Annotated in this window: 61 protein-coding genes, 4 tRNA genes, 1 other RNA gene and 2 pseudogenes; 47 read left to right on the plus strand and 21 right to left on the minus strand. The window is 60.6% G+C overall.

Annotated elements, in window-relative coordinates:
* Positions 1-54: 54 nt before the first annotated feature.
* Positions 55-1,239: an IS256 family transposase gene (locus ACEUKI_RS07730; protein WP_131218582.1), complete on the minus strand. Its 1,185-nt coding sequence runs from the start codon at positions 1,237-1,239 to the stop codon at positions 55-57.
* Positions 1,240-1,473: 234 nt separating this feature from the next.
* Between ACEUKI_RS07730 and ACEUKI_RS07735 the strand changes: the two genes are divergently transcribed.
* Positions 1,474-4,248, plus strand: a complete 2,775-nt coding sequence (locus ACEUKI_RS07735; protein WP_115769996.1) for a DNA polymerase III subunit gamma and tau — start codon at positions 1,474-1,476, stop codon at positions 4,246-4,248.
* A 25-nt stretch (positions 4,249-4,273) separates the two neighbouring features.
* Entirely contained in the window at positions 4,274-4,876 is a 603-nt protein-coding gene (gene recR, locus ACEUKI_RS07740; protein ID WP_007051621.1) for a recombination mediator RecR, read from the plus strand.
* Here recR and ACEUKI_RS07745 read toward each other — a convergent pair.
* A complete protein-coding gene (locus ACEUKI_RS07745; RefSeq protein ID WP_144169569.1) occupies positions 4,873-6,006 on the minus strand; it encodes a class C sortase in 1,134 nt (377 codons plus the stop codon). The genes recR and ACEUKI_RS07745 overlap by 4 nt on opposite strands.
* 715 nt (positions 6,007-6,721) lie before the next feature.
* On the opposite strand from ACEUKI_RS07745, the gene ACEUKI_RS07750 reads away from it, so the two are divergent.
* Together ACEUKI_RS07750 and ACEUKI_RS07755 are read left to right on the plus strand one after the other, a co-directional pair.
* Positions 6,722-7,486, plus strand: a complete 765-nt coding sequence (locus ACEUKI_RS07750) for an aspartate kinase (RefSeq protein ID WP_007051616.1) — start codon at positions 6,722-6,724, stop codon at positions 7,484-7,486.
* Positions 7,487-7,541: 55 nt separating this feature from the next.
* Positions 7,542-8,108: an ACT domain-containing protein gene (locus ACEUKI_RS07755; protein WP_007051615.1), complete on the plus strand. Its 567-nt coding sequence runs from the start codon at positions 7,542-7,544 to the stop codon at positions 8,106-8,108.
* Positions 8,109-8,188: 80 nt separating this feature from the next.
* On the opposite strand, the gene asd is transcribed toward ACEUKI_RS07755, so the two are convergent.
* Complete coding sequence (gene asd / locus ACEUKI_RS07760; RefSeq protein ID WP_251847689.1) at positions 8,189-9,283, minus strand: aspartate-semialdehyde dehydrogenase; 1,095 nt, start codon at positions 9,281-9,283, stop codon at positions 8,189-8,191.
* A gap of 167 nt (positions 9,284-9,450) precedes the next feature.
* Between asd and ACEUKI_RS07765 the strand changes: the two genes are divergently transcribed.
* The 3 genes from ACEUKI_RS07765 to ACEUKI_RS07775 all read left to right on the plus strand — a co-directional run bounded on the left by ACEUKI_RS07765 (position 9,451) and on the right by ACEUKI_RS07775 (position 14,285).
* Positions 9,451-10,071 carry a DUF5701 family protein gene (locus tag ACEUKI_RS07765; protein WP_374156676.1) on the plus strand — a complete coding sequence of 207 codons (621 nt, stop codon included), beginning with the start codon at positions 9,451-9,453 and terminating at the stop codon, positions 10,069-10,071.
* Positions 10,072-10,148: 77 nt separating this feature from the next.
* On the plus strand, positions 10,149-12,737 hold the full coding sequence (locus ACEUKI_RS07770; protein ID WP_236838316.1) for a PASTA domain-containing protein: 2,589 nt from the start codon (positions 10,149-10,151) through the stop codon (positions 12,735-12,737).
* 90 nt (positions 12,738-12,827) lie between these two features.
* Positions 12,828-14,285, plus strand: a complete 1,458-nt coding sequence (locus ACEUKI_RS07775) for a metallophosphoesterase family protein (RefSeq protein WP_181896148.1) — start codon at positions 12,828-12,830, stop codon at positions 14,283-14,285.
* A 120-nt stretch (positions 14,286-14,405) separates the two neighbouring features.
* Here the strand turns inward: ACEUKI_RS07775 and ACEUKI_RS07780 are convergent.
* Positions 14,406-14,592, minus strand: a pseudogene (locus ACEUKI_RS07780) (transposase); the annotation flags it as partial.
* A gap of 186 nt (positions 14,593-14,778) precedes the next feature.
* Between ACEUKI_RS07780 and leuA the strand changes: the two are divergent.
* On the plus strand, positions 14,779-16,695 hold the full coding sequence (gene leuA, locus ACEUKI_RS07785) for a 2-isopropylmalate synthase (RefSeq protein WP_374156677.1): 1,917 nt from the start codon (positions 14,779-14,781) through the stop codon (positions 16,693-16,695).
* Positions 16,696-16,762: 67 nt separating this feature from the next.
* Here leuA and ACEUKI_RS07790 read toward each other — a convergent pair whose 3' ends face one another.
* Positions 16,763-18,964, minus strand: a complete 2,202-nt coding sequence (locus ACEUKI_RS07790; RefSeq protein ID WP_374156691.1) for a transglycosylase domain-containing protein — start codon at positions 18,962-18,964, stop codon at positions 16,763-16,765.
* A 431-nt stretch (positions 18,965-19,395) separates the two neighbouring features.
* Between ACEUKI_RS07790 and ffs the strand changes: the two genes are divergently transcribed.
* The 8 genes from ffs to ACEUKI_RS07830 all read left to right on the plus strand — a co-directional run bounded on the left by ffs (position 19,396) and on the right by ACEUKI_RS07830 (position 30,178).
* Positions 19,396-19,492: signal recognition particle sRNA small type (gene ffs, locus ACEUKI_RS07795), an RNA gene on the plus strand.
* Positions 19,493-19,562: 70 nt separating this feature from the next.
* A complete protein-coding gene (locus ACEUKI_RS07800; RefSeq protein ID WP_251847686.1) occupies positions 19,563-20,714 on the plus strand; it encodes a phosphatase PAP2 family protein in 1,152 nt (383 codons plus the stop codon).
* Positions 20,715-20,837: 123 nt separating this feature from the next.
* On the plus strand, positions 20,838-23,924 hold the full coding sequence (gene topA / locus ACEUKI_RS07805) for a type I DNA topoisomerase (protein ID WP_374156678.1): 3,087 nt from the start codon (positions 20,838-20,840) through the stop codon (positions 23,922-23,924).
* Between the two features lie 235 nt (positions 23,925-24,159).
* Positions 24,160-24,861, plus strand: a complete 702-nt coding sequence (gene tmk / locus ACEUKI_RS07810; protein WP_374156679.1) for a dTMP kinase — start codon at positions 24,160-24,162, stop codon at positions 24,859-24,861.
* The gene (locus ACEUKI_RS07815; RefSeq protein ID WP_080785537.1) at positions 24,858-26,009 is read left to right on the plus strand and encodes a DNA polymerase III subunit delta'; all 1,152 of its coding nucleotides are present in this window, start codon (positions 24,858-24,860) and stop codon (positions 26,007-26,009) included. The genes tmk and ACEUKI_RS07815 overlap by 4 nt, the downstream gene beginning before the upstream one ends.
* Before the next feature lie 114 nt (positions 26,010-26,123).
* Positions 26,124-26,678 carry a YbhB/YbcL family Raf kinase inhibitor-like protein gene (locus ACEUKI_RS07820; protein ID WP_115769917.1) on the plus strand — a complete coding sequence of 185 codons (555 nt, stop codon included), beginning with the start codon at positions 26,124-26,126 and terminating at the stop codon, positions 26,676-26,678.
* Between the two features lie 262 nt (positions 26,679-26,940).
* Entirely contained in the window at positions 26,941-28,542 is a 1,602-nt protein-coding gene (locus ACEUKI_RS07825) for a C69 family dipeptidase (protein ID WP_144169571.1), read from the plus strand.
* Between the two features lie 118 nt (positions 28,543-28,660).
* A complete protein-coding gene (locus ACEUKI_RS07830) occupies positions 28,661-30,178 on the plus strand; it encodes a formate--tetrahydrofolate ligase (RefSeq protein ID WP_374156680.1) in 1,518 nt (505 codons plus the stop codon).
* Between the two features lie 396 nt (positions 30,179-30,574).
* Here ACEUKI_RS07830 and ACEUKI_RS07835 read toward each other — a convergent pair whose 3' ends face one another.
* The gene (locus tag ACEUKI_RS07835; RefSeq protein WP_080785534.1) at positions 30,575-30,922 is read right to left on the minus strand and encodes a phenylpyruvate tautomerase MIF-related protein; all 348 of its coding nucleotides are present in this window, start codon (positions 30,920-30,922) and stop codon (positions 30,575-30,577) included.
* A gap of 200 nt (positions 30,923-31,122) precedes the next feature.
* Here ACEUKI_RS07835 and ACEUKI_RS07840 point away from each other — a divergent pair, with 200 nt between their 5' ends.
* A complete protein-coding gene (locus ACEUKI_RS07840; RefSeq protein WP_007058580.1) occupies positions 31,123-31,659 on the plus strand; it encodes a GtrA family protein in 537 nt (178 codons plus the stop codon).
* A gap of 49 nt (positions 31,660-31,708) precedes the next feature.
* Here the strand turns inward: ACEUKI_RS07840 and ACEUKI_RS07845 are convergent, their stop codons facing one another.
* Positions 31,709-33,160, minus strand: coding sequence for an MFS transporter (locus ACEUKI_RS07845; RefSeq protein WP_374156681.1), 1,452 nt, complete (start codon positions 33,158-33,160; stop codon positions 31,709-31,711).
* A gap of 239 nt (positions 33,161-33,399) precedes the next feature.
* Here ACEUKI_RS07845 and ACEUKI_RS07850 point away from each other — a divergent pair, with 239 nt between their 5' ends.
* Complete coding sequence (locus ACEUKI_RS07850) at positions 33,400-34,059, plus strand: histidine phosphatase family protein (RefSeq protein ID WP_144169574.1); 660 nt, start codon at positions 33,400-33,402, stop codon at positions 34,057-34,059.
* Between the two features lie 130 nt (positions 34,060-34,189).
* Positions 34,190-35,104, plus strand: coding sequence for a hypothetical protein (locus tag ACEUKI_RS07855; protein WP_080785530.1), 915 nt, complete (start codon positions 34,190-34,192; stop codon positions 35,102-35,104).
* 276 nt (positions 35,105-35,380) lie between these two features.
* Here the strand turns inward: ACEUKI_RS07855 and ACEUKI_RS07860 are convergent, their stop codons facing one another.
* Complete coding sequence (locus ACEUKI_RS07860; protein ID WP_251847685.1) at positions 35,381-36,661, minus strand: DUF805 domain-containing protein; 1,281 nt, start codon at positions 36,659-36,661, stop codon at positions 35,381-35,383.
* 304 nt (positions 36,662-36,965) lie between these two features.
* Between ACEUKI_RS07860 and gltX the strand changes: the two genes are divergently transcribed.
* The 4 genes from gltX to ACEUKI_RS07880 all read left to right on the plus strand — a co-directional run bounded on the left by gltX (position 36,966) and on the right by ACEUKI_RS07880 (position 40,121).
* Entirely contained in the window at positions 36,966-38,486 is a 1,521-nt protein-coding gene (gltX, locus tag ACEUKI_RS07865; RefSeq protein ID WP_144169576.1) for a glutamate--tRNA ligase, read from the plus strand.
* 818 nt (positions 38,487-39,304) lie between these two features.
* Positions 39,305-39,377, plus strand: a tRNA-Glu gene (locus ACEUKI_RS07870).
* A gap of 39 nt (positions 39,378-39,416) precedes the next feature.
* A tRNA-Gln gene (locus tag ACEUKI_RS07875) sits at positions 39,417-39,491 on the plus strand.
* Positions 39,492-39,632: 141 nt separating this feature from the next.
* A complete protein-coding gene (locus ACEUKI_RS07880; protein ID WP_179133531.1) occupies positions 39,633-40,121 on the plus strand; it encodes a hypothetical protein in 489 nt (162 codons plus the stop codon).
* A 331-nt stretch (positions 40,122-40,452) separates the two neighbouring features.
* On the opposite strand, the gene ACEUKI_RS07885 is transcribed toward ACEUKI_RS07880, so the two are convergent.
* Entirely contained in the window at positions 40,453-40,812 is a 360-nt protein-coding gene (locus tag ACEUKI_RS07885) for a helix-turn-helix domain-containing protein (RefSeq protein WP_007056318.1), read from the minus strand.
* 167 nt (positions 40,813-40,979) lie between these two features.
* Between ACEUKI_RS07885 and ACEUKI_RS07890 the strand changes: the two genes are divergently transcribed.
* Positions 40,980-41,621: an SDR family oxidoreductase gene (locus ACEUKI_RS07890; protein ID WP_080785525.1), complete on the plus strand. Its 642-nt coding sequence runs from the start codon at positions 40,980-40,982 to the stop codon at positions 41,619-41,621.
* A gap of 374 nt (positions 41,622-41,995) precedes the next feature.
* The gene (locus ACEUKI_RS07895; RefSeq protein ID WP_080785524.1) at positions 41,996-43,663 is read left to right on the plus strand and encodes an RNA-binding domain-containing protein; all 1,668 of its coding nucleotides are present in this window, start codon (positions 41,996-41,998) and stop codon (positions 43,661-43,663) included.
* Positions 43,664-43,900: 237 nt separating this feature from the next.
* Here the strand turns inward: ACEUKI_RS07895 and ACEUKI_RS07900 are convergent, their stop codons facing one another.
* Together ACEUKI_RS07900 and ACEUKI_RS07905 are read right to left on the minus strand one after the other, a co-directional pair.
* Positions 43,901-44,203, minus strand: a complete 303-nt coding sequence (locus ACEUKI_RS07900; protein ID WP_374156682.1) for a winged helix-turn-helix transcriptional regulator — start codon at positions 44,201-44,203, stop codon at positions 43,901-43,903.
* A 103-nt stretch (positions 44,204-44,306) separates the two neighbouring features.
* Positions 44,307-44,391: transfer RNA gene (locus ACEUKI_RS07905), tRNA-Ser, on the minus strand.
* A 279-nt stretch (positions 44,392-44,670) separates the two neighbouring features.
* On the opposite strand from ACEUKI_RS07905, the gene ACEUKI_RS07910 reads away from it, so the two are divergent.
* The 8 genes from ACEUKI_RS07910 to ACEUKI_RS07945 all read left to right on the plus strand — a co-directional run bounded on the left by ACEUKI_RS07910 (position 44,671) and on the right by ACEUKI_RS07945 (position 53,448).
* The gene (locus tag ACEUKI_RS07910; protein ID WP_251847682.1) at positions 44,671-45,021 is read left to right on the plus strand and encodes a hypothetical protein; all 351 of its coding nucleotides are present in this window, start codon (positions 44,671-44,673) and stop codon (positions 45,019-45,021) included.
* Positions 45,022-45,192: 171 nt separating this feature from the next.
* Positions 45,193-47,121, plus strand: a complete 1,929-nt coding sequence (locus ACEUKI_RS07915; RefSeq protein WP_374156683.1) for an FTR1 family protein — start codon at positions 45,193-45,195, stop codon at positions 47,119-47,121.
* 138 nt (positions 47,122-47,259) lie between these two features.
* Positions 47,260-47,955, plus strand: coding sequence for an iron transporter (locus tag ACEUKI_RS07920; RefSeq protein WP_080785521.1), 696 nt, complete (start codon positions 47,260-47,262; stop codon positions 47,953-47,955).
* Between the two features lie 151 nt (positions 47,956-48,106).
* The gene (locus ACEUKI_RS07925) at positions 48,107-49,375 is read left to right on the plus strand and encodes a DUF2318 domain-containing protein (RefSeq protein WP_080785520.1); all 1,269 of its coding nucleotides are present in this window, start codon (positions 48,107-48,109) and stop codon (positions 49,373-49,375) included.
* Between the two features lie 21 nt (positions 49,376-49,396).
* Positions 49,397-50,701 carry an ABC transporter permease gene (locus tag ACEUKI_RS07930; protein WP_080785519.1) on the plus strand — a complete coding sequence of 435 codons (1,305 nt, stop codon included), beginning with the start codon at positions 49,397-49,399 and terminating at the stop codon, positions 50,699-50,701.
* A 33-nt stretch (positions 50,702-50,734) separates the two neighbouring features.
* On the plus strand, positions 50,735-51,958 hold the full coding sequence (locus ACEUKI_RS07935; protein ID WP_144169582.1) for an ABC transporter permease: 1,224 nt from the start codon (positions 50,735-50,737) through the stop codon (positions 51,956-51,958).
* Between the two features lie 15 nt (positions 51,959-51,973).
* A complete protein-coding gene (locus tag ACEUKI_RS07940; RefSeq protein ID WP_115769923.1) occupies positions 51,974-52,771 on the plus strand; it encodes an ABC transporter ATP-binding protein in 798 nt (265 codons plus the stop codon).
* A 113-nt stretch (positions 52,772-52,884) separates the two neighbouring features.
* The gene (locus ACEUKI_RS07945) at positions 52,885-53,448 is read left to right on the plus strand and encodes an FMN-binding protein (protein ID WP_080785516.1); all 564 of its coding nucleotides are present in this window, start codon (positions 52,885-52,887) and stop codon (positions 53,446-53,448) included.
* 5 nt (positions 53,449-53,453) lie between these two features.
* Here the strand turns inward: ACEUKI_RS07945 and ACEUKI_RS07950 are convergent, their stop codons facing one another.
* The 3 genes from ACEUKI_RS07950 to ACEUKI_RS07960 form a co-directional block, all read right to left on the minus strand.
* On the minus strand, positions 53,454-54,053 hold the full coding sequence (locus tag ACEUKI_RS07950; protein ID WP_080785515.1) for a TetR/AcrR family transcriptional regulator: 600 nt from the start codon (positions 54,051-54,053) through the stop codon (positions 53,454-53,456).
* Positions 54,054-54,167: 114 nt separating this feature from the next.
* A complete protein-coding gene (locus ACEUKI_RS07955) occupies positions 54,168-56,330 on the minus strand; it encodes a YhgE/Pip domain-containing protein (protein WP_080785514.1) in 2,163 nt (720 codons plus the stop codon).
* Entirely contained in the window at positions 56,327-58,957 is a 2,631-nt protein-coding gene (locus tag ACEUKI_RS07960) for a YhgE/Pip domain-containing protein (protein WP_080785513.1), read from the minus strand. The genes ACEUKI_RS07955 and ACEUKI_RS07960 overlap by 4 nt, the downstream gene beginning before the upstream one ends.
* A 354-nt stretch (positions 58,958-59,311) precedes the next feature.
* Between ACEUKI_RS07960 and ACEUKI_RS07965 the strand changes: the two genes are divergently transcribed.
* Together ACEUKI_RS07965 and gndA are read left to right on the plus strand one after the other, a co-directional pair.
* Positions 59,312-60,598 (plus strand): putative ABC transporter permease, encoded by a 1,287-nt coding sequence (locus ACEUKI_RS07965; protein ID WP_080785512.1) that lies wholly within the window; start codon positions 59,312-59,314, stop codon positions 60,596-60,598.
* 178 nt (positions 60,599-60,776) lie between these two features.
* Positions 60,777-62,231, plus strand: a complete 1,455-nt coding sequence (gene gndA / locus ACEUKI_RS07970; protein ID WP_374156684.1) for an NADP-dependent phosphogluconate dehydrogenase — start codon at positions 60,777-60,779, stop codon at positions 62,229-62,231.
* A gap of 129 nt (positions 62,232-62,360) precedes the next feature.
* On the opposite strand, the gene ACEUKI_RS07975 is transcribed toward gndA, so the two are convergent.
* The 3 genes from ACEUKI_RS07975 to zwf form a co-directional block, all read right to left on the minus strand.
* Positions 62,361-63,203 carry a 6-phosphogluconolactonase gene (locus ACEUKI_RS07975; RefSeq protein ID WP_181896134.1) on the minus strand — a complete coding sequence of 281 codons (843 nt, stop codon included), beginning with the start codon at positions 63,201-63,203 and terminating at the stop codon, positions 62,361-62,363.
* A 294-nt stretch (positions 63,204-63,497) separates the two neighbouring features.
* Entirely contained in the window at positions 63,498-64,523 is a 1,026-nt protein-coding gene (locus ACEUKI_RS07980; RefSeq protein WP_080785509.1) for a glucose-6-phosphate dehydrogenase assembly protein OpcA, read from the minus strand.
* Positions 64,520-66,058, minus strand: a complete 1,539-nt coding sequence (gene zwf / locus ACEUKI_RS07985; protein ID WP_374156685.1) for a glucose-6-phosphate dehydrogenase — start codon at positions 66,056-66,058, stop codon at positions 64,520-64,522. Before zwf ends, ACEUKI_RS07980 begins: the two co-directional genes overlap by 4 nt.
* A 175-nt stretch (positions 66,059-66,233) precedes the next feature.
* On the opposite strand from zwf, the gene ACEUKI_RS07990 reads away from it, so the two are divergent.
* Together ACEUKI_RS07990 and ACEUKI_RS07995 are read left to right on the plus strand one after the other, a co-directional pair.
* Positions 66,234-66,306: transfer RNA gene (locus ACEUKI_RS07990), tRNA-Lys, on the plus strand.
* A gap of 74 nt (positions 66,307-66,380) precedes the next feature.
* Entirely contained in the window at positions 66,381-68,015 is a 1,635-nt protein-coding gene (locus ACEUKI_RS07995; protein ID WP_080785507.1) for a C69 family dipeptidase, read from the plus strand.
* A gap of 73 nt (positions 68,016-68,088) precedes the next feature.
* Here ACEUKI_RS07995 and ACEUKI_RS08000 read toward each other — a convergent pair whose 3' ends face one another.
* Positions 68,089-69,123: a glycosyltransferase family 2 protein gene (locus ACEUKI_RS08000; protein ID WP_080785506.1), complete on the minus strand. Its 1,035-nt coding sequence runs from the start codon at positions 69,121-69,123 to the stop codon at positions 68,089-68,091.
* 23 nt (positions 69,124-69,146) lie between these two features.
* On the minus strand, positions 69,147-69,968 hold the full coding sequence (locus ACEUKI_RS08005; RefSeq protein ID WP_179133538.1) for a TetR/AcrR family transcriptional regulator: 822 nt from the start codon (positions 69,966-69,968) through the stop codon (positions 69,147-69,149).
* A gap of 107 nt (positions 69,969-70,075) precedes the next feature.
* Between ACEUKI_RS08005 and ftsY the strand changes: the two genes are divergently transcribed.
* From ftsY to ACEUKI_RS08025, 4 genes are all read left to right on the plus strand, one after another.
* On the plus strand, positions 70,076-71,362 hold the full coding sequence (gene ftsY / locus ACEUKI_RS08010; protein WP_374156686.1) for a signal recognition particle-docking protein FtsY: 1,287 nt from the start codon (positions 70,076-70,078) through the stop codon (positions 71,360-71,362).
* A gap of 306 nt (positions 71,363-71,668) precedes the next feature.
* Positions 71,669-72,964: an ammonium transporter gene (locus ACEUKI_RS08015; protein WP_374156687.1), complete on the plus strand. Its 1,296-nt coding sequence runs from the start codon at positions 71,669-71,671 to the stop codon at positions 72,962-72,964.
* A 1-nt stretch (position 72,965) separates the two neighbouring features.
* On the plus strand, positions 72,966-73,304 hold the full coding sequence (locus ACEUKI_RS08020; RefSeq protein ID WP_080785503.1) for a P-II family nitrogen regulator: 339 nt from the start codon (positions 72,966-72,968) through the stop codon (positions 73,302-73,304).
* A gap of 107 nt (positions 73,305-73,411) precedes the next feature.
* On the plus strand, positions 73,412-75,238 hold the full coding sequence (locus ACEUKI_RS08025) for a nucleotidyltransferase domain-containing protein (RefSeq protein ID WP_374156688.1): 1,827 nt from the start codon (positions 73,412-73,414) through the stop codon (positions 75,236-75,238).
* Between the two features lie 33 nt (positions 75,239-75,271).
* Here ACEUKI_RS08025 and ACEUKI_RS08030 read toward each other — a convergent pair whose 3' ends face one another.
* Positions 75,272-76,717, minus strand: a complete 1,446-nt coding sequence (locus ACEUKI_RS08030; protein WP_374156692.1) for an MATE family efflux transporter — start codon at positions 76,715-76,717, stop codon at positions 75,272-75,274.
* Positions 76,718-76,923: 206 nt separating this feature from the next.
* Between ACEUKI_RS08030 and dnaB the strand changes: the two genes are divergently transcribed.
* From dnaB to ACEUKI_RS08055, 5 genes are all read left to right on the plus strand, one after another.
* Entirely contained in the window at positions 76,924-78,453 is a 1,530-nt protein-coding gene (gene dnaB, locus ACEUKI_RS08035; protein WP_374156689.1) for a replicative DNA helicase, read from the plus strand.
* The gene (locus ACEUKI_RS08040) at positions 78,453-79,925 is read left to right on the plus strand and encodes a MurT ligase domain-containing protein (RefSeq protein WP_374156690.1); all 1,473 of its coding nucleotides are present in this window, start codon (positions 78,453-78,455) and stop codon (positions 79,923-79,925) included. Before dnaB ends, ACEUKI_RS08040 begins: the two co-directional genes overlap by 1 nt.
* A 100-nt stretch (positions 79,926-80,025) precedes the next feature.
* Positions 80,026-80,778: a type 1 glutamine amidotransferase gene (locus ACEUKI_RS08045; RefSeq protein WP_080785498.1), complete on the plus strand. Its 753-nt coding sequence runs from the start codon at positions 80,026-80,028 to the stop codon at positions 80,776-80,778.
* 148 nt (positions 80,779-80,926) lie between these two features.
* The gene (locus ACEUKI_RS08050) at positions 80,927-81,214 is read left to right on the plus strand and encodes a phasin family protein (protein ID WP_007054731.1); all 288 of its coding nucleotides are present in this window, start codon (positions 80,927-80,929) and stop codon (positions 81,212-81,214) included.
* Positions 81,211-83,031, plus strand: coding sequence for an AarF/ABC1/UbiB kinase family protein (locus ACEUKI_RS08055; RefSeq protein ID WP_021649340.1), 1,821 nt, complete (start codon positions 81,211-81,213; stop codon positions 83,029-83,031). Before ACEUKI_RS08050 ends, ACEUKI_RS08055 begins: the two co-directional genes overlap by 4 nt.
* A 14-nt stretch (positions 83,032-83,045) precedes the next feature.
* On the opposite strand, the gene ACEUKI_RS08060 is transcribed toward ACEUKI_RS08055, so the two are convergent.
* The gene (locus tag ACEUKI_RS08060) at positions 83,046-84,068 is read right to left on the minus strand and encodes a LacI family DNA-binding transcriptional regulator (protein ID WP_021649339.1); all 1,023 of its coding nucleotides are present in this window, start codon (positions 84,066-84,068) and stop codon (positions 83,046-83,048) included.
* A gap of 121 nt (positions 84,069-84,189) precedes the next feature.
* Between ACEUKI_RS08060 and ACEUKI_RS08065 the strand changes: the two are divergent.
* Positions 84,190-84,510 (plus strand): annotated as a pseudogene (locus ACEUKI_RS08065) (transposase family protein); the annotation flags it as partial.
* Positions 84,511-84,671: the final 161 nt, after the last annotated feature.

Consider the following 84,671-nt stretch of genomic DNA (forward strand, 5'->3'; position numbering starts at 1 on the left):
GGTAGTGCCCGAACTCTTGCGCACTTTGGTCTTCGCCCGTCCCTGTGGCGGTGATCAGTTCGCTGCTGGTACGGTCTCACCGAGCCTTGACATGTCGAGGTAGCGGCGCGTCGACCACTCGTCGGATGTCACGTAGCGGACCCTCGCGCAGACGAGCATCAACGCGCTGCGTCCGTCGGGGAACGAGCCGACCACGCGGGTCCTGCGCCTGATCTCGCGGTTGAGCCGTTCGATCATGTTGTTGGTGCGGATCCGACGCCTATGCTCGCGCGGGTAGTCGTCGAGCAGGTAGGTCGTGGTCTCGCCGATGCCCTCGCGCAGGCATTTGGCGGCCTCCTTGAGTTTCCTGGATTCCATGTCCCGGGCGACGGATTCGGCCTTCTCCAACGCCTTGTCGCGTGATTCCATGGAGAACACGGCCTTCAGTGCGTCGGCCGCCCAGTCGCGGTTCCCGGGGTTGACCCTGGCGAGTATGTTGCGCTCGAAATGCACCATGCACCGCTGGTAGCGGGCATCGGGCAGCAGCTCGCCCGCGGCGGCGACCAGCCCCGCGCACCGATCTCCCGTCACCAGTCTCACGCCCTTGAGGCCTCGTGCGAGCATGCCTTTGATGAATTCGCGCCAGCTTTCCGCGTCCTCCTTCATGCCCTCGGCCACCGAAAGCACCTCGCGCCGCCCGTCCATGCCGACGCCGATGGCCACCAGGATGCTCACGTTCTCCACGGACCCGCCCCAGCACCTTTTGTGCCACACGCCGTCCATGAACAGGTACGGGTAATCCTGTTCGAGGGGCCTGCCCCGCCATGCGTCGATATCCGCATAGACGCGCTTGAGCTTGTCGCTCAGGGTCTGCGAGGGCATGCGGTCGCCCCACAGGAGCCGGCTGACATCATCGACCTGGCGGGTGGAGACGCCGGCCAGGTACATGTCGATCAAGGCCTCCTCGACGCTCTCCTCACGCCGACGGTATCGTTCGATCACGGCCGACTCGAACACCGCGCCCTTGAGTTTCGGCACTTTCAGGCTCATTTTGCCGGCCTTGACGGTCAGGTCGCGCTCGTAGTGGCCGGCCCGGTACGCCTTGCGGTCCCCGCTGCGCTCGTAGCGCGCGGCGCCGGTGATCTCGTCGGCCTCGGCGTCGAGCATCGCGTTCAGGGTCTCCTCGACGCTTTTGCGGACCATCCGGTCCAGGGTGGTTTCCAACATGGCCTGGTCGACCTGTAGAATCTGCTGTGACATGGCTTCGTGCCCTCGTTTCCAATCGCGGTTTTCTAATGTCTGGCGACTGAAAATCGTACACAGGACACGGGCCATGCCCCTATCTCAAGCCCAAACCAAAGTGCGCAAAATCTCGGGCGTTATCCAGGTGAATGTCGTTGGAATATAAAGAGTTTTCACGATTCGGCAACTATGAGCCCGGTTTATCTTGACTTTTTATCGGTTAATTCTGAGGGCAAAGGTAGGTTAGTAGCTATGGCACTTGCACTGTATCGTCGCTATCGTCCGGACACCTTCGAAGGGGTCATCGGCCAGGACCAGGTCACGGTCCCGCTGATGCGCGCCTTGGATGAGGGCAAGCTCACACATGCCTATCTGTTCTCAGGGCCGCGAGGATGCGGCAAAACCAGCTCCGCGCGTATCCTGGCCCGTTGCGTCAACTGTGCCAAAGGGCCGACTTCCCACCCCTGCGGCGAATGCGAAAGCTGCAAGGACCTGGCCACCGGCGGTCCGGGTTCCATCGACGTGGTCGAAATCGATGCGGCCTCGCACAACGGTGTGGATGATGCTCGAGAATTGCGAGAACGCGCTGGTTTCGCCCCTGCGCGTGACCGCTATAAGATTTTCATTCTCGATGAGGCCCACATGGTCACGCAGCAGGGCTTCAATGCGCTGCTTAAAATCGTTGAAGAGCCGCCTGAACATGTGATGTTCATCTTCGCCACCACCGAACCAGACAAGGTGATCGGCACCATCCGTTCGCGCACCCACCACTATCCGTTCCGTCTGGTGCCGCAGGAAGTCATGGGTCCCTACCTGGAGACGATCTGCGACAAGGAAGGCATCAAGCCCGAGCCCGGTGTGCTGAAACTGGCGATGCGCGCCGGTGGCGGCTCCATGCGAGATACCCTGTCCGTGCTTGACCAGCTGATGGTTGGTTCGGTCGAAGGCGTTATCACCCATGATGCCGCTGTAGCCCTGCTCGGCTTCACGCCGGAGGCACTGATCGGCGAGGCCGTGGATGCGGTAATCGATCACAACGGCGAAGCCCTGTACGGCGTCATCCAGAAAGTCGTGGTCGGCGGATTCGATCCGAGACGATTCGTCGAAGATCTACTGGCTCGTGTGCGTGATCTGTTGGTGCTTACGTTGGCCGGGAACCGTGCGGAATCCGTGCTGTCCGACACGGCTGAGGCCGAGGATATGGACGATCTGCACCGCCAAGCCAAGGCGCTGGGACTGGGCGCACTGACCGCAATGGCAGACATCATCAACACTACGTTGGGTGCCATGACCGGAGCCATTTCTCCGCGTATGCGCTTGGAACTGCTGGCCGCGCGATTGTTGGCCGGCAGTGAATCAGGCTTTGCAACAGCCGCTCCCGCGCCAGCTTCTTCTGGTATGCCGCCTGCGGCTGCTTCTTCGACTTCGACTACGTCAGCCGCTTCCGGTACGGGTGCCAGTGGTTTTGCCGGCGCATCACGAGGCGGGTTTGCCGGAGCCTCACATGGCGGATTCTCCGGTGCTGCACGCAACCAGCAAGCAGCCGCGCCTCAGAGCACCGCTTCCCATGAATCTGTTGGAGACAATGGCCCTGTCAACGGCCCGGTCAGCGACCGACCCGCGGGCTCTCCGTCTGTGCAACCTGCTGTAGCAACTGCTGCTGCCGGTGCCGCTCCTGCCGCCGATGCCGGGTGGGGCGCTCCCGCCGCGTCGCCGGCCGTCCCGGCTCAACCGGTGACCTCGCTTGCGGCATCGGATAATCGGTCCATCGACGAGAAGTGGGATGCAGCCGTCGCCGCTTTGCCGGAAACCATTCGTGAATATGTGTCACGAGACAAGGTGCCGACCGTAAAATTCGGTCCCAACCGTAAGGGTCTGCCTTGCCTGTCGATGACGTTCGACAAGTCGCTGAGCCAGCACGCTTTCGCCTTGGCCGTGGATAACAGCGGTAAGAAGGCGGCGGCCGTGGTGATGGATGCCGTGCGCAACGAGTTCGGTGCCAATGCGGTTATTGCACCTTCTGCGGTCGCGGCGAATGGCGAGCGAGTCGAATCCGTCAAACGTATGAGCCCGGAGCAATTGGCCAAGGTCAAGCAGCAGATTGCCATGGCCAAGGCTGGATTGGCCGCGTCGAGTTTGGGCGCGGGCCTGGGCATTCATATGGGGAGCGAGCCGAAAGCTCCGAAGCCGACTGCAACAGGCCGAGCCGAGGATACGGATGACAGCCATCGAGCCGGCCAATCCAGTGCATCCACGGCGGCGAAGAACTGGAGTGACGATGACCCTTGGGCCAAGCCGGCCGTAAGCAACGCTTCGCCGCAATCTGCAGACGGGTTCGCACCTAACGAGCCCGCTGCTACGCCTGCGCCCGAAGAGCGTCACAAGAAGCATGTTGCGGTTCCGGACATCAGTGACGGTGTTGATCCGTGGGCCGCTCCGGCTGCTCCTGTTGCACCCACTGCGTCCGTTGCGTCCGCTGGACCCACTGGACAGTCCACTGGGCAGCCAGCCACCGCATCTTCCGTTACGGCAGTTGCCGGCGCGAGCGACGATCCATGGAATCAGACGCAGTCTCAGGCCGCGGTCTCACCGGCGTCGCAACCGGCCGAAGCCGACCCGTGGAACCAGCCATATCAGCAGTCTCCTCACGATGATCCGTGGAATCAGCCGCAGGGGGACCATGCTCAGGCGGCTCCGCAGCCAGGAGACGACCCGTGGAACCAGCCCCAATCGGTTCCGCAGGCCACCCCGCACGGTGATCCGTGGAATCAACCGCAACCCGCACAGCCGACCCCGAATGCCGACCCGTGGAATAGCCGGCCCCAGCCCCAGCCGAAACCACAACCGCAAGTCGCGGCCGAGGATGACGAATACTCGATGAGCGACCAGTCGCTCGGCGAGGCGACGGCCATGAATCTCGACGATCTGAAAAAGCTATTCGAGGTCAAAAAAGTCGAGCAATTCGCGGCAGATGATCCGAAGAACCCCAAGAACATCCAGCCTGCCAAGAAGCACTCGGATGAATAATGAGGACGAATAACGAGGAATACCCATGGCACTTGCTTATGACGGCGCAATACAGCGACTGATCGACGCTTTCGGGCGGCTGCCCGGCATCGGGCCGAAGGGCGCGCAGCGTATCGCCTTCTACATGCTGTCCGCGCCCGAAGATGAAGCGCGCGATTTGGCCGAGGCCATCGAAGAGGTCAAGGCCAAGATCCGCTTCTGTGATATTTGCGGCAACGTGTGCGAATCCAGCCCCTGCCCGGTATGCGCCGACCCGAGACGCGACCGTTCGGTGATCTGCGTGGTCGAAGAGCCCAAGGATGTGATGAGCATCGAGCGCACGCGCGAATACCACGGCCTATACCATGTGCTCGGCGGCGCAATCAACCCAATGGCCAACGTTGGCCCTGCCGACCTGCGTATTCCCGGTCTGCTCAAACGCTTAGAAGGCGATGAGGTCAAGGAAGTGATTATGGCGCTCGACCCGAATATTGAAGGCGAGGCCACCACCAGCTACTTGACCCAGCTATTGCGACCCGTAGGTGTCAAGGTCACCCGACTTGCCAGTGGTCTGCCGGTGGGCTCCGACTTGGAGTATGCCGACGAAATCACGCTGGGCAGGGCACTGGCCGGTCGGCGCGAGGCCTAGGCTAGCGTATCATTGGCGCTCTCGCCCTTGCGGCGCATCCACGGCCAGAATGCGCCGTGGCGGATGATGCGCGCGGCCTTGTGCCGTCGTGCCAACCAGATGATGAACAGTCCTGCCGCCAGTATGCCTAGACCAACACCAAGGGCGATATTGCGCGCGTCAAGCACGTCATTCGGCTCGGGGGCCGGCATTGGAATCGCCACGCGGTGCCCGGAGATAAGCAGTCGGTGCGTGTTCACGCCATATGGCGTACAGGTCATCAAGGTGGCACGGTCCTCACCCGGCACAATCTTGAGCTTCGACGTGTCATCCGGCAAAATCACCGAAGTGCGGTCCACTTTGTAGCCCAAAGTTTCGCCCATGACTTCGATGTAGAAGAAGTCGCCCTCTTTCACCTCGTCCAAACGGGTGAACATCAGCGCTTCAACCAACCCGCGGTGCCCGGTAATGACCGAATGGGTGGATTTACCTCCCACCGGCAGCGACGTGCCGTACAAGTGGCCGGCACCAGAAGCCAGTGCTTCCTCGGAAGTGCCGTGATAAATTGGCAGATTGATGGACTGCTTGGGCACCTTGATTGTGCCCATCACGCCGTTGCCGGTATTAAGCAGTGACTGGTATTCCTTGTCTTTCTTTGAGGCGGAATCCTCGCCGCTGGCTTGGGATCCTCCTTGGTCGGCGGAGAACGGATCGACGGCTTCACCCAAGATGGACTGGCCGGATTCAGCGAGCTTCTTGTTGTATGCGCGGGCCGCCGTGAGCTTGTCTTCCGCCTGCGGGTAAGGCCAGCCGGCTACTTCTTTGGCTGTGGTGGCGGTGGTGGCGGCCAAGTTGCGGCCGGACTCGAATTGCAACGCTAGCGGGAAGCAGGCCACGGCGATTGCGGCGATCAGCAACACAATGGTGATGATGCGCATCGCCCACAGATTGTGTTGCAGGCGTCGGCGCTCGGCCACGAGATCGCTGATATCGATGACTTCGTCAAATGGTGTTGGAACGAATGCTGAGGGCTCGGGACGCGCTGAGGAAACGTTGTCATTTGCAGATGCGTCATCCGGCATGGCCGCGTTGTTTTCCCACATTTTCTGTGAGGCACGCTTACTCGTCGAACGTCGATGCAGCAATGCCATAGTCGCCTGTTCCTCCGTTTGATCTGCTCATGATTTGCTTATACAAGACGGCCGGGTCTGTCTTAGTCGTGCATGGCATAGGTGCTGTCGCAAATGGCAACACCGCACGCGCCACACTGCGAAACGTTACTCCGCACCAAGCCTTTCATGCAACATGCCGACGGGGCTATATGGGGGCAATGTAGGGGGCATAAGAAGTCTGAAAAATGCGATACGAACAACGTTGCTACGGCTGTCAGTGATGTGGCTTACTTCGGACAAGCCGTTGAGATGCAAGGGGCTGCAAAGGATTGCAAAGTATGGCAACACGATAAGCCGCGGCGTCGGCAATATTTGGCAGAGCTTTCAAATAGGGGGTATGAATGCATAAAGAGGGAATATATTGCCCCGATAAAAAGAGGCGCTATTGCTGCGGGACCGGGCCTTGAAAAGGAGAGAGGAAGAAGAAGATATTCAGTTATGGGGTTCTGCGGAAACCTCGCCGGTTTGCTTTCGTTTGCCGGTAATTGATAGTTAACCGCTCGAATCTCAAAGGATGGATGCGGCTGCCTCAAAGAACCACCGGTGAAAACTTGAATATTTGCTGAACAACGCAGGCCATGCCCGCGTCCACATGTCGGCGCGGGGTCGCGGGGTGAACGCGGCAACCTCTATAATCGTTGCGTTTGCGTAGAATATCGAGCAAACTCCCCTAAGCGAAGAACAAAGGACAGCAGTGGCTCTCATCGTGCAGAAGTACGGCGGCTCGTCGGTCGCCGATACCGAATCGATCAAACGTGTGGCCAAGCGCGTTGTTGAGACGGAAAAGAAGGGTAACAAGGTGGCCGTGGTGGTCTCCGCCATGGGCGACACCACCGATGACCTTATCGATCAGGCGCTGAGCATCGACTCCAACCCGCCCGAGCGCGAGATGGACATGCTGATGACCGCAGGCGAGCGAATTTCCATGAGCCTGCTGGCCATGGCCATTCACGCCGAAGGCAGCCGCGCCCACTCCTTCACCGGTCAGCAGGCCGGCTTCTTCACCGACGCCCGTTACGGCGCGGCCCACATCAAGGCCGTGAGACCGGACCGCGTGAAGAACGCGCTCTCATTGGGAGACATCGCCATCGTTGCCGGCTTCCAGGGCATCAACGCCAAGGGTGACGCCACCACGCTCGGCCGCGGTGGTTCGGACACGTCCGCCGTGGCACTCGCTGTGGCCCTTGGTGCCGACATCTGCGAGATTTACACCGACGTGGACGGCATCTTTACCGCTGATCCGCGCATCGTGCCTTCTGCCCGCCGCATTCCGTCCATCGACTATGAGTCGATTCTGGAGATGGCCTCCTGCGGCTCCAAGGTGCTGGCACTGCGCTGCGTAGAGTACGCTCAGCGTTTCAACATGCCGTTGCACGTGCGCTCTTCGTTCTCCCGTCGCCCCGGCACGCTGGTTGTGCCTGACGGCATTGACCCGCGCACGCTGCCGAACCTCGACTGAGCGCGGCTACAGCGAACAATAATCGTAAGTAATTTCAAGCAAGACAAGGCAAGACATGACTGAAGAAGAAGCGAAATCCATGGGCGACCTGTTCCCTGACCTGGGCCCCGAGGCACCGGTGATTTCCGGCATTGCCCACGACCGTTCCGAGGCGCTGGCCACCGTGCGTGGCGTGCCGAACGAGCCGGGTATGGCCGCCAAGGTGTTCACCGAGCTGGCCACCGCCGGCGTGAACGTGGACATGATCGTGCAGGCCGGCGCATCCGTCGGCACTGCGGACATCTCCTTCACCGTGCCCGAATCGGCCGTCAAGCAGGTTCAGAACACACTGCTCGACAAGCAGGAAGTGCTGGGCTACCACTCCTTCGATGTGGACACCAACGTGGGCAAGGTGGCCGTGGTGGGCGTTGGCATGAAGACCCACGCCGGTCTGGCCGCCAAGTTCTTCCAGGCCCTGAGCGACGAGGGCATCAACGTGCTGATGATTTCTACCTCCGAGATTCGTATCGCCGCGCTCGTGCCGCTCGATCAGCTCAACGACGCCGTCAAGGCGCTGCACACCGCATACGGTCTCGATGCCGATCAAATCGAAGCCGTGGTGTACGGCGGTACTGGCCGCTGAGCCACTGAGCCGCGTTTTTTGCGGTATATACGACGAAAGCCCTCCTCACGGAGGGCTTTTGCGATTTTAACGAGATTCAACTACTTCTTAGTGATGTAGCCGAGAGCCTTGAGCATTTCGGCGCATTCAAGGGCACCGCCGGCTGCACCACGCAGGGTGTTGTGGGCCAGACCTACGAACTTCCAATCGAAGATGGAATCCTCACGCAGACGACCGATGGAAACGCCCATGCCACCCTCGTAGTCCACGTCGAGCTTGACCTGCGGGCGGTCATCCTCGGTGAGGTACTGGATGAAGTGCTTCGGCGCGTGCGGCAGCTCCAGTTCGGCAGCCTTGGACGTGTAGTTCACCAGACGGTCGATAAGCTCTTCCTTGGTGGCCTTCTTGCCAAAGTTCAGGAACACGGTGGCGGTGTGGCCGTTGAGCACGGGCACACGGATGCACTGCGAAGTGATCTTGAGGTCGCCGTCGAACGGCACGATTTCGCCCTTGTCAGCGTCCACATGGCCGAACACCTTGAGCGGTTCCTTCTCAGACTTTGCTTCCTCACCGGAGATGAACGGGATGATGTTGCCCACCATCTCGGGCCAGTCCTTGAAGGTCTTGCCCGCGCCGGAAATCGCCTGGTAGGTGCTCACAACCACCTCGCGCGGCTCGAATTCCTTCCACGCGGCCAGCGCCGGCGTGTAGGCCTGAATCGAGCAGTTCGGCTTGACGGCGATGAAACCACGAGTGGTGCCCAGGCGCTTGCGCTGGTGCTCGATCACCTCGAAGTGCTCCGGGTTGATCTCCGGCACCACCATCGGCACGTCCGGGGTCCAGCGGTGGGCGCTGTTGTTGGAGACCACCGGGGTCTCGGTCTTGGCATAACGCTCTTCAATGGCGCGAATCTGGTCCTTCGGCATGTTTACCGCAGAGAACATGAAATCAACGCCAGAGGCCACGGACTCGGCATCGTCGCCATCGACGACCACCATGTTCTTGACATATTCGGGCATCGGGGTTTCCATCTTCCAACGGTCGCCGACCGCCTCGGCATACGTCTTGCCGGCGCTGTGCGCGGAAGCGGCAAGCGTGACCACCTCGAACCACGGGTGATTCTCAAGCAGCGTGATAAAACGCTGACCGACCATACCGGTGGCACCAAGGATGCCGACCTTCAATTTTTCGGACATGATGACCTCTATGACCTCTGGGTTTCGATGGATTACTTACGTCGGACGGCCGTCATGTGGGTGGCCGTAAAACAATGCAATTGTACGAAACGCGCGGAACAACGGCAGTGGTCTTCCCAGATGGTGACTGCCCAATGAAGCGAAGGTGATGTTCTACACTGGTAGCCATGTCTATCGCATCAGTAGAGGCCCAAAAACAGCTCGACCGTATCGTGGCTCTCGGTTACCCGGATGTGGCGGATATTTCCGCCGCCGCATTCCGCTCGCTGGCCCGCCCCCTGATCGGGGCGCTCGAGCATTCCGATTTGGGATTGAACATCCTGCTGGTGCCCACGCGTGAACTGGTTTCGCCTGAGTCGCTGATCGCACGAACCTCCATCAACCGCATGGCCGGCTTCACCACCATGCCTCCGCGTGACATCGCCAGCTTCCTGCCTCAAGACGGCTTCATGCCGCCGGAAGGCCCGTTCTATCTGGCCGTCAATCCGCACACCGGCACGTGCTATATCAATCGCGAGCCGGATGTGGCCCGCAAGCTTATCGACTCCGATGAGCGCCTGCCGCTCACCCTCGAGGAAGGCTTGGCCATCGCCACCCAGCACCCGGAGTGGCTGCTGGAAAAGAACGGCTTCAATCTGCTCGGCTCACGCTCCGCAGACGGCCGCGTGCCGAGCATCTGGATGAGCCAGAACGCACCGCGACTGGGAGCCGTCTGGCCCAATTCCCGCCATACCTGGCTGGGCAACGCGTATTGCACGGCCCGTCGCGGGGTGAGTCTGTTCCGTTAAAGCGATTCTCTAGGCTGCCATTGCTTTTCCCAGTAGAATGAGGCTAGAGTGCGTCATTCGAAGAGAGAAGAGCGATGATGATCTGTAAGAATTGTGGTGCTGACAATGATGGGGGAAGCCGGTTCTGCGTGCACTGTGGCGCGCCGCTAACCGACGTGAGTGCTCCTGCTCCTCAGGCGGCGGCCGGCCCAATTCCAGTGCCGCTGCCGGACAATACCATGACGGTGCTTGATCACCCGCCGCTGCCCGGCTCAAACGATGGGAGCGCCTATAGGCAGCCCGGCGTTCCGGCATCGAGCGGTGTGGCAGGAGCACCGACCGCACCGGGGGCAAGTCAGACCGGGCCGACTGCGCCGGGAGCATTGCCGCAGGCCGTTCCGGGTGCGTCTGGTGTTCCTAGTGCTCCGGCTGCTCCTGTCGCTCCGGGCGCAGCCACGCCGCCGAGCGGCACAACGACCGCAACCGCCACATTGCCGAATCCTTCGGGCAAGCGTGGCCCGAATACGCTGATTATCGCGCTGGTGGCGGTGCTGCTGGCGTTGATCGTAGCCGGCGTGGCCACATTCCTGACGTATCGTGCCGAGGTATGGGGTGGTAAGTCGCTGCCTGATCCGGCGTCCATCGCCGCCAGCGTCACCGATAAAAACGCCAAGAAAGCATCGGTGATCAAGGCCAAGGATGTGACCGAGGCGTTGAAGGCCAAGGGCCTGAACGCGAAGACGGTTCCAGTGTTCTCCGGCGAGGATCGTGGCGTGTTCCTCGGTTACGAGGGCACGAATCCCGGCGCCCGCGTCAAGGCTGGCTCCACGGTCATAGTGCAGGAGTCGGCCGGCCCTGGTGTGCCGAAGGGCACGGTCGGCAAGGATGTGAACAAGGTGGTGAACACGTTCGCGGATATGGGCGTGCCAATCCACTACAAGAAAGTCGTCATCTCTTCAGACAGCAAGACTCCGGAAGGCCAAGTCAGCGTCACATACCCAGCTCCCGGTGTAGGGCTCACCGATGACGAGAAGGACAACGGCATTTACATCGGCGTGGCCTCCAAGGGCGATGGTATCCCGGTGGATATTCTTGGCTCGGATAAGAACAAGGCCGTCAGCGATCTGGAATCGCAGGGCTACAGTGTGGATTCGGAACCGCATTACTCGTCAGAGAAATACGTGGGCAAGATTTCCGGTTCGTACCCGGCTCCGGGTTCCACGTTGAGTTCCGGTCAGTCGGTGACCTTGTATTACGGCATCGACAAGTCCAGCAACATGGACGTGCTGAGCAAAACCAACTCGTATGACAATATCAAGATGGCCAGCATCCATGCGTCCGCAATGATCGGTATGTACTGCAAGAGCGAGGTGACGGATGCCGCCAAGGATTGCATCACATTGGAGCAATCCTCGATGAATCCCTTTGGCGCTACCTCACCCGAGGATTATCAGTACCTGCAAATCAAAGGCCATGAGCCTGAAGACAAGGCCGATGTGCTGGGCCTGACCAACTTCTCCCAGGATGTCAGCGGCGCGATGCTGGAATCGGATTCAGAACATGGCATGTCCGCGGACAAATTGCCGATGAAAAACCATCTGCTGTTGAAAGACTGGGGCATGTTCGAGCTCTACGCGGGTATGGATTTGCCGAACTGCGGCTCAAAGGTGATGTCCGCTTCGATAGGCGAGTACTGCGTGAACGGCAACTATGAACGGGCGTCGTTCGACGATGGCGAAATGACGCCACCGGCCGGTGCGGAGAACGGGTCGACCGGCATGACCTACGACATGAAGGACTTCCTGGTCTACTTCCCGGCGGGTTCCGATGCCGAGTCGCTGGATGATTCCGGATACTTCGACGCCGCCGAACTGGCGAAGGCCAAAAAGCAGAAGGCCGTGGATACCAGCCGCCCGTACATTCTGGTTCGCGACAAGAGCCTGTACAGCGAGACCAGCGTGAGCGTCAACTTGGGCAAGGACGTGGACCCGTTTGTGCCGACCAACCGCAGTATCAATAACTACCAGAACAAGATGGAGCCGATGAAGCCGGCTCCCAGCGATTCGACCGTCTACTATCTGGTGGAGCAGAACGGTGATCTCGACTGGGATTCTCTGCCGGATGCCGAAGTCAAGGGGACCGGTGACAAGTCCAAGGACAGCGGCAAACAAGACGCCACGTTCAAAGAGGCTATGAAACAGGCGGCAGGTAACTATAGTTTCGGTTCCGGTGTCGGCGCATGGGGAACCGTAATGAAAGTCAATAAGGATGGCACCTTCTCCGGCTCCTACCATGACTCGGATATGGGGGCCACGGGAGATGGTTACCCTTATGGTTCTCGTGCCGAATCGAACTTCACTGGCAAGTTCAAGTCGGCAAAAAAGAACAGTGACGGCACTTACACGCTGCAATGCGATGCCAGCGCCTTCAAAATCGATGGCACCGTCGGCGAATCCCATATCGAAGATCAGATAAAAGTCACCATATCGGAACCTTATGGCATGGAACCGTGTAACGAGTTCACGCTATACACCGATGGCACTGATCTATCGACGTTCAGCGATGCCATGAAGACGTGGAGCAACGGCTATCTCATAGGAAACGACGTCGATACGCTGAACGGCAAAGCATTGCTCAACGTGACGAGCGGAGCGGATAAGGGATACACGTTCTACGATTTCTCGTAGTGATTCAGCTGCCGTGCGGAGCGGCGGGAAACGTGAAGGACCGGCGCGTATGCTGTGCGAAACAGCATTACGTCCCTAGACTGGTGAGGCATGACGAACCTGCGATTCCGCGAAGACGGCAGCTTCCGCGTGCTGCAAATGGCCGACATCCAGGACGGCCCCAACGTGCTCCCCGATACCATCCGCCTTATCCGTGAGGCCATTCGCAAAGCCGACCCGGATCTGGTGGTGTTCACCGGCGACCAGATCCGCGGTTACGATCCTGCCTACATCGACACTTTCCTGCGCCGCCGTGGCGAGGAACCGGGCGCTCGCGTGCGTGCGGTCACCGAAGTCGAGGCCAAGCTGCGCGGAATCAAGCGGCGGGCCAGAGACCGCGTGAACAATCGTCTGCTGGCCATGAAGTCTGACGGCAGCAATCCCGACGCCCAACAAACCGCGTCCACCGCGTCCACGCTGGTCTACTCCACAACATCCGATCCACAGGATGTGCCGACGACTTTGGACGAGCTCATGGACGAGACCCGTGACAAAGTCCGCCGCACGTTTGCCGGCTTCCTTGGCCCGGTCATCGAAGCGGAAGTGCCGTTCGCCGCCACCTACGGCAATCACGATTTCCAGTGCGGCATCTTGGCCGACGAGCAGGACAGCATCTACCGCGAATTCCCCGGCTGCCTGAACCCGGTCGACAGCCCAGAGCCAGGCACTTTTGCCCTGCCCATTGAGGCTTCCGACGGATCCGGGCGCGTAGCTATGTCCGTCATGATGGTGAATTCCGGCGATTACGCCGGCAAGCCTGAAGAGAACGACGCCCAATACCCGGCCTATGTGGTCAATCCGCGCGGTCTTGATTTGGCTGATTCCGATGGGTATGGCACTCCAAGCCCCGAGGCGATCGATTGGCTGGGAGCCGTACAGTCCGAACTTGGCGAACGCAACGGCGACGGTAAGCCGGTGCCTGCCATCGCCTTCCAGCACATTCCGCCGCAGGAATTCTACGATTGCCTCAAAGAGGTTCCCGCATGGACGCCGAACGCGGTGGAAGGCGCACGCACCCACGCCGGCCATTGCTACGTGCTCAACCATGAGATTTGCCGGCCGGGATCGCGGCTGGGTGAGGCGATTGGCTGTGCGGACGAGAACGTCGGTGAAGTGGACGCCTTGCGTGAGGCAGGCGGCTACTTCGCGCTGTTCTGCGGTCACGATCACAAGAACGCCTTCGTGGGCCACGCGCATGGCATTGATTTGGGCTACGCGCCCACCTGCGGATTCGAATGCTATGGTCCCAAGTCGCGCTATCGCGGCATCCGCCTGTTCGAATTCCATGAAAGCAATCCGGCCGGCTACGTGACCCGCATGCTCACCTGGGGTGATCTGGTGGGCCGATACTCCAGCAACGAGGTGCGCGTCTGGTTCGAGGACCACTGCGTGACCGGTGCCATCAGCATGCGTAACGAATTGCGCCGCCCGCAGGTATTCGCAGTGCTGGCCGGTGCCATGAGCCTCGGTTTTATGGCCGTCATCCGCTCGTTGGTGAAGAAGCGGTGACGACCATAAAACCGGTTAATACATCAATTCTGCTGATACGGCCTGAATGCGGAATAGGCGGCATCCTCGTCGTATAGCAGGTTATCGGGCTCTTCCGGTTTTGGCGTGTAAGGGCATGTGTCAGAGGTGGGTTTGGATGGCGTGTCTGAAGCCGCCGGCGTGCAGCAGGCTTCTGGTGATGTAGTTGTCGAGGTTGCGGAATCCCAGGGGCTATGCCCCTGAGGGTCTCGAGCCTTCCGTTGATGGCCTCGGTGGGCCCGTTCGCGCTGTGCTCCCGGTCGAAGAACCCGAGGACGTCGCCCATGCGCCCCCCCACGCATAGCTGTAAGTAGTAGTGCTGCGTCGGAACGCTAAGTGTGCTGGCATATTGTGAGATGAACGGGGTGTTGGAATGGGCCGTCGCTAGGATAGAGGAAGTTACGCGTGTTACCAATGCGTAAACGAATATCCAATAAGCGATTGTATGAATGGTTCACACAGTAAAGGAGGAACAATGGGTCAGGATCAATCATCCGTTTTTGATCTCGCAGCGGTAGCCGCAGCGTCCAATGGGGGGAACAACGACCCGCTGCTGCCTCCGGCGCGATTCATCGGCGATTCGCAGAAGCCGAGTCGTATGCCGTACAACAAGTACGCCGCCTACGACAAGCAGATCCCGTTTGATTACCCGGAGCGTACGTGGCCGGGCAAGCGACTGCAGCGTGCGCCGCGCTGGTGCTCCGTCGATCTTCGCGACGGCAATCAGGCCCTCGTCAACCCGATGGATTCCGAGCGCAAGCTGCGTTTCTGGAATCTGCTCGTCTCCATGGGATTCAAGGAGATCGAGGTGGGCTTCCCGTCCGCTTCCGAAACCGATTTCGACTTCATCCGTATGCTCATCGAGCGTGAGCTGATTCCGGACGACGTGACCATCGTGGTGCTCACCCAGTGCCGCGAGCACCTCATCCGCCGCACTTACGAGGCGCTCAAGGGTGCCAAGCGCGCCATCGTGCACTTCTACAACTCCGTGTCTGTGCTGCAGCGCGAGGTCGTGTTCCGCAAGAACAAGGAAGAGATCAAGAAGCTCGCCACCGACGCCGCCGAACTGTGCAAGGACCTCGAGAACGAGGCCAAGGGCATCGACCTGTACTACGAGTACTCGCCGGAATCCTTCACCGGCACCGAGCCGGAGTACGCCGTCGAGGTGTGCAACGCCGTGATCGGTGTTATCAAGCCGACTCCCGAGCACCCGATGATCATCAACCTGCCCGCCACCGTGGAAATGACCACGCCGAACGTGTTCGCCGACGAAGTGGAGTACGTCTCCACCCACCTCGACGACCGTGACTCCGTGGTGCTCTCCCTCCACCCGCACAACGACGAAGGCATGGGCGTGGCCGCCACCGAGCTGGCCGTGCTGGCCGGCGCCGACCGTGTGGAAGGCTGCCTGCTGGGCAACGGCGAGCGTACCGGCAACGTCGACTTGGTCACGCTGGGCCTCAACTGGCTCACCCAAGGTATCGACCCGCAGCTTGACCTGTCCAACATGCCCGAGATTCGCAAGACGGTTGAATACTGCAACCAGATCAAGATTTCCGAGCGTCACCCGTATGCCGGCAACTTCGTGTTCACCGCGTTCTCCGGCTCGCATCAGGACGCCATCAAGAAGGGTCTCGAGGCTCGTCAGGTGGCCGCCGAGCGCGCTGGCGCCGATCTCGACAGCTTCGTGTGGCTTGTGCCGTACCTGCCGATCGACCCGAAGGACATCGGCCGCACGTACGAGGTCATCATTCGCGTCAACTCGCAGTCCGGCAAGGGCGGCATGGCCTACCTGCTCAAGACCAACCACAATCTTGACCTGCCCAAGCGTCTGCAGATCGAATTCGACAAGATCGTGCAGAACTACGCTGACACGACCAAGAAGGAAGTCAAGGACGAGGATATCTGGCGTCTGTTCAAGGACGAGTACCTGCCGGTCGAACAGTCCGGCATGACCGCCGCCGGTGTGGTTGTGGGCGATACTCATGACGCCTCGCTCGCGCCGTGGGGCCGCTTGAAGCTGCTCAAGGTGGCCGTCAGCTCCGGTGAGGATGGCTCCGACACCGTGCTCAAGGCTCGTCTGCTCGACCGCGGCGTGAGCGTCGGGGTCGATGCGCCCGTGGAGCGCGAGGTCTCCGGCATCGGCAACGGTCCGATCGCCGCTTTCCTCAACGCCATTTCCAACTTTGGCGTTGACGCCTCGATTATGGATTACGTGGAGCACACCATGTCCGTCGGCACCGACGCCATGGCCGCCTCGTACGTGGAATGCCAGGTCGGCGAGGCCGATGACGCGCAGATCGTATGGGGCGTCGGCATCGATTCGTCGATCACCACCAGCGCTCTGAAGTCGATTATCTCCGCCATCAACCGTTCCCAGCGCAAGCGCTGAGCGCTAACAACAAAACAAAGCTCCCTCTGATTGCATCAGAGGGAGCTTTGTTGTCTGTGCTTACTTACTACTGGGTGACGCCGTTGGTGCCGGTGTTCCCGCCGGTGCCTCCGGAATTACCATTATCGTTGCCGGTATTGTTCCCGTTGTTCCCGCCGGTATTGCCGGTATTGTTGCCATTGTTGCCATTGTTGCCATCTCCGCCGGTAGTGGTGCCGGGATAATTCGGACACTCGGTGGAATAGCTCGGATTGGCGAGGCACTGCTGGGCGAACTCCTGGGCCTGCTGTTGCTTCTTGGCTTCCTCTTCGGCCGCCTTCTGCTGTGCGTCCTGCTCAGCCTGCTTCTGCGCGTCTTCGGTGGACTGCTTGTTGGTGTTGTTGGACAGGCCGCTGCTCTGTCCCTTGCCCAAGCCCCAAGTGCCGTCGGATCCACCGATCTTGCCATTGTCTTTAGCGGTCGGGAACTGCTCCACCTCGGTGCCTTGCAAGGCCTGAGCCATGAACTCCTGGAACAGGTGGGCGGGGTATCCAGTGGAAGAGATGCCGTATCCGGAGAAGGCCGGCACCGCCTGCGGATTGCCCTTATCGTCCGGGTTCCAGATAGCCCACACATTCATCATGCTGGGGGTGTATCCCACGAACGACGAAGCCATTTCGTCGTTGGCGGTACCGGACTTGCCGGCGATGGGTCGGCCCAGCATGTTGGATGTGCCGGCCGCCGTACCGTACGTGGTGGTGCCCTGCATGGCCTTCTGCACCAAAGCGCAGTCGTTGGCATCGAACACCTTGGTGCCTTTGCTGGGCGCGTTGTATATGTCCTTATTGTTGGAATCAAGCACTTTGGACACCATGTGCAAGGTGCTCTTCACACCATTGTTGGCGATGGTCGAATGGCCTTGCGCCAAATCCCACACGGTCAGGGCGTTGATGCCCAGCACGTTGTACATGGAGTTTTCATCGATATCGCCCTGAATGCCCGCTTCATGGGCGATTGCGGCCGTGCGCTTCGGCGTCAGATGCTCATTGACGTTCATGAACACCGTGTTCACCGAGTTGGCGGTGGCCTGATACAGATTGATGTTGCCCCAGTTGTTCTCCAGAGCGTTATTCACCTCTTGATCCAAGCCGGTGAAGTGCTGGTGGGAATTGCCGTTGAACAACGTATCGAAGCTGACGCCGGATTGCGCGGCCCCCAGCAAAGCGAACGGCTTCATAGTCGAACCCGGTTCGAATACGGCCTGATCGGCATTGTTGAGCTGCTTGGACAGATAATCTGAACCGGCGTATACGGACAATACTTCACCGGTCTTCGGGTCCAGCGCTATGCCGCCGATTTGTAGGGATTCAGGCATGTCGTCCAGACGGGTGTCGCCGATGGACTGCATAAGGTCCTGCTTGCTCTTGTCGATGGTGGTGATGATCTTGTATCCGCCGGTATCCAAATCTTCTTTGGTAAAGGCCTTGGACTGCACCAGCTCGCGGCGCACCATATCCAGCAGATAACCGTTCGGCCCCGCGTATTCGTTCTGCTGCGCCACCGCGGCAGTCTGCGGGAACTTGGCATCAGTGTGCTGCTTGGCAGTGATGTAACCATCCTCCTGCATGATGTTCAGCACACGCTTGAAGCGCGATTTGGCCATATCGGCGTTATCGGCCGGATCCCACGTGGACGGTGACGGAATAATGCCGGCGATCATCGCCGCCTCAGACAGCGTCAGATCCTTGGCGTCCTTATTGAAGTATGCCTTGGCCGCTGCCTGGATACCGTAGGAGTTACGGCCCAGATAGATGGTGTTCATGTAATTGCACAGCACCTCGTCCTTGGACTCGGTCTGCGCGATTTTGATGGCCATGATGGCCTCGCGCGCCTTGCCCACATAGGATGTGGTTTCGCCCATGTAATACCGCTCGGCATACTGCTGGGTGATGGTGGAACCACCTTGGCGCGTGCCCTTGGTCACATTATTAATGAATGCGCGGGCGATGCCCTTCAGATCAAGACCTTTATCCGTGTAGAACGTACGGTTTTCGGACGCCACAATCGCGTTGCCGATGTAGTCCGGCAGCTCCTCGCAAGAGATGATTGAACGATTCTGTTCCGCGTAGGAGCCGATCGCGGTGGTGCCGTCCGCGTAATACACGGTGGTTTTCTCGGCCAACGCGAACTTTTCGGGTTGCGGGACCTCGGTGGTGGTGTACAGGTATGCGAATACTGCGATACCGGCCAGCAAGCCCAGTCCAATCAGGGAGAAGAAGACGCCCAGCACCCATTTCAGTACACGGTGCTTGCCTTTTCCTGTGTTCTTTTTCTTCCTGTTCGGGGCTCGACGGCTATTGGAAGCCTTGTGGCTTGCGTGGCGGGAACGGCTCTCCTGGGGCGTATAGGGGCCCTCCTGTGCGGAGTGGTCGGCTCTGCTTTGCGCGGTGCGCGGTTGCCTCAGAGCGGGGCCATTGCCTCCCGAATGTGCACGACGAGTATAAGAAGCCATGGTGTCCACCGTAACTGTTGGCCTTGAACAATCGTCTGACGTGAGCGTAACCACACGCATTTATGCCGGTATTTTTCCGGAATTCTTACAATTGGGCACGCTTCTTGATGCTGCATGAATATTGCCTGAATGCGCTGGTTGGCCTGCCGTGCGACCCGGCGCGCACGTTTCGTGTCGCTGCGCTGGTCCATACGTCTCCATAGACTTGTCCCCAGCCTCCACGCGGCGCTATGTCACCCAACTCCCCCAGGGCAGGAATGCAGCAAGGGTAAGTGGCCTCTGACGGGTGCGTGGAGGTTTTCCATTTGTGCGGATTTGGCCGTGAGCTGGCACGAGCACGGCTCCCTGTCCGGGGCGCGGCCGTACAGTCGAACGTATGAATGACGCACAGACCCCTAGAATTCGCGACCCGCATGCGGCGGTCAATCTGGTCGGCTCAGGCGCAGCGCAGCCTGACTCGTCGTCGAACGTTGTTGACCCATTGGCTGCGCTCGGCCCGGTCTCCGGTCTAGATGCATCGACATCCACATCAGGCTCCTTACGGGATTTCAGGCCGCTGGGCATGGACGATGCGGATGGGGCATCTGATATCGACCGTGGCTTGGCCCGGCTTGACCCGCTTACCGTGCGCCCGCGAATCTCCAGCCGCGTACTGTGCGTGGTATTCGGTCTGCTCCTGATCGCTGTCGGCTTCGGCGTGTGGTGGGGGTGCGTGTTTACCGAGAACGGACAATCGTACGACGAACTGGTCTGGAAAAACCTGCATAACGATGTACCGTCCTGGACCACCGGCGTGATGAACGCCGTCGCACAATCTTGGCTGGTTATCGCTGTCAGCTGCACAATTGCCGCAATCGGCATTATTACGGCGCTGATTCGACGCCGCTGGTGGTTGGCCGGGCAAATCGCCGTGTTCGCCGTGGTCTGCTTGGCCGTCACCCGTATCAAGGGTCTGTTGCCGCGTCCGTTCATCATCAACACTGAATCGCCTGCCGCTAATTCCGCGCCTTCCGGGCACACGATGCTGGCCGCAGCCTGTGCGGTGATTCTGCTGCTTACCGTGCCTCGTGCGGTTCGAGCTTTGGCGGGCGTCATCGGCATGGTTTGGGTGGTGACCGTCGGTGTCTCCGTGATATACGGACAATGGCATCGCCCTTCGGATGTGGCGATGTCCATCCTGCTGGTGGCGGGATTGGCCTTGCTCGCTCTGGCGGTTACACGCAAGTCCGGCATGGACGAGCCGGGCCACCGCGTCTCCTCAGTGAGCGTGCAAATCGTCGGCAGCGTGCTGATCACCGGGGGCCTGCTGTTGCTCGCCTACAGCGGTTATGTGATCTGGCAGGTGGTGCCGGGGCTCAATGTCAGCGCCAGCTGGGCGGTTCAGGGGGCGAATGTCAGCGCTGTTGTGGGCATTACGGGTGTGGCCATGCTCGCATTCGGACTGTTGCTGGCCCTGCGTCAGATCACTGCAGCGCCCTTAAGCCGGCTGGGTCTGATCGGCGCTCCGCCGGCACCGCCCAAACGGTAAAACATGGGGTGCGAACGGCCGAATTTGCCCGGCACAACGGCGGAATTTGGCAGTTGGATATGATTCATGAGTATTATGACGCCAGAAACGTCGTGTGTTTCGCGCAATACATAAGGAGTGGGTATGGCTACCAAACTGGTGATTGTGGAGTCTCCGACCAAGGCCCACAAGATCGGTGACTACCTGGGCAAGGGGTACACCGTCATGGCGTCGGTCGGTCATATCCGCGACCTCGCGCAGCCCAGCCAGGTGCCCGCGGCAGACAAGGCCAAGTTCGGCAAGTTCGGCGTGGACGTCAACGACGGGTTCAAGCCGTATTACATCGTCGACGGCGACAAGAAGCGTACGGTCAGCGAACTCAAATCGGCCCTGAAAAACGCCGACGAACTCTATCTGGCGACTGATGAGGATCGCGAGGGCGAGGCCATCGCGTGGCACTTGGTACAGACCCTGAAGCCCAAGGTTCCGGTCAAGCGCATGGTGTTCCACGAAATCACCAAAAACGCCATCAACGCCTCCCTGAACAACACGCGCGACGTGGACGGCAATATGGTCGACGCGCAGGAGACCCGCCGCATCCTCGACCGTCTGTACGGCTATGAGCTATCGCCGGTGCTGTGGCGCAAGGTGGGCCCGGGCCTGTCCGCCGGCCGCGTGCAGTCCGTGGCCACCCGCCTGATCGTGGAACGTGAACGCGAACGCATGGCATTCAAGCGTGCGCCGTACTGGGATATCGTCGCCATGTTGGCCGCGCCTGACGCGCTGGGGGAGCGTGCCGAATTCTCCGCCCGCATGATCGCGCTCGGCGGCAAGCGACTCGCCGGCTCCAAGGATTTCGGTGCCGACGGACAGCTGACCCCGGACGGGTTCGCGGCGAACGTTCGCCAGCTTGATGAGGCTGGTGCCACTGCCGTGGCTGAAGCGCTGAAGACCGCCGATTTCACTGTGATGTCGATGGAAACCAAGCCGTACCGCCGCCGCCCGCAGCCGCCGTTCACCACCTCGACCCTGCAGCAGACCGCCGGCAATCGCCTCGGCATGGGTGCTCGCGCCGTGATGCGCGCGGCCCAAAGCCTGTACGAGAACGGCTACATCACCTATATGCGAACCGATTCGGTGACGCTGTCGCAGGAGGCCATCACCGCCGCCCGCAACGCCGTCTCCTACCACTTCGGCGACAAGTTCCTCTCCGCCGAGCCCAAGCAGTACGCCACCAAAACCGCTGGCGCGCAGGAAGCGCACGAGTGTATTCGCCCGGCGGGCTCGCGCTTCCACGACCCGGATGAGCTGGCTTCCAAACTTCCCGGCGACCAGCTGCGCCTATACACGCTGATCTGGCAGCGCACGCTTGCCTGCCAGATGGCTGACGCCACCGGCTCCACCGCCACCGTGCGCCTGTCTGCGCCGGCCGGCCCCACCGAGGGCGAGGCCGCGTTCCAAGCGTCCGGCACCGTCATCGAATTCCCCGGCTTTATGAAGGCCACGGGGGAGGGGCGCAAGCCCAAGGCCGCCGCTCCCGGCGCTGGGGCTGGCTCGGACCAGGCTGCTGCCGCCGGCAAGACGGACGCCAAAGCCGTCAGGGGTGACGCCTCCGAATTCAACACCTCCCTGCCGCCGATGAGCGTCGGCCAGCAGGTCGAGGCAAGCGACATCGAACCGGACGGCCATGAAACCCAGCCGCCGGCCCGTTATACCGAGGCCACGCTGGTCAAGACGCTGGAAGCCAAGGAAATCGGTCGCCCGTCCACTTACGCGAGCATCATCTCCACAATCATGGATCGCGGTTACGTATACGAGCGTGGCCGTGCGCTGATCCCCAGCTGGCTCGTCTTCTCCGTGACCAAGTTGCTCGAGACGAACTTCCCCAAGCTGGTCGACTACCAGTTCACCGCCGAGATGGAAAACGGCCTTGACCGCATCGCCCACGGCGAGGAATCCGGCCGCGATTGGCTCACCCACTTCTACTTCGGTTCCGGCGAGGGCGCCGCCCGCAACGCCGACGAGGCGCACGAAGGCCTGCAACAGCAGGTTGCGCAGCTCGGCGAGATTGACGCGCGCGCCATCAACACCATCGACATCGGCGACGGCCTGCACGTGCGCGTCGGCCGTTACGGCCCGTATCTGGAAGACATGGAGCATCTGGACGCCGAAGGCAACCCGAAGCGCGCGTCTCTGCCGGACACCATCGCGCCGGATGAGCTGACGGTGGCCGTGGCCCGCGATTTGATCGACAACCACTCCGGTGGACCGCGCGAGCTGGGCGTTGACCCGGTATCCGGCGGTACCGTCGAGGTGCGTAATGGGCGTTTCGGCCCGTATGTGGCGTTGGTGCCGCCGGCTGAGGCTTCGGCTGGCGCTGCTGGCGATACTGCTGGTGCTTCTGCGGCCAAGAAGGGTTCGAAGAAGGCCGCGGTCGCCGCCGCGTCGCGCCCGAAGATGGCCTCGTTGTTCAAGACGATGAGCCCTGAATCGCTGTCGCTGGAAGACGCGCTAAAGCTGCTGAGCCTGCCGCGCGAAGTGGGCACATACGAGGAAACCAACGCCGAAACCGGCGAGGTATCCGAATGCACGGTGGCCGCCAACAACGGTCGCTACGGCCCCTACCTGACCAAGACGGGTGCCGACGGCAAGTCGGAGACCCGCTCGCTGTCCTCGGAAGACGAGATCTTCACGGTCGATATCGACAAGGCCAAAGAACTGTTCTCGCAGCCCAAGTACGGCCGCGGGCGTGGCCGTGGTGCCGCCAAGCCGCCGCTGCGTGATTTGGGCAAGGACCCGAACACCGGTAAGAATGTGACCATCAAGGACGGCCGTTTCGGCGCGTACATCACCGATGGCGAGACCAACCGCACGGTGCCGCGTCAGTACACGCCTGAGTCCATCACCCCTGATGACGCCTTCCGACTGCTCGCCGAAAAGCGTGCGGCTGGTCCCTCCATCCGTGGCCGTCGCGGCCGTGAGCGTGCCGGTGCCGCGAAGTTGGGAGCCAAGGGAGCCAAGAAGGGCGCTGCTTCGGCTGCGACCAATGCCGCCGAGGCCAAGCGCGCCGGACGCCGTGCCGAGGTGAAGAAGCTGGCAAACAAGGGCTGGTCCAACCAGCGCATCGCCGAAAAGCTCAGCTCCACCGCCGCCACCGTCAAGAAGGATGTCGACTGGCTGACCGCCAACGAGGGCTACGAGCGCCCCGCCGTAATTCCCAAGCGTGGCTGAGCGGAATTATTGCTCTACTTGCGTTTCAAGGGGCTGGTCATCTGCTGAACCACGAGTATGAACGGCTCCGCGCCAACGTCATTCCGCCGTTTTGGAACGTTGTCTACTTGGGCAACAGCCCCTCGAAACGGAAGTAGACCTTCAGAAAAGACCAAATCAGCCCTTTGAAACGGAGGTAGAGCTGGTTTAACTGCCTGTTGGACGCAACTCTGCGCCTAACGCTAAGGTCAATAGCATGAGCGGTCTGTTTGTTTCGTTTGAAGGTGTCGATGGCGTGGGCAAGACCACGCAAGTCGAGCGGCTGCGTGCGTATCTTGAGGCTCAGGGGCGTACCGTGGTCGTTACCCGTGAGCCGGGAGGCACTGCGCTAGGCAAGGCCATTCGCCAACTGCTGTTGCACGGTGTGGATGGGGGCGCCGCCGACATCGCACCGCGCGCCGAGGCGCTGCTATTCGCTGCAGACCGAGCCCAGCACGTTGCCGAAACCATCCGCCCGGCATTGGAGCGCGGTGAAGTGGTGATCACCGACCGCTATTTAGACTCTTCCTTGGCCTATCAGGCCGGTGGCCGCGAACTCACGCCAGAAGAGATTCGATCCTTAAGCATGTGGGCCACCAACAACCTGCTGCCCGACCGCACATATCTGCTGGACATGGATCCAGCGCTTTCCCACAATCGTCTTGAGCATGCCGAAGATCGCATGGAGTCGGCCGGCAGCGACTTCCAGTCCCGCACCCGTCAGGCGTTCCTCGACTTGGCCGCGGCCGAGCCGAATCGTTTCCACGTGATCGATGCCAGCCAGTCCATCGAACAGGTGTGGTCCGCCATCGAAGCGGACATTCAGACACTGCTGCGGGACAATGTTGCAGATGTGGATACGGTGATGGCGCGATCCGGGGCGTCTACAGGAGCTGTGACGATGGGCGGTGTCCGATGAACGTATGGGATTCGCTGGTCGGCCAAAAGCCGGTAATCGACATGCTGAGCCGTATCGCGCAGGGCGACCCGAGCCAGATCACCCAGTCGTGGCTGATCTGTGGACCTCCCGGATCGGGCCGTTCCAACATGGCTCGTGCGTTTGCGGCTGCGCTGGAAAGCCCGGATCACGGTACGAGCGCTGAACCCACGCGCGTCACCCAACAGGTGCTTGCCGGCACGCATCCGGATGTCACGGTGCTGACCACGAACAAAGTGACTATTGGTATCGATCAGGTGCGTGAGATCATCACTACCTCCGAGCAGATGCCCGCCACCGCACCGTGGCGCATCATCATCATCGAAGACGTGGATCGCATGCTTGAGCGCACCACCAACGTGCTCTTGAAAGAGATTGAGGAGCCGGCCGAGCATTGCATCTGGCTGCTGTGCGCGCCCAGCGCCCAGGACGTGCTGCCCACCATCCGCTCGCGCACACGCATCGTGAATCTCGCCGTGCCCTCCACCCAGACGGTGGCCGGATTCCTGACCTCCACTACCAATGTTGAGCCGAAAATCGCCCAGCGTGCGGCCCGACTCGCCGAAGGCCATATCGGCATCGCCAAGTTGTACGCCACCGACGAACGGGTCATGTCCGACCGCGATGAACTTGTGGTCGGTGTGCTGAATCTGGTCCGTGCCTCGGATGCAGTGTTGTTGGCCGGCAATCTTATCGACAATGCCAAGGCCCAGGCCGAGGCGGACGCGAACCGCATCACCGCCGGCCAGGAAGCGGAATTCCGCCGCATCAACGGACTGGCACCGAGCGACCGCATCCCGCCGAAACTGCGTGGCGCGTTCAACCAGATTGCCAAGAAAGACGATGTGAAGCGTTTGGTCACCCGCCGTACGCGCGACGTATTGGATCGTGCGCTGAACTCCATCGCTTCCATCTACCGAGATGTGGCGGTGCTGCAGAACAATGCGGAGGATTCGGTGGGCCTCATCAACCTGGAGAACCGCTCGTCGATCACCGAATTGTCGGTGCGGTTGAACCGGGCCGGTGCCGTGACCCGTCTGGACGAAGTGGCCCACGCCCGCAAGCGCCTAGCCGGCAACGGCAACCCGCTACTGGTATTCGAATCCCTCTTCTGCGCCCTAATCCCATAACCCGACGCAACCAGCCCCCTCTGACGAGGGGCTGTCGAGCGCGGCGAGACTGGGGAGAGACCCCGTAACGCACAGCCCCCCAGTACGTCACACATATGAGCGATACTGGGACGTATGAAGATTTCCGCCGATTTCACCGTCATTCCGGACGATTTCGCCAAGGCCGCGGCCCCTGAATATTTCAATGGTGGCGTGCCGGTCGTCTCCTTCCCGTTCTACATCGATGATGTGAACCCCGAGGCCCGTTACCTGCACTGGGAGTTCGTGGACCCGGATTCGATTCCGGTCTGCGGCTTCGAGTGGATTCACTGGTCCGTGGCCAATCTGCCGATTGATGCGCTGATGTACGACTTCAATGATTCGCATGCGTTGGCCATCCCGCCGGACTTCTCCCGTCAGCTGCCGGCCATGATTCCCGAGACCGTGCAAGGCCGCAATTCTTCGGCCTCCAAGTTCTTGGGCTGCAGCACTGACCCAGCGGTGATCATGCGGTACAACGGTCCGCAGCCGCCGGACAAGGACCACGAGTACCACCTGCAGGTGTGGGCCACCAAGAAGCCGTTGCCCGGCTTGAATCAGGGCTTCTGGCTCAACGAGCTGTTGCACGCGCTGCGCAACAGCGGCGAAGCGCCCGACACCGACGGCATCTTCCTGACCGGTAAGGCGTGATTTTTAGTTGGCGTATGTGAGCTCCCTCTGATGAGGGAGCTGGCCGCCGTAGGCGGACTGGGGGAGAGACAGTTAGAGTGACTACCCCTCAGTCTCGCTTTGCGAGACAGCTCGTCCTGCAATTATGGACGGGCTACCGCCCGCAACATTTGTGGTGGGACTTATCGTCCCACCCTCGCCTACAAACAGCCCACCGGGCTGTTTGCTGAACGGCTCAGCCTGACAAGGGGAGCTTGAATAAGAGAAAGGACACCATCACACTATGGCCTGCACCACGATTCTGGTAGGCAAAGACGCGAGCTATGACGGTTCGACCATCATCGCCCGCAACGAGGATTCCGCGAACGGCGAGTTCAACCCGAAGCGCTTCATCGTCGTGAAACCGGAGGAACAGCCGCGCGAATACAAATCAGTGATCTCCCACCTGACCATCACTCTGCCGGACGACCCGCTGCAGTACACCGCCGTGCCGAACGCGGACCTCAAGGAAGGCATCTGGGGCGAGGCCGGCGTCAACGAGGCGAACGTGGCGATGAGCGCCACCGAGACCCTGACCACCAACGAGCGCGTGCTCGGCGCCGACCCGTTCGTGGAATACACGCCGGCCAAGGGCGATGAACCCGAGGTTCCCGGCGGCATCGGCGAAGAGGACTTCCTGACCATCGTGCTGCCGTATGTCAAGACCGCACGCGAGGGCGTCCAGCGCCTCGGCGCGCTACTTGAGGAATTCGGCACCTACGAGATGAACGGCGTCGCCTTCTCCGACTCCAACGAAATCTGGTGGCTGGAAACTGTGGGCGGCCATCACTGGATTGCCAAGCGCGTGCCGGACGAGGCCTACGTGACCATGCCGAACCAGCTCGGTATCGACGAATTCGACCTTGAGGACGCTCTGGGCGACCAGGAAGCGCACATGTGCTCCGAAGATCTCGCCGAATTCATCGAAACCAACCACCTGGACCTCGCGGTGGAGAACACCACCCCATTCAACCCGCGCGACGCCTTCGGCTCCCACTCCGACTCCGACCACGTGTACAACACCCCGCGCGCCTGGTACATGCAGCGCTTCCTCAACCCGTACGACGAGGTGTGGGACGGCCCGGACGCCGACCACAAGCCCACCTCCGACGACATCCCGTGGGCCCGCCAGCCTGAGCGCAAGGTGACCATCGAGGACATCAAGTACGTGCTGAGCTCCCACTACCAGGGCACCCCGTTCGACCCGTACGGCCAGCTGGGCGATGAGCGCACCCGCCACATGTACCGTACGATTGGCATCAACCGCCAGAGCCAGCTCGCGGTGATGCAGATCCGCCCGTACCGTCCGCAAGCCTCCCGCGCCATCCAGTGGATGGCATACGGCTCCAACCCGTTCAACACGCTGGTGCCGTTCTTCCCGAACGTGGACACCACGCCCGCTTACCTTGAGGACACCGCCACCCGCGTGACGTCCGAGAACTTCTACTGGGCCAACCGCATCATCGCCGCCCTGTGCGATGGCGCCTTCCGCTCCACGTCCAACGCCGTCGAGCGCTACCAGGAGAAGACCGGCGCGATGGGCCACCGTTTGGTCGCCGCCACCGACGAGCAGATCGCCCGTCTGGGCTTGACGGCCGCCGAGGAAGCCGCGCAGTCCGCCGCTGAAGAGGAATTTGAGGCCGACAACGTGGATGGCGATGTGCAGCCGATGACCCCGGACGAGACCATCGCCGCGCTGCGTAACCCCGAGGTGCGCGAGATTCTCGCCGCCGCCAACCAGACCATGGCCGACCAGCTCAAGGAGGAAACCGAAAAGCTGCTTGACTCCGTGCTGTACACTCGCAGCATGGAAATGAAGAACGGCTTCCACATGTCCGACTTTTAGTCCGTATTGAGCTCCCCTCCTTGAGGGGCTAAGCCGTTAAGAAAACAGCCCAGTGGACTGTTTTTAGGCGAAGAGGCGGCGACTGCCGCCCCACCACACAAACACAGAAAGGCTTTATATGACCACCATCGAAGACTTCACCAGCCAGTACGGTCTGGTCCAGAAGATCGACGCATTCGGCTACATGAAGTACCTGGCCGAGAACCCTGACGCCCCGCGCAAGCACGGCAAGGTGGTGCTCGTCACCGCCGATACGCCGCTCAAGGCATCGCGCGGAGAAGGCAAGACCACCACGACCATCGCCCTGATCGACGCCCTGAACAAGCGCGGCATTGATGCGACCGCCGTGCTGCGTCAGCCGAGCATGGGCATCACCGCAGCCGGTTCCAAGGGCGGTGCCTCCGGCGGCGGCAAGGCTTCCCTGACCCACCCCGAGCTCATCGACTGGGGTCTGTGCGGCGAAATGGGCGCCATCGAGGCGGCCCAGAACCTGCTCGTCTCCTTCGCCGAGAAGGCCATCGATGACGGCAAGCTCGACACGATTCTCGTGCCGCGTGTCTCCGAGGTGCCGAGCCGCTCTCTGCGCTCCACCGCCGTGGACTACGGCAAGGGCAACGTGCCGGAGAAGGTCGTGCTCACGCCGACCTGCGAGCTCATGCAGATTGTGGTGCTCTCCCGCTCGATGGACGAGATTTCCGAGCGCGTGTCCAAGATGATCGCCGGCACCAAGGACGGCAAGGCCGTGACCTTCGGCGAATTCGTGGACCTGTGGCGTATCACTGGCATTCTGGCCGACGCGGTCAAGCCGGCCAAGACCGAAACCGTGAACGGATCCCCGGTCTACGTGCACGGTGGCCCGTTCGCCAACGTGTCCATCGGCATTCCGACGCTGGTCTCCGTGGAAATGGCCTGCGCCCTGCATGACGTGGTCATCGTCGAGGCCGGCTACGGCACCGACGCCGGCGCCCAGAAGTGGCTGGACATCGCCTGCCGCGAATACGGCGCGCAGTGGCCGTCCGCCGCCATCGTGGTGACCCGTGCCTCCACTTGGCGCGACGATCCCGAGCTGGCCTGGCGCTACCCGTTCCACGTGCAGCGCCTGGAGAACCTGGACATTCCGACCTTCCCGCTCATCAACCTGTGGGAAGGCGAGGACGATCAGGTTCCGTCCCTGAGGGCCACCGCCGACGAGCTGGGCTTCCGCACGCCGATCATCGGCAACCTGTTCCGCGACGGCGGCGAGGCGCTGGCCCCGCAGCTTGACGGTTTCGTCGACGCGTTGCAGAACGGCTCCATGCCGGCCGAACCGCACTCGCACAAGGGCATGGCCCTGACCGAGAACGCCAAGTGGGTGGCCGAAAACGCCTACGGCGTACCGGCCGAGCGCGTGATTTACAAGCCGGGCTTCACCGAGTCCGTGTCCGAGGCCGTGGAACTGTGCCAGAGCGCAGGCATCTCGCTGGACGATCTGGCGTTCGTGGCGGTCAAGTCCCCGGCGACCATGACCGACAACGACCGTGCCCCCGAAGAAGAGCGCACCGTGACCCTGAAGAAGGTCGAGGTGCATGCCGGTGCCGGTCTGGTCCACGTCAACCTGACCACCAGCCTCAACACCCCCATGCCCAAGATTGTGTGATGACAGGCATGAGGTGAGGTAACTCGCTTTCGAGGGGCGGATTTCCGGTTTTCCGGAGGTCTATCTGCGTTTCGAGGGGCTCTTCGATTGCGAAACCCGGAGTATGACCATTGAAATTGCAATGTTTATACTCCGGGTTTCTTGTTTTAAAAGCCCCTTGAAACGCTAGTAGAGCTTCTGAATGTTGGAAATCAGCCCCTTGAAACGTAGAAAGCCCGCCACCGGCGGGCTTTCTACATCTGAGCTTCCCTCTTTGAGGGGAGCTGTCAGCGAAGCTGACTGAGGGGAGCCAGAATACGCAAATTAGAAGTTGCTACCCTGAGTCGTTAAACGGAAAGCCCGGTGGACTTTCCGTAGGCGATGCGAACAGCTATGCTGCGAGGAGAATGGTGGCAACTAGAAGTTGCCGCCGTTCCAGCCCCAGTCGGTGGTGACGGTGTAACGGATGTAGGTGCGGTCCTCGGGAATGCCGAGCGTGGAGTTCAGCGCGGCCATAATGCTCTCGGTCAGCTTTTCCCAAGCAGAGCCCGGCACGGAGCGGCCGAACACGTTGACCTCCACATAGGCGGCGGGCTGGTCATCGCTACCACCGAAGTAAATCGGCATATTGTCCTCGAACGGGCACATTAGCCAGCCCTCGGACTTGCCCGGCACGGCGGTAATCGCCTTGCCATAGGCGGCCTTCAGTGCCTTGCGCTGCTCAGGGGTGGTGGACACGGACACATGAGTGTGAATAACGGGCATAATTCCTCCTTGATTCGGTTCGCTTCCAGTCTAGCCTCAGCGGCTGCTGTTGAACATGGCAAGCGGACGTAGGAAGCTGCTCGCAGAACGGACCGGGGCAAGGCCAATTGGGGAGATTATTGGCCTTTCCAGCCAATATATGTTCCGCAGTCAGCCCAATAGTGTTGAATACTCTTGTGAGAAAACTGATTGAACAACTGATGAAGTTCGGCATTGTGGGCGTCATCGCCTTTGTTATCGACTGGGGTATCCTCAACCTATTGGTTGGCATATTCCACATGCACAACGTGCTGGCTGCCACCATCTCTTTCATCATCTCGCTGATTTTCAACTATCTGGCGAGCATGAAATTCGTATTCAAGCATCGTGATGACATGGCGCGCTGGATGGAGATTCTTATCTTCGTGGCGGGCGCTGTAGTCGGTCTGTTCATGAATGACGCGATTATCTGGATTTCCACTTATGGCATGAACCATGATGCCTATGTATCGCAGCATGCCGAATATCTGTTGCGCACCAATATCGGCAAGTTGGTGGCCACTGCCGTGGTGATGATCTGGAACTTCTTGATTCGCAAGTGGCTGCTCGACGATACGCACACCAATGCGATGAACCGTCTGAAGTCCGCTGAAAATCGACTGAATGCCGAGGAGCTTGAAGCCAAGTGGCAGAACAGCTTCTCCCACAAGCTCGGCATCTGGTCCCTGGAACACACGCCCAAAGGCTGGCCGAAGTAGCGGTTTGACGTATTAAGCCCCCCTCGTCAGAGGGGGCTTAGTTTTTGTCTCACACACTCACTTCAGTCAAGGTCGGCTGCTCGGTGGAGCTCTTGATCTGCTTGAAACCAATCAGCGCAATCATCAGCGAGGTCAGTGCCAAGGTGGTCACCACCATGAAGCCTCCATGCGAGCCCATGCGGTCGATGAACTGGCCGGCAATCGCCGAACCGGCGGAGGAGCCGATAGAATTCATCGCCCCCATCCACGCCATGCCCTCGGTCAAGCGAGAGGGCGGCACCAGATGCAACATGAGCTGGTTGCCGTTGATCCACGTCGGGGCCTGGCATACGCCAATAATCAAGTAGATGATCATGATCACCCACAGATGCTTGGCAAACAGGAACGTACTGATGCCGATGTTCACCACGGCCAGGCAGAAGTAGAAGCGCTTCCACAGGGCAATCGACCAGTTCTTCGCGCCATACACCAATGCGCCCATCAGCGAGCTGAAGGAGAAGCAGGCAAACACAAAGCCCGTGTACTGCTTCATATTCGCTTCGGTGGCAAACGCAATAATCGAGATGCCCGTAGCCGACTGGAACGCGCCCAAACCGAACCAGGTGACGCACACCGCAATCAGACCCGGACCCCAAATGGACGCCTTCTTGCCCGAACACGCATCGGCGACCGCCTGCTTAATGGCTGCGTTAATCGTGGCCTCATCGGTCACGCCTTCACGCTCAAGACGGCGGAGGGTCTCCTCGGCGGCGGTTTCCACCTTCAGCGCCTCAGCCTTGGCGGCCTCGCGCTCACGGTATTCCTTGCGGGAGATGCCCTCGGCGCGCGCCAGCGCGGTCTGCGATGGCGGCTCAGTGGTCAGCTCGGTCAGGAACATCAGCGCACCGATTACCACGCACATGCCAGTGAACGAGAACGCCAGCAAACCGGAGATCACCGCCAGCGTGGAGGCCAATGGATTGCCGATTACCCACATGCATTCGTCGAGCACGCCGCACAGCGACAGCGCGCGGTTCGTGCGCTCCCGGTCACCCTTAAGAATCTTGGTCCAGCGCGCGCGGCTCATCGCGCCCCACGGCGGAATGGCGGCCAGGAACGGCGTCAGACAGTACAGCACCCATTCCGGCGCGCGGTTGGTAATCGCCGTCACCAGCGCGATGGCGGCCACAATCCAAACGATAATCGTCGGAATCGAGACCTGCCTCTGGCCGAACTTGTCGGTCAGCTTGCCTAGCAGCGGCGTGGTCACGGCCAGCGCAATCGCCTGAATGGCGGTGAGCATGCCGGCCAGCGAATAGTTGCCGTAATAATGCTGTACGGAAATGGTGATGGTCATGCCGACCATCGGGAATGGCATGCAGGCGATGACCGAGCCGATGGAATAACGGGCGGTATGCGGAATGCGCAGTAGTTCCGCATACCCACCAAAGACTTTGTGGCCTACTTCCTTGATGCCGGCCAGAATGGTGCCCGAGTCCGAGTTGGACGAGTTATTGGGCATAACAGCACTACGCTCCTTTCCGCTCCCGATTGGATGTCCCCCGCTGGCGTGGCGTTGCCGGCGAAGCCCTCATCGAATGATGTGTTGTCCATGGTCGCGCAAAGTTTGCGTCGGATTTTCCCATCCGCATATTTGCGTCACGGATACTCTACGGGTGTCCACTCCGCGACACGCGGTAGATTGGAGATATTAAGACAACGTTCTCATGCCCTTCAGGGCGGGAAGCAGAAAGGCGGCTCATGAGCGCTACTACCATCCATTTCGTCCGGCATGGCAAGGTATATAACCCCGACCATCTGCTCTATGAGCGGCTGCCCGACTTCCATCTTTCCGACCTTGGCCGTCGCATGGCTCAAGCCACCGCCACGTACTTGGCCAAGAATCCCCAAACCAATACGATTGCAGCCGTCTACTCCTCGCCGCTCGACCGTACGCGCGAGACCGCCGGCGCGATTCTCGATGCGCTGAACCCCGTGCGCGAGGCTCGTGGCGAGGCTCCGCTCACGCTCACCACTGATGAACGGGTGATTGAGGCCGGCAACGAGTTCCGTGGCAAGCGCATCGGCCATGGCGAGGGCGCGCTGTGGAAGAACGGCAACTGGAAGCTCGTCGCCAACCTGTACAAGCCGAGCTGGGGCGAGTCCTATCAGCACATCGCGGCGCGTATGGACGACTTCGCCCGCGAGAAGGTGGCCCAGCACCCCGGCGAGCAGATTGTGGTGGTCAGCCACGAATCGCCGATTTTCAGTTATCGCCATTATCTGGAGACCGGCCACCCCGAGCACTGGATGTTCCTGCGGCACACGGCGCTCGCCTCCGTGACCTCGGTGACGTACGACAACGAAGCCGGCCGTGTGATGTCAATCACGTATGTCGACCCAGCGGCCAACGTCAAGTAACGGCACACTGGTGAATAGTTGAGACATAATCTAGGCTCCCCTTGTCAGGGGAGCTGGCACCGTAAGGTGACTGAGGGGTAGTCCGAGAGATCTGGCACTACAATCGAGTGGCGGACGCAAAGGAGCATAGATGACCATTGAACTCAATCGTGAGGCAATCGCACAGGTCGCGGCATTGCCGGCGGTAACTGAGGCCGCCGAAGCCGGCTCGGCGCTGATCAGCCTGTGGCCGTTGACCGAAGCCATGCAGATGGACAATGACGCCAAGTACGCGGAGAATCTGCAGGTTCGCGTCACGCGCGCATTCGCCCGCGTGCTGACCGGTGAAGACGTCACGGTGCCCGATGCCGAATTCGTCTATGAAGGCGCCGATGAGATTCCCGGCCGCCCACAGAACATCGTCGATACGCTGCTGGCCGCCAACGATGCCTACGACACGATGGCCGACTACTCCGAATCCGGCGATGTACAGCTGATCTTTGACGCCGCCGAAGCGTTGGACGTTCGTTGGGACACCGATGTTGCGGCTCACGTCCGTGAGACGATTGCCGCCGTGGAAGCCCAGATTGAAGACGACGCCGCGCAGGGCCGTCTGTCTACGTCCAGCGAGCCCGCTGATGTGGCCACCCGTTTTGCCACCGCGCTCGCCGTGTGCGATGCGCTGCTGAGCGTGGTGACCGGTGACGGCGAACACGATGGCGACGCCGCAGCTCAGGCGGTCAAGGTGCTGCCGATTCTGCTGTACGTCAACGAGCTGCGCGAGCAGTGCTCGATTCCGCGCATATGCCTGACCGATCAGCAGATTCTTGAGCTGATTGATACGCGCGCTAAGGCCGCTGGCGCGGACACGCTGACCGCCACCGCCGAATACATCGCCCTGCTGGCCGGTGCCGAGTGGGGCAAGCATCGTGACGATGTGCTCTGGAACCCCGACGAGGCTAAGCGTCAGGCCAAGGAAGAAGACGAAGAGCGCAATAAGGAGGCTCTGGCCGCCAAGTTCGCGCATGTCAAGGATGATCCCGGCAAAGAGACCGTGGAGTTGTAAAGAGTAAGGGCGTTGCTCTGGCCGATGCTCCGCTCGTAACGGTTAGAGGCCTGGTGCCTCTCCCTCCGTCATCGCTTTGCGATGCCACCTCCCTCGTCAGAGGGAGGTGGGGTTACTGCTTATCGATTACTGAGCCGCGATCGATGAGCGTCGGGTCCACGTAGATGTGGCGGGTTGTAGAATCCGGGTTTTGGATGCGGTTCATTGAGTGGGGCCTCATTGTTGGGCTTCATGAGTGATGCGGCGAGCTTCTTGAACGAACCTCGCCGGCGTCAGTCACTGGCCTTGCCAGGGTTTCTGTGCGTTGTCGTCGGTGGGAGCCGTGTGCGGAGACAGCACGGTGGACCTATCATCAACGTTTTCGGGATTCGGCGGAACCTGGCCGTACTGTGGGGCCTGAGCGTCGGGCTGGCCGTACTGCGGAACCGGTACCTGACCGTAATCGGGCGTAGGCACAGCGGGCTGGCCGTAGTCAGGAGCTGGTGCGGTCGGCTGACCATAGGCCGGGGCTGGCTGGTTGAAGTCAGGAGCGGGTGCGCTCGGAGCGGTGCCCGGAGCGGCGAAGTTCGGAGCGGCCTGGTTGAAGTCCGGGGTTGCGGGAGCGCCGTACGGTGCGCCGTAAGCACCCTGAGGCATCGGGGCAGCTACTGCGTCATCGTCGAAACGTGCGCCTTCCGGCTTGCTGGGCATAGCCATGAACACGATGTAGACGATTGAACCAGCGAGCGTAATCAGTCCGCCAATGACCATGGCACCGAGGCCGCCGGTTGCCATGGCTCCATAGCTGGAGTCGCCAAGGCTGCCGAAGGCGCCATACAGTGCTGCGCCACCGCCGGCAACCATGATGATCATGCCGAGGGCCATCGCGCCATAGAAGATGGCGACCCACCAGCCGGGCTTGTCCGTGTCATGCAGACGGCGAACGGCGAGTGCCAGACCGGGAATCAGGATGGCCAGAGTCCAAATGCTGGAAAGGAACCCGAGCTTGCCGTCCGTGGCCTCGCTGAGGAGACTCAGCAGGACGCTGATGCCGACAGAGGCCAACGTCCACCACCAGAACTCGCTGCGGGAGGCACGTCCCTTGAAGGCCACATACTTCTTCCAGAAACGGAGGAATGCCTCAGGGAAGGGGCAGTCGTAATACGGCTTGTTCAGCGGCACGGCTGCTGTGGCAGTGGGAGCGGCATACTGGTTGTATGCGGGCGGCACCTGACCGTAAGCGTTGGCGTCCGGTCCGGGCTGGCCGTAGGTAGGAGCCGCGCCGGGAGCGGGGAACTGCGGAGCTGCATTCGCCGCGTACGGGTCGGCGGCAGGCTGGCCATAGGCGGGAGTTGCACCGGGCGCTGCGCCGGGTACGGAAGAATCGGGAGCGGGCTGCCCGTATGCGGGCTGGCCGTAGGCCGGCTGTGCGGGGGCCGGGGCATTGAATTGCCCATAATCTGGCTGTGAGGGGGCCGGAGCAGGTGCACCGTATTGTGGCGTGCTGGGATTCTGCTGGGCCGGGGTACCGTTGGGCGCAGGCATCTGCGGCAACGGCACGTTGTTGGGATCGGTCATTGATTCCCCTTTCATAAGACGATTGCGTCGACTCCTATTCTTCCATTGTTTGGGTAAAAAACTCAACAATTGCGCCAAATGGTGTCGAAGCCTTGCGTGCGGGCGTGTGGATGGCGCCAAAGTAGGTGTCAAAACAGGTGTGAAGACAGGCATCAAGATATCGGGCACTACCAAAGACAGGCAAAAGAGATTTCGTTGGAAAATGACCGTTTTGGGATGGTGTTGGCCCGAAACGTCAATAACGAAGCAAAAGAGCGAGGAGCACTGCTCTCCGCGTCCGGCGCGCGCGGCACAATAGGGGATTATGACTGATGCTGAAAACACCAAACCCGAACTGCCCAAGAACGTTCGTGTTCGCTTCTGCCCGTCGCCGACCGGAACCCCGCATGTCGGCATGATTCGTACCGCCCTGTTCAACTGGGCGGAAGCTCGCGCCACCGGCGGCACGCTGATCTTCCGTATCGAAGACACCGACGCCGTGCGCGACTCCGAAGAAAGCTACAACCAGATCCTCGAATCCCTGCGTTGGCTGGGTATCGACTGGGACGAGGGCATCGATGTGGGTGGCCCTCACGGCCCGTACCGCCAGTCCGAGCGTACCGCCATCTACAAGGATGTTGCCGCCAAGCTGCTCGAAGCCGGCTACGCCTACGAGTCCTTCTCCACTCCTGAGGAAATCAAGGGGCGCAACCTTGCCGCCGGCCGCCCGGCCGAGTTCGGCTACGATGGCTACGACCGCAACCTGACCGATGAACAGAAGGCCGCCTTCCGCGCCGAGGGCCGCAAGCCTGCGCTACGTATCAAGATGCCTGATGAAGACATCGCCTTTGACGATCTGATTCGCGGCACCATCGAGTTCAAGGCCGGCTCCGTGCCTGACTACGTGATCGTGCGCCCGAGCGGCGACCCACTGTACACGCTGACCAACCCGGTCGACGACGCGATGATGGAAGTCAACGTCGTGCTGCGCGGCGAGGACCTCCTGAGCTCCACCCCGCGCCAGATCGTGCTTTACCGTTACCTTATGGAACTCGGCATCGCCAAGGAGATGCCGCTGTTCGGCCACATGCCGTACGTGATGGGCCAGGGCAACAAGAAGCTCTCCAAGCGCGACCCGGAGTCCAACCTGTTCAACCACCGCGACAACGGCTTCATCCGCGAGGGCCTGCTCAACTACCTGGCTCTGCTCGGCTGGTCCATTGCGCCGGACCGCGACGTGTTCTCCATGGACGAGATGATCGAGAAGTTCGACGTGCGCGACGTCAAGGCCAACCCGGCCCGCTTCGACATCGACAAGGCCATCTCCATCAACGCCGAGCACATCCGTATGCTCGAGCCCGAGGACTTCCTGCGCCGCTCGGTGCCGTACCTGCACCGCGACGGTGTGGTGTCCGCCGACAACTGGGATGCCCTGACCGACCGTGAGCGTGAGGTACTGACCGCCGCCGCTCCGCTGGTTCAGCCGCGCGTGCGCCTGCTGGGCGAGGTCGCCGGCATGGTCGGCTCCCTGCTGTCCACCGAGGAGTATCTGGAGCCTGCGGACGACGCCAAGAAGCAGCTGAAGGATTCTGCCGGCGAGGTGCTGGACAAGGCCATCGCCGCACTTGAGGCTGTGGATGAGGCTGACTGGAAGACCGACAACCTGCATGAGACCCTGAACAAGGCTCTGGTTGAGGAGGGCGGCTACAAGCCGCGCCTCGCTTTCGGTCCGGTGCGTGTGGCCATGTCTGGCCGTCGCGTGAGCCCGCCGCTGTTCGAGTCCATGGAGATCGTCGGCAAGCCGGTTTCCCTCGCTCGCCTGAAGGGCCTGCGCGAGCACCTGTGAGCTAAGGTTCCTTCCGTGCTCGGCTGAGCTGTAAGGACACTCAAGGTGGGCGTCTGCATGTGCAGATACCCACCTTTTCTTGTATTCATTGATGAGCTGGAACAGCTGGAAAGTCTTACCGCTGCGCCGCATGCCAGTGAGAATATGTACGAGGTTGAACATGGCTGGTTTGTGCAGTGAGGTCACGAAACGTGCCTTGTAGGTGGTTTCGCCTTCATGCGTCCATGAAACGGTTGATAGGTAACCGGGCGGCGGTCTTTAACGTGACATTGCATTACAAGCATCGCGACGCGCTTGCTGTCGTAAGGGAACATAAGCGCCTCATTTGGTTCTTGAAGGCTGATTTGCCGGCTATGAATGTGCAAGGCAAAGATCATTGCCTCATCTGCAATTTCATCAGTGTATTAGATGGTAATTCATCAGTAGGGCTTATGATAATCCGCCAGTAGAGTTCATGCAAATTCATCAGTAGTGGTAGCGTAGCACTTGAAATCATAGGGCTTTGAACTATGCGCTGCATGGAATGTCATTTGATTCCGATGTTGGGTGGAATATGGATATGCCGTTTGTATTGATGTGGAACTGACGCTTGCGGTTTTTCCGGTTGCGCTGAATGCAGAAGTGGAGTCTACGGGGCGGGGTGAGTGGCTACTTCGCCGCGTAATCGGGGTATGGGCCATTTGGGTGCTGGCGAGAGCTATGGCGTGAAATCGTTGAAATTCCGCGCGACACGCCGTAAGTTGCGTAAGGGTGAATACTTGCGTATATTTATCACTCGTTGCGCAGTTCGCCTCGCAGCCGGTTGAAAAACTGAATATGCCCCCATCGTCTAGCGGTCTAGGACTACGCCCTCTCACGGCGCCAACACCGGTTCAAATCCGGTTGGGGGTACGACGAACAGCTCCTTGGAGTTGCTACGCCAAGCCAAATTGGGATGTGGTGTAATTGGCAACACAGCTGATTCTGGTTCAGCCATTCTTGGTTCGAGTCCAGGCATCCCAGCCAATGACCCTCGCGGAATGCGAGGGTTTTTTGTTTTCAGGGAAGTAGCCGCTTGAAAAGCGACTTCCCTGCACATGAGTGCACATAAGAGCGCTAAGAGCGCATACGTGTGTATGAAAGTACGAGAATGAAGGAGATTGAAGTATGTCCGCTGGGCAGCAGACTGTACCGGCAAACAACGCCAACAATGCAAGCAATGAAGGCGCTCGGAAGAAGCACATGTCTAAGGCGGCCGTCGCCATTATCGCCGTGGTGGTCGTGGCCATTATCGTCGTGGCCGGTGTGTTCGGCTTCCGCGCCTACTCCGATGCTCAGTACAACAATGCAGTCGCCGCCTGCGCCACCGCTTCCGAAAATGTGCGCAACGCCACCAACGACTACAACGGCTTGGTCAATGGCGATGCCGCTGATGCCGCCGCCCTTACCGAGAAAGATGTGAAGGATTCCTCCACCCTGGATGCCCTCAACAAGGAGCTGAGCGTGGAACTGCCGGTCTACGAAGGCTGCGTGGCCGATGATACCGCCGGCTTCAAGTCCGCCACCGATAAGCTCAACGAGCAGACCGACTGGTACAAGGCCCGCACCGCCTCTCTGAATAAGGCCGTGGATGCGGTGAACGCCTCCAAGAAGTGAGCTGCTGACACGGTAGCCGTGGAATGAGGCCTATGGAATAGGAAATAAGGCCTGCTGATTATTGAAGCGCTGTCTTGCGGAATCCGTAAGGCAGCGCTTTTCTTCTGTATTGCTGTATTGCTGTATTGCTGTATTGCTGCATGCGGCGCGTGATGCGCAGCGTCCAACATGCGCATAGTTTTTGGGTTGATTTTTGTTGTCAATCCGGTGACGCATTCAAGCGTCATTGCGGTCTCAGTAGTGGGACGCAACTGCAAATTGACCCATATTGCAGTTGCGTCCCACTCTTATGTGGGGTTCTCGATTGCATTTAACCGCATTGAGCGGCGTATCAAGCGGCGAGCTTGGCCTTGTAGTCTTCGCCCCAGTTCCATAGAGCGTCGATGACGGTTTTGAGGCTATGGCCAGTGTCGGTCAGAGAGTATTCGACGCGCGGCGGCACTTCGGGGTAAACCTCGCGATGCACAAGTCCGTCGGCTTCCATCTGTCGCAGGTTCGAGGTGAGCACCTTCTGCGAGATGTGCCCGATTGAGCGACGCAGTTCGCTGAAGCGCTTGGTACCGGTCAGCAGGTCGCGCACGATGAGAATCTTCCATTTGTCGGAAATCAGTGTGAGCGTCGTCTCCACGGGACACGCCGGGAGCGTGTTGACATCGATCATAGCATCACCTCGTGTAATCGTTGGAATCATGCAATAGTTCCTTTTAGGTGACTATAGCACTTTAAAGTACCTTCTTCCCAAAAAGTAAGTACTCCAATATTGTACTGTTTCAACGGCGGAAGCACCAGGTTCCGCCGTTGAAATCAATTAGGCACAGCGTGTAACAAGCGCAATGGATTACTACATAGGAGCCCATCATGACCCAGAACATCGCAGTTATCGCAGCCAACGGCAAGTCCGGCCAGCTCATTGTCAGGGAGGCCGTTGATCGCGGACTTGACGTGACCGCTGTTGTGCGAGGGGAGAACAAAACCGTCGCCCAGCACGCCATCATCAAGGATCTGTTCGACCTGACCGCAGCAGATCTCGCCGGATTCGATGTGGTCGTCGACGCATTCGGCGCATGGACGCCGGAAACCTTCCCGCAGCACTCCACGTCGTTGAAGCATCTCGCGGACGTCCTCTCCGGTGCTGACGCGCGACTGATCGTGGTTGGAGGTGCCGGTAGCCTGTACGTCAACCCGGAGCATACCGTGCAGCTGAGCCAAACCGATGGCTTCCCGGAGGCGTTCCTCCCGCTCGCCGCCGCGATGGGGGATTCTCTCGCCGAGCTGCGCGAACGTAGCGACGTGCGTTGGACCTATGTCTCTCCGGCCGCCGACTTCCAGGCCGACGGGCCGCGCACCGGCAAGTATGTGCTGGCCGGTGAGGAGTTCACCGCGAACGAGGCCGGTGAAAGCGCCATTAGCTACGCCGATTATGCGATTGCGATCGTGGACGAAGCGACGGCGGCACCGGAGAATGCGCACGTCAACGAGCGTATTTCCGTGCGTTGGTAAGCGCGTATATGCGGGAAAATATGTGGAAAGCGCTCGCCGAATAAGCAGCACCCCGAAATCAAAACGATTTCGGGGTGCTTGTGCGTGTGGGCAAGACCCCAACCTTCATGGCGACTCAGGCCTGCTGCCGCTTGGGTTTTCGGACTATCGCGCGCTCGCCGTGTCGTTTCGGTTGCCACGTCCGCGGCGTGTCGTGGTGGGGCTTCGCGTCATTGCCTGGGGCGGGACTGCGCTCAAGCCGTTTGCTTCGACGCTGTCGTCGTAGTGCGGCTTTCGCTGAATGTTTCACTGAATACACTGAATTCAGTTATTAAACACTGAATTCAGTGTAAAATTCAGTGTATCAAGAAGAATGCGTTGGATTGGATCCCTTTATGGCACATGAATATGGCAAGGAAACGTTGTCGCTCGAGTTCAAAAGCGATTTGAAGCGTCTGCCAGATGACGATCTACTTGATGCCGTCGTGGCGTTGGCGAACTCGGATGGCGGTACGGTGTATCTGGGCGTCGAGGATGACGGCACGCCGACCGGCATCGACAAAGTGCATCAGGATGCGGTCGGTTTGTCGGCGATGATTGCCAACCGTACGGTTCCTCCGGTTTCCGCTCGTGCGCAGATCGTCGGGACGGAGAAGACGCCGGTGATGCAGATCGACGTGCCGAAATCCCGCAGCGTGGTCTCGACCAAGTCGGGCAAGGTGTTGCGACGCCGTATGAAGGTGGATGGTACGCCGGAGAGCGTGCCGATGTACCCGTACGAGATCGCCACGCGCCTGTCCGATTTGGGGCGTTTGGACTTTTCCGCGCAGCCGGTGCCGGATGCGACCCGTGATGATTTCGATCCCCTTGAACGCGACCGTCTGCGCCGGATTATCGGCACCTACCAATCCAGTGACCGTAATTTGTTGGAACTGACCGATGAGGAGCTGGAGAAATCCCTGCAATTGACGGTGACCGTCGATGGCAAGACCATGCCGACGCTGACCGGTTTGCTGCTGCTGGGCAAGGGGGAGTCTCTGAAACGCTTCGTTCCGACTCATCGGGCGTCTTTCCAAGTCATGTCTGGTACGGATATCAAAGTCAGCCAAGACTATGCCGGACCGTTGCTGAAGACCATCGAGCAAATCAACGACATGTTCTCTCCTTGGAATCCAAGCGTCGAGCTATCCGTCGGTCTGTTCTCAATGATAGTGCCGGAATTCGACCATCGGGCGTTCCGAGAGGCGCTGGTGAACGCCTTCGGCCATCGTGACTACACCCTGCTGGGACGTGTGCGCGTGCAGTTGGATGATGCGGGGCTTACCATCGCCAATCCCGGCGGGTTCGTGGAGGGGATCAACATCCATAATCTGCTTACCGCCGAACCGCATGGTCGCAATCCCTGCCTGATGGATGCTCTGAAACGAACCGGATTGGCCGAGCGTACGGGACGCGGCATCGATCGCATCTGCGAAGGGTCGCTGCACTATGGACGTCCCCTGCCCGATTACACGGCGTCGAATGAGCGTAACGTGTCCGTGTACCTGCAGCGCAGCGCACCCGACGTCGAATTCGTGCGGATGCTTGCCGAGGAACAGGAGCGCACCGGTAAGACCATGCCGGTCAACGGTCTGCTGATTCTGAATATGCTCAGGAACGAACGGCGCTGTACGTTCGAGACCATGAACAAGAAACTCGATATGAGTGAGCAGCGTCTGCGCGCTATGCTGGGGCAGCTTACGGAATCCGGCATGATCGAAGGTTCTGGCAACGGTTCTCGGCGGACATACACTTTGGGGTCTACGGTCTACCGGCGCACCGGCAAGACCATCGAGTACGTACGTCAGACGGGCATCGACCGTGTGCGATGGCCAGAGCTCATTATGAAATTGGTTGCAGAGCAGAATGATGTCATGCGGGCGGATGTCATGGAACTGCTGCATGTCGATGCGAACCAGGCGTACTACCAGCTGTCCAAGCTCGTTAAGGGTGGAAAGCTGAGGGTCATTGGCCGTGGCAAGGGGGCGCGCTATACGATCGGTGGCTTTACCGGGCGAAAGTGATGTGCTGGCGGATGTGCCTGTGTGGGTGCTTTGTGCTGGGCATCGTCCGAACTTGGGAAGTCGTTTCGGTACTTAGGAAGGTACCTAGGAACCTGGGAAGTGGTGTGGGTAAGGTTCCTAGGTTCAGGTGCGGGTTAGTAGTGGTTCAGACTTGCCGTCGTTCGAACTTGTAGGCTAGTGCGCTCGCCGTGCCACCTCGGTTGCCACGTCCACGGCGTGTCGTGATGGGGCTTCGCGTCATTCATGGGATAGCTGCGGTGGGGTGAGGATTCGCCATGTGCCGCGCCGGTCCGAGCCGGTGCGTTCGATCAGTTTGGCTTCCTGCATCGCCCGGAACGTGCGCCATACGGTGGTGTAGGACACGTCCAGCGCGACCGCCGCCTGACGGTACGTGATCGCCGGATTCTCGCGAAGCAGTTCCAGAAGACGCCGCTCCCTCGGTGCGATGCCATTTACAGTTTCACTTACAGTTTCACTTGGGTCGAAAAGCCTTCTCCCGACTGGGAAACAGGGAGCCACGACACGCCCGACAATACCCACGGGGGCAAGACCCGAGAAACCGACAAAATAATAACAACAAACGAGAAATCGGGAGGAAAGAAAAAGGCCGGAAGCCCTAGAAAAATAAGGCTTCCGGCGAGGGCGGAGGATACGAGATTCGAACTCGTGAGGCTGTTACACCAACACGCTTTCCAAGCGTGCGCCATAGACCACTAGGCGAATCCTCCATGCTTTGCAGCGCGCAGTTGAACTGTGTTCCGCAGGCAACTCGAATAAGTTACCACAGGTTTCGGATAAGTGCACGCTTCGGCGTGGCGCGTGTCGCGACGCGGATGCGAAGAATGATTACTGCGGGTGAAAGACCCACTGGAAAGTTCCGCGCAACATCTGCACAAGGGCCGCATGCTTGTGCAGGGCCCACACACCCGCGCGCGCGATTCCTCCCTTACCTGCTCACGATCGCTATCGCCTGGCTGCCGTGGCTCATACTCACCTGGCCGGGCTCGATGCGCGACGATACGCTTGCCCAATATCTGCAATCGTCCGGTTTGCACCACTACTACACCCAGCATCCGCTGTTTGATACGCTCACGTTCGCCCTGTTCTGGCATATCGGCAGCGCACTCGGCTCTCCCCTGATCGGGCAGGCCCTATACGCCGTGACCCAAGCGGTTCTACTCGCCGCCGGCATCAACCCGCATCGCACCGATGAGACCTTCCGCACTCTGCGCGAGCACCCTAGACCAACCGCGGCGCAACGACTCGCGGCCCTGCGGATCTGGGTGCAGCGCGGCCTCGCGCATCCGGTTGAATATGTGGTGTTGCCGTTCACATTCCGGGAAAGCCATCCTCTCTGAGCATAGTTATCTCAGATAGTGAAATAATTACGGGGTTAAAAAGCACTAAAACGCCTCTTCTATTACCTCGCACCCGTCAGAAAATCAAGACTGTTGTTCAAGAATTTTTTTCTATAGAATTCATAGTTGTTTTTTGGACCATTCGAGTACTTGAAGTGAGAGGAATTCAGCATGGTTCGTCGCGCCTGCGCGCAGTCCGCTGAAATGAACACGATTCGGGAACGTGATACGCGCGTTGCCGTTTCTCGCGTGCGCGCGAAGTCGGGCAGCACCGGTCGTCTGCAGTCGGCCACGGTCTTGGCTCGTGCATTTGCGGCCATCGTTTTTCTGTTTGCGATGATCGCCGCGACCTTCCTCCCCTCCGCCATCATTCCGCAGTCCGCGTTCGCCGTGACGCCGGCAACCACTGCCACTGCTGCCACCGTCAAGAGCGACGATACCACCAGCGTCGATTACGCGACCTGGGCCGACGTTGCCAAGGCCGTCGAAGCGCAGTTGCAGGAAGGCCTTAAGGAATACAAGGACGGCAACCCAATGGGTGCCAAGTCCGATTTCGGGGCTGCATACACCACCGTCTACGTGACGTCCAACTTCAACAAAGTGGTGAGCGACACCATCGGCGCAGACAAGCAGACCGCGCAGCAGCAGGCCTTCCAGGACCTGCAAAGCCAGGTGTTCACGTCAGGCCAGGCCGATCAGCTCACCCAGAAGGTCAACGACCTGACCGCCGACCTCGACGCCACGGCCCAGCAGCTCGACGCCAACACCAACCTCGCCAACCCGAAGCAGTACTCCGAAGACCTCCAGAAGCAGATCGCCAAGGAACGCAAGGAGCTCGGCGCCAAGAAGAAGCGCACCAAGGAAACGGCCAAGACCTGGAAGGAAGTCGCGGACGCGATGCTTCCGATCTTGGACAACGCCTACAAGGCCTACGAGGGGGGCGACGCTGCCAAGGGTGCCACGCTCGTGAACGATGCCTACTACCAGCACTACGAGAAGCTCGGCTTCGAGAAGACCGTGCTGAGCGCCATCAGCGGCAACCGCGTCTCCCAGGTGGAATACCAGTTCAAGCTGTGCCGCTCCTCGATGAACATCGGCAAGCCTGCTTCCGAAGTCAAGAAGTACGTCGACGACCTGAAGAACATGCTGACCACCGACGCCGCCAAGCTCGACGGCGGTGCCGCCGATGAGGAGGGCGGCTTCCTCAAGTTCATCACCAGCTCGGTCGGCCAGGCGTTCCTGATTCTGATTCGCGAGGGTCTTGAGGCCCTGCTCGTGGTCGCCGCTGTGGTGGCCTACCTCGTCAAGTCCGGCAACAAGCGCTTCACCAAGTGGATCTACGTGGGCGTGCTCGCCGGTCTGGCCGGTGCCGGCATTGTGGCGGTCATCTTCATGCTCGCATTCGGCGGCTCCAGCCCGCTGCAGGAGATCATGGAAGGCATCTGCGCGCTCGTCGCCATGTGCATGCTGCTGTGGACCAGCAACTGGATGCTCAACAAGTCCTCGGTCGAGGCTTGGAACCGCTACATCAAGGAAAAGACCGAAGCCGCGGTGGCCTCCGTCTCCTCGCAGGTTGAATCCGGCGAGAAGGTGGCTTCCCGCACGGTGATTTCGCTTGCCATGCTGAGCTTCCTCGCCGTGTTCCGCGAGGGCGCTGAAACCGTGATCTTCTACCAGTCCATCTACACGATGAGCCAGGATACGCATGGCATGGTGGTCGGCGCGCTCGCCGCCGCCGTGGTGCTCGTGATTATCTTCTTGGTGATTCGCTTCACCTCCGTAAAGATTCCGATTGGCCCGTTCTTCCTGGTCACCTCGATCCTCATGTCCGTGCTGGTGGTTGTCTTCGCCGGCGGCGGCGTGCACGCGCTCATCGAGGGCGACCTGCTGCCCGCCAGCTACCTGCCGGGCGTTCCCACCAACGACTGGCTTGGATTCTACCCGTACGTCGAATGCATCATCGCCCAGGTACTGGCAGCCATCGCCGTCATCGCGCTGTTCGTGGTCGGCTTTGCCAAACAGCGTAAGGCCAAGGCCCAGCTTGCGGCCGGTGCGAGCAAGTCGGACGCGAAGGCTAACGAGGAGAGCGCGCAGGCGTAGCACAACGCCCGGTGCGACCATCTCGCGCAACACAACTTGCGACATGGCAACGGAAGCGATTCCAGCCCACGCCGCCACAACTAAAAAACAGATAAGTCGTGAATAATCCATTCACCACAACAAAAAGGAATAAAAGAAATGATGAAGAACAAGAAGCTTGCCGCTCTGCTCGGCATGCTGCTCGCCGGCTCCATGGCTGTTTCGATGGCTGCTTGCGGTTCCACCAACAACGCTTCCGATACCAAGTCCTCGACCAGCTCCTCCGACACCGCCACGAAGGACGACTCCAAGAAGGCCGACGCCCCGACTGAGACCTCCGGCTTCGAAGAGGTCCCGGTCGGCCCCTCCGGCACCGCCGAGGAGCAGGACAAGGCCGCTGGCCCGCTGACCGTGGGTGCCGTCTACTTCCAGCCCATCGACATGTACCCTGCTTCCATGGGTCTGAAGGCTGCTGACGCTTCCTTCCACCTGGAAGCCGACATCCACGCCTCTGAGGAAGGCACCGACTACGGCTACGGCAAGGGCGACTTCGTCCCTGACCTGACTGTGAACTACACCATCATCGACAAGTCCACCGGCAAGGAAGTCGAGGGCGGCACCGCCACCTCCGGTACCTTCATGCAGATGAACGCCTCCGACGGCCCGCACTACGGTGCCAACGTCAAGCTCGACAAGGCTGGCACCTACCAGCTCAAGCTCTCCATCGAGTCCCCTGAGAAGAACGGCTGGATGCTCCACGTTGACCCGGAGACCGGTGTCAAGAACCACAAGTTCTGGACCGAGCCCATCGAGGTCACCTTCGACAACTGGGACTACACCCCGCGTCAGTGGTGATTGACTAAGCGTAAAGCCCCCTCGTCAGAGGGGGCTTTACGCCGCTCTAGGGAGATAATTCTTAGGACGGTCTAAAAAACTCCCCTCAGTCCGCTTTGCGGACAGCTCCCCTCAGGGAGGGGAGCCTAAGGTGAACAGAGAAAGGACGCGAATGCTTGAACAATTCGTGGCAGTGATGCCGGGCACCTTGGCCCCCACATTGCTGGTGATGAGCCTGAGCGTGATGCTCACGGTCGGCGAGGGGCGAGATAAGCCGATAAGCTCGCATTGGCGTCTCATCGGCCTGACCGTTGGCCTGATCGCCGCTATCATATTCGCCGGTCTGCGTGCCTCGGCCGTGATCAACCAGCGCACGTTCGTCAACTATCCGGTGCTGTGGTGCGCGATCATTGCCGACATCCTCACCATCGTCGTGGTGGTGTTCGCACGCCGCATCACCACCAATTGGCAGCAGCACAAGGTGTTCATGCACATTGCGAACGCCGTCGCCGCCATCGGCATCGCGCTCACCCTGTTCTACGCGCTGCCGGACGTGATCCTGCAGCTGACCATCTGGGTGGAGCCCGGCGACCCGATCTTCACGTCCGCCATGCTGCTGCGCGCGCTCGGCTTCGCGCTGGGACTGGCCATGTCGATTATCGTGGCCGCGATCTTCCGCACGATGCGTTCGACCGCGGTGCGTGCCTCGTTCACCGCCGCCGTTCTCGTGGTGCTGGTGATTCTGTTCGTCCAGCACCTGACCGGTGTCATGCAGATCCTGCAGGCACGCGGTTTCCCAATGGGCCACACGGGATTCGTGGCCCTCGCCTGGTCGATCAACCACAACGACTGGATGATCATGGCCCAGGCGTTCGTGTTCCTGATTCCGGCCGTCGCCTCCGTGGTGGCCGGCTTCCGCATGCCGCTGACCGGCGCGAACGCAGCCATCGGCCGCAAGCACAAGGCGTTCCGCCGCCGCGCCGTGGCTTCCGCCGTCTGGAGCCTCGTGGCCATGATCGGCGTCACCGCAACCCTGACCGTGGGCGTCGCCGCGACCCATCAGACCATCACCCTTTCGCCGCCGGAAGCCTACTCGCTCAAGGACGGCGTGGCCACCATCCCCTTCAGCCAGGTCGAGGACGGCCACCTGCACCGCTTCGAATACAAGGCCAAGGACGGCACCGTCATGCGCTTCATCATCATCCGAAAGAACGGTGGCGCGTACGGCATCGGCCTGGACGCCTGCGAGAACTGCGGCGCCGCCGGCTACTACGAGAAGGACGGCAAGATCATCTGCAAGAAGTGCGAGGTGGCCATCAACCTGGCGACCATCGGCTTCAAGGGTGGCTGCAACCCGATACCATTCCCGTACAAGACCGGCCACGGCAAGATCACCATTCAAACTACGGATCTGGACGCGCTGAGCGCCCACTTCCAGTGAGTCAGGCAGGAGGCAAGAATCATGTTCTTTCTGCGTATGATTACTCGCTCGTTCACCCGACAGCTGCGCCGGCGCCTGCTTATCGCGCTGACCGTATGCCTGTCGGCGACCGTGTCCGTATCGATGCTGGGCGTCGTGTTCGACGTGGGCGACAAGCTCAACGCCGAGCTGTCCACCTACGGTTCGAACATCACCGTGCAGCCCAAGGCGGACGCGGTCGTTTCCGACCTGTACAACACCGAGTCGGGCGGCGCGGCGTCCACCAGCGACCCGACCGCTTTTCTGAAGGAGTCGGACGCGGCCAAGATCAAGACGATCTTCTGGTCGTTCAACATCACCAACTTCGCGCCGCAGCTCAACATCCATGCCACGGTGAACGGTACCAACGTGCCGGTCGTCGGCACGTGGTTCAACAAGAACCTCAAGATCTCCACCGGCGAGACCACCGTCGTGGGCGTGGAAGGCATGCGCTCGTGGTGGCAGCTGGACGGCAAGTGGCCCAAGGACGATTCCGACCAAGGCGTGATCGGCAAGACGCTGGCCTCCGAACTCGGCGTGATCACCGGCGACACCATCACCCTCAACAAAACCACCGCCTCGGGCAAGAAGAACGAGCAGAAAATCAAGCTCACCGGCGTCTACGATTCCGGCGACGAGGACAACGGCTCGCTCTACATCGTCTCCTCCACGGCCCAGGTGCTCGCCGACCTGCCCGATTCGGTCGACAAGATCGAGGTCAAGGCCCTGACCACGCCGGAGAACGACCTGGCCCGTAAGGCCGCCGCGAACCCGGCCGCGCTGAGCCAGGAGGAATGGGAGACCTGGTACTGCACCGCCTACCCGAGCTCGATCGCCTACCAGATCGAAGAGGTGATTCCGGGCGCGGTGGCCAAGCAGGTGCGTCAGGTCGCCGCGTTGCAGGGCAATGTGCTGCAGAAGACGCAGGCCGTGATGATTCTGATGACCGTGCTGAGCCTGATCGCCGCAGCCGTGGCCGTGGCCAACCTGATGGTCGCCTCGATCGGCGAACGGTCGGGCGAGCTGGCGTTGCTCAAGGCGCTCGGTGCCACCGATGCCGCGGTATCCCGCCTGATGCTGGCCGAAACGGCGGCAATCTCGCTGCTGGGCGCGATTGTAGGCGCGTTGCTCGGTTCCGGCGTGGCCCAGCTGATAGGCCGGGTGGTATTCGGTTCCGGCATCACGATGCGGCCGATGGTGTTCGTGCTGGTGTTCGTGCTGCTGGCTGTCACCGTGCTGCTGGCGTCCGCCTCCTCGATTCGTTCGATTCTGAATCTCAAGCCCGCGGAGGTGCTCCATGGTCGCTGAGTTTATCTACGTAGGTGTGGAAGGAGGAAGCCGATGACCAACACCGGTATGTTCTTCAGAATGCTGTTCAGCGCCGTGTTCCGCCGGCGTTCGCGCGCGGTGATGGCCGTGGTGGCGTCGCTGGTCGGCGCGGCCACACTGTTCTGCCTGGCGATGATCTGCCTCGCCGTGCCGCAGCAGATGAACGAGGAGATGCGTGCGTACGGCGCGAACCTGATTGTCACGCCCACCGAATCGACCAATGCTGACGGCAAGGCCGGCATCGACAAGGCGATGGTGCAGCACACCACTGAAATGGTCAAGGCCAAGGGTTCCGCGAAATACGCCACCTACCGCTACGAGAACGTGCGCGTCAACGCCTCGCCGTACGTGATGGCCGGCGTGAATGCGGCGCAGGTCAAGAACCTCAACCATCACTGGGTGGTCGACGGCTCGTGGCCGACCGACGGCAAGGTGCTGGTCGGACGCGACATCGCCGACGCCATCGGCCTGAGAATCGGCTCCGCCATCACCATCGGCTACCGTGCATCCGATAACGCCAGCACCAACGGCACTTCGTCGAACTCCTCGATCGACCAGCAAACCAAAGACGGCCGTGTCTCCAGTGACATCATGGACACCTCCGGTACCGAATTCCGCGTGGCCGGCATCGTGGACACCGGCGGCAGTGAGGACTCGATCATCTACGCCACCAACGCCGACGTCAACAAGCTCACCGGCATCACGCGCGGCGTGGACGTCATCGAGTATTCGGCCGGTGCCAGCGATCTCGCGGGCTTGGTGTCCAGTATCAACGACATGACCTCCATGCACGTTAAGGCACAGCAGGTCACCAAGATCACCGCCTCCGACACCCGCATCATCACCATGCTGCAGACGCTGTTCTGGATCGTCTCGCTGGTGGTGCTGGTGCTGACGCTCGTCGGCGTCGGCACCACAATCAGCTCGATCGTCTCGCAGCGACGCAACGAGATTGGCCTGCGCAAGGCCCTCGGTGCCAGCTCGCGTGCCATCGGCACCGAGTTCTACATCGAATCGTCGCTCTACGGCCTGATTGGCGGCCTCATCGGCACCACAATCGGCTACGGACTCGCCAGTTGGCTGTGCGTGGCGGTGTTCGAACGCTCCATCGTATTCAACTGGTGGCTGGCGCTGATTTCCGTGCTGTTCAGCGCGCTGGTCGCCATCGTCGCCTCCATCCCGCCCGTCCACCGCGCCACCCGCATCGACCCCGCCGTCGTGCTTCGCGAAGAATAAAGAAAGAGAAACGTCATGCTACTTGAACTCGACCACATCTCGAAGATCTACGGCGACCTGCATGCCGTGGACGACCTCAATCTGACCGTGCCGGAAGGCGAATGGCTCGCCATCGTCGGCTCCTCCGGCTCAGGCAAAACCACGCTGATGAACATGATTGGCTGCATGGACACGCCCTCCAAGGGCTCCGTGAAGCTGGAAGGCCGCAAGCTGGAGGACCTGAACGCCACGCAGCTGGCCGACGTGCGCAAGAACCTCATCGGACTGGTGTTCCAGAAGTTCTATCTGGTGCCGCACCTGACCGCCGTGGAAAACGTGATGGTGGCCCAGTACTACCATTCGGCGGTCGATGAGAAGCAGGCCATGGAGGCGCTGGAAAAGGTCGGCCTGAAGGACCGCGCCCACCACCTGCCCGGCCAGCTCTCCGGCGGCGAGCAGCAGCGCGTGTGCGTGGCCCGCGCGCTGATCAACGACCCGAAGCTGATTCTGGCTGATGAGCCCACCGGCAACCTCGACGAGAAAAACGAGAAAATCGTGCTCGACCTGTTCCGCAAGCTGCACGAGCAGGGCACCACGATTATCGTGGTCACCCACGATGCGCTGGTCGCCAGCTGCGCGCAGCGCGAGATCATGCTCAACCATGGCGTGCTCGTCGGTGAGAAGTGGAATGACGAGGATGCGCGCAAGGCCTATGAGGCGGCCGGTGGCAAGCCCGCCTCCACGGGCGCGCAGGTCGAGGGCGCGCAGAACGGCGAGACCGCCATTGGTTTCGCTGACCCCACCAAGGCCGCGAAAACCGGCGGCGAGGAGTAGGGCCGTCAGGGGTATCGAGCAGTATGTGAGGAATACATGGCAAGCTGATGGTCTCTCCCCCAGTCAGCTTCGCTGACAGCCCCCTCGTCAGAGGGGGCTTAAGGAGCGTGAATATGACCGAAAAGAATACGTTGAAGAAATCCGCGACATTGGCGGCGGCCGGACTGGTCGTGGCTGGCGCGCTGCTGGCCGGGTGCGGCGAATCCAAGGCCACGCCGATGGACGATGCGTACGCCGGCAACTCGGGCGAGACCGAGAAGTCGCAGGAAGAGCAGTCGCAATCCCAGTCGAACGGCTCCGATAGCTCCGACGGCTCCGATTCCGGTTCATCGCACAACGACCCGTCCACCACCACGTCCGACAAGAAGGACACCGGCAACTACAAGGACGGCAACTACTCGATCAACGGCCAGTACGGCCCGATAGGCGAGGATTCCATCGACGTCCATCTGACCATCAAGGACGGCAACGTCGAGACCGTCAAAATCATTGGGCACCCGTTCACCACGATTTCCAAGAACCATCAGGACGACTTCGCCAAAGCCATTAACGGCGTGGTGGACGGCAAACCTCTGAAGGGTCTCAAAGTGGACAAGGTCGCCGGCGCCAGCTGGACCTCCGACGCCTTCAACAAAGCCCTCGAAGTCGCCCGCCAGGAGGCTTCGATTCAGGAGTAAGACCGCTACTTCAGCAATGCTGGCCACAGCAGATCGGCCATGCGCGAGGCCCAGGCGGTGTCGTCGTCCATTGCTTTGCCCTCGATGGCCTCATACGCCACCAAAGATCCGATAATCGTGGACAACAGCAACTTCTCGTCAACGTCCTCGCGAAACACGCCCTGCGCGACTCCCTGCTTGAGGAACGCCCCCACACGCTCCAGCCACGGGGTCACCACCTGGTCGACGATGTGCTGGAAGAACTCGGCCTCGCTGGACAATACAATGCCCACGCGCTTGACGTCGATGTCGTTGTCGCGCACCCAATCGACCAATCGGTGCAAAAGTTGCGTGAAATGCTCACGCGTGGGGCTGGGCACTGGGTCGGAATCCGGGATGGCCAGATACATCGCGCTGATCTCGTGCAGCAGTTCGTCGGCATTATGATATCGGCGGTAAATCGTGGTTTTGGCCACACCGGAGCGACGGGCCACCTCCTCGATGGTCACGCCGCTGATGCCGCGGTCCACCGCAATCTGCAGCGTGGCTCGCATGAGCTTGCGATCCGTCGCCTCGCGCGTGCGCTCACCGCGCGGTGTCGCCGTCGTGTCTGTCATCTCCGCCATCTCTTCTCTTCGAAATATGCTCTCGTACGCTCCCGCCGGCGGGAGCTGGCTGGCAAAGCCAGACTGAGGGTGGTAAGTCCATGCCGTTTGTAGGCAACTCCCGGATAATACCTACTAGCTCAGCACTTTAGTGCTCTCGACTTTGGCTACATACCACTGGTTGAACCGCACCAGTGGCTTCCTGAGCAACAGCCCAAGCAACAGTAGCGGCGGCACGAATGCCAGCAGCATTCCGACGGCCCGCCAGTAATCCATGTCGTAGATGCCGGCGATGGCCGCACGCATCATCGTCACCGCATGGGTGAGCGGCAAGAACGGACTGACTTTGGCGATGAAGTCGGGCAACATCTGCACCGGGTAGGCAGCGTTCGCACCCGAAATCTGCACGATGAGCATAAGCACGCCGATTGCCTTACCCACATTGCCGAAACTCACCACCATCGTATAGGTGAAGAACGAGAACACCAGCGAGGCCAGCCATCCAGACAACATAAACAGCAGCGGATGCACGGCCTGCACGCGCAGGAACAGCAGATCGCCACCGAGCGACACCGTGGATTGCAGCAGCGCAATCAGCGCGAACACCCCGTAATGCCCAAGGAAGAGCCGATGCGGCCGCGGATCGCCCAATGCTTTGCGCGTCCGGCGAGACACGGTGGTTTTCAGCGTCACCACCATCAGCAGCGCGCCCACCCACAGCGGCAGCAGCGTGTAGAACGATGCCATCGACGAACCGAAATTCGCCACCGGGAATACGGCCTTGCGCCTGAGCTGCACCGGCGCGGCCAACGTACTGGCCAGCGTTTCGGGATCATTGCCCAGCACCTCTTTGACCATGCTCATATCGCCACTGTTTAGTGCGTCGCTCAGTGTGCTGTTGAACGAAGCCAGTTCGGCGCCGGCGGAACGCAGTTTGCCGGACACCTTGTCCAAGGTAGTGCGAGCGTCGCTGAGCATATCGCTGGCGTCGTCGGAAGTCCCCTTCAGGTCGCCGAGCGTGGAGTCCAACTGGGTGGCGCCGGAACTCAGTATGCCGGAGGCGCCAGCGACGGTGGACGACAGGGAGTCGATTTGCGGTTTCACCGTGGCCGAGAAATCTGACTTGATATTGGCAATACTGTTCTGCGCTTGATCAGCCAGATTCTTGACCTGCGCATGCTGATCCAGCGCGTCCTGATTGCCTTGGCGAATATCGGTCGCCGCCGTATTCAGCGCTTGCCGCAGCCTGTTTTGTCGTGCGATTGAACGGTCAATCGCCGTGATGATGGATGAGTCGTTGCCCAGTATGCCGGCCAACGTGTTGCGAATTCCAGTGTATTTCTCCGTCTGCTTGCCAATGGCCGTGGCTTGACGGTCCAATTCGTCGGCGGCCGTGGTGGCACCATCATCCGCGTCGGAATACAGCTTGTCTATGGAATCGGACACCGCGCCGAAACTGGAGGCGCTCGCGTCCAGTGCGCTGCTCATCGCGTCAGCGGTGGTGCCCAAGGCTCCGGCCACGCCGGTGACTTCCTGTTTGGCGCTGGCAAGATCCTTGCCGCCTTGTTTGGCGGCAGAGGAAACCTGAGTGATCAGTGAGTTCGAGGTGTCGAGCAAAGCGCCGGCCGTATCGGTCAATGCGCTGTATGTGCCAAGCAGATCCGCCGTATCGTCAAGCTGTGTGGCGAAATTGGCGATGTTGGCGTTGAAGGTATTCAGTTGCTCTTTGGCCTCGGGCTTGGACAGCTGATCGGCCAGCGAAGACGCGATTTCCAGCCCGGCCGAAGTGATGGTCTTAGCGAACGTGGTGTTGATTTCCGCCGCAACCTCATCCGTGCCCTCGTTGAGCAGATTCGGTGCCAGCGCGTTCTTCTTCTCGTTGCGGTAATAGGTCAGTTCGGCATGCTGCACGTCGTCGGAGAAGAAGGTCATCATGTCTTTGCTGAACGACTTCGGAATTACGATGGCCGCGTAGTATTTGCCGGATCGTGCGCCCTCGACGGCATCGGCTTTGGACGTGATCGTCCAATCGAGCTGACTGTTGGCGCGCAGCGCGTTCACCACCTGATCGCCGACCGTGACTTTCACCGGGATCAGGTCGGAACGATACCCCTCATCCACATTCGCCACCGCGAATTTCAGGTTCTTCATATTCGAGAACGGGTCCCAGCATGCGGCCACGTTGAACCAGGTGAACAGGCCAGGAATCATCACCAAGCCGATCACGATGATGATGGAGACCACGTTGCTGGTCAGGCGTTTGATGTCGCCGGTAAACAGTTTCCACATGGTGTTCATCGTGCGTGCCTGCCTTCCTTGGTCGGCGGAATAGTGGGGATGATTGCGGTAACGGCGGCGCTCGGGTCCGCTTCTTCGTGGCGTTCGGCGGAGGCGTCGCGACGCTTGGCATTATGCCCGTACAGCATGGCGCGGATCGACTCGTCGGAGAGGTTGCCGAGCTCGGTTTGGCGGCGGATGGAATCGCGCATGAATTCCACGACCATCAGGAAGCCCATGATGATGAGCACCCATGCCAGCCATGTGCCCATGACTACGATTTTCTCGCTGGTGGTCAGCGCAAACACGATAATGAGCGCGGCCGGCACCACGAATCCGGCGATAAGCGCACCCAGCAGCAGCCGGGGATACTGGTAGGCGAATTTGGCGGCCCGACGTTCGATGGCATGACGGTATTCGTCGCGGTCGGCCAGTGCTGCAATGGCCTGAGTGACACGGTATTCGCTGCCGGGCAGGTGCACCGGCTCGCCGATAATCATGTCGCTTTCCTTGATTTCCCGCACGAACAGGCGGTTGAGATTGGCCAGTTTCGGCCGGGCGCCGAGGCCAAGCGCAAAGGCCAGAACCGCGAAAACCAGCAATTTGCCGATATAGGCGAACCAGAGGCCGTCGTAGAAGCCGCCGATGGTTTCACGCATTGCGTCAATCGAATAGGTGAACGGCAGCAGCGGGTAGATGGCGCGGAAGAACGCGGGCATCATTTCAATCGGGTACAGGCCGGAGGCGCCCGGCACCTGCAGAATGACCAGCGCCACGCATACGCCTTTGCCCACGTGCATGAACATGGTGGAGAGGGCGAAAATCACCGACATATACACCAGTGAGGTGATGACGCAGGTGAGCAGAAACACTGGGGCGCTCGCGCATTGAATGCCGATGACAAGATCGCCGGTGGCCGTGACCAGGCCTTGGACGGCAGCCAGTGTGGCCAGCAACAGGAAACGACCGAGATAGCCTTGGGTTGGCGTGAGATCGTCGATGCCCTCGTCGTCGGTTTCGAGTTTGGGAATGACCACGAGCACGAACGCGCCCACCCACAAAGACAGGGTGGTGAACAGCGGTGCCATGCCGGAACCATAGGAGGCGACCGGGTAGACGGCCTGTTCGCTGATAACAGTGGGGGAGAGCATGAAGTCGGCGATTGTGGCGGCATCCAGCTTGCCGTCGGTGCCGATCAGGGAACTGAGTGAACTGGAGATGCTCAGGGCTTTGATGTCGGTGGCCAGCGTATCGAGTTTGGTTTGCACGCCGGCCAGCGCCTTATCGGTGTCGCGCAGCGCGGTCACCGTGGTGGAGGTTGCTTTGTCGAGTTGGTCGAGGGTGTGCTTCGACTGGTCGATGAGTGAGCCTTGCGACGTGATGCCGGTCGACAGAGTGCTGGCGGTCGATCTGAGGGCGTTGAGACCGGTGTTGAGCTGAGGAATGGCGCCGGAGGTGATGGTGCCGCGAGCGGTATTGGCCTCGCGCACCGTGGTTTGGGTGGCGGTATTGAGATGCTGCGCCAATCCGGCGGTGTCTGTGGAGGCGTTGCCGATAGTGGTGTTCAGGCTATCGAGGTTGCCCAGTGCGCCGGCAAGCTCGCTATTGCGGCTTTCCAGTGTGGCAATGGCGGATTGCAGCGGTTCTCGATTGGTGTTCGGCAGCCCTTTGAGCTGGTCGATGATGTCGGCGTTCGCTTGGTTGATGTCTTCCGCCGTATTGATCAGTCCGCCTACCTGCTGATTGGCGGCGCTGATGGTTCCGGTTACCGTGCCCACGCTTTGGTTGGCCTGCGCTGCGGCCTGGCTCAGCAGGCTTGAGCCTTGGTCAAGTGCTTCGGACGTGGAGGTGACGAAGCCGTTCAGACTGGTCTGGGTAGTGCCGATCAGGGTGGAGACGCCGGCCAGACCTTCTGCAGTGTCGATGCCAAGTGTGCGCGCGTCGTCCAGCGCCTGACGTGCGGTGCGTGTCTGCTCTGGGGTATCGGTGAGTTTGGTGGTGAGCTTGGCGATGGTGCTGCGTGTGTGCTGCACATCGCCGGAGGCCTCGGCAAGGGCCGTGAGGGCCTTGGCTTTGGTGGTGTCTTCGGTACTGATGGCTTTGCCGTCAACCGTATTGATGACTTCGGTAAGTACTTCGGATACGGTGGAGACGAATGTGGAATTGACCGTGCGGTCCACAGTGGACGCGCCGACGTCGGTGACTTTGGGGGCGATGGCGCTGGCTTTTTCGTTGACGTAATACTCCAGAGTGGGCCGACTCTTGCCGCCGGTCACCACGCCGGCGAGATCGTCGGAAAAGTCTTTGGGGATGATGATGGCTGCGTATGCCTTGCCGGATTCCACCTGGTCCATGGCCTCGGCTTCGGTGACGAAGGTCCAGCCGAGCTGATCGTTGCTTTTCATCTGCTTGACGATTTGATCGCCGAGGTTTTGCTTGCCGATGAGCGCGTTGTCGGTGCCGTCGTCATTGTTGGCGATGGCGACGGTGATGCCTTTGGTATTGCCGTACGGGTCCCAGAAGCCGACGATGTTGTACCACGAATACAGTGGCGGGATAAACACCATGCCGAACAGGATCACCCATGCGGCCGGCACCTTGAACAGGCGTAGGAAGTCGCGTTTGAGGACCTTGAAGATATTGCCCACTGATACCTCCGGAGCTTGGTGTTGCTTGGTTACTACGTTTTCCGTAGCGATACGTTAATCGTAGCGCTACGGTTGTAGTAGCGTAATACGGCTGCTGGAGATTAATGGGGTGATTGATGATGTTTTTGGCGGAATAACGCCGCTGCCCAGCGGCTTATCGTGCGTCGCTGGGCAGAGCGAAAGGCGTTCTGGAACTTATTGACAAGATTTCTGGATGGTTTTTGGACGTTTCCTGAACGCGATGGATAGGCTCAGTGCTCGGCAATGTAGACAGACATGTACCGACCGCCCATCAAGTTCGGCAAAACCGCAATCGGGTGATAGCGTGAGGGGACGCTATGTGAGGAGGAAACCATGGTTGAATTCAAGGACGATGGCACGGCCACTACCCCCGGCAAGCCGCGGGAGAACCGTGACGCCGAGGTTGCAGCCGTGACCGATCTGGTGGCCGCCGAACTGGACGACACCGGCTTGAACCTGAACGCCAAGCGATTACCGATTCTGGCGCGCATCTATGGCGCGGTCGTGCTGCTGGACGGACTCGCCACATTGCCGATTATGGTGATTTCCATCCTCTATACCGTGCGCGAGATTCTGGATGGTCATGTGCACGTCGATGTGATGAGCCTGACCTTCATCCTGTCCGCGATTCATGCGGTGGTGCTGGTAGTCAGTGCCGCATGCCTGATTGTGTTCGGCGTGATGCTGCTGCGCAATCATCGCCGGTATGCCGCGCGCTGGACCTACGTGCTGATGCCGTTGACGTTGGCCGACGGCATGCTGTCGCTGGCCCTGACCGGCCTTGGCTTCAACCTGCTGCTGCCGCTGATTCAGATGATTATTCTCGTCGTGATTTCGGTGACCGCCGATCCCTCCCTGAGCGGGGAACGCCGTCTGCAGCGCGCGCTCAGGCGTATGGACGATCGCGATGATTATGAATCGGCTGTGGCGGCCGGCATGCTAGGCCGCGACCAGTCCGGCAAGGGCTATATTGCGCTGGACTTCTTCAATATCTTCTGGCTGTTTACCATCGCTTCGGTGGGTGGCCTGATTGTGGAGACGATCTACCATATGGCGCTGTATAACGGTGAACTTCAGGACCGCGCGGGTTTGCTGTGGGGCCCGTTCTCGCCGATTTACGGCTGTGGTGCGGTATTGGTAACCGTGTGCCTGAATCGCCTGTGGAAGGCGAATCCGTTCTTGATTTTCTGCGCTTCGGCGGTGATCGGCGGCGCGTTCGAATATTGCACCAGCTGGTTCATGGAAGTGGCGTTTGGTATTACCGCGTGGGATTACACCGGCCGATGGCTCTCGATCGACGGGCGCACCTCCGGGCAATTCATGTTCTTCTGGGGACTGATTGGTGTGGTGTGGGTCAAGTGGCTGTTGCCGCGACTGCTGGCTTTGATTAATCGCATTCCATGGAAAGTGCGGTATTCGCTGACTGCGGTATGCACGGTGCTGATGGTGATCGACATTGCCTTCACGCTGATGGCCTTGGATTGCTGGTATGGGCGCATGGCCGGCCAGCCGCAGGATTCACCGGTCGCGATGTGGTTCAGCGAACGCTACGGCGACGCTTACATGGCCAATCGCTTCCAGACCATGCATATCGACCCTTCCAAGGCCGGGCGTATGTGAATGGCTGGCAAGTGATTACGCTTCGCGGGCAGAAGGTGCGTAGAACCTAAGACAGTCCTCGCGTGTGGGTGGTAAGCGGGATACACTTTCAAGCGTTGAAGGAATGATTCCCTCCGCTGATGCGCTGGTTTGTGACGCGCGTGATGACGATGGGACAATCAAACGAAAGGCAAGGCACATGGCCGAAGCTACAGCAAACATTGGTGTGATTGGACTGGCCGCAATGGGCTCCAATCTGGCGCGTAATCTGGCGCACCATGGCAACACGGTGGCGTTGTTCAACCGTCACTACTCGCGTACCGAGAAGCTCATGAACGAGCATGGCACCGGAGGCAACTTCGTGCCGGCCGAAACGCTCGAGGAATTCGCCGCGTCCCTGAAGCGTCCGCGTACCGCCATCATCATGGTCAAGGCCGGTGCTCCGACCGACGCGACCATCGCGCAGCTGGAAGAGGTGTTCGAACCGGGCGACATCATCGTCGACGGTGGCAACTCCTTCTTCAAGGACACCATCAAGCGTGAGAAGGAAGTACGTGCCAAGGGCTTCCACTTCGTGGGTTGCGGCGTGTCCGGTGGTGAGGAAGGCGCGCTCAACGGCCCGTCTCTGATGCCTGGTGGCACTGCGGAATCCTGGAAGACCTTGGGCCCGATTCTTCAGTCCATCGCCGCCAAGGTGAACGGCGAACCGTGCGTGACCCACATCGGCACCGATGGTGCCGGCCACTTTGTCAAGATGGTGCACAACGGCATCGAGTATGCCGATATGCAGGTGATTGGTGAGGCGTATGACATTCTGCGCCGTGGACTCGGCATGGATGCCGAGGAGATCGGCGACGTGTTCGCTGAATGGAACAAGGGCGATCTTGATTCCTACCTGATCGAGATCACCGCTGAGATTCTGCACCACAAGGATGCCGAGACCGGCAAGCCGTTCGTGGACGTGGTCGTGGATCACGCCGGCATGAAGGGTACTGGTACGTGGACCGTGCAGACCGGTCTGGAATTTGGTTCTCCTGTGGCTGCCATCGGTGAGGCAGTGTTCGCTCGCGCACTGTCTTCGCACGGTGAGCTGCGTGAAGACGCTCAGAAGGAAGGTCTGGCTGGGCCGAATAAGACCATCGATCTGGCCGGAGAGGACAAGGCCGCGTTCGTCGAGGACGTGCGCAAGGCTCTGTTTGCTTCCAAGGTCGTGGCCTATGCTCAGGGCCTGAACGAGATTCAGGACGGTGCCAAGGAATACGGCTGGGATATCAACCTGTCCGAAGTGGCCCGCATTTGGCGTGGCGGCTGCATTATTCGCGCCCAGTTCCTGCTCGACCGCATCACCGAGGCCTTCAGGGGCGATAACCCGCCGGCTTCCCTGCTGTTCGATCCGTACTTCGAGAAGATCATCGGCGAATCGCAGGACGCATGGCGTCGCGTGATCGTTCGCGCGGTGGAAGCCGGCATCCCGACCCCGGTGTTCTCCAGCTCCCTGGCTTACTACGATGGTCTGCGTTCCAAGCGCCTGCCCACCGCCCTGACCCAGTCCCAGCGTGACCTCTTCGGTGCCCACACCTACGGCCGCGTAGACAAGCCCGGCGTGTTCCACACGTTGTGGGCCGAAGAGTGCAAGCTCGAGATCGAGGCGTAGCCTCGCGATCTCGGGCTTAGGGGAGTCCGGTGGGCTCCCCGGCCCTCTTCGGAGCGAGGCGGATAAGCCTGAGATCGAGGCGCAGCCATAGACAAATTAAGCCCCCTCATCAGAGGGGGCTTAATTCACTCACAACTCGGTGACGGTTTCTTCGGTGGAGAACCAGGTGAACTCGTCCACTCCGTTGGCGTAGGAGGACGGGTAATCCGGGTTGTTGGGCTGCTCGAAGACATGGGCCAGCGATTCGGCTTTGCCGGCACCGGCGGCGAAGAACCACGTATGGCGTGAACGCGCGATGAGCGGCGCGGTCAATGAAACACGCAGCGGCGGCATCTTGGGGGAGTGGTTCACACCCATGGTGAGCCTATCGGTAACCTTGACCTCATCATGACCAGGGAACAGCGACGCATAGTGACCGTCCGGTCCCATGCCGAGAATCATCAGATCGATTACCGGTTCCGGCCCCAATTCATTCACCAACTCGCGCTCATAGTCGCTCGCGGCATCGTCCAGCAACGCATCATTCGCGGCATCGGCGGCGGCGCGAACGGAAGCATCATCGCTGTCGGCCTGATCCATCACATCGGCGATGTCATCGGCTGAACGGGTATCGGCCGCCATCTCATGAATATTCGATTCAGGCAGCTTGCCATCTGCCACCAGCTGGTCAAGCAGCAGGCGACGGGCCTCCAAAGCATTGCGATCGGTGTCGTAAGCCGGCACAAAACGTTCGTCGCTCCACCAGAAATGCACGCGCGACCAATCAATCGCATCAGCCAGCGGATCGCTCAGCACCAAGCCCAACGGCTGCGCGGCCGAACCGCCAGACAGCGCCACATCCACACGCGTGCGATGCGTGCCATCAGGCAATCGTTCGGCGAGCAAATCGAGTAGCGCCAAGACAAAACGTTGCGCGCCAGCCTGAATCATCAGATCTTTATTCGGATACACAATGAGTTTTCGAGTTGCCATGTATGGTCCTTGTATGGGGTATGTGTCGTACTTTGCAATGTGGATTGTGTTGTCAGTTGACAACGCATAATACGGGTGGCATGGCGGGAATCTAGCCATTTGCAGCAATGAAATGTGTTGTCAGTTGACAACACAATGCACATTGTGCGACATCGCATATGTCACTTTATTACTCCGCGGGCATGAGCTTCGGCATCGCATGAGGTAGGAAACGATGAGCAACGGCGTTAGCATGGCTCGGCCACAATTGCCGAACTCATGCCAACGCCGCTGTGGCAACGGGTTCTACCGACTTCAGTGACGAATCAGATCCCAGCCCTCGTTGATGACCTCGGCGTAGATCTCATCGGGGTCGATGCGACGCAGTTCCTCGGTCAGGCAGTCCTCGATGGTGCGCATCGGCACGGACACTTCCTGCGGAGTCTGGCCGGGCAGCAAGATCAGCGCTTGGTCCTCATACGGGCGTTCCAGCGAGATCACACCGTCCTCACAGGTCAGGTACACGCCGGTCACGGCCTGCGCGTCGGGCACGAACTCAGTTTCGACTGGTACGCCAAGTTTCAGACGCAGCCATGCGCACAGCATTTCCAGAGGCAGGAAGTCGGCCTTGCCGGTCACCTTCACGGCGGTGATGGGCAGGTGCGGCGGCTGATCGAGCATCGAGGCGAGCATTGCGCGCCAGACGGTCAGTCGTGTCCAGGACAAGTCGATATCTTCCGGTGTCCAATTGCGGCGCAAACGCTCAATCGTGGCCTCCGGATTATTGGAGTGCAACGCGTCGGTGATGCGACTGCGGGCCATCGCACCCATCAGATCCTTGGCCGGGTTCGACGGCGGTGTGGTCGGCCACCACGCCACTACAGGCGCATCCGGCACAAGCAGCGGGATAACCAGCGTATCCGGGTGGTTGATAAGGCCACCGCGCGGACGCAAGATGATGATCTCACCGGCACCGGCGTCCGCGCCGAATCGCACTTGGGCGTTCAGGTTGGAATCGTTCGGATCGTTCGGGCCGTCGGTCAAATCGACGGCCGGATTATCGCGATTCGCGCTCACCTCGGCGGCCACTTCGGCCGCGTTCGGTTCGCCTTCGCCGGACTGATCGGCAGGATTGGTATCCGGTACTACGGCAATCACGCGGCACGGGTGCTCACGGCTGGCCGAGTTCGCGATTTCCAGCGCATGCTCTAGGTCCGCGTCCTCGGTGGCGATGAGCAGCGTCAGCACGCGGCCGGTCGCCGATTCGCCGCGCTCCTCGTGCAGCTGTTCGATTTTGTGCGCAATCTCGCGGGTGCGGGTGTTCGGCATATCGATGATCATGGCATCCTCCAGTGGCGGCCGTCGCGCGCCAGCATTTCGTCGGCCTGTGCCGGACCCCACGTACCGGCGCGGTAGGCCTGCGGCTGGCCAAGCGTGGACCAGAATTGTTCAATCGGATCGAGGATCTCCCAGCTGAGGTTCACCTCTTCGGTGGTCGGGAACAACGGCGGATCACCGAGCAGCACGTCCAGAATCAGTCGCTCATAGGCTTCCGGCGAGTTCTCGGTGAAGGAGCGGCCGTAGCTGAAGTCCATGTTCACGTCACGGACCTCCATGGTGGAGTCGCCCGGCACCTTGGCTCCGAAGCGCATGGTGACGCCCTCGTCGGGCTGCACGCGAATCACGATGGCGTTCTTGCCGAGTTCGCGCACGGCGGTCTGCTCGAACGGCAGATGCGGGGCGCGCTTGAACACCACGGCGATTTCGGTTACACGCTTGCCGAGGCGCTTGCCGCAACGCAGGTAGAACGGCACGCCAGCCCAGCGGCGGGTGTCGATATCGAGGCGGATGGCGGCGTACGTTTCAGTGGTGCTCTTGGGGTCGATGCCTTTTTCTTCCAAGTAGCCGACCACTTCGTGCGAGCCCTGCCAGCCCTTGGCGTACTGGCCGCGCGCGGTGTTGGCAGCGAGGTCCTTGGGCAAGCGCACGGCGGAAAGCACCTTGGTCTTTTCGGCGGTCAGGTCCTTGGCGGTGAAGCTCACCGGCTCCTCCATGGCGGTCAGAGCCATGAGCTGAAGCAGGTGGTTCTGGATGACGTCGCGTGCGGCGCCGATGCCGTCGTAATAGCCGGCGCGGCCGCCGATGCCGATGTCCTCGGCCATCGTGATCTGCACGTGGTCCACATAGTTGGCGTTCCAGATCGGCTCGTACATGGCGTTGGCGAAACGCAGGGCCAGCAGGTTCTGCACGGTTTCCTTGCCGAGGTAGTGGTCGATGCGGAACACGGAGCTCGGGTCGAACACTTCGGATACCACGCTGTCGAGTTCCTTGGCGCTGGCCAGATCATGGCCGAACGGCTTCTCGATGATCACGCGGCGCCATGCGCCCTCGGACGAGCGCGACAGGCCGGAGGCGGCCAACTGCTTGGCAACCTGCGGGAAGGCGCGCGGCGGCACCGACATGTAGAAGGCATGGTTACCCTGCGTGCCGCGGTCGCGGTCAAGCTCCTGCACGGTGGCGCTCAGACGCTCGAAGGCCTCCGGGTCGTCGAACGTACCCTGCACGAAGCGGATGCCGGCGGCCAGATTGCGCCAAGTCGACTCCTTGAACGGCGTACGGCAATGCGCCTGGACGGCGGCCTTGACGAATTCGATGAACCGTTCCTGTGTCCAGTCGCGGCGGGCGAAGCCGGTCAGACCGAAGCTCGGCGGCAGTAGGCCACGGTTCGCCAGGTCGTAGACGGCCGGCAGTAGTTTCTTTTGTGCCAGATCGCCCGTGACACCGAAAATGACGAGGCTGCACGGGCCGGCGATACGGGGCAGTCTGAGGTCGCGCGAGTCGCGCAGGGGATTGCTCCAATTGGGGGATTCACTCATAATGTACAAGGGTAGTCGCCGGCGGCTATCTATCGCTAGAGGCGATATGCGATTTGGGCTGCGATTTGGACCACATTGCGTGTGCTGTGCCGTGCGTTGGGCCAATCGCGTACGCAAACGTGTACGCAACGCCGTAGTTGAAATATCCCAAAACGGTGTGTATTTTAGAAGAGTTGCCCCTTTAGCTCAACGGTTAGAGCAGCGTCCTTTTAAGTCGTGGGTTGTGGGTTCGAATCCCACAGGGGGCACAACAAATCCTTGGAATCGCAATGGTTCCAAGGATTTTTTGTTTCGACCAGCCTGGCTCCTAGAGTGGTGTCCCATGTCATGCACCACGATTCTTGTCGGCAAAAATGCCAGTTACGACGGTTCCACCATCATCGCCCGCGATGACGATTCGGGCTCGGGCCGTTACGATCCCAAGCGCTTCGTCGCCGTCGCCCCCGACGACCAGCCGCGCCACTACCGCAGCGTGCTGAGCCATGTCGAAATCGAACTACCGGACAATCCTTGCCGGTACACCATCGCACCGAACGTGCTGAATAATCGTGGCATTCTGGCCGAAGCCGGTGCCAACGAACACAACGTGGCGATGAGCGCCACCGAAACCATCGCTGTCAACGAGCGCGTGCTCGGTGCGGACCCGATGGTCGAGTTGCGGCCGGCTGTCGGCGAACCGGACAGCACCGATTATCAGGCCGAGCAGCCCGGCGGTATCGGTGAGGAAGACATCATCACCCTTGTGCTGCCGTACGTCACCACCGCGCGCGAGGGCGTCGCGCGGTTGGGCGAACTGCTCGAAACCTACGGCACCTACGAATCGAACGGTGTGATTATTTCGGATGTGGACGAGATCTGGTACGTCGAGACCATCGGCGGCCACCATTGGATCGCCCGCCGAGTGCCCGACGACTGCTATGCCACGATCCCCAACCAGCTCGGCATCGACGACTTCGACCTCGCCGATGCGTTCGGCGAGCAGCGCGAATACCTATGCAGCGCCGACCTGCGCGAGTTCATGGCCACGCATCACCTCGACCGCACAATGGGAACGCCGGTCTCTTCCAACGGCCGTCACGTGCATAGCGCCGGATTCGGAACAACCGTTGCCCTTCCCACCCGCTTCAACCCGCGCAAGGCCTTCGGCACCGCGACGCCGAAGGACCATATCTACAACACGCCGCGTGCCTGGTACATGCAACGCCGCCTCAACCCCAGCGAGGACTGGGATTCGCCGGCCGCCCGCTACACGCCCGAATCCGACGACATCCCGTGGTGCCGCGTGCCGGAAGACAAGGTGAGCCTCGAAGACGTTGATTTCCTGCTGTCCTCGCACTTCGAAGGCACGTCGTACGACCCGTACGGCACGACCGGCACGGCGGAATCGCGCCACCGTTACCGTCCGATCGGCGTGAACCGCACCGGCCATATGGTGGCGATTCAGGTCCGCCCGTATGTGCCGGCGGCCAATCGCGCGGTGATGTGGGTATCGTTCGGCTCCGGTCCGTTCACCGCCGCCGCGCCGTTCTACGCGAACGTCAACGACACGCCTGCCTACCTGCGCGACACCACGCCCGAAGTCTCCACCGGCAACCTGTATTGGACGAACCGCCTGATCGCCGTCGTGGCCGATGCGCATTGGTATGAGACGAACCGGTTCATCGAGGGCTATGCGGAAGGCATGCGCGCGTTCGGGCACCGGCTCATCGAGCGCACGGATGAGCGGTTGCTTGCTCGAAGCGATGCCGAATCGACGGATACGAATGCATGGCCGCTCGATGGCGGCCACGGCGATGAGAAGGATGTGCAGGGCGTGGCGGATGTGCTCGAAGCGGCCAACGACGAGATGGCCGACTACCTGCGCGAGCACACAACCAAGCTGTTGAACGACGTGCTATACACCTCCAGCAACCTGATGCACAACAGCTTCGCGATGTCCGACCGTTGGGCCGAGTAGAAAAACCTCGGCTGGGGAGGTAATAGGGATGCCCTGCTGATAACGCGCCAGCAGGGCAAAACCACAATCCGAATCAGTTAAAGCCGACGATGCGTTCGGCGATGAGATAGCCGTTGCGCACGATCCAGCGGCCGGTTTTACCGGGCAGATTGAGCGCGCGGGACATCAGCTGCGAGCGCACATCCTTGCCGATGGCCGGAGAATAGGCGTCAATCGCATCCCACAGCTCGGTTTTCTTAACGTAGTTGGCCGGGTTGCGCGAGAGAATCAGGAACACCGAGGTAACGCACGATTCGATCGCCAGGAAGTGAATCATGTACCGGTACAGCCCCTCCGGCACCGTACCGCGTTCGGGCGTGGCCTCGGTCATCAGCCGATTGACGAGCCGCAACTGGTCCACACGCTTAATCATCACGTCGGTCTGCACGCTCTGACCCTCGCGCCCGATGAAGTAGTGGTAGAACGGCACATCGAGGTACTGGATGCGCTTCACCCACGGGAACGGCTGGTACGAGTAATAGAAATCGACGTAGAACGTATGCTCCGGCAGCTTCAGCCCGGAATCGCGCACCACCTGCGTGCGGAAGGTGAGCGCATGCATGATGATGTACTGCGCCAGACCGAACTTGCCCAGGTCATCCCAGCCGAGCACGCGGCCGGCCTCCATCACACGGCGGAAGTTCACTACGGTCTTGTGCCGCTTAGCCACCTTGTCATACACGTAATTGGTCACCAGCATGTCAATCGGTTCGTCGGTGTCATGCTGTGCGCGCAACGTGGCCAGAACCGTGTCGATGGCCTGCGGATCGACCCAATCATCCGCATCCACCACTTTGATGTACATGCCGGTCGCCGCCGCGATACCGGTGTTCACCGCGCCGCCGTGGCCCTTGTTCTCCTGATGAATCGCGCGCACGACGCCCGGATTGGCTCGTTCCAGCTTGCGCGCGTACTCCAGCGTGCCGTCTTTCGAACCGTCGTCCACAATCAGCACCTCGAGGTCGCTGATGTCGCTTGCCGAAAGCAGCGAGTCCACGCAACGGTCGAGGTAGGACTCCATATTGTATGCGGGGATCACAAAGGTGAGCGTCTTTGCCGTGCTGGCCATGAAAGTCTTACGTCCTCACATATTTAGTCGTGATGTTCAGTTTCCTGTTCAAACCGTAGCACTTCGCCTCCCGACTCGGCAGAGTGTTGCGCAACCTGTGCCCCTGAACTCATGTTCTGCAACCCTGAATCTTCCCCGGTGGCGTGCTCGGGATCCGATTGGGTAGAACTTGTCTGGTCTGAATCCGGGCTGCCGGAATCGGATTCGCGCTTGGCTCGGCGCTCGGCCTCCTTCCGCGCCTTGGCGCCCTCAAAGAACAACTGGGGCTTGGAGTCAAGCCGGCTCAGGCCATGCCAGGCCAAATCCACAATGTATGCGGCCAGCTGCTCCTTGCTCACCTTTGGTCGGTCGGCCCAGTACTGCCCGGTGAATACGGTCATGCCCACCAGCATCTGCGCGTAGTACGGCACGCCCTTGGCAGACAGCTTCTGCCGTTTGAATGTTTCGGAAAGAATGTCTTCAACGCGTACGGCGATGTCTCCCATCAGCGAGCTGAATGAGCCGGACGGGTCGGTGCTCGGTGAGTCGCGTACCAGTACCTGGAACCCCTCGGCATTCTCTTCGATATAGGTGAGGAGCGCAAGCGCCGTGCGTTCCACAATCTGGCGCGGGTGCACGGTCGGATCGTCAAGCGCGGCGGTGAGCACACTGGTCAGCGCGCGCATTTCACGATCCACAATGACGGCGTACAGGCCCTCTTTGCCGCCGAAATGCTCATATACGATTGGCTTGGAGACTTTGGCGTGCGCGGCAATCTCCTCCACGCTTACCGCCTCGAAGCCTTTGGACGCAAACAGCGCGCGCCCGACCTCGATCAGCTGCTCGCGGCGTTGCAGCGATGTCATACGTGAAGAATGTGCCATGCGGTTCAGCTTAAGTCGCCGGGTGGAATTGTCGGCCTGAGACTGCCGAATTCGTATGGGATTCCATCTGCGGGCTAGACTTGACAGGTATGGATATGAATACTGTGCTCGCCGTTCTCGGCGTGATTGTGGCGGCGGTTATCGTAATCGCCCTGAGCATCTGGTGGGGCAAGTCCCGCAAGCGCGATTTGGATCGTGCAATGGGCAAAGCTGCCCCCGACAACAAGAAGATCCGCGATGCCAAGGCCGCCGCCGACGCTCGGCTGGCCGCCGAAGCCGAGGAAGCTAAGGCTGCGACTGCCGCGACTGCCGCCGAGCCGGTCAAGTCAGCCGAATCGGTCAAAGCCGAGTCCGCGTCAGCCGTGCAGGCCGAACCCGAACCGGCAGCTGCTCCCAAGCCCGAGCCCCAACCTGCCTCCAAGCCCACTCCCGCCAAACCTGAAACCCCCGAATCGGTCGGCTCTCGACTGACCCGACTCAAGGCAAAACTTGCCAAGTCCGGCAACCCGTTCGGCAAGGTCCTGTTCGACATCCTCGCCAAAGACAATCTCTCCGAGGCCGATTGGGAAGACGTCGAAGACACACTGCTGCTTGCCGACGTCGGTGCGGATGCTTCCGCCCAACTGGTCGATGACCTGAGAACCGACGCCCGCATCACTGGTAAAGCCGACCCAGCCGAAGTACGCGCCACGCTCAAGGAGAAGCTGCTCGATCTGGTCGGTCGAGATACGGACCGCCGCCTCGATGCCGAAAAGCCGGGTGCCGCCAAGCCCAGCGTCATCATCATGGTCGGCGTCAACGGCACCGGCAAGACCACCACGGCCGGCAAACTGGCTCGACTGTTCGTGGCCGAAAACAAGCAGGTCATGATGGGCGCGGCCGACACCTTCCGCGCGGCCGCCGCCGACCAGCTCGAAACCTGGGGCGCACGCGTCAATGTGCCCGTCGTCCGCTCCGACAAGGACGGTGCCGACCCGGCATCCGTCGCCTTTGAGGCATCCGCCAAGGCCAAGGAAGCGAACGCGGACGTGCTCATCATCGATACTGCCGGCCGACTGCAGAACAAGTCGAACCTGATGGACGAGCTCGGCAAGATTCGCCGTGTTACCGAAAAGAACCTGCCGGTGGATGAAGTGCTGCTCGTGCTCGACGCCACCACCGGCCAAAACGGCATGGCCCAGGCCAAGGTGTTCGCCGAAGCCATCGGCATTACCGGTGTGGTGCTCTCCAAGCTTGACGGTTCCGCCAAGGGCGGCATCGTGATCAGCGTGCAGAAGGAGCTCGGCGTGCCGGTCAAGCTCGTCGGTCTTGGTGAAGGTCCGGACGATTTGGCACCTTTCGATCCCGAAGGTTTCGTGGACGGCATTCTCGCGTAAGCCAACGTCCACGTTGTGGGCGCGGGAAACGCCCGCAACGCACCAAACCTAGTCCCGAATCATATTCGAAACATGATTCGGGGCTTTCCCATATCTGTTGGAATCATGCCGGAATCAGCCCACCCGACATCAACCTGACTGTCAGGTGCGCTTAACAATCGCGTAACTTGCCGTAACGAAACCAAAACGAGACCGGCTTTTACTGACGAACTGTTAGCCCCCACAAGGGGGACGGCATTGTAGAGACAAAGTCGACGCCGGCCGCGCAAAGCCCCGGTGCCCTGAATGAAAGAGAGGGAGGTAGACATGGGAGCGATTGATTCCGGTAACACCGCATGGATCCTGACATCCGCGTCCTTGGTTTTCCTCATGACGCCTGGTGTGGCGTTCTTCTACGGCGGTATGGTTCGTGCCAAGGCCGTCCTGAACATGCTGATGCTTGAGGCGGCCGCGCTGTCGGTCACCATGATTATCTGGACCCTGTGGGGTTGGTCGATTGCTTACGCCGGTTCCGACATCGGCGGCATCTTCGGCGATCCGGCCAGCGGCTTCCTGCTGAAGGACTCCATGGTCGCCCAGGACGGCGTGTTCACCGCCACCGGTCTGAACGGCAACAACTACCCGGTTTCCGTGGACGTCGCCTTCCAGGTCGCTTTCGCGATGATTACCGTAGGCCTGATCTGCGGCGCCATCGCCGAGCGTGTGAAGTACAGCACCTGGATGATCTTCGTGGCGCTGTGGGTCACCTTCGACTACGCTCCTATGGCCCACATGGTCTGGAACGGTGGTCTGCTGTCTGCTGGCGGCGCCATCTCCAAGGCCATCGGCGCGGCCGCCCACGATTTCGCAGGTGGTACCGTGGTGCACATCAACGCCGCAGTCGCCGCCTTGATTATCGTGCTCATCATCGGCAAGCGTAAGGGCTTCGGCACGCAGCCGTTCCGCCCGCACAACGTGCCGTTCGTGATGCTCGGCGCCTTCCTACTGTGGTTCGGCTGGTTCGGCTTCAACGCTGGTTCCGCCTTCGCCGCCAACGGTACCGCTGGCTACGCTTGGGTTTCCACCTCCGCCGCCGCCGCAGCCGCAATGCTCTCTTGGGGCTTCACCGAGAAGATTCGCTCCGGTCACTACACCGCCATGGGTGCCGCCTCGGGTATGGTCGCCGGCCTGGTTGCCATCACCCCGGCCGCCGATGTGGTCTCCCCGCTGTGGGCCATCGTGATGGGCGCCATCGCTGGTGTCCTGACCTGCCTGGCCTGCGGTCTCAAGTTCAAGTTCGGCTACGATGACTCCCTCGACGTCGTCGGCGTGCATGGCGTTGGTGGTTTCACCGGCACCATCCTCATCGGCTTCTTCGGTGAAGGCACCGGTCTGCTGGCTGGTGGCGACTGGAAGCAGCTCGTCGTTCAGCTGGTCATCGCTTTCGTCGCCATCCTCTACTCCGCAGTGATCACCGCGATCATCGCCTTCGCTCTGGAGAAGACCATCGGTTGGCGCGTCACCGAAGCTCAGGAAGTCGGCGGCATCGATCTTGCCGACCAGGGCGAACGTGCTTACGATTTTGTTGGTACTGCCAGCTCCGTCCTCAAGGAGGTGAAGTGAAATGAAGCTGATCACCGCTATCATTCAGCCTCATAAGCTCGACGATGTCAAGGAGGCCCTCGCGGCCGCCGGCGTGCACGGTCTGACCGTGTCCGAGGCCAACGGCTACGGCCGCCAGCGCGGCCACACTGAGGTCTACCGTGGCGCTGAATACACTGTGGACCTGATTCCGAAGATTCGCGTTGAAGTGCTGGCTGATGACGCCGACGCCGAGACGCTGGTCGGTGTGATCATCAAGTCCGCCGGCACCGGCACCATCGGTGACGGCAAGGTGTGGGTCGCTCCGCTGGACTCCGTGGCCCGCGTGCGTACCGGTGAGACCGGTTCCGCCGCGATCTGATAACACAGACGTCCATGCCTAGAAGGGGATGGACTGCATAGGAAAGGTCCCCGCACGCCGCGAATTGAACGCCGTGCGGGGACTTTTTGGCAATGAAAGATGAAGCAATGACTTCAGCAGTAGATGGCTTGAAACAACGATTCATGGATATGAGCCAGCCGGATGACGACGGCGTCTACCGGAATGGTGCGACCAAGCGCAAGGCTCGCACGGAACTGGCCATGCAATGCCTCACGGAGCTGTGGAATGCGGCCTGCAAGGATGTCTCTTTCCCCGTGCCCGACTCTGGCATCGGCTTCGCCGCGGTAGGCTCGCTGGCACGTGGCCAACTGGGCCCCAGCTCCGACCTCGACCTGGTCATCATCTACGAGCCTCGCACGTTGAACGACCAGCAGCTCAACGAGTTGGCCAACAAACTCTGGTACCCGCTATGGGACAGCGGTCTGGACCTCGACCACTCCATCCGCACGCGCGCCCAATGCGAGGAAGTCACCGACCATGACCTTCCCGCCGCCATGGGCTGGCTGGACGTGAAGCCCATCGCCGGTGACACCGCTCTGATCACCACCACCGCCACGTCCATCCTCGAACGCTGGCGCAAGGCCGTCCGCAAGCGCCTGCCCGAACTGCTCGACTCCGCCAAAGCCCGACTCGACGAATTCGGCCGCCTCCAATACGTCAATCAGCCCGACATCAAGGAGGCCCGTGGGGGTTTGCGCGATTCGGTGCTCGTCTCCGCGCTCGCTGCCTCATGGCTGGCCGACCGCCCGCACGGCATCTACGACGAAGCTGTGGAACGTCTGCTCGACGTACGCGACTGCATCCATCTGGTGGCCGGCAAGGATACCAACCTGATGCTGACGCCCTATCAGGCCAAAGTGGCTGCCATGCTTGGCCTTGCCGATCCGACTTGGCCCGAAAACGAGCGCGCCGCCTACTCGATCGACGATTTGCAGACGCTACTTGCCCGTATCGGTCGGCGCATCTCCTTCTCGCTCGATTCCACCGCTTCCCGCGCCGAACATTCGCTGACCCACGAAAAGCCGCGATTCGCGTTCTTCCAGATGTTCTCTCAGCGCTCTGGCGGCAAGCGCGAAGCCCCGCAATTCGACGTGGTGGCTCCCGGCGTGGCCAAGCACGAAGGCGAATTGGTGTTGGCACTCGGTGCCGAGCCTGCCAAGGATGCCAAGCTGGCGTTGCGTATGGCCGTGGCGGCCGGCGAATTCGGTCTTCCTATCAACCCGTCTACCTTGGTTAATATGAAGCACTGCCCGATTCACGACAACCAGTGGGATGACGAATCGCGCGAGCTGTTTATTCGTCTGCTTGCGTGCGGATCGAATCTTATGGAAGTGTGGGAGAGCATCGACTTCGTGGACATTCCGGGTCGATGGATGCCGGAATGGCTCGGCGTCCGCAACCGTCCGTCCGCCTCGGCCGCCCACCGATACACCATCGATCGGCATATGGTGGAGGTCGCGTCGCGTCTGGGGCGCGAGACACCGTCCGGTGGACGGTACGATGACGATCATTTCAAGGCATTGCTGTTGGCCGGTATCACCCATGACATCGGCAAGCGCGCGTTCGTGGCCGATCACGCCGCCGAGGGTGCCCGCCATGTGCCGGTGATTCTCAAGCGTATGGGCTACGCGTCGGACATCGTCGACTGGGCCACCGTGCTGGTGCGTGAGCATTTGACCCTATCCGAATTTGCCACGGGTAAGGACCCTTATGATCCGGCCGTGGCGGAGGAGTTGGCCGACCGTTTGCACCACGACAAGATGCTGCTGGATATGCTGTTCGACCTGACCCGGGCCGACGGCTCCTCGCTCGGTGCCACCGCCGGTGAGACCATCACCAAGCAATACGGCTGGTCCAAGTGGCGCGAACAGATCGTGCGCGGCATGTATTCCGCCGCCCGCGCCGCGATGTAAACGGAATCGCCCAGCGCTTTGCGCGGCCGATACCTACTTCACCCATGCGTCCGAGCGCACGCGCAGCCCGTTGGACAGGCCGCGCCCGCCCATGAGCACCACGTTGAACGCGGCCCAGAGTACGGCGGTACGCATCAGGTCGCTCGTCAGCGCCGGCGTCACCATATTGGCCAGTATGAGTATGAGCGTCACATACACCACGGCGGTCAGCGTGCATGTGCCGGCCAGATAGCGGTAGTCGCGCGCGCCGATAAGAATGCCGTCGATTGCCATCATCCAGCCTTGCAGCGGGAAGAAGATGCCCATCGTCACCATGCCCACGGCAATCAGCGTCTGAATATGTGGCGTAGGGGAGAAGAAGTGCCCGGCGAACAGGCCGACTACCGCAAAAGCCGTGCCGATTACCGCGCCGGTGACCAGCCCCGCACGCCCGGTCGCCCGCGTCAGCCACCGCGCCTGCTGCACGCTGCCAGCGCCCAGCGTTGTGGCCACCAGCGTCTGGCCGGCGATGCCCACGGAATCCAGCATGTTCATCGCAAAATTCCAAGAGGAGTTCACGGCCTGAAACCCGGCCAACACGGCAGTACCCATGCGCGCGGCACAGGCGACCGTAGTCACCATGGCCGCACGAATCGCCAATGTGCGAATGAACAATGGCAGTCCGTCGCCCCCGGCTGCCGCAATACCGGCCAAACGAGGCCGCAGACTCGCACCATCCGCCCGGGACCACAGAATGGCGGGAATCACCAGAAACAGCCCCATGAACCACTGAGCTACCAGCGTCGCCACTCCGGAGCCGGCAATGCCCCAATTCAGCACAATAACGAACAACACATCAAGCACCGTGTTCACCACCGCGCCGCCCACCGCAGCGATCAGCGTGATACGAACCTTCTGCAATCCTCGGAAAATGCCGTTCGCCGCATATACCATCAGCATGCCTGGCGCACCCAGCACGATTGCGCGCGTATAGGTCACGGCTTGTTCCAATACTTCGCCCTGACCGCCCAGTGCCCGGCATAATGGCTCGGCAGCCGCGAACAATCCCAATCCCAGTACGGTGCCGATGCTCAAGGCCAGCCACAGGCCGTCAATGCCTGCCTGCAGTCCCTCGCGACGACGACCCGCTCCCAGCAGATGTGCCACCTGCGCAGTGGTCGAGTAGGCCAGGAATATGCATAGTCCGACTGCCGTGAGGATGATGGTGGAGCCGATTGACAGGCCGGCCAACGCCGCATCCCCGATATGGCCGACGATGGCTGTGTCGATAAGGATGAAGGTCGGTTCGGCGATGAGCTGGCCGAAGGTCGGCAGGGCCAGCGCCATGATCCGGCGGTTGGTGGCGCGGGCGTCGGTCGGGCCGTTGCTGACGTTTGTGTTTGCGCCAGCATGCGGGGTGCCGAAGCCATCGCGGTGTGTGGTATCGCCGGAACTGGTGGCTTTGGCGTCGGAAGAGTCTATGGGCACGCTCACACGCATATCACGCCTGACTGCGTTGCGCAAGCACCTGTTGTGGGCGCGGAATGTTATCCCCAGACTATCCACCAAGTTATCCCCAGTATGTGGATAACTTAGTGGATTATCCCCAGAATTATCCCCAAAATGTGGATAACTTATTTTTCTATCCACATTTACCCTCTCCGCGTGTCGCGGCGCTGACTCATGGGTGAATAAGGAATGAACCGATGCGGGCAACCGTTTCGTTTCCATACGATATCGTTCACCTGCCACGCCACATCCTATACTTGGAGGCTATGCCAGAAGGAAGTGAACACTCGTATCAGAATGGGTTCGGCGGTGGCTCGGATCGTGGCGATCGTGGCGACCGCGCGGGCCGGGGCGGCGCGCAGACGTCGGCGGCGGCCGGCGACCCGATTTTCGACCGCGTGCCCCCGCATGATGACGACGCGGAAATGGCCGTGCTCGGCGGCATGCTGATGAGTAAGGATGCCATCGGCGAGGTCTCGCAGACCATTGACGTCACCGATTTCTACCAGCCCAAGCATCAGACGATCTATAACGCGATCATCGATCTGTTTTCCGCCAGTCAGCCGGTGGACGTGGTGCTCGTGGCCAACCAGCTGTTGGCGGATGGCAACCTCGACAAGATCGGCGGCGCGGACTATCTGCACAGCCTTGTCGCATCCGTACCGACCGCCGCTAATGCCATGTACTACGCGGAGATCGTCCATCAGCGGGCCATTTTGCGCAATGTGATCGCCGCCGGCACCAAAATCGCCCAGCTTGGCTATTCCGCCGAGGGATCGCAGGCTGAGGATGTGGTTAACCTCGCCCAGTCCGAGATCTACGAGATGTCGATGGGCAAGGTGCGTCAGGACTATGCCGCCATCGGCCCGGTGGTCCACGACGCGCTCGACCAGCTGGACAAACTGCAGCAGGGCCTCGTCAACAAGGGCGTGCCGACCGGCTTCCGCGACATCGACGACGTGACCCAGGGCCTGCAGCCCGGACAGATGGCCGTCGTCGCAGGACGTCCGGCCATGGGTAAGTCCACGCTCGGCATCGACTTCGCCCGCGCCGCCGCGTTGCACCACAATATGACTTCCGTGGTCTTCAGCTTGGAGATGAGCAAGGTGGAGCTCGCTCAGCGTATTATCTCCGCCGAAACCAATATTCCGATGGCCGCCCTGCGCCGCGCCGACGACATCACCCCCGAACGCTGGAACACCCTGAACCAGTTCTGGACCAAGATGCAGAACGCGCCACTGTTCATTGACGACAGCCCGAACATGAGCCTCATGGAGATCCGTGCGAAATGCCGTCGTCTGAAGCAGACCAACGATCTGAAACTCGTAGTCATCGACTACCTGCAGCTGATGACCTCGGGCAAGGCCGTGGAATCCCGCCAGCAAGAGGTGTCCGAATTCTCCCGTGCCCTGAAGCTCTTGGCCAAGGAACTCGAAGTGCCGGTTGTGGCCCTTTCCCAGCTGAACCGTGGCCCGGAAATGCGTAACGACAAGAAACCGCAGCTCTCCGACCTGCGTGAATCCGGCTCAATCGAACAGGACGCCGACGTGGTGTTCCTGGTCCACCGCCCTGACTTCTACGACAAGGAAGACCGCCCCGGCGAGGCCGATATCATTATGGCCAAGCACCGTAACGGCCCGACCGAAACCTTCCACCTCGCCTTCCTCGGTGCCACGTCCAAATTCAAGGACATGCCGCAGGACTACAACAGCAATCAGGGGGTGTGATGATGGCAAGCAACGTTTCACGCGATGTTTCGCAAGACCAATCGTCCGTGGTGCAGACCTGCAAACCGTGGTATGCGTTCGCCACCGTGGCCGCAGGCCGCTTCGTGCGGTTTGCATCCCGCGTCACCAAACATGGCGGTTCGGCTTTGCCTGGCAAAGTCGTAGAAAAGATTGACCCCGGCTTCCTGACCCGTACGCTCGGGCAGTTGCCGCTTGGTGTGGTATTGGTGTCCGGCACGAACGGCAAGACCACCACCACCCGCATGGTCGCCTCGATGCTCTCCGATCTGGGATTGAAGGTGTTCACCAATCCGACCGGCTCGAACTTCGTGCGCGGCGTGGTCTCCGCACTGCTCACCGAAGTCACGCTCGGCGGCAAATTGGACGCGGACATCGCCGTACTTGAGCTCGATGAGGCGTACGCCGTCCACTTCGTCAAGCAGGTCAAGCCCCGTTATGCGTTGCTGCTGAACGTGATGCGCGATCAGCTTGACCGATTCGGTGAAATCGACACCACGGCCAAACTGCTCAGCCATGTGGCTGCGACGACTACCGGCACTGTGGTACTGAACCGCGAGGACCCGCGTATCGCCGCGCTCGCCGCAAAGGCCCCGGCTGACACCACAGTGCGATACTTCGGCCTCGCCGACGATTTGCGCCACTATTTCCCGTCCGATGACGACATGGCCACGACCGTGTCGGTGGAAGGTGTGGCCGGGCCGCTCTCCTCAGTCAGAACTCCTCTCAGTCCGCGAAGCGGACTGAGAGGAGCTTCCGCAGGCATGGCAGAACTTCCCGCCGACGTGACACTTACCGCCGTGGGCGACCACAAGGCTGCCTTCCAGATGGACGGTCAGGGCTACGCCGCCGACGTCAAGCTTGAAGGCGTCTACAACCTGTACAACGCGGCCGCCGCGCTTGCCGTGGTACGTGCGGTGATGCAAGACAATGCCGCCGCATCCAAGGCCACCGCCGTAACCAACGCCTGCGCCGTGTCCGCCGACGAGCTCATCGCCGCCGTTTCCCGCGTCACGCCGGCTTTCGGCCGTGGCGAGGTCATCGACGTCAACGGTTCCCCGATCGAACTGTTGCTGGTCAAGAACCCGATGGGCTTCCGCCTCTCGCTCGCCAGCTTCGACCCGACCAACGCGGACACCATGATCGCCATCAACGACGAGTATGCCGACGGCCGCGACATGAGCTGGCTATGGGACGTGGACTTCACCTCTTTGCGCGCGTCCGGTGTCGCCATGGTCTCCGGCGTGCGTGCCTGGGACATGGCATTGCGCTTGGGGCACGACCAAGTGCCAGTCGCCGATACGAACACCGACCTCGAACAGGCGGTCACCGCATTCGTCAACGCCAATCCCGGCACACGCAAGCACATCTACTGCACCTACACCGCCATGCTCAAAACCCGCGCCGTACTGGGCTGCATCACCGAAGTATGGGACGCGGGTGTGGGTAAGTAACCACTCTCCGGCGCTCGCGCGCCACCTCCCGCCTGCGGGAGGACATGGTGAGGAATAAGACTTCCCCTTAGCGGGAAGACATCGACAAGGAGAACGTGACATGGCCAGAACAATTGATGTGGTGTCCCTGTATCCCAAAGACATGAACATCTACGGCGATTCCGGCAACGTGCTGACTATCCGCCGCCGGCTGGAACTGTACGGTTACGAACCGGTCGTCCACCAGTACAATCAAGGCGACGACTGGCCCGACCAGGTGGACCTTATTCTGGGAGGCGGCGGCCAAGACACCGGCCAGAAGAAAATCATCGACGACTTCTACCATCGCGCCGACCTGTTGCGTTCGCTCGCCGCAGGCGGTACACCGATGCTGATGATCTGCGGCCTGTACCAGCTGTTTGGCGAGTACTTTGAAACCGTGGACGGCACCCGTCTGGACGGCATCGGCGTTATCGGTGCTTATACCGTGGGCCAGAACGTGCGTATGATCGGCAATCTTGTTGAGCATTCCGACCAGTTCGGCGATGTGATTGGCTACGAGAACCACTCCGGCCAGACCTTCCTGCGCGAAGGTGTTCAGCCACTCGGCACCGTCGATCAGGACGGCCGAGGCAACAATGGCGAAGACCATACCGAGGGCGCGCGCGTGCACAACGTGATCGGCACCTACATGCACGGCTCGTTGCTGCCTAAAAACCCCGCCATCAGCGATTTCCTTATCGAAACTGCCGTGACTCGTCGTTACGGTACGTTCGATACGTCTGATCAGACCCCCGAACAAGCCAAGGAGCTCGCCCGGCTCGATCAAGTAGCCACCAACGCGCGCAAGGCTGCCGCCGAACGTCCTCGGTGAATTCTCGGTGAGTCCTCGGTAAGTACCAATCAGCGAAAAAACAGCCGAAATCAGTCTGAGGGTCTAGTACATTGCCCTGTTGTTTGCGCTAGGCTTGGTGGTACGAGACATGGCACCAGGCCATGTCGGACCTCGAAGGAGGGGTATCATGGCTGATTTTGATCTTCTGGGTGATGGCCTGCGCAAGGTCCTGCTGGCGGGCATCGGCGCCCTTGCCACTGGATATGAGAAGAGCAGCGAGCTCGTCGACGAACTCGTCAAGAAGGGTGAGATTACGGTCGAGCAGGGCAAGGCGCTGAACACCGAGCTCAAGCGCAAGGTGAGCGAGACGGTGGATGACGCCAAGAAGGCCGCCGCTGAAGCCGGCGACAAAGCTGCCGCCGCAGCCGACACCAGTGCCGCCGACAAGCCCGCTGACGAGGGCAAGGCCGAGTGACCAAGCCCACACGCACTACGCCGGAATCAGAGTCGACCCCGCTTTCCAGCAGGGGCGACCCTATTCTGACGCCTGCGAAAGCCGAACGTGAGGCGGCGGCGAACCGATCCGTCGACACGTCGGACACGCTCAAGCGGACCGTTGACAAGGCGACCCCCAGCGTATCCGATGAAACGCTGGCATTGTTCGGACGCAGGAACGATTTCGCCACACGCTACCATCTGACGCGCCGTGGCAAGATCAAACGACTGGGGCAGATCACCAGAATCGTCGAGCAATTCGGCGTGCTGCACGGCCTGACTCCGGTCAAAATGCGCCTCATGTTCGAGGCGCTCGGTCCCACGTTCGTCAAAGTGGGCCAGATTCTGTCGATGCGCTCCGAGATTCTGCCGCAAAGCTTCTGCGACGAACTCGCCAAACTGCGCGCCGACGCCGACCCAATGCCGTATTCCACGGTGTTGGATGTGCTTGCCGCCGAATACGGGCGTCCCGCTGACGAGGTGTTCGCGCATATCGATCCCAAGCCGTTGGGCTCTGCTTCACTGGCGCAAGTGCATCGTGCCACGCTGAAAACCGGCGAAGATGTGGCCATTAAAGTGCAGCGCCCGGGTGTGCGCGAAACCATGGCCCAGGACGTCTCCATCATGCGCTCCATAGCCAAGGCCGCCACTAAGGTGATTCGCACCTCACAGATCGTGGACCTGAAGGGCGTGGTCGAGGAGCTGTGGGACACCTTCGAATCGGAGACTGACTTTCTGATCGAGGCCCGCAATCTCGCCGAATTCAAGTGTTTCGCCGCCCGATTCAAATACATGGACTGCCCGACGGTGTACGCCGAACTGTGCACCGAGCATGTGGTGGTCATGGAGTACATCGACGGCATCTCCGTCTCCCACCCGGGCCAGCTCGTCGATGCTGGTTATGACTTGAAGGAGATCGGCACCAAGCTCGTCGACAATTACGCCACGCAGATTCTCGACGACGGCTTCTTCCACGCCGACCCACATCCGGGCAATATCATCATCCGGGGCGGCCAGATCGTACTTATCGACCTCGGTATGACCGGTCGGCTCGACCAGCGCACCCGTGCAGTCCTCAAAGAGATGATTTTCGCCGTCGCCAAACAGGATTCGCCAGCTCTGGCCGAGGGGCTGCTGCGATTCGCCGGCACCGAGGCCGATCCGGAGGACTACCCAGCACTGCTGGCTGATCTGGACGTGATCGTCAAGGAATTCGGCACCGTGGATCTGGCCGAACTGGACATTGCCGCCTTCCTGACCGCACTGACGCAGATGGCCGGCCGCCACAACATCGAGGTGCCCAGTACGGTGACCACCGTCGGCCGCGCGTTGGTTACGCTCGAAGGCTTGCTGGACGAGTTCATTCCTGATGTGAATATGATCGAAATCATTTCCGACCATATCGCCACGTCGAAATCGCTGAAGAACGCCACCAAAGACGAGATCAAGTCGCTGGGCGTTGAGGGGCATCAGGCTTTGCATGCCACGCTCGGCACCATGACCGAACTTAAGACCGTGGCCCGTATGCTGACCCGTGGTCAGTTGCGCGTCAACATGGAACTGGTCGGCTCCGAAGAGCCGTTCCAGTTGCTTTCGGATATGGTGAATCGTCTGACGATGGCCCTGATTGTGGTCGGTTTGTTCGTTGGCTCGTCGATTGTCTACTATGCCGGCATGAAGCCGATTATCTTCGGCATTCCGGTCATCGGCTTCATGGGCTACGTCGTGGCCTTCGCCCTCGGCGTATGGATTGTCATCGACATCTACTTAAAGGGCCGCAAAACCAAGAAGCGGTAGGGTATCGATTGATATCAGTCCAGCGGGAGGGTGGATTCGCGCTGGATAAGGCGGCAGGGTACGTAGTCGACACCGTGATGCGGGTTGCCGTCGATGGCATCGACCAAGTATCGTGCCGCACGCCGTCCGATGGTTTCGGTTTCGTTGTCGATCGACGTCAGTGCGGGCCTCGAGCTGGAGGTCAGTACAGACCAGTTATCGTGGCCGATAACGGCGACGTCATCCGGAATGCGCAGCCCCTGCTGTTTGAGCACGTCAATGCAGCCTCGGGCCAGCTGGTCGTTTTGGCAGACCACAGCATCAAACGTGACGCCCTGATCGAGCAGCAGGCGGGTGGCGGCGCGGCCCCAGCCTTCGTCCCATTTGCCGTACCGGATTGGCCCGGCCGGTTCGATGCCTAGCTCAGCCAGTGCCTCGAGCGCACCCTTGGTACGGTCGGTGGCAGCGGTATAGGTTTCGTCGCCGCCGATAATGGCGATGTGTCGGCGGCCGCAAGAAATGAGATGGTTGATGGCCATGCGACCGGCGTCCACATTGTCACAGGTGACCGAACAATCTTCGGTATCGGTGGAGGGGCCGTAGACGTAGACCAGTGGCACGCCCCAGTCATGGCCAAGCGTGGGCCTGGGGTTGGTTTCGCACTGCACGATGAGTAGACCGTCGACCTTGAGGGACAGCAGTTTCTCGACATGCTGACGTTCCAGCGCGGCGTCGCCACGAGCGTTGGCCAGCAGTACGGAGGTGGACTGGGCGCGCAGTTCGTTCTCCGCGCCGATAAGAATCGGTGTGGAGAAACGGCCCTGCAGATCGGAGGTGACCAGGCCGATAGTGCCGGTGGTGCCGCGGGCCAGGGATTGGGCGAGTTTGTTGGGGGAGTAGTTGAGTTGCTTGGCGGCATCCAGAACGCGCTGCTTGGTTTCTTCGCTAATGCGGGGCTTGTTGTGCAGTGCCTTGGATGCGGTGGCCAGCGAGACCCCAGCCAATGCCGCCACATCCTCAAGTCGCGCTGCCCGTCCGGTTGCTGGCTGGGTCATCATGCCTCGATTCTTTGGTTCTTCAACGGTATATAGCGCATTGTTTTGCGATGAAATACAGGCCTTTCGCTGTTTGTGGTGGGTGGTTGTGGTGTGGGGTGATGCCGGCGGGTGGGTTGGAGGCATGGATGCCTCTTGCCTGTTCACCGACGCGTTGCAGTTGCAGGAGCCTTGGAAGGTCGGGTCCGTGGATTTCAGGGACGCGGGCGACGGCGGGCGGGAACCGCGCGTCGCGATCGTCTTCGGGCCCGGCGCGCGCTTCCATTGCCCCGAGACCGGCTGCCCCGAGACCGCCTGTCCGGTGCATGACACGAGGGAACGCGTGTGGCGGCATCCGGACTTCTTCCGGTACAAGGCGTTCGTCCACGCCGCCATGCCGCGCGTCACGTGCCCCGTGCACGGGGCGAGGACGGCGCCCGCCCCGTGGGCCAGGCCCGGCAGCGGCTGAAGACCGCCCGCGCGTGCCGGATGCGCGAGGTCCTGCAGGGCATCTGCATGGACAGCCGCCCGCCCGCCGGGGCATGGGTCGGGCTATACCGCCTGTGCTCGTGGATGATGCGCTCGAGGCTCGAACCCGTGAAGGAGCCCGCCCGTCTGATCCGCCGC

Origin of the sequence: Bifidobacterium sp. 2450, assembly GCF_041900695.1 — a bacterium.
Lineage (GTDB): Bacteria > Actinomycetota > Actinomycetes > Actinomycetales > Bifidobacteriaceae > Bifidobacterium > Bifidobacterium longum.

What these genes read in the sequence shown, in the direction of transcription:
- ACEUKI_RS07735 (WP_115769996.1), top strand. Translation starts at nt 1,474, where the DNA reads ATGGCACTTGCACTGTATCGTCGCTATCGTCCGGACACCTTCGAAGGG.
- ACEUKI_RS08045 (WP_080785498.1), top strand. Translation starts at nt 80,026, where the DNA reads ATGGCCAGAACAATTGATGTGGTGTCCCTGTATCCCAAAGACATGAAC.
- ACEUKI_RS08020 (WP_080785503.1), top strand. Translation starts at nt 72,966, where the DNA reads ATGAAGCTGATCACCGCTATCATTCAGCCTCATAAGCTCGACGATGTC.
- ACEUKI_RS07915 (WP_374156683.1), top strand. Translation starts at nt 45,193, where the DNA reads ATGGTTCGTCGCGCCTGCGCGCAGTCCGCTGAAATGAACACGATTCGG.
- ACEUKI_RS07775 (WP_181896148.1), top strand. Translation starts at nt 12,828, where the DNA reads ATGACGAACCTGCGATTCCGCGAAGACGGCAGCTTCCGCGTGCTGCAA.
- ACEUKI_RS07965 (WP_080785512.1), top strand. Translation starts at nt 59,312, where the DNA reads ATGGTTGAATTCAAGGACGATGGCACGGCCACTACCCCCGGCAAGCCG.
- ACEUKI_RS07895 (WP_080785524.1), top strand. Translation starts at nt 41,996, where the DNA reads ATGGCACATGAATATGGCAAGGAAACGTTGTCGCTCGAGTTCAAAAGC.
- ACEUKI_RS07850 (WP_144169574.1), top strand. Translation starts at nt 33,400, where the DNA reads ATGAGCGCTACTACCATCCATTTCGTCCGGCATGGCAAGGTATATAAC.
- ACEUKI_RS07830 (WP_374156680.1), top strand. Translation starts at nt 28,661, where the DNA reads ATGACCACCATCGAAGACTTCACCAGCCAGTACGGTCTGGTCCAGAAG.
- ACEUKI_RS08000 (WP_080785506.1), bottom strand. Translation starts at nt 69,123, where the DNA reads ATGGCCAGCACGGCAAAGACGCTCACCTTTGTGATCCCCGCATACAAT.
- ACEUKI_RS07730 (WP_131218582.1), bottom strand. Translation starts at nt 1,239, where the DNA reads ATGTCACAGCAGATTCTACAGGTCGACCAGGCCATGTTGGAAACCACC.
- ACEUKI_RS08060 (WP_021649339.1), bottom strand. Translation starts at nt 84,068, where the DNA reads ATGATGACCCAGCCAGCAACCGGACGGGCAGCGCGACTTGAGGATGTG.
- ACEUKI_RS07940 (WP_115769923.1), top strand. Translation starts at nt 51,974, where the DNA reads ATGCTACTTGAACTCGACCACATCTCGAAGATCTACGGCGACCTGCAT.
- ACEUKI_RS07890 (WP_080785525.1), top strand. Translation starts at nt 40,980, where the DNA reads ATGACCCAGAACATCGCAGTTATCGCAGCCAACGGCAAGTCCGGCCAG.
- ACEUKI_RS07855 (WP_080785530.1), top strand. Translation starts at nt 34,190, where the DNA reads ATGACCATTGAACTCAATCGTGAGGCAATCGCACAGGTCGCGGCATTG.
- ACEUKI_RS08050 (WP_007054731.1), top strand. Translation starts at nt 80,927, where the DNA reads ATGGCTGATTTTGATCTTCTGGGTGATGGCCTGCGCAAGGTCCTGCTG.
- ACEUKI_RS07950 (WP_080785515.1), bottom strand. Translation starts at nt 54,053, where the DNA reads ATGGCGGAGATGACAGACACGACGGCGACACCGCGCGGTGAGCGCACG.
- gltX (WP_144169576.1), top strand. Translation starts at nt 36,966, where the DNA reads ATGACTGATGCTGAAAACACCAAACCCGAACTGCCCAAGAACGTTCGT.
- ACEUKI_RS07845 (WP_374156681.1), bottom strand. Translation starts at nt 33,160, where the DNA reads ATGCCCAATAACTCGTCCAACTCGGACTCGGGCACCATTCTGGCCGGC.
- ACEUKI_RS07745 (WP_144169569.1), bottom strand. Translation starts at nt 6,006, where the DNA reads ATGGCATTGCTGCATCGACGTTCGACGAGTAAGCGTGCCTCACAGAAA.
- ACEUKI_RS07885 (WP_007056318.1), bottom strand. Translation starts at nt 40,812, where the DNA reads ATGATTCCAACGATTACACGAGGTGATGCTATGATCGATGTCAACACG.
- ACEUKI_RS07800 (WP_251847686.1), top strand. Translation starts at nt 19,563, where the DNA reads ATGAATGACGCACAGACCCCTAGAATTCGCGACCCGCATGCGGCGGTC.
- ACEUKI_RS08005 (WP_179133538.1), bottom strand. Translation starts at nt 69,968, where the DNA reads ATGACATCGCTGCAACGCCGCGAGCAGCTGATCGAGGTCGGGCGCGCG.
- ACEUKI_RS08030 (WP_374156692.1), bottom strand. Translation starts at nt 76,717, where the DNA reads ATGCGTGTGAGCGTGCCCATAGACTCTTCCGACGCCAAAGCCACCAGT.
- ACEUKI_RS07920 (WP_080785521.1), top strand. Translation starts at nt 47,260, where the DNA reads ATGATGAAGAACAAGAAGCTTGCCGCTCTGCTCGGCATGCTGCTCGCC.
- ftsY (WP_374156686.1), top strand. Translation starts at nt 70,076, where the DNA reads ATGGATATGAATACTGTGCTCGCCGTTCTCGGCGTGATTGTGGCGGCG.
- ACEUKI_RS07945 (WP_080785516.1), top strand. Translation starts at nt 52,885, where the DNA reads ATGACCGAAAAGAATACGTTGAAGAAATCCGCGACATTGGCGGCGGCC.
- ACEUKI_RS07880 (WP_179133531.1), top strand. Translation starts at nt 39,633, where the DNA reads ATGTCCGCTGGGCAGCAGACTGTACCGGCAAACAACGCCAACAATGCA.
- ACEUKI_RS07820 (WP_115769917.1), top strand. Translation starts at nt 26,124, where the DNA reads ATGAAGATTTCCGCCGATTTCACCGTCATTCCGGACGATTTCGCCAAG.
- ACEUKI_RS07840 (WP_007058580.1), top strand. Translation starts at nt 31,123, where the DNA reads ATGAAGTTCGGCATTGTGGGCGTCATCGCCTTTGTTATCGACTGGGGT.
- ACEUKI_RS07935 (WP_144169582.1), top strand. Translation starts at nt 50,735, where the DNA reads ATGACCAACACCGGTATGTTCTTCAGAATGCTGTTCAGCGCCGTGTTC.
- leuA (WP_374156677.1), top strand. Translation starts at nt 14,779, where the DNA reads ATGGGTCAGGATCAATCATCCGTTTTTGATCTCGCAGCGGTAGCCGCA.
- ACEUKI_RS07925 (WP_080785520.1), top strand. Translation starts at nt 48,107, where the DNA reads ATGCTTGAACAATTCGTGGCAGTGATGCCGGGCACCTTGGCCCCCACA.
- ACEUKI_RS07825 (WP_144169571.1), top strand. Translation starts at nt 26,941, where the DNA reads ATGGCCTGCACCACGATTCTGGTAGGCAAAGACGCGAGCTATGACGGT.
- ACEUKI_RS07835 (WP_080785534.1), bottom strand. Translation starts at nt 30,922, where the DNA reads ATGCCCGTTATTCACACTCATGTGTCCGTGTCCACCACCCCTGAGCAG.
- ACEUKI_RS07770 (WP_236838316.1), top strand. Translation starts at nt 10,149, where the DNA reads ATGATCTGTAAGAATTGTGGTGCTGACAATGATGGGGGAAGCCGGTTC.
- recR (WP_007051621.1), top strand. Translation starts at nt 4,274, where the DNA reads ATGGCACTTGCTTATGACGGCGCAATACAGCGACTGATCGACGCTTTC.
- ACEUKI_RS08040 (WP_374156690.1), top strand. Translation starts at nt 78,453, where the DNA reads ATGATGGCAAGCAACGTTTCACGCGATGTTTCGCAAGACCAATCGTCC.
- ACEUKI_RS08025 (WP_374156688.1), top strand. Translation starts at nt 73,412, where the DNA reads ATGACTTCAGCAGTAGATGGCTTGAAACAACGATTCATGGATATGAGC.
- ACEUKI_RS07980 (WP_080785509.1), bottom strand. Translation starts at nt 64,523, where the DNA reads ATGATCATCGATATGCCGAACACCCGCACCCGCGAGATTGCGCACAAA.
- ACEUKI_RS07860 (WP_251847685.1), bottom strand. Translation starts at nt 36,661, where the DNA reads ATGACCGATCCCAACAACGTGCCGTTGCCGCAGATGCCTGCGCCCAAC.
- tmk (WP_374156679.1), top strand. Translation starts at nt 24,160, where the DNA reads ATGAGCGGTCTGTTTGTTTCGTTTGAAGGTGTCGATGGCGTGGGCAAG.
- ACEUKI_RS07995 (WP_080785507.1), top strand. Translation starts at nt 66,381, where the DNA reads ATGTCATGCACCACGATTCTTGTCGGCAAAAATGCCAGTTACGACGGT.
- ACEUKI_RS07910 (WP_251847682.1), top strand. Translation starts at nt 44,671, where the DNA reads ATGCGCGACGATACGCTTGCCCAATATCTGCAATCGTCCGGTTTGCAC.
- ACEUKI_RS08015 (WP_374156687.1), top strand. Translation starts at nt 71,669, where the DNA reads ATGGGAGCGATTGATTCCGGTAACACCGCATGGATCCTGACATCCGCG.
- ACEUKI_RS07765 (WP_374156676.1), top strand. Translation starts at nt 9,451, where the DNA reads ATGTCTATCGCATCAGTAGAGGCCCAAAAACAGCTCGACCGTATCGTG.
- ACEUKI_RS07755 (WP_007051615.1), top strand. Translation starts at nt 7,542, where the DNA reads ATGACTGAAGAAGAAGCGAAATCCATGGGCGACCTGTTCCCTGACCTG.
- ACEUKI_RS07955 (WP_080785514.1), bottom strand. Translation starts at nt 56,330, where the DNA reads ATGAACACCATGTGGAAACTGTTTACCGGCGACATCAAACGCCTGACC.
- gndA (WP_374156684.1), top strand. Translation starts at nt 60,777, where the DNA reads ATGGCCGAAGCTACAGCAAACATTGGTGTGATTGGACTGGCCGCAATG.
- ACEUKI_RS07930 (WP_080785519.1), top strand. Translation starts at nt 49,397, where the DNA reads ATGTTCTTTCTGCGTATGATTACTCGCTCGTTCACCCGACAGCTGCGC.
- ACEUKI_RS07815 (WP_080785537.1), top strand. Translation starts at nt 24,858, where the DNA reads ATGAACGTATGGGATTCGCTGGTCGGCCAAAAGCCGGTAATCGACATG.
- topA (WP_374156678.1), top strand. Translation starts at nt 20,838, where the DNA reads ATGGCTACCAAACTGGTGATTGTGGAGTCTCCGACCAAGGCCCACAAG.
- dnaB (WP_374156689.1), top strand. Translation starts at nt 76,924, where the DNA reads ATGCGGGCAACCGTTTCGTTTCCATACGATATCGTTCACCTGCCACGC.
- ACEUKI_RS07975 (WP_181896134.1), bottom strand. Translation starts at nt 63,203, where the DNA reads ATGGCAACTCGAAAACTCATTGTGTATCCGAATAAAGATCTGATGATT.
- zwf (WP_374156685.1), bottom strand. Translation starts at nt 66,058, where the DNA reads ATGAGTGAATCCCCCAATTGGAGCAATCCCCTGCGCGACTCGCGCGAC.
- asd (WP_251847689.1), bottom strand. Translation starts at nt 9,283, where the DNA reads ATGTCCGAAAAATTGAAGGTCGGCATCCTTGGTGCCACCGGTATGGTC.